The organism is Serratia sp. Res13-Sevr-LER1-36-b (genome assembly GCF_015673035.1).
GTDB classification, from domain to species: domain Bacteria; phylum Pseudomonadota; class Gammaproteobacteria; order Enterobacterales; family Enterobacteriaceae; genus Chania; species Chania fonticola_C.
Genome location: NZ_JADACK010000005.1, coordinates 634,386 through 749,728, shown reverse-complemented (window position 1 = coordinate 749,728; position 115,343 = coordinate 634,386). Strand labels below are relative to the sequence as shown.

The 115,343-nt window shown below is 53.9% G+C and carries 109 protein-coding genes, 2 tRNA genes, 1 pseudogene and 1 other annotated feature (2 of these 113 cut by a window edge); of the genes and pseudogenes, 52 read left to right on the top strand and 60 right to left on the bottom strand.

Translation table 11 applies throughout. The features are described 5' to 3' along the window. Positions 1-249 carry the 3' end of a glutathione transferase GstA gene (gene gstA, locus IMQ33_RS04545; RefSeq protein WP_021178076.1) on the top strand. The gene continues 354 nt to the left of window position 1, outside the view, so only the last 249 of its 603 coding nucleotides appear in the window; its start codon lies beyond the left edge, outside the window; the stop codon is at positions 247-249. Between the two features lie 54 nt (positions 250-303). On the opposite strand, the gene tyrS is transcribed toward gstA, so the two are convergent. From tyrS to anmK, 4 genes are all read right to left on the bottom strand, one after another. Further along, a complete protein-coding gene (gene tyrS, locus IMQ33_RS04540; RefSeq protein WP_024529915.1) occupies positions 304-1,578 on the bottom strand; it encodes a tyrosine--tRNA ligase in 1,275 nt (424 codons plus the stop codon). Positions 1,579-1,719: 141 nt separating this feature from the next. Then, complete coding sequence (gene pdxH, locus IMQ33_RS04535) at positions 1,720-2,373, bottom strand: pyridoxamine 5'-phosphate oxidase (protein ID WP_021804541.1); 654 nt, start codon at positions 2,371-2,373, stop codon at positions 1,720-1,722. A gap of 233 nt (positions 2,374-2,606) precedes the next feature. Further along, a complete protein-coding gene (locus IMQ33_RS04530) occupies positions 2,607-2,924 on the bottom strand; it encodes an MliC family protein (protein ID WP_065686122.1) in 318 nt (105 codons plus the stop codon). Between the two features lie 44 nt (positions 2,925-2,968). Continuing rightward, entirely contained in the window at positions 2,969-4,090 is a 1,122-nt protein-coding gene (gene anmK / locus IMQ33_RS04525) for an anhydro-N-acetylmuramic acid kinase (RefSeq protein ID WP_098931226.1), read from the bottom strand. A gap of 368 nt (positions 4,091-4,458) precedes the next feature. On the opposite strand from anmK, the gene IMQ33_RS04520 reads away from it, so the two are divergent. Next, positions 4,459-4,923 (top strand): glycine zipper 2TM domain-containing protein, encoded by a 465-nt coding sequence (locus IMQ33_RS04520; protein WP_021178081.1) that lies wholly within the window; start codon positions 4,459-4,461, stop codon positions 4,921-4,923. A gap of 89 nt (positions 4,924-5,012) precedes the next feature. Here the strand turns inward: IMQ33_RS04520 and slyA are convergent, their stop codons facing one another. Beyond that, positions 5,013-5,447 (bottom strand): transcriptional regulator SlyA, encoded by a 435-nt coding sequence (slyA, locus tag IMQ33_RS04515; protein WP_021178082.1) that lies wholly within the window; start codon positions 5,445-5,447, stop codon positions 5,013-5,015. Positions 5,448-5,626: 179 nt separating this feature from the next. On the opposite strand from slyA, the gene IMQ33_RS26075 reads away from it, so the two are divergent. From IMQ33_RS26075 to IMQ33_RS04500, 3 genes are read left to right on the top strand one after another with little or no spacing between them, the layout of a single operon-like run. Beyond that, a complete protein-coding gene (locus tag IMQ33_RS26075) occupies positions 5,627-5,863 on the top strand; it encodes a DUF1656 domain-containing protein (protein ID WP_024486868.1) in 237 nt (78 codons plus the stop codon). Positions 5,864-5,866: 3 nt separating this feature from the next. After that, the gene (locus tag IMQ33_RS04505) at positions 5,867-6,730 is read left to right on the top strand and encodes an HlyD family secretion protein (protein ID WP_161739703.1); all 864 of its coding nucleotides are present in this window, start codon (positions 5,867-5,869) and stop codon (positions 6,728-6,730) included. Positions 6,731-6,733: 3 nt separating this feature from the next. Beyond that, a complete protein-coding gene (locus tag IMQ33_RS04500; protein WP_196062529.1) occupies positions 6,734-8,761 on the top strand; it encodes an FUSC family protein in 2,028 nt (675 codons plus the stop codon). A 14-nt stretch (positions 8,762-8,775) separates the two neighbouring features. Here IMQ33_RS04500 and sodC read toward each other — a convergent pair whose 3' ends face one another. The 5 genes from sodC to IMQ33_RS04475 all read right to left on the bottom strand — a co-directional run bounded on the left by sodC (position 8,776) and on the right by IMQ33_RS04475 (position 12,991). Next, complete coding sequence (gene sodC / locus IMQ33_RS04495) at positions 8,776-9,300, bottom strand: superoxide dismutase family protein (RefSeq protein ID WP_196062528.1); 525 nt, start codon at positions 9,298-9,300, stop codon at positions 8,776-8,778. Between the two features lie 299 nt (positions 9,301-9,599). Further along, positions 9,600-10,565 carry a hypothetical protein gene (locus IMQ33_RS04490; RefSeq protein ID WP_230326786.1) on the bottom strand — a complete coding sequence of 322 codons (966 nt, stop codon included), beginning with the start codon at positions 10,563-10,565 and terminating at the stop codon, positions 9,600-9,602. A gap of 230 nt (positions 10,566-10,795) precedes the next feature. Continuing rightward, positions 10,796-11,692, bottom strand: coding sequence for an aldo/keto reductase family oxidoreductase (locus IMQ33_RS04485; protein WP_196062527.1), 897 nt, complete (start codon positions 11,690-11,692; stop codon positions 10,796-10,798). 108 nt (positions 11,693-11,800) lie between these two features. Further along, positions 11,801-12,040, bottom strand: coding sequence for a DUF1289 domain-containing protein (locus IMQ33_RS04480; protein ID WP_021804547.1), 240 nt, complete (start codon positions 12,038-12,040; stop codon positions 11,801-11,803). Between the two features lie 21 nt (positions 12,041-12,061). Beyond that, entirely contained in the window at positions 12,062-12,991 is a 930-nt protein-coding gene (locus tag IMQ33_RS04475; protein WP_196062526.1) for a LysR substrate-binding domain-containing protein, read from the bottom strand. Positions 12,992-13,129: 138 nt separating this feature from the next. Between IMQ33_RS04475 and IMQ33_RS04470 the strand changes: the two genes are divergently transcribed. The 6 genes from IMQ33_RS04470 (at position 13,130) to rnt (ending at position 19,031) form a co-directional block, all read left to right on the top strand. Beyond that, the gene (locus IMQ33_RS04470) at positions 13,130-13,771 is read left to right on the top strand and encodes an NAD(P)-dependent oxidoreductase (protein WP_161712562.1); all 642 of its coding nucleotides are present in this window, start codon (positions 13,130-13,132) and stop codon (positions 13,769-13,771) included. Positions 13,772-13,893: 122 nt separating this feature from the next. Next, positions 13,894-15,528: a phosphoethanolamine transferase EptA gene (gene eptA, locus IMQ33_RS04465; protein ID WP_196062525.1), complete on the top strand. Its 1,635-nt coding sequence runs from the start codon at positions 13,894-13,896 to the stop codon at positions 15,526-15,528. 229 nt (positions 15,529-15,757) lie between these two features. Then, complete coding sequence (locus tag IMQ33_RS04460) at positions 15,758-16,363, top strand: TetR/AcrR family transcriptional regulator (protein ID WP_065686113.1); 606 nt, start codon at positions 15,758-15,760, stop codon at positions 16,361-16,363. An 82-nt stretch (positions 16,364-16,445) separates the two neighbouring features. Then, entirely contained in the window at positions 16,446-17,543 is a 1,098-nt protein-coding gene (locus tag IMQ33_RS04455) for an alkene reductase (RefSeq protein WP_065686112.1), read from the top strand. Between the two features lie 330 nt (positions 17,544-17,873). Next, on the top strand, positions 17,874-18,281 hold the full coding sequence (gene gloA, locus IMQ33_RS04450; RefSeq protein WP_021178093.1) for a lactoylglutathione lyase: 408 nt from the start codon (positions 17,874-17,876) through the stop codon (positions 18,279-18,281). A 69-nt stretch (positions 18,282-18,350) separates the two neighbouring features. Further along, a complete protein-coding gene (gene rnt / locus IMQ33_RS04445) occupies positions 18,351-19,031 on the top strand; it encodes a ribonuclease T (RefSeq protein WP_021178094.1) in 681 nt (226 codons plus the stop codon). Between the two features lie 84 nt (positions 19,032-19,115). Here rnt and IMQ33_RS04440 read toward each other — a convergent pair whose 3' ends face one another. After that, the gene (locus IMQ33_RS04440) at positions 19,116-19,463 is read right to left on the bottom strand and encodes a Grx4 family monothiol glutaredoxin (protein ID WP_172413932.1); all 348 of its coding nucleotides are present in this window, start codon (positions 19,461-19,463) and stop codon (positions 19,116-19,118) included. A 409-nt stretch (positions 19,464-19,872) separates the two neighbouring features. On the opposite strand from IMQ33_RS04440, the gene IMQ33_RS04435 reads away from it, so the two are divergent. Then, positions 19,873-20,688: a C40 family peptidase gene (locus IMQ33_RS04435; RefSeq protein WP_196062524.1), complete on the top strand. Its 816-nt coding sequence runs from the start codon at positions 19,873-19,875 to the stop codon at positions 20,686-20,688. A 226-nt stretch (positions 20,689-20,914) separates the two neighbouring features. Then, the gene (gene sodB / locus IMQ33_RS04430) at positions 20,915-21,493 is read left to right on the top strand and encodes a superoxide dismutase [Fe] (RefSeq protein WP_021178097.1); all 579 of its coding nucleotides are present in this window, start codon (positions 20,915-20,917) and stop codon (positions 21,491-21,493) included. A 64-nt stretch (positions 21,494-21,557) separates the two neighbouring features. Here the strand turns inward: sodB and IMQ33_RS04425 are convergent, their stop codons facing one another. Beyond that, on the bottom strand, positions 21,558-21,647 hold the full coding sequence (locus IMQ33_RS04425; protein WP_158006235.1) for a YnhF family membrane protein: 90 nt from the start codon (positions 21,645-21,647) through the stop codon (positions 21,558-21,560). Between the two features lie 324 nt (positions 21,648-21,971). Here IMQ33_RS04425 and purR point away from each other — a divergent pair, with 324 nt between their 5' ends. Next, positions 21,972-22,997, top strand: coding sequence for an HTH-type transcriptional repressor PurR (gene purR / locus IMQ33_RS04420; protein ID WP_024529899.1), 1,026 nt, complete (start codon positions 21,972-21,974; stop codon positions 22,995-22,997). A 56-nt stretch (positions 22,998-23,053) separates the two neighbouring features. Here purR and punR read toward each other — a convergent pair whose 3' ends face one another. Continuing rightward, on the bottom strand, positions 23,054-23,974 hold the full coding sequence (gene punR / locus IMQ33_RS04415; protein ID WP_065686110.1) for a DNA-binding transcriptional activator PunR: 921 nt from the start codon (positions 23,972-23,974) through the stop codon (positions 23,054-23,056). Between the two features lie 125 nt (positions 23,975-24,099). Between punR and punC the strand changes: the two genes are divergently transcribed. After that, positions 24,100-25,305, top strand: a complete 1,206-nt coding sequence (gene punC / locus IMQ33_RS04410; protein ID WP_065686109.1) for a purine nucleoside transporter PunC — start codon at positions 24,100-24,102, stop codon at positions 25,303-25,305. Positions 25,306-25,645: 340 nt separating this feature from the next. Continuing rightward, positions 25,646-26,797 (top strand): cyclopropane fatty acyl phospholipid synthase, encoded by a 1,152-nt coding sequence (gene cfa, locus IMQ33_RS04405; protein ID WP_196062523.1) that lies wholly within the window; start codon positions 25,646-25,648, stop codon positions 26,795-26,797. Positions 26,798-26,837: 40 nt separating this feature from the next. On the opposite strand, the gene IMQ33_RS04400 is transcribed toward cfa, so the two are convergent. Together IMQ33_RS04400 and IMQ33_RS04395 are read right to left on the bottom strand one after the other, a co-directional pair. After that, positions 26,838-27,131, bottom strand: coding sequence for an I78 family peptidase inhibitor (locus IMQ33_RS04400; protein WP_037374799.1), 294 nt, complete (start codon positions 27,129-27,131; stop codon positions 26,838-26,840). 42 nt (positions 27,132-27,173) lie between these two features. Then, on the bottom strand, positions 27,174-27,818 hold the full coding sequence (locus IMQ33_RS04395; RefSeq protein ID WP_196062522.1) for a riboflavin synthase subunit alpha: 645 nt from the start codon (positions 27,816-27,818) through the stop codon (positions 27,174-27,176). 335 nt (positions 27,819-28,153) lie between these two features. On the opposite strand from IMQ33_RS04395, the gene IMQ33_RS04390 reads away from it, so the two are divergent. From IMQ33_RS04390 to IMQ33_RS04365, 6 genes are all read left to right on the top strand, one after another. After that, entirely contained in the window at positions 28,154-29,530 is a 1,377-nt protein-coding gene (locus tag IMQ33_RS04390) for an MATE family efflux transporter (RefSeq protein ID WP_098931280.1), read from the top strand. 192 nt (positions 29,531-29,722) lie between these two features. After that, positions 29,723-29,799: transfer RNA gene (locus IMQ33_RS04385), tRNA-Val, on the top strand. 21 nt (positions 29,800-29,820) lie between these two features. Continuing rightward, positions 29,821-29,897 (top strand) — tRNA-Val (locus tag IMQ33_RS04380). A gap of 127 nt (positions 29,898-30,024) precedes the next feature. Next, a complete protein-coding gene (locus IMQ33_RS04375) occupies positions 30,025-30,330 on the top strand; it encodes a cupin (protein ID WP_161739709.1) in 306 nt (101 codons plus the stop codon). A 427-nt stretch (positions 30,331-30,757) separates the two neighbouring features. Continuing rightward, positions 30,758-32,170, top strand: a complete 1,413-nt coding sequence (pykF, locus tag IMQ33_RS04370) for a pyruvate kinase PykF (protein ID WP_065686104.1) — start codon at positions 30,758-30,760, stop codon at positions 32,168-32,170. Between the two features lie 307 nt (positions 32,171-32,477). After that, entirely contained in the window at positions 32,478-32,714 is a 237-nt protein-coding gene (locus IMQ33_RS04365) for a major outer membrane lipoprotein (RefSeq protein WP_005165631.1), read from the top strand. A gap of 153 nt (positions 32,715-32,867) precedes the next feature. Here IMQ33_RS04365 and IMQ33_RS04360 read toward each other — a convergent pair whose 3' ends face one another. From IMQ33_RS04360 to sufA, 7 genes are all read right to left on the bottom strand, one after another. After that, the gene (locus IMQ33_RS04360; protein ID WP_196062521.1) at positions 32,868-33,887 is read right to left on the bottom strand and encodes a L,D-transpeptidase family protein; all 1,020 of its coding nucleotides are present in this window, start codon (positions 33,885-33,887) and stop codon (positions 32,868-32,870) included. Positions 33,888-34,167: 280 nt separating this feature from the next. Further along, complete coding sequence (gene sufE / locus IMQ33_RS04355) at positions 34,168-34,584, bottom strand: cysteine desulfuration protein SufE (RefSeq protein ID WP_065686102.1); 417 nt, start codon at positions 34,582-34,584, stop codon at positions 34,168-34,170. Positions 34,585-34,601: 17 nt separating this feature from the next. After that, entirely contained in the window at positions 34,602-35,822 is a 1,221-nt protein-coding gene (gene sufS / locus IMQ33_RS04350) for a cysteine desulfurase SufS (RefSeq protein ID WP_196062520.1), read from the bottom strand. Further along, positions 35,819-37,105: a Fe-S cluster assembly protein SufD gene (gene sufD, locus IMQ33_RS04345; RefSeq protein ID WP_196062519.1), complete on the bottom strand. Its 1,287-nt coding sequence runs from the start codon at positions 37,103-37,105 to the stop codon at positions 35,819-35,821. Before sufD ends, sufS begins: the two co-directional genes overlap by 4 nt. Continuing rightward, positions 37,080-37,826 carry a Fe-S cluster assembly ATPase SufC gene (gene sufC / locus IMQ33_RS04340; protein WP_021804565.1) on the bottom strand — a complete coding sequence of 249 codons (747 nt, stop codon included), beginning with the start codon at positions 37,824-37,826 and terminating at the stop codon, positions 37,080-37,082. Before sufC ends, sufD begins: the two co-directional genes overlap by 26 nt. A gap of 43 nt (positions 37,827-37,869) precedes the next feature. Next, positions 37,870-39,369 carry a Fe-S cluster assembly protein SufB gene (gene sufB / locus IMQ33_RS04335; protein ID WP_196062518.1) on the bottom strand — a complete coding sequence of 500 codons (1,500 nt, stop codon included), beginning with the start codon at positions 39,367-39,369 and terminating at the stop codon, positions 37,870-37,872. A 14-nt stretch (positions 39,370-39,383) separates the two neighbouring features. Continuing rightward, positions 39,384-39,755, bottom strand: coding sequence for a Fe-S cluster assembly scaffold SufA (sufA, locus tag IMQ33_RS04330; protein WP_196062517.1), 372 nt, complete (start codon positions 39,753-39,755; stop codon positions 39,384-39,386). 474 nt (positions 39,756-40,229) lie between these two features. On the opposite strand from sufA, the gene IMQ33_RS04325 reads away from it, so the two are divergent. Continuing rightward, complete coding sequence (locus IMQ33_RS04325) at positions 40,230-40,634, top strand: hypothetical protein (protein ID WP_024486172.1); 405 nt, start codon at positions 40,230-40,232, stop codon at positions 40,632-40,634. A gap of 171 nt (positions 40,635-40,805) precedes the next feature. Here the strand turns inward: IMQ33_RS04325 and menI are convergent, their stop codons facing one another. Continuing rightward, entirely contained in the window at positions 40,806-41,222 is a 417-nt protein-coding gene (gene menI / locus IMQ33_RS04320; RefSeq protein ID WP_021178115.1) for a 1,4-dihydroxy-2-naphthoyl-CoA hydrolase, read from the bottom strand. After that, positions 41,219-44,275 (bottom strand): FAD-binding and (Fe-S)-binding domain-containing protein, encoded by a 3,057-nt coding sequence (locus IMQ33_RS04315; RefSeq protein WP_196062516.1) that lies wholly within the window; start codon positions 44,273-44,275, stop codon positions 41,219-41,221. The genes menI and IMQ33_RS04315 overlap by 4 nt, the downstream gene beginning before the upstream one ends. A gap of 376 nt (positions 44,276-44,651) precedes the next feature. On the opposite strand from IMQ33_RS04315, the gene ydiK reads away from it, so the two are divergent. After that, a complete protein-coding gene (gene ydiK, locus IMQ33_RS04310) occupies positions 44,652-45,752 on the top strand; it encodes an AI-2E family transporter YdiK (protein ID WP_196062515.1) in 1,101 nt (366 codons plus the stop codon). Positions 45,753-46,171: 419 nt separating this feature from the next. Here ydiK and ppsA read toward each other — a convergent pair whose 3' ends face one another. After that, entirely contained in the window at positions 46,172-48,550 is a 2,379-nt protein-coding gene (gene ppsA / locus IMQ33_RS04305; protein WP_065686095.1) for a phosphoenolpyruvate synthase, read from the bottom strand. Between the two features lie 473 nt (positions 48,551-49,023). Between ppsA and IMQ33_RS04300 the strand changes: the two genes are divergently transcribed. The 9 genes from IMQ33_RS04300 to IMQ33_RS04260 all read left to right on the top strand — a co-directional run bounded on the left by IMQ33_RS04300 (position 49,024) and on the right by IMQ33_RS04260 (position 57,877). Further along, on the top strand, positions 49,024-49,845 hold the full coding sequence (locus IMQ33_RS04300) for a pyruvate, water dikinase regulatory protein (RefSeq protein ID WP_021804571.1): 822 nt from the start codon (positions 49,024-49,026) through the stop codon (positions 49,843-49,845). A 169-nt stretch (positions 49,846-50,014) separates the two neighbouring features. After that, positions 50,015-51,061: a 3-deoxy-7-phosphoheptulonate synthase gene (locus IMQ33_RS04295; protein WP_021178121.1), complete on the top strand. Its 1,047-nt coding sequence runs from the start codon at positions 50,015-50,017 to the stop codon at positions 51,059-51,061. A gap of 103 nt (positions 51,062-51,164) precedes the next feature. Further along, complete coding sequence (locus tag IMQ33_RS04290; RefSeq protein ID WP_161740230.1) at positions 51,165-51,650, top strand: glutathione peroxidase; 486 nt, start codon at positions 51,165-51,167, stop codon at positions 51,648-51,650. Between the two features lie 155 nt (positions 51,651-51,805). After that, positions 51,806-52,000 carry a hemin uptake protein HemP gene (gene hemP / locus IMQ33_RS04285; RefSeq protein ID WP_021804574.1) on the top strand — a complete coding sequence of 65 codons (195 nt, stop codon included), beginning with the start codon at positions 51,806-51,808 and terminating at the stop codon, positions 51,998-52,000. Positions 52,001-52,093: 93 nt separating this feature from the next. Continuing rightward, a complete protein-coding gene (locus tag IMQ33_RS04280) occupies positions 52,094-54,166 on the top strand; it encodes a TonB-dependent hemoglobin/transferrin/lactoferrin family receptor (protein WP_161712065.1) in 2,073 nt (690 codons plus the stop codon). 67 nt (positions 54,167-54,233) lie between these two features. Then, entirely contained in the window at positions 54,234-55,268 is a 1,035-nt protein-coding gene (locus tag IMQ33_RS04275; RefSeq protein WP_196062514.1) for a hemin-degrading factor, read from the top strand. Beyond that, positions 55,265-56,095: a hemin ABC transporter substrate-binding protein gene (locus IMQ33_RS04270; protein ID WP_098931292.1), complete on the top strand. Its 831-nt coding sequence runs from the start codon at positions 55,265-55,267 to the stop codon at positions 56,093-56,095. Before IMQ33_RS04275 ends, IMQ33_RS04270 begins: the two co-directional genes overlap by 4 nt. Further along, positions 56,095-57,099 (top strand): iron ABC transporter permease, encoded by a 1,005-nt coding sequence (locus IMQ33_RS04265; protein ID WP_065686090.1) that lies wholly within the window; start codon positions 56,095-56,097, stop codon positions 57,097-57,099. Before IMQ33_RS04270 ends, IMQ33_RS04265 begins: the two co-directional genes overlap by 1 nt. Beyond that, complete coding sequence (locus tag IMQ33_RS04260; RefSeq protein ID WP_098931294.1) at positions 57,092-57,877, top strand: heme ABC transporter ATP-binding protein; 786 nt, start codon at positions 57,092-57,094, stop codon at positions 57,875-57,877. Before IMQ33_RS04265 ends, IMQ33_RS04260 begins: the two co-directional genes overlap by 8 nt. Before the next feature lie 27 nt (positions 57,878-57,904). On the opposite strand, the gene IMQ33_RS04255 is transcribed toward IMQ33_RS04260, so the two are convergent. The 22 genes from IMQ33_RS04255 to thrS all read right to left on the bottom strand — a co-directional run bounded on the left by IMQ33_RS04255 (position 57,905) and on the right by thrS (position 80,052). Beyond that, positions 57,905-59,347: a protein adenylyltransferase SelO gene (locus tag IMQ33_RS04255; protein WP_196062513.1), complete on the bottom strand. Its 1,443-nt coding sequence runs from the start codon at positions 59,345-59,347 to the stop codon at positions 57,905-57,907. A 284-nt stretch (positions 59,348-59,631) separates the two neighbouring features. Then, positions 59,632-60,369 carry an EAL domain-containing protein gene (locus IMQ33_RS04250; RefSeq protein WP_098931296.1) on the bottom strand — a complete coding sequence of 246 codons (738 nt, stop codon included), beginning with the start codon at positions 60,367-60,369 and terminating at the stop codon, positions 59,632-59,634. A gap of 299 nt (positions 60,370-60,668) precedes the next feature. After that, entirely contained in the window at positions 60,669-61,682 is a 1,014-nt protein-coding gene (locus tag IMQ33_RS04245) for a lipoate--protein ligase A (protein ID WP_098931979.1), read from the bottom strand. Positions 61,683-61,739: 57 nt separating this feature from the next. After that, positions 61,740-62,198 carry an NlpC/P60 family protein gene (locus tag IMQ33_RS04240; protein WP_021178133.1) on the bottom strand — a complete coding sequence of 153 codons (459 nt, stop codon included), beginning with the start codon at positions 62,196-62,198 and terminating at the stop codon, positions 61,740-61,742. Positions 62,199-62,365: 167 nt separating this feature from the next. Further along, positions 62,366-62,755, bottom strand: a complete 390-nt coding sequence (arnF, locus tag IMQ33_RS04235; RefSeq protein WP_196062512.1) for a 4-amino-4-deoxy-L-arabinose-phosphoundecaprenol flippase subunit ArnF — start codon at positions 62,753-62,755, stop codon at positions 62,366-62,368. Then, complete coding sequence (arnE, locus tag IMQ33_RS04230) at positions 62,752-63,096, bottom strand: 4-amino-4-deoxy-L-arabinose-phosphoundecaprenol flippase subunit ArnE (RefSeq protein WP_098931298.1); 345 nt, start codon at positions 63,094-63,096, stop codon at positions 62,752-62,754. Before arnE ends, arnF begins: the two co-directional genes overlap by 4 nt. Beyond that, entirely contained in the window at positions 63,093-64,757 is a 1,665-nt protein-coding gene (arnT, locus tag IMQ33_RS04225) for a lipid IV(A) 4-amino-4-deoxy-L-arabinosyltransferase (protein WP_196062511.1), read from the bottom strand. Before arnT ends, arnE begins: the two co-directional genes overlap by 4 nt. Beyond that, positions 64,754-65,665, bottom strand: a complete 912-nt coding sequence (gene arnD, locus IMQ33_RS04220) for a 4-deoxy-4-formamido-L-arabinose-phosphoundecaprenol deformylase (RefSeq protein WP_196062510.1) — start codon at positions 65,663-65,665, stop codon at positions 64,754-64,756. The genes arnT and arnD overlap by 4 nt, the downstream gene beginning before the upstream one ends. After that, on the bottom strand, positions 65,662-67,644 hold the full coding sequence (gene arnA, locus IMQ33_RS04215; RefSeq protein WP_196062570.1) for a bifunctional UDP-4-amino-4-deoxy-L-arabinose formyltransferase/UDP-glucuronic acid oxidase ArnA: 1,983 nt from the start codon (positions 67,642-67,644) through the stop codon (positions 65,662-65,664). The genes arnD and arnA overlap by 4 nt, the downstream gene beginning before the upstream one ends. Next, positions 67,644-68,624, bottom strand: coding sequence for an undecaprenyl-phosphate 4-deoxy-4-formamido-L-arabinose transferase (arnC, locus tag IMQ33_RS04210; protein WP_098931300.1), 981 nt, complete (start codon positions 68,622-68,624; stop codon positions 67,644-67,646). Before arnC ends, arnA begins: the two co-directional genes overlap by 1 nt. Next, positions 68,611-69,765, bottom strand: coding sequence for a UDP-4-amino-4-deoxy-L-arabinose aminotransferase (gene arnB, locus IMQ33_RS04205; protein WP_196062509.1), 1,155 nt, complete (start codon positions 69,763-69,765; stop codon positions 68,611-68,613). Before arnB ends, arnC begins: the two co-directional genes overlap by 14 nt. Positions 69,766-70,160: 395 nt before the next feature. Next, the gene (gene btuD / locus IMQ33_RS04200; RefSeq protein ID WP_098931302.1) at positions 70,161-70,916 is read right to left on the bottom strand and encodes a vitamin B12 ABC transporter ATP-binding protein BtuD; all 756 of its coding nucleotides are present in this window, start codon (positions 70,914-70,916) and stop codon (positions 70,161-70,163) included. 16 nt (positions 70,917-70,932) lie between these two features. Further along, on the bottom strand, positions 70,933-71,484 hold the full coding sequence (locus IMQ33_RS04195) for a glutathione peroxidase (RefSeq protein ID WP_024530015.1): 552 nt from the start codon (positions 71,482-71,484) through the stop codon (positions 70,933-70,935). A 70-nt stretch (positions 71,485-71,554) separates the two neighbouring features. Then, positions 71,555-72,562 carry a vitamin B12 ABC transporter permease BtuC gene (btuC, locus tag IMQ33_RS04190; protein ID WP_024485858.1) on the bottom strand — a complete coding sequence of 336 codons (1,008 nt, stop codon included), beginning with the start codon at positions 72,560-72,562 and terminating at the stop codon, positions 71,555-71,557. A 247-nt stretch (positions 72,563-72,809) separates the two neighbouring features. After that, positions 72,810-73,106: an integration host factor subunit alpha gene (ihfA, locus tag IMQ33_RS04185; protein ID WP_004943604.1), complete on the bottom strand. Its 297-nt coding sequence runs from the start codon at positions 73,104-73,106 to the stop codon at positions 72,810-72,812. A gap of 4 nt (positions 73,107-73,110) precedes the next feature. Next, positions 73,111-75,498, bottom strand: a complete 2,388-nt coding sequence (gene pheT, locus IMQ33_RS04180) for a phenylalanine--tRNA ligase subunit beta (protein ID WP_161712057.1) — start codon at positions 75,496-75,498, stop codon at positions 73,111-73,113. 14 nt (positions 75,499-75,512) lie between these two features. Further along, positions 75,513-76,496 carry a phenylalanine--tRNA ligase subunit alpha gene (pheS, locus tag IMQ33_RS04175; protein ID WP_021804595.1) on the bottom strand — a complete coding sequence of 328 codons (984 nt, stop codon included), beginning with the start codon at positions 76,494-76,496 and terminating at the stop codon, positions 75,513-75,515. Positions 76,497-76,635: 139 nt separating this feature from the next. After that, positions 76,636-76,760, bottom strand: a sequence feature (Phe leader region). Then, a complete protein-coding gene (gene pheM, locus IMQ33_RS04170; protein WP_121608962.1) occupies positions 76,710-76,754 on the bottom strand; it encodes a pheST operon leader peptide PheM in 45 nt (14 codons plus the stop codon). Its footprint overlaps the feature before it by 45 nt. Positions 76,761-76,873: 113 nt before the next feature. Then, positions 76,874-77,230, bottom strand: a complete 357-nt coding sequence (rplT, locus tag IMQ33_RS04165) for a 50S ribosomal protein L20 (protein ID WP_004963673.1) — start codon at positions 77,228-77,230, stop codon at positions 76,874-76,876. 43 nt (positions 77,231-77,273) lie between these two features. Then, entirely contained in the window at positions 77,274-77,471 is a 198-nt protein-coding gene (gene rpmI, locus IMQ33_RS04160; protein ID WP_024485856.1) for a 50S ribosomal protein L35, read from the bottom strand. A 97-nt stretch (positions 77,472-77,568) separates the two neighbouring features. Then, the gene (infC, locus tag IMQ33_RS04155) at positions 77,569-78,120 is read right to left on the bottom strand and encodes a translation initiation factor IF-3 (RefSeq protein ID WP_071683678.1); all 552 of its coding nucleotides are present in this window, start codon (positions 78,118-78,120) and stop codon (positions 77,569-77,571) included. Positions 78,121-78,123: 3 nt separating this feature from the next. Continuing rightward, on the bottom strand, positions 78,124-80,052 hold the full coding sequence (thrS, locus tag IMQ33_RS04150; protein WP_021178149.1) for a threonine--tRNA ligase: 1,929 nt from the start codon (positions 80,050-80,052) through the stop codon (positions 78,124-78,126). 304 nt (positions 80,053-80,356) lie between these two features. Here thrS and IMQ33_RS04145 point away from each other — a divergent pair, with 304 nt between their 5' ends. The 3 genes from IMQ33_RS04145 (at position 80,357) to IMQ33_RS04135 (ending at position 83,136) form a co-directional block, all read left to right on the top strand. After that, on the top strand, positions 80,357-80,935 hold the full coding sequence (locus IMQ33_RS04145) for a DUF2239 family protein (protein WP_196062508.1): 579 nt from the start codon (positions 80,357-80,359) through the stop codon (positions 80,933-80,935). A 77-nt stretch (positions 80,936-81,012) separates the two neighbouring features. Next, entirely contained in the window at positions 81,013-82,377 is a 1,365-nt protein-coding gene (locus tag IMQ33_RS04140) for an MATE family efflux transporter (protein WP_065686077.1), read from the top strand. A 72-nt stretch (positions 82,378-82,449) separates the two neighbouring features. Further along, a complete protein-coding gene (locus IMQ33_RS04135) occupies positions 82,450-83,136 on the top strand; it encodes a MarC family NAAT transporter (protein WP_065686076.1) in 687 nt (228 codons plus the stop codon). Positions 83,137-83,173: 37 nt separating this feature from the next. Here the strand turns inward: IMQ33_RS04135 and IMQ33_RS04130 are convergent, their stop codons facing one another. From IMQ33_RS04130 to IMQ33_RS04105, 6 genes are all read right to left on the bottom strand, one after another. Then, complete coding sequence (locus IMQ33_RS04130) at positions 83,174-84,457, bottom strand: HAAAP family serine/threonine permease (RefSeq protein WP_065686075.1); 1,284 nt, start codon at positions 84,455-84,457, stop codon at positions 83,174-83,176. 230 nt (positions 84,458-84,687) lie between these two features. Further along, positions 84,688-85,572 carry a PHP domain-containing protein gene (locus tag IMQ33_RS04125; RefSeq protein ID WP_196062507.1) on the bottom strand — a complete coding sequence of 295 codons (885 nt, stop codon included), beginning with the start codon at positions 85,570-85,572 and terminating at the stop codon, positions 84,688-84,690. A gap of 754 nt (positions 85,573-86,326) precedes the next feature. After that, a complete protein-coding gene (locus IMQ33_RS04120; RefSeq protein WP_196062506.1) occupies positions 86,327-87,661 on the bottom strand; it encodes a cytochrome c in 1,335 nt (444 codons plus the stop codon). A gap of 11 nt (positions 87,662-87,672) precedes the next feature. Then, positions 87,673-89,457 carry a GMC family oxidoreductase gene (locus IMQ33_RS04115; RefSeq protein WP_098931364.1) on the bottom strand — a complete coding sequence of 595 codons (1,785 nt, stop codon included), beginning with the start codon at positions 89,455-89,457 and terminating at the stop codon, positions 87,673-87,675. Positions 89,458-89,459: 2 nt separating this feature from the next. Beyond that, the gene (locus IMQ33_RS04110) at positions 89,460-90,185 is read right to left on the bottom strand and encodes a gluconate 2-dehydrogenase subunit 3 family protein (RefSeq protein ID WP_098931366.1); all 726 of its coding nucleotides are present in this window, start codon (positions 90,183-90,185) and stop codon (positions 89,460-89,462) included. 307 nt (positions 90,186-90,492) lie between these two features. Next, positions 90,493-91,155 (bottom strand): transglycosylase SLT domain-containing protein, encoded by a 663-nt coding sequence (locus IMQ33_RS04105; protein WP_021178197.1) that lies wholly within the window; start codon positions 91,153-91,155, stop codon positions 90,493-90,495. A 109-nt stretch (positions 91,156-91,264) separates the two neighbouring features. Between IMQ33_RS04105 and ghoS the strand changes: the two genes are divergently transcribed. The 5 genes from ghoS to IMQ33_RS04080 all read left to right on the top strand — a co-directional run bounded on the left by ghoS (position 91,265) and on the right by IMQ33_RS04080 (position 95,242). Further along, the gene (gene ghoS / locus IMQ33_RS04100; RefSeq protein ID WP_098931367.1) at positions 91,265-91,564 is read left to right on the top strand and encodes a type V toxin-antitoxin system endoribonuclease antitoxin GhoS; all 300 of its coding nucleotides are present in this window, start codon (positions 91,265-91,267) and stop codon (positions 91,562-91,564) included. A gap of 129 nt (positions 91,565-91,693) precedes the next feature. After that, positions 91,694-92,632, top strand: coding sequence for a metal ABC transporter substrate-binding protein (locus IMQ33_RS04095; RefSeq protein ID WP_065685993.1), 939 nt, complete (start codon positions 91,694-91,696; stop codon positions 92,630-92,632). Next, a complete protein-coding gene (locus tag IMQ33_RS04090; protein ID WP_196062505.1) occupies positions 92,629-93,519 on the top strand; it encodes a manganese/iron ABC transporter ATP-binding protein in 891 nt (296 codons plus the stop codon). The genes IMQ33_RS04095 and IMQ33_RS04090 overlap by 4 nt, the downstream gene beginning before the upstream one ends. Beyond that, the gene (locus tag IMQ33_RS04085) at positions 93,519-94,382 is read left to right on the top strand and encodes a metal ABC transporter permease (protein ID WP_024486841.1); all 864 of its coding nucleotides are present in this window, start codon (positions 93,519-93,521) and stop codon (positions 94,380-94,382) included. The genes IMQ33_RS04090 and IMQ33_RS04085 overlap by 1 nt, the downstream gene beginning before the upstream one ends. Further along, entirely contained in the window at positions 94,382-95,242 is an 861-nt protein-coding gene (locus IMQ33_RS04080) for a metal ABC transporter permease (protein WP_024530033.1), read from the top strand. The genes IMQ33_RS04085 and IMQ33_RS04080 overlap by 1 nt, the downstream gene beginning before the upstream one ends. A gap of 20 nt (positions 95,243-95,262) precedes the next feature. On the opposite strand, the pseudogene IMQ33_RS26070 reads toward IMQ33_RS04080, so the two are convergent. Next, positions 95,263-95,364 (bottom strand): annotated as a pseudogene (locus tag IMQ33_RS26070) (N-acetyltransferase); the annotation flags it as partial. 247 nt (positions 95,365-95,611) lie between these two features. Here IMQ33_RS26070 and IMQ33_RS04075 point away from each other — a divergent pair. Continuing rightward, a complete protein-coding gene (locus IMQ33_RS04075; RefSeq protein ID WP_065685990.1) occupies positions 95,612-96,481 on the top strand; it encodes a fructosamine kinase family protein in 870 nt (289 codons plus the stop codon). A gap of 88 nt (positions 96,482-96,569) precedes the next feature. Here the strand turns inward: IMQ33_RS04075 and IMQ33_RS04070 are convergent, their stop codons facing one another. Further along, on the bottom strand, positions 96,570-97,130 hold the full coding sequence (locus IMQ33_RS04070) for a YniB family protein (RefSeq protein ID WP_098931369.1): 561 nt from the start codon (positions 97,128-97,130) through the stop codon (positions 96,570-96,572). Positions 97,131-97,344: 214 nt separating this feature from the next. Between IMQ33_RS04070 and hxpB the strand changes: the two genes are divergently transcribed. From hxpB to IMQ33_RS04035, 7 genes are all read left to right on the top strand, one after another. Then, positions 97,345-98,010 (top strand): hexitol phosphatase HxpB, encoded by a 666-nt coding sequence (gene hxpB, locus IMQ33_RS04065; RefSeq protein ID WP_065685988.1) that lies wholly within the window; start codon positions 97,345-97,347, stop codon positions 98,008-98,010. 212 nt (positions 98,011-98,222) lie between these two features. After that, on the top strand, positions 98,223-98,984 hold the full coding sequence (gene kduD / locus IMQ33_RS04060) for a 2-dehydro-3-deoxy-D-gluconate 5-dehydrogenase KduD (protein ID WP_173409404.1): 762 nt from the start codon (positions 98,223-98,225) through the stop codon (positions 98,982-98,984). A 221-nt stretch (positions 98,985-99,205) separates the two neighbouring features. Beyond that, positions 99,206-99,754 carry a metal-dependent hydrolase gene (locus IMQ33_RS04055; RefSeq protein WP_024530036.1) on the top strand — a complete coding sequence of 183 codons (549 nt, stop codon included), beginning with the start codon at positions 99,206-99,208 and terminating at the stop codon, positions 99,752-99,754. 184 nt (positions 99,755-99,938) lie between these two features. Next, complete coding sequence (locus IMQ33_RS04050) at positions 99,939-101,330, top strand: L-cystine transporter (protein ID WP_065685986.1); 1,392 nt, start codon at positions 99,939-99,941, stop codon at positions 101,328-101,330. Positions 101,331-101,446: 116 nt separating this feature from the next. Continuing rightward, positions 101,447-102,367, top strand: coding sequence for a LysR substrate-binding domain-containing protein (locus IMQ33_RS04045; RefSeq protein ID WP_196062504.1), 921 nt, complete (start codon positions 101,447-101,449; stop codon positions 102,365-102,367). Between the two features lie 82 nt (positions 102,368-102,449). Further along, positions 102,450-103,328, top strand: a complete 879-nt coding sequence (locus IMQ33_RS04040; RefSeq protein WP_230326785.1) for an SDR family NAD(P)-dependent oxidoreductase — start codon at positions 102,450-102,452, stop codon at positions 103,326-103,328. Then, positions 103,321-104,214 (top strand): SMP-30/gluconolactonase/LRE family protein, encoded by an 894-nt coding sequence (locus tag IMQ33_RS04035; protein WP_196062503.1) that lies wholly within the window; start codon positions 103,321-103,323, stop codon positions 104,212-104,214. Before IMQ33_RS04040 ends, IMQ33_RS04035 begins: the two co-directional genes overlap by 8 nt. A 99-nt stretch (positions 104,215-104,313) precedes the next feature. Here IMQ33_RS04035 and kdgR read toward each other — a convergent pair whose 3' ends face one another. Continuing rightward, entirely contained in the window at positions 104,314-105,105 is a 792-nt protein-coding gene (kdgR, locus tag IMQ33_RS04030; protein WP_196062502.1) for a DNA-binding transcriptional regulator KdgR, read from the bottom strand. Positions 105,106-105,334: 229 nt separating this feature from the next. Here kdgR and IMQ33_RS04025 point away from each other — a divergent pair, with 229 nt between their 5' ends. After that, positions 105,335-106,726, top strand: a complete 1,392-nt coding sequence (locus IMQ33_RS04025; RefSeq protein WP_196062501.1) for an MFS transporter — start codon at positions 105,335-105,337, stop codon at positions 106,724-106,726. Between the two features lie 87 nt (positions 106,727-106,813). On the opposite strand, the gene htpX is transcribed toward IMQ33_RS04025, so the two are convergent. The 4 genes from htpX to IMQ33_RS04005 form a co-directional block, all read right to left on the bottom strand. Beyond that, on the bottom strand, positions 106,814-107,692 hold the full coding sequence (htpX, locus tag IMQ33_RS04020; protein ID WP_021178212.1) for a protease HtpX: 879 nt from the start codon (positions 107,690-107,692) through the stop codon (positions 106,814-106,816). Between the two features lie 267 nt (positions 107,693-107,959). Beyond that, positions 107,960-110,008, bottom strand: coding sequence for a carboxy terminal-processing peptidase (gene prc / locus IMQ33_RS04015; protein WP_065685981.1), 2,049 nt, complete (start codon positions 110,006-110,008; stop codon positions 107,960-107,962). 19 nt (positions 110,009-110,027) lie between these two features. Continuing rightward, positions 110,028-110,741, bottom strand: a complete 714-nt coding sequence (gene proQ / locus IMQ33_RS04010) for an RNA chaperone ProQ (protein ID WP_161712008.1) — start codon at positions 110,739-110,741, stop codon at positions 110,028-110,030. Positions 110,742-110,836: 95 nt separating this feature from the next. Beyond that, positions 110,837-111,334, bottom strand: a complete 498-nt coding sequence (locus tag IMQ33_RS04005) for a GAF domain-containing protein (protein ID WP_196062500.1) — start codon at positions 111,332-111,334, stop codon at positions 110,837-110,839. Between the two features lie 240 nt (positions 111,335-111,574). Between IMQ33_RS04005 and yebS the strand changes: the two genes are divergently transcribed. Beyond that, entirely contained in the window at positions 111,575-112,822 is a 1,248-nt protein-coding gene (yebS, locus tag IMQ33_RS04000; protein ID WP_065686211.1) for a membrane integrity lipid transport subunit YebS, read from the top strand. Next, positions 112,791-115,343, top strand: the 5' portion of a protein-coding gene (locus IMQ33_RS03995; protein WP_196062499.1) for a PqiB family protein. The gene runs 81 nt beyond the window's last position; the window shows 2,553 of its 2,634 coding nt (coding positions 1-2,553); it begins with the start codon at positions 112,791-112,793; the stop codon falls past the right edge of the window. Before yebS ends, IMQ33_RS03995 begins: the two co-directional genes overlap by 32 nt.

Here is a 115,343-nt window from a genome sequence, read left to right as displayed (position 1 = left end):
GACGAATACAAAGCGATTGCCCGCGATAAGCTGGCTAGCCAGTTCAGCTACCTGGACTCGGTGCTGGAAAAACAGCATTACCTGTTGGGCCAGCGTTTCAGCGTGGCGGATGCGTATCTGTTCACCGTGTTGCGTTGGGCGAAAGCGTTACAGTTTGATCTCACGAAGCACGCGCACCTGACGGCTTATTTCGATCGCGTAGCGGCTCGCCCTGCGGTGGCAGCAACGTTGAGTGCCGAAGGTCTTTAAAGCCTGAATAAAAGAAAGGGGCCACATTGGGCCCCTTGTCAGTATCAAAACAGATTATTTCCAGTCAACCAGGCAGTAATGCTTTTTGCCGCGACGCAGCAGCGTGTAACGGCCAAACAGGCGATCGCTGTCGGTAAACAGATATTCCGGGTTGGACTGCTTCTCACCGTTGATGGTCACCGCGTTGGAACCGATCATGGTGCGAGCCTGCCCACGAGAAGGAACCAGCTCTGCATTCACCAACGCCTGTTGCAGATCTGCATCGTTCTCCAGCTTGATGGTTGGCATGCCATCCTGAGCCAGCTGCGCAAAGTCCGCCTCGGTCATTTCGTGCAGCGCGCCGGAGAACAGGCTCTGGGTGATACGTTTCGCAGCGGCCAAACCCTCAGCGCCATGCACCATACCGGTCACTTCTTCTGCCAGCACATACTGGGCACGCGGCGCTTTGCCGCTGTTCTTGTCTTCTTCTTCCAGCGCATTAATCTCTTCAATGCTCAGGAAGGTGAAGAACTTCAGGAAGCGATAAACGTCCGCATCCGCGGTGTTGATCCAGAACTGGTAGAATTTGTACGGGCTGGTTTTTTCCGGAGCCAGCCATACCGCGCCGCCTTCGGTTTTACCAAACTTGGTACCGTCAGACTTGGTGATCAACGGCACCGTCAGGCCAAACACCTGTTTCTGGTGCATGCGGCGAGTCAGGTCGATACCCGAGGTGATGTTGCCCCACTGGTCAGAGCCGCCGATCTGCAGCTCCACCTGATGGCGGTTATACAGCTCGGAGAAGTCGAACCCTTGCAGCAGGTTGTAGGAAAACTCGGTGAAGGAGATCCCGGAATCATCACGGTTCAGGCGCTGCTTGACCGCTTCCTTGTTGATCATCTGGTTAACCGAAAAGTGTTTACCGATGTCACGCAGGAAGGTCAGCACGTTCATGCCGCCAAACCAATCGTAGTTGTTGGCCGCAATGGCGCTGTTGCTGCCACAGTCGAAATCGAGGAACGGAGAAACCTGCTTGCGGATTTTCTCGACCCATTCGTTGACCGTTTCCGTGGTGTTGAGTTTGCGTTCGGCGGCTTTAAAGCTTGGGTCGCCGATCATACCGGTCGCGCCACCCACCAACGCTACCGGCGTATGGCCGGCCAGTTGGAAACGCTTCAGGCACAGCAGAGGCACCAGATGGCCCAAATGCAAGCTGTCAGCGGTCGGATCGAAGCCGCAATACAGTGCAATTGGCCCTTGCGCCAGTCGCTCTGCTAACGCTTCCTCGTCCGTCACTTGAGCCACCAGGCCCCGCTCTTGCAGTTGTTGAATCAGGTTGATGCTAGCCATCAATTTCTCCATGTATAAACGAATGCACCTTTGCCGGTACACGGCCTTCGCCCATTGGCGAAAATCACAAAATTCGGGGTAGCGCATAGAATAAAGCGCCAGCGGCATCAGTGCCAGCGCTTAAGGGGGATTTTCCGTGTATCAGGGTGCCAGTCGGTCAATTTTCCAGTCATTTCCCTCGCGTTGATACAGGAAACGGTCGTGCAAGCGGTGCGCCCCCCCTTGCCAGAACTCAACGGAGTCGAATCTGACGCGGAAACCGCCCCAGAAACTGGGCAAGGGCACCTCGCCTTGCTGGAATTTTTGCTTCAGTTCGAGGAACTTGCTTTCGAGGATGCCACGGGCAGAAATGCGCGTTGACTGTTGCGACACCCAAGCGCCGATCTGGCTGTCTTTGGGCCGACTGTTGAAATACTTCATCACTTCCAGCGTTGACAACCGCTCGGCCTTGCCGAGGAAGATCACCTGACGATCCAGCATATGCCACGGGAACAGCAGGCTGATATGCGGGTTTTGTGCCAGTTGTTGCGCTTTGCGGCTGCCAAGGTTGGTATAAAACACCAGGCCCTGGTCATCGAAGTGCTTTAGCAACACGATGCGTTGGAAAGGCTGCCCCTGCTCGTCCACGGTAGCGACGCACATGGCGGTAGGATCGGCCAGACGCGCCTCACAAGCCTGTTTGAGCCAGCGTTCGAACAAATCCAGGGGGTTGGCGGTCAGATCGTTACGGCGTAGCCCGCCACGGGTATATTCACGGCGCAGATCCGCCACATCAAACTCATTATTATCAGTCATCTGGATTAGCAACCAAGCGGTAAATTCGTTGTCATATTCTGCGCCTGTAGCAGCAGGATCTCAATCATTCTGCTAGCAAATAGCTGCGCCCCGATAGTGCAACAAGTGAGAGTCATGCAGAACGCCGACACGCCGTAAATCCATCCATGGAGGCTCGTATCGCGCATCTTCTGCGCTCATCGGTTGGTTAACCTGCACAACTCCCACCTGCCTCAGGCTTCAGTGGCGCGGTATTAAGCGTGGTTAGCGTCTTGAGCCAGCACGCAGTCACTCATGATCACTTTATCATTGCGCTCGACAAAGGCGTTTGGCCCTTTCGACCAGAAGGTGTATTTACCGTCGCTGTATTTGGCGCCGGACGCCGCCAGCACCTGTTTCAGCTTCAGTTGTTCGCCGTCCATCAGGAAGCTGACCGTGCTCTCCTCACCATTGAGTTCCACGGTAAGCGGCGTCGTTCCGCATTGATAGTGCAACGTTTCGCTTTTTTGTGGGACCACGTAGCTGCAACCCGCCAACACGAGAACTCCGGCAACCATCACTATTTTTTTCATCAGGTGCTCCTTAAGATATTAACCCTTTCTTTATCCTAACAGAGCTAGCGGTGGCCCAACGGCAAAACCGGATAAATCCCACCTAGCAGCGTTTCACAACTGGCACCGGTAACTGAAGGCAGATTTCCCGGCAGACCGGAAAGGGTCCTGAATGCTAGCCAGGCAAAAGCCAACGCCTCCATGTCATCTCCACTGACGCCAAAGTGATCGGTGGTTGCCACCTCGGTACCTGGCAGTAAAGCGGACATTCTCGCCATCAACAGTGGATTACGGGCACCACCACCGCAGACCAGCAGCCGCTCACAGCCCCCAGCCAGCATCACCTGCTCGCTAATGGTGGTGGCGGTCAGTTCCACCAGCGTGCTCATCACATCCACCGGAGTTAACCCTGGCAACGTCGCCAGCTGTTTTTCCAGCCAGCTGATATTGAAATATTCTCGGCCGGTACTTTTCGGTGCCGGTAAGGCGAAATAAGGGTCGGCCAACATCTGCTGCAATAGCGGTAAGCAAACGCGCCCTTCCATCGCCCAAAGGCCATCTTTATCAAAAGGTTTCGAACGATGGCGCCATATCCACGCGTCCAGCAGCATATTCCCCGGCCCGGTATCAAAACCGCGCACCGGTGCGCCGGGCAAAAGCAGTGACAGGTTAGCGATGCCGCCAATATTCAGCACCATACGGCGCTCGGTCGGGTGAGCCAATAAAGCCTGATGAAACGCGGGAACCAAGGGCGCCCCTTGGCCACCATAGGCCATGTCACGGCGGCGAAAATCCCCCACGGTAGTGATATTGGTCAATGCCGCCACCCGGTTATTGTCCCCAAGCTGCATCGAAAAGCGTGTCTCGCCCTCCGGTTCATGCCACACCGTTTGGCCATGACAGCCAATGGCGGTGATTTCATGGGCCGGAATACCGGTCTGTTTTAACAGCCCCTGCACCGCTTCACCGAACAGCGTGCCCAACTGCGCATCCAACCGTCCTACGGCAGAAAGCGTAGTCTGCTGCCCTTGGCACATCCCCAGAATATCTTTTTTCAGTTGGATCGGCATGGGGTGGCTATAGCTTGCCTGTTGCGCCACCATACGTTCATCGATCGCGGCAAGCACCACGTCGATCCCATCCAGACTGGTGCCAGACATAACACCAATATAGCGGCCTGACTTCATCAGCACTATCCTTTACCTTTTCCAGGTTGCAACCGTTTTCACCCTTTAAATAGACCAGAATTATGCGATTAACGCCATGAATTATGATGTCTTTTTTACAGCATGTGAGCGAAGTTGTTTATTTTATGCCGACAATTGGTTACATAACAAACAATTCAGGGAAGGATAAAGCGCCGGTTATTTGTTTTCAGTTCTGTCACAAAGTTAAACCACCGTTTATTATTGGTTGAACAGAGAAAAGCTAAGCTGTATACAGAAGGCAACACATGGGTGATATCAAACCGATTCAACCATAATTGCTGTAATATTTATAGAACTTGGTTTGGGCCTATCTCCCAGATCTGGATTACCAACTGCAGGAGCTTTATATGATCAAGCGTCTTCTTGTTGTCGCTCTCGCCTCAGTCACACTGGCGGGCTGTGCAAACCAAACCGCGTCCGGTGATGTCTATTCCGCCTCTCAGGCCAAACAGGTACAAACCGTGACCTTTGGGACCTTGGTGTCCGTACGCCCGGTGCAAATTCAGGGCGGTGAAGGCTCAAGCATGCTTGGCACTATCGGCGGCGCAGTCCTGGGTGGATTCCTGGGGAATACCATTGGTGGCGGCACTGGCCGTAGCCTGGCAACCGCAGCAGGCGCCGTAGCCGGTGGTGTGGTAGGTGACAGCGTCGGTAGCGCGGCTAGCCGTAGCAACGCCTGGGAGCTGGAAATCAAAACCGATAATAAAGAAAATATCGTGGTGGTACAGAAAGCCGGGTCGACTAAATTCAGCCCAGGCCAGCGCGTTCGTATGGCGCAAAATGGCAGTACCGTTACCGTTTCTCCACTGTAACGTCCTTGCCTGAATGCAAAACCGGAGGCCCCTGGGCCTCCGGTTTCTGTTTGTTGCTGTGACTAAGCATAATAAAAAAGGCGCTGGATTTATTGTTTTTCTTGCAGTTCGATGATGTTCTGTTCCAGCTTGCTAATCAAACCAACTAAAAGTCTTACTTCTTCTGCCGAGATACCGCTGAGAATTTCGCCTCTGGTCGACGTGATCACACTATCCACTTCACGAATAATCGGCTCTGCCGCCTCGGTCAATTTGATGCGCTTGGCACGTCGATCGTTAGCGCAGGTGTGGCGGGTGATCAACCCTTTTTCTTCCAGCTGATCCAAGGTACGGACCAATGAAGGCTGCTCAATACCGATCGCTTTTGCCAATTGGATTTGCGACTGTTCAGGCGGTAATCGATTGATATTGTGCAATGTCACCCAATGCGTTTGTGTAAGCTCCAACGGCTTTAGCCGATGATCGATCAGCGCACGCCAAACACGAACTAATCGTGCTAAATCTGAACCTAACGTTGATTCCACTTCCCCCTCCTTATAGTTAGCATGCTAACATTACTCCCCAAAGTGTAGCCCATTTTGGTTAATTAACATTAAAAACACAAATGTATATAATCCAAATCGCAAAAATAGACACATTTTTATCGGTAATTGGTTATCCTCTATGCAAACATCCTTCATATTCACTCATCGGGATTGCTAACGTGAATACGACTTGGCTCCATACTGCGTCACCATTGCCCGATCTGGTGCTGGGTGCATCGCTTTATTTCCCCCCTCTATTTAAAGCTTTCTTACTTGGTTTAGTCTTCTGGCTGCTGGTGCATCATTTGCTACGCGACTGGATGTACTCCGGTGATATTTGGCACCCTATGCTGATGGATCTGTCCATCTTCGTCATTACCGTCAGCGGTTCCCTGTGGCTCCTAGCGAGTTGGTAGCTCATGAAGCATAAGACATTAAAGTATTTTTCGACGGTTATAGTTTGCGCCATCGCGCTTTGTGCCGGCTGGTGGTTATGGAATTACTACATGCAATCCCCTTGGACACGTGACGGTAAGGTGCGGGCTGAGCTCGTCAATATTACCCCGGAAGTCTCTGGCAGATTAGAGAAGATACTCGTTCATGATAACCAGTTCGTTACTGCGGGAAGCCTGATTTTCAACATTGATCCCGTGCCTTACCAAATTGCGTTGGACAATGCCGAGGCGGCGCTGGCCAAAGCGCAGGCAGATATGGCCAAGGCCGATCATGAAGCAGCCCGCCGCCGCAGCCTGCCCCGTAACGTCATCTCCTCTGAAGATCTGGATGAGTCCAACCTGGCCGCCGCCTCCATGAAAGCCTCGTATAAGGCGGCGCAGGCCAATCTCGAACAGGCCAAATGGAACCTCAGTAAAACGCGGATCTATGCCCCAACCGACGGTTACATCACCAACTTACAGGCCCGCGTTGGCAACTACGCCACCGCAGGAACGCCGTTGGTGGCGCTGGTAGACACCCATTCGTTCTATGTGCTCGGTTATTTCGAAGAGACCAAGCTTAGGCATATCAGAGAGGGCCGCAAGGCGGATATCGTGTTGTATAACGGTAATATTCGGCTGCATGGGGTGGTCGAAAGCATTGGCCGGGCCATTTACGACCAAAGCGCCGACAGCAGCAGTGATTTGCTGATGGATGTGAAACCCAACGTGCCTTGGGTACGCCTGGCACAACGGGTGCCGGTGCGCATCAAGCTGATCGATATTCCGGCCGACCTGACTCTGGTAGCCGGTACCACCTGCACCATTTCAATTCATCAGCAGGACTAATGTGTGAACCTGCCCTTTCTTGAATGGAAGCGCTCGCCCTGGGGTAAAGCCACCGCAGGGCAGTGGCGCTATGCGTTACGCAACACCCTGGCAATGTGCCTGGCGCTATGGGTCGCCTTCGTTTTACAGTTGGACGAGCCCTATTGGGCACTGACCTCCGCCGCCGTCGTCAGCTTCCCGACGGTTGGCGGCGTGATCAGCAAGAGCATTGGCCGCATTTTTGGCAGCCTGCTTGGCGCCATGGCTTCACTGCTGATTGCCGGTTGCCTGAACGATCCCTGGTTGTTCACCCTGTCGATTGCCAGCTGGTTGGGGCTGTGCACCTACATTTCCAACCACTACCAGAACAATGTCTCCTACGCCTTTGCCCTGGCGGGTTATACCGCCGCGATCATCGTGTTTGGCACGGTGAATATTACCGACACCCAGCAAATTTTTGATATCACCCAGGCACGCGTCTGTGAGGTGATCACCGGTATCCTGTGCGGCGGCTTGATGATGATGATCCTGCCAAGCACCTCGGATGGCGAAACTCTGCTGGTATCGCTACGTCGCATGCACTTACGCCTGCTGGAACACGCCGCCATGTTGTGGCAACCGGAAATCAGCCTGCGGATGCGTACCTCCCACGAGGGCGTTATCGGCCAAATCCTCACCATGAACCTGCTGCGTATTCAGGCCTTCTGGAGCCATTACCGGCTGCGCCGGCAAAACAATATCCTCAACTACATGCTGCACCAGCAATTGCGCATCACCAGCGTCATCTCCAGCCTGCGCCGCATGTTGTTAAACTGGCCTGACCGGCCGGAGAATCTGGCGGCGGTGTTGGAGCAGTTGTTGAATGAATTACGTGACCCCACCACAGATAAATACCGGCTAGCGCATATTCTGGTCGCCATCGCCCCTCAGGAACCGGCCGATTATCGCCATCGGGCCTTCTTCCTGCGCCTGCGCCACTTTTGCTGGATCTATCTACGCTGTACCCGCTGGCTACAACGGCTGGAAAGCGCTACCCAGGTCAGCGATATCGAACCGCCACGCGTTACCTCGCTAGCGCGTCATACCGACAGCGTTGAGGCCGCCTACAACGGGCTTCGCACCTTCTTGTGCATCCTGATTGGTTGCGCTTATTGGATCACTACCCAGTGGGACTCTGGTAGCTCTGCGCTGACGTTGATTGCCATCAGTTGCGTGCTCTATTCCTCTACGCCTTCGCCGATCAAATCCATCACCACCTTACTGAAGGCCGTTTCCCTGCTGTTTGGCTTCTGCTTTGTGATGAAGTTTGGCCTGATGATCCAGATCGACGATTTTTGGGTATTCTGCGCCTTCCTGTTCCCGACCCTGGTCACGATGCAGATGATGAAACTGCAAAATCCCCCCTATGCCCCACTATGGGGTCAGTTGATCGTGTTTATGGGATCGTTTCTCGCCGTGACCAACCCACCGAGCTACGATTATCAGGGCTATATCAATGACAGTCTCGCCAAGATTGCCGGCGTGCTGTTGGCCGGGTTGGCGTTCCAAATCCTGAGGCCGAGTTCGGACAAACGCAAAAGCCGACGGATTATCCGCGCATTACGCCGTGACTTTATCGATCAGTTGAGTAAGAAGCCGCAGCAAAGCGAAAGCCAGTTTGAGTCGCGTATCTATCACCGCATCAGTCAACTGAATCAAAGCCTGGATCAAGAGGCTCGCACCTGGCTATTGCGTTGGGGAGTCGTGCTGCTGAACTGCAGCCACGTGGTCTGGCAACTGCGTGATTGGCAAACCCGTTCAGATCCGCTGGCCGCCGTGCGCGACGTCTGTATTCATTGTTTGAAGGGAGTCATGACTGAGAAAGGGGTGCAACATGCGTCGTTAGACGCCACCTTGCAGGAGTTGCAGCGTATGAGTAACGCGCTTGCCCAGCATCCAGAACAGGCAGCACGTGATTTGGCAGGCTTGATTTGGCGGCTGTACTGCTCACTGCAGCAGTTACAGCAGGCGATCATTCCACCGGAAGCGGTAACAGCGCCCACGCCAGGCTGACGCGGGCGGCTGATTTATTTGATTACGCCACAGGCGAAGCGATCGCCACCACCACCCAGAGGTTTGGGTTGATCGGAGTGGTTATCCCCCCCGGCGTGTACCATCAGCGCCTTGCCTTCGATTTCGCTGATTTTCTTCAAGCGCGGAGCCAGGACCTGGGTGTCAGCCATACCGTCCGCCGTGACATAGATTGCTGGCAAATCGCCTAAATGCCCGTTGGCATCAGAAGGCCCGAGATGCTTGCCGGTTTTCTCAGGATCAAAGTGGCCACCCGCAGCCAGTGCGGCTACCGCCTTGCCTTCTTTCATACCCGGCTCACAGCTGCCTTTCTCATGAACGTGAAAACCGTGCACACCCGCAGGCAAGGCTTTCAGTTGCGGGGTGAACAACAGTCCGTAAGGCGTTTCGCTAATTGTGATTTTACCAATGTCCTGACCAATTCCCTGGCCGGTCACCAGATTCATTTCGACATCAACCGTTGCCGCCTGCGCAACGCCACAGGCCATCAACCCCAATGCCGCACACCAATAACGTTTCATCACTCAATCTCCATGCGATAAGTGTAACTGAGTTCGCAGTATAGAACGTATGTGGAATTAATCAATTCACTTACATTCGAGTTATTATCACGATTTTTTAACTCCTGTTGCGATTATAAAAAATCACATTACACAACCGAGGTAGAAAATTTATCAGAAAGCATACCTTTGCAAATGAAGGCACTCATTAAGGAATGTATAGAGAGTGGCCGAGATCCTTCTCGGTCACTTTAATTCCCCTATTGCACTGAGATATACTTAACATATGGAAACATGGTTCACCAATAGAGATACCACATTCAGTCCAAATCCAGAACCGTAGAGTTAGCCATATAAGACAACAGCGACGTTGATTTCAAATAAACCTTTCTTTTCTCTGTAACATCCCTATCAAATCTCCAATTCATGATGTAAATAATCGGAGCATTAGGATACTGCCTAATAAAATTACGGTATAATTTAATTTGAGCAGAAAGTTTTTCATCATTTAAACCCAGTGATGCGGTTGACGGTGGTACCAATACCCACTTAGGGCTCTCTTTGTTGGCCAATGGTGCAACTCGATTATAAGTCTCCCACATATCAGGTACAGACCAATTGTAATTATCGACACCAATCCAATCAGGCGTACTTTTATCCACTGCTGGACACGCCGTTGTTGGCGCACCATTCTGAATCTCATTTAGGTAGGCTTGAATCTGTGTGTGGCGATAAGAGAGCACAGTATAAATTGGGATGGAAATCCCATGATTTTTCATAGCTTGCCTCAAAGTACAAACATAGCTAGCATATTGATAGGCCTCATAAACCTTGTTAGTCTGCAATGCAGGCACATCAAACGGCTCGTCAATAAAATAAATAGCTGAGGGTCTATTTGATGCATTAGCAATATCCTGGGTTATTTTCCAAATATTCACCCATGAACCAACTGCCTGGCAGGCATTATTACTTGCCGCGCCAGGGCAAATATCTACAAATGGAGAGCCAACCGATGAGCCAGATCCAGCTTGAATATTTAGAGCGCATTTCCCATCATTACAAACTGGCAAACTTAGACTTTTAATTGAGTGGACAACATTAAGATTGGTTTCACTGAACCCGGAGTTGTTAATTGCATTAAGAGCATCTGCAGCATTAAAGGCAGGGTTACTATATTGATAATAGTCCAACCAATCATAACCATAATATTTTATTTTAGCATTCGCTATTGTCGAATGCATGAGGCAACTCATTAATAAAGTTAAAGCAAGAGCTACATTTTTCATATTTCCTCCTAAGGAAAGAATGGGATTTGATCGCATTCTGGACACGACAGGATAATTTTATAATTTTATTAACGGAGGGGCTTGCTGTCCATGTTGTGTCATTGTTGAGTAAACAATTAAGCAATTTTATAACCAGGAGGATATTTTAATTGTATAAAAATATTCGAAAGGTCTTTACCTCGATCAAGATGCCCACCCCATCGATGGGCATCTGTTTGTTCACAAAATCCTTAAGGTACGTCGTAACCCAGTGCTGCTTTACGAATGCGGAACCACTGCTGGCGGCTCAAGGTCAGCTCTTGCGCCTTCAGGGCCGAACGTACGCGCTCGATCTTGCCGGAGCCGATAATTGGCAACGGTGCTGAAGGCAGACGCATCACCCAGGCATACACCACCTGTTCAATGGTTTCGGCACCAATCTCTTGCGCCACCGTTTGCAGTTCATCGCGTAACGGCTGGAACTCAGCATCGCTGAACAACCGCCCGCCGCCCAGACAAGACCAGGCCATCGGTTTGATACGCAGCTGCTGGCATTGATCCAAAGTGCCGTCGAGGATCGCAGGCTGATAGATCGGGGAAATCTCGACCTGGTTGGTCACCAGCGAGAACGGCAGACGCGACTGCAATAAGGAAAACTGTGTTGGCGTAAAGTTCGAAACGCCGAAATGGCGCACCTTGCCGCTTTTATGCAGCGCTACAAAGGCTTCAGCTACCTCATCGGCTTCCATCAACGGATCTGGACGATGGATCAACAATAAATCCAGGTAGTCCGTATGCAGGTACGATAATGACTGCTCTGCGCTATGCACAATGTGCTCGCGATCGGTGATGTAATGCCCGATCGGGTTACCCGGCTTGGCGGTGGTAGCGATGCCGCACTTCGACACCAGTTCCATCCCCTGGCGCACCGAGGGCTGCAACTTGATCGCCTCACCAAAGGCCTGTTCACAGGCATAACCACCATAAATATCCGCATGGTCCGCCGTGGTCACCCCCAGCTCAACGTGTTGCTTGATAAACGTCAGCAACTGCTGCGGTGACATGCCCCACTCCATCAAGCGCCAGTAGCCGCAAATCATGCGTGAGAACTCAGGCCCAAGTGGTGCCAGCTTAATACGATTCAGCATTGTTAAACCTCATGACAATAGTTAACGCCAGCATACACAAGCGCCCAAGCCGTAGGAAACGCAAAAGTGGCCTTAACGTGCGGCGGATCGAAAAAATGAGCAATAAAGTTAAAACAGTGAGGGCTGCTCTGGCGGGATCTCTTCTGGCTGTTTGCCGGTACGCAGTGAGCGCAGGTAACGCTGGCGACACAGGCGCAGAACGTCCTTTTTCTGGACATCGTTCATTTGCATCCAGCCAAAGCGCTCCTCGCGGCTGCGTAGGCAACCACGACAATAGCCGCGCTCATCGGCCTGGCAAATACCACGGCACGGGCTTGGGATGTCAAAGAACTCGAGTTGCTGCGCCACACGTCCTCCTGCGTTGTCATGCTAATTGAAGACGTCATCGGTGCCATTGGCAAGTGGCTTTTCCCCATGACGGCGAAAATATTCTCGCAAATAGTGCAGCGCCTGGCGCGTTTTCTCTGGCAGAACCCGCTCAAGAGTCAACGCATGCAGCCGATATGGCGCTGGCCGCCACTGCGGTAACAGGGCAATTAATTCCCCCCGGCGCAGTTCATCACCAATTTCATACAGCGGTTGGCCGGAAATCCCCAAGCCATTGCGGGTAAAGGCCCGGATCACGTTCATACTACCGCTGACAACCTGCCTCGCCGCCAGGCGTAGTTTGAATGTTTCGCCCGCATGGTGATGCAAATCGAGATGCAGCCCGTGACCACTGCCGGTGATCCAGCGGTGTTGCACCAGCTCCTGGGGCGTTTCTGGTACGCCATGCTGGCTAAGATAGCGCGGCGCGGCGCAGAGCACCATGGGCCAGGCGGTCAGCGGGTGAGCAATCAGGTTGGTATCTGCCAGTTGCAGATTTACGCGCAGCGAGATATCTACCCGCTGCTCGATCATATCCACCACCTGGTCATCTGCCAGAATACGCAGCGTCAGCTTTGGGTGTGCCAGCAGCAAGGGAGCCAAGGCCTCCGCCAAGGGGCCGCTACCGATCCCGACGGTGGTGGCAATGCGTAGTTCGCCCACCAGCGTATCCCGCAGCTCCGCCAGCCGCTGCTCCGCGCGCTGTGCTTCCTGCAACATGGCTTCGCAACCGGGATAAAAGGCTTCCCCCGCATCGGTCAGTGCCAGGCGGCGAGTCGAGCGGTGCAATAACGCCACGCCCAACGACTTTTCTAACGACCTCATATGCTGGCTGACCGCAGAGGGCGTCATCTCTAGTCGACGGGCCGCCGCAACAAAGGAGCCCTCGGCCACCACGGTGGCGAATACCGCCATTCGATTCAGTTTATCCATGATTATGAAGTTTTACTTAATCAAGAAAGCATAAATATGGCACTAATCAGCCGCATTGTTAAGGCTTATAGTATTTCTACTGCGCCGCCACTGAGTGGTACGGCAACCCGCTAAAAAACATTTCACAGGAGAGACCTCATGAAAGTCGCCATTATTGGAGCAACCGGTTTTGTTGGCCGCCGCGTAGTCGATGAGGCTTTGGCCCGCGGCCTGCAAGTGACCGCCATCGCCCGTCAGAAAAAAGATCTGCCGGATAATGCCAATCTCGCTGTCGCCCTGGGTGACGTGGCCGACGGCCCGTGGTTGGCAAAACAGTTAGCTGGCCATGATGTCGTGATCAGCGCCTATAACCCAGGTTGGGCGGAAACGGACCTGTATGAGAAAACCGCTAAAGGTGCCCAACAAATCCTGGCGGCGGTAAAACAATCCGCGGTTAAACGTCTGCTGTACGTTGGCGGTGCCGGTAGCCTGGAAGTGGCTCCAGGAGTTGAGCTGGTTGATACCCCGCAGTTCCCGGAAAATATTCGTCCAGGGGCCCAGGCGGTACGGGATTTACGTAATGCGTTGAAAAAAGAAACCCAGTTGGATTGGACCTACCTTTCTCCTGCCGCGTTGCTGGAACCCGGCAAGCGTACCGGCCAGTTCCGTTTGGGCACGACGCAATTGCTGATGAAGGGTGACGCGCCGGCCAATATTTCGGTAGAAGACCTCGCGGTTGCCATTATCGACGAAGTTGAAAAACCGCAGTTCATCAAGGCACAGTTTACCGCTGCCTATTAATCGTCCGCCAGCGGCTGTAATCGTTGCAGCCGCTGTCCTGCCGCTTGTTACGTCTAAGGTTATCTTAAGTTTCATCTGGTAAATTTCGGCGCATTACACCATGGCAGGATCCAGATTTCGCAATGCGCTTACGTCAATCATTACAATGCAACAGCTTGGGTTTTATCCTGGCTTGCGCCCTATTCTTCACGGTTTTCCAGAACCTGCTATTTATTCACCAGGCCTGGTCATATATCACCTTTGATAGCGTACATAGCATCATTTTTGCGGCGACTATGCCGGTGGTTATTTTCTGTGCCCTGAATATTATCTTCAGCGTATTAACCATTCCGTTCCTGCGTAAACCCCTGGTTATTCTGTTGCTGCTCGGTAGCGCGGCGGCCAACTATTTTATGTTCAGCTACGGCGTGGTGATTGATGGCAATATGATGCAGAACGCCTTCGAGACCAACCCGCAGGAAGCGACGGCGTTGCTCACCCCCCGTATGGGGCTATGGCTGCTATTGCTGGGCATCTTGCCTGCCGTTTTCGTGTGCTTTGTACGCATCAATAAAACCCGCCCTTGGTGGTATATGATTGGCCTGCGCGCGGCCAATGTGATGCTTTCCGTGGTGGTGATCCTGTTGGTTGCGGCGTTATTCTACAAAGATTACGCCTCGCTGATCCGCAACAATAAAAGCGTGGTGAAAATGCTCACCCCAAGCAATTTTGTGGCCGGCACCATCAAGTACGCTCAACACCGCTATTTCCACCAAAATCTGCCGCTGGTCAAGATTGGTGAAGATGCCCATTTAGGCCCGGTGATTAGCAGCCAGGCCAAGAAGACCCTGGTGATACTGGTGGTCGGCGAAACTGCGCGGGCAGAGAATTTTTCGCTAGGTGGTTACTCGCGCGAGACCAATCCCCGCTTAAAGCAGGCCGATGTAGTTTATTTCAAAAATGCCAGTTCCTGCGGTACCGAAACGGCTATCTCCGTGCCCTGCATGTTCTCCAACATGCCACGCGGCGATTACGACGCCACCTTGGCCGCACACCAGGAAGGCATGCTGGACGTGATGGCACATGCCGGAGTCAACCTGCTGTGGCGCGAAAATGACGGCGGTTGTAAGGGGGCCTGCGATCGTATCCCACATATCGACATGACCAAGCTGAAGCTTTCACAGTATTGCGATGGCGATGTCTGCATGGATAACGTGCTGCTGCACAAACTGGACGATTATATCAACGGCCTGCAAGGGGACAGTGTGATCGTACTGCATCAGATGGGGAGCCACGGCCCGGCCTACTATCGCCGCAGTACGTCAGAACTACGTCAGTTCTCACCGACCTGTGACAGCAACCAGATCCAGGACTGTTCCCACGAGCAACTGGTGAATACCTACGACAATTCGCTACTGTACACCGACGCCATGCTGGACAGCACCATCAAGCTGTTGCAGCAATACAGCGGCAAATTCAATACGGCGATGGTCTATCTTTCCGATCACGGTGAATCGCTCGGGGAAAATGGTATGTACCTGCACGGTACGCCTTATATGTTCGCGCCCTCTCAGCAGACCCACGTGCCTTTTCTGATGTGGATGTCGGCCGATTATGAACGCAATTTCGGCATTAACCGCCAATGCCTGCAATCGTTGGCGGAGAACGATAAGGTTTCACAGGATAATCTGTTCCACACTCTGTTGGGCATGTTAAACGTGCAGACACGGCAATATCAGCCCGACCTGGATATTCTGCAGCGCTGTCGCAAGGCTTAACCTTAGCCGCTCCCTCTGGCACAATAGTTCTAAACGAACACCGCATGCGGCTAGACGAGCCGCTTTTCGGGCGCGGCATGCGGCGCCCCTACGGTGTGATGGAGCATGCAGCACCGCTACAGAGTGTAAGTTTGGCTGAAATGTTTACCTTCTGAGCCGGAATTTTTTCCCGGTTTTATTTATCTGCGACTTGACCTAGACCAATCGGTCTATTATTCTCATTTTCATTATGACAAAACAGACGAATTGCAACGGGGATACCCGAGAACATCTGCTCGCAACCGGCGAAACGCTCAGCCTGCGTCTTGGTTTTACCGGCATGGGCCTCAGTGAGTTGCTCGCTACCGCTGGCGTGCCCAAAGGGTCGTTCTATCACTATTTTCGCTCGAAGGAAGCTTTTGGCGAAGCGATGTTGCAACGCTATTTTGCCCATTATGACGCTCAAATGCAGGCGCTGTTTGCCGACTCTCGTAGCGATGCGCGTAATCAGTTATTAAGTTATTACGCCCAGGCCATCAGCTTCCACTGCCGTAGTGAGTGCCATAACGCTTGCCTGGCAGTGAAACTCTCCGCAGAGGTCAGCGATCTTTCTGAACCTATGCGTCATGCGTTGGAAGCGGGCACCAGCCGCGTGATCGGTCACCTGCAAGACGCGATCGAACGCGGCATCCGTGAAGGTTCACTGGCTATCACCATGAGCCCGGCGGCCGCGGCGGAAACGCTGTACTCGTTGTGGTTGGGCGCATCGTTGCGGGCTAAAATCCGCCACTCGGTCGCTCCACTCACCTGTGCGCTGGAAAGTATCGAATTGCTGTTGCGCCCAGCGCAGCCATAAACCCCCTTTTTTTACCCGAAAGACATGTTAGCGATACTGTTTATCATCACTAGTCGACTGGTCTAATACTATAGGATGCACTATGAAGATTGAAAAATTGTTCTCTCCGCTCAAAGTTGGCCACACCACCCTCCCCAACCGTGTGTTCATGGCTCCGCTGACTCGTCTGCGCAGCATCGAGCCAGGTGACATCCCAACGCCGTTGATGGCGGAATACTATGCGCAGCGTGCCAGCGCTGGCCTGCTGATCACCGAAGCCACCCAGATTTCTTTCCAGGCGAAAGGTTATGCCGGAGCTCCCGGTCTGCATACCCCAGAACAAATCGCCGCGTGGAAAAAAATCACCCAGGCGGTACATGACAAACAGGGTCATATCGCTGTGCAGTTGTGGCACGTAGGCCGTATCTCCCACTCCAGCTTGCAGCCGGGCCAGCAGGCTCCCGTCGCGCCTTCAGCGATCAATGCCGAAACCCGCACCACGGTGCGTGATGAAACCGGTGCCTGGGTTCGTGTACCAACCTCTACCCCACGTGCGTTGGAAACCGACGAAATCCCGGGGATCGTCAACGATTTCCGCCAGGCTGCTGCCAACTCGCGTGAAGCCGGTTTTGACTACATTGAATTGCACGCCGCGCACGGTTACCTGCTGCACCAGTTCATGTCTCCGGCATCCAACCAACGTACCGACCAATACGGTGGCAGCATTGAAAACCGTACCCGTCTGACGCTGGAAGTGGTCGATGCCAGCATTGCCGAAATCGGTGCCGATCGCGTTGGTATCCGTATCTCGCCGTTAGGCCCGTTCAATGGCCTGGACAACGGCGAAGATCAGGAAGAAGCGGCGCTGTATTTGATCGAAGAGCTGAACAAGCGCGGTATCGCCTACCTGCATATTTCAGAGCCGGATTGGGCCGGTGGCAAGCCTTACTCAACCGCGTTCCGCGATGCAGTGAGAGCACATTTCCAAGGCGTGATTATTGGCGCGGGTGCCTACACGGCGGAGAAGGCAGAAGAGTTGATCGCCCAAGGCTTTATTGATGCAGTCGCCTTTGGCCGCAGCTATATTGCCAACCCAGATCTAGTGGAGCGCTTTAAACAACAGGCCCCACTCAACGAGCAGCGTGCCGATTTCTTCTACGGCGGCGGTGCCGAGGGGTATACCGATTACCCAACTCTGTAAGTGAATTAAATTGACTTTGCACTCAGTAAATTAGGTGCGCTAAATACCGCGACACCTCAGGCTGAGGTGGGTGGGAGCCATACAGGTTAGCCGACCGTTGAGCGCATGGACGCGCGATACGAGCCTCCATGGATGGGGCCCACGGCGTGTCGGCGTTCTGTCTGGCTCCCGCCTGCCGCACTATTATCCGCCGTCATTTTTATTTGTGACAACGTCACCTATACCATCACCTACCACATGCGTTGAATTGCCTTATGCGACAAGGCTATACTGTCTGACGCTGTTCAAGTCATCTGCCGTCAGCCGCGGCATATCCAATCAGAGGAAATTATGCGCTTACTCCATACCATGCTCCGTGTCGGCGATCTGCAACGCTCCATCGACTTCTATACCAAGGTATTAGGCATGCGCTTACTGCGTACCAGCGAAAACACCGAGTACAAATACTCGCTGGCCTTCGTGGGTTATAGCGATGAAAGCGAAGGCTCGGTCATCGAACTGACCTATAACTGGGGCGTCGACAGCTACGACATGGGCTCCGCCTTTGGTCATCTGGCGCTGGGCGTCGATGATGTAGCCGCTACCTGCGACAACATCCGTCAGGCCGGTGGCAAAGTCACCCGCGAAGCCGGCCCAGTCAAGGGCGGTACCACCGTGATTGCCTTCGTCGAAGATCCGGACGGCTACAAGATCGAACTGATCGAGAACAAGCACGCAGGTCACGGCCTCGGTAACTGAGGTTTCTCCAGGGCGCACCCTGCGCCCTGCTTTCTATCTCCGCTGCACCAAGACAAGAAATTTGTCATAATGCGCGCTGAATTCGCTAAAGATAAGAAACTGATGGCCGAAAAAAGTGATCTTAACGCCCTGAGTGGCCGTTTCCGTGGGTTTTATCCCGTTGTTATTGATGTGGAAACCGCCGGGTTTCATGCTCAGACCGATGCGCTGCTAGAGATTGCCGCCGTCACGCTGAAAATGGATGAAAATGGTTGGTTGCAGCAGGATGAAACGCTGCATTTTCATGTAGAGCCGTTTGAAGGGGCGAACCTGCAACCGGAAGCGCTGGCCTTTAACGGTATCGATCCACATAACCCACTGCGTGGCGCAGTGAGTGAATATGATGCGCTGCATGCGATTTTCAAAGCCGTGCGTAAAGGCATTAAGGATCAGGGCTGTAACCGGGCAATCATCGTGGCGCATAATGCCAACTTTGATCACAGTTTCCTGATGGCCGCCGCCGAGCGCGCCAGCCTGAAGCGCAACCCGTTCCACCCGTTCGCCACCTTTGATACCGCTGCGCTTAGTGGGCTGGTATTGGGGCAGACGGTGCTGGCCAAAGCCTGTATTGCCGCTGGCATGCCGTTTGACAGCAGCCAGGCGCACTCAGCACTTTATGATACCCAGCAAACCGCCCAGCTGTTCTGTGAACTGGTCAACCGCTGGAAACGTCTCGGTGGCTGGCCGATTGCCAACGTTGAATCGCAATAGCTTGCAGGCAAACTGACAGACATAAAAAAATCGGGCGGCACTGTTAAAGGTGCCGCCCGATTTTATTTGGAAAACCCTGTGCCATTAAGGCTGCTGGTCTTCCTGATCTTTATACTTCTCTGCCGTTTCTTTGATCAACGGCTGCAGTTCACCACGCTGGTACATCTCGATGATGATATCGCAGCCGCCAACCAGTTCGCCATCGACCCACAGCTGCGGGAAAGTTGGCCAGTTGGCGTACTTTGGCAGCTCGGCGCGGATGTCCGGGTTTTGCAGAATATCAACATAGGCAAAACGTTCGCCACAGGCTGAAAGCGCCTGCACGGCCTGAGCGGAGAAACCGCAGCTTGGCAATTTCGGTGAGCCTTTCATATACAGCAGGATCGGGTTGGCAGAAATTTGCTGCTGAATTTTTTCAATCGTCGTCATTATTGCTTCCTCAAGCCACATCATGGCTACAACATGCATCACACTGGCTATTGTAGCGGCAGGACCGGTGCCAAAAAACGCCATCTTTTGCAGGGACATTCTCTGATTGCCTCAGCAAAAGCGGCCGTCACAACGAACCGGTTAAAACATGGCCCCAGAATAACATTTTTAATCGGGACGTTTCACTATTATATTTGCGCTGCTCAATCCCGGAGAGCAATAAGCCAACCACATGATCTTTGTCGTTTTTTTAGGCACCAGGCGTTTGATTTTGCAACAATAAAAATGCCATTAACGTTTTCTCACAATATGGATTAGTATTTATGAGATCCACGCTGTTTTATAGGGTGAATTTCGGGAATACTGTGACTCATTCGATTTCTGTTTCGGAGCCAAGGTTGGTAACGTCGATATGCGGTTAATTATTACACTTTTTGTGCTGCTATTTACGCAGCTCTTCTTCAATTTGGCGCACGCTGCGCCACAGGCACGTGTTTCTGCCGAGCAGCGCAAGAGTCACGTTAATGAAGCACGGCCAGACGACCGCAAGAAAAAGAAAGCGGAGAAAGCCAATAAAAAAGTGAAGGCAGCCACCCCTCCGAAAACGCTAAAAACCAAACCAGCAACCTTAAAGACCGCCAAAAAAACCACCAGCGTTAAAACCAAAAGCCAGGTAACCAAAACGGCCAAGCTCAAAGTGACTCCGCCTAAAAAAGGCTATAAAAAAGGCTATGGTCGCCATCGTGAAGAAGGCAAAGCTACGGCAAAACTGGCAGGCCGCGAAAAACCGTTGAAACTTTCCGCCGCCCATAAAAAACGTTATCAGCACGCCAAGCAAACCGCCATGGCCAAGCTGATGGGGCAAATGGGTAAACCCTACCGCTGGGGTGGATCTTCACCTGGTACAGGATTCGACTGCAGTGGGCTGATTTATTACGCGTACAAAGACGTCGTGAAAATCAAAATGCCGCGTACCGCCAACGAAATGTACCACCTGCGTGATGCAGCGCCGATCAAACGTAATGAGCTGGAGAAAGGCGATCTGGTGTTCTTCCGCATCAACAACCGTGGCACCGCCGATCACGTTGGCGTCTATCTTGGTAACGGTAAGTTCATCCAGTCACCGCGCACCGGTGAAGAAATTCGCATCAGTCAGTTGGATAACGACTATTGGCAGAACCATTACATTGGCGCCCGCCGCGTAGTGACCCCGACCACCATTCGTTGACCTAGCACGGCTGAGCCAGCTGCTCAGCCGTGCCTTACTCCCCCAAAAATCAAAAACCGCTGCGACTTTAATCAATCAGCCACTTGGCACACTTTGGATGTTCTTTTCGCTCGGAAAGTTGTTAAGATTAATAACCATAACAAAAGTGGTGCAATTGCGTTTTTTCGCCCTCGGCCCCACGGCCCAAAGCGTCGGAGAGGCGTATTGTCTATAAAAGGAGAAAGCAATGTCGTTTGAATTACCTGCATTACCGTATGAGAAAAACGCTCTCGAACCGCACATTTCCGCAGAAACGCTGGAATACCACTATGGCAAGCACCATAACACCTATGTGGTTAACCTGAACAATCTGGTGAAAGGCAGCGAGTTCGAAGGCAAATCCCTGGTCGAGATCGTCAAGACCTCCACCGGCGGCGTGTTCAACAACGCCGCTCAGGTCTGGAACCACACCTTCTATTGGCACTGCTTATCACCGCAAGGTGGTGGCGAGCCAACGGGCGCAGTGGCAGAGGCCATCAATAAGTCATTCGGCTCCTTCGCCGCCTTTAAAGAGCAGTTCACCGATGCCGCCGTGAAAAACTTCGGCGCGGGCTGGACCTGGCTGGTGAAAAAAGCGGACGGTAGTCTGGCGATCGTCAGCACCTCGAATGCGGCAACCCCGCTGACCGGCGCAGACGTTCCGCTATTGACCGTTGACGTGTGGGAACATGCTTACTATATCGACTACCGCAATGCGCGACCAAAGTACCTGGAAAACTTCTGGGCGTTGGTGAACTGGGCGTTCGTGGCAGAAAACCTGGCTTAACGGCGGGTGGCTAGCTAATAATAAGGCGCAGCATCAAGCTGCGCCTTTGTTTTTCTGCTGCGGATCAGTTCAATGCGGCAATAAAACTGAAAGCAATAATCATTGCCAAAGCACCCACGGTGGTGAGTAATGACATCTTCAAATTGGTATCCATATACAACTCCCTCTCAGATTGGCTTTTCCAGAGCATAAGCCACACAGTTTATACGTCAAATCATTTTCCCACAGTCCGTGATTAAAATCTTGTTTTGATTTCCCCGCTGATAATTACCGATTAGCTCTTCCACTTTTCTTCAATTTGCGACAAAATCCGCAGTTCACTACTGCGTACCGATAAACTGCCCCTCCCTGTTCAAGCGATTTACGACTTCAGCACTAAAAACTCAGTTTTCGCTTATCTGGGGAAGGATCTACGTAGGCAAACGATTAACATCATACTTACATGCTGTAACATGTGGGTTTAGGAGTCATTTTTTACATGGCAACGATTAAAGATGTGGCCAAACGCGCTGGCGTTTCTACCACTACCGTATCGCACGTTATCAATAAAACGCGTTTCGTCGCCGAAGATACCAAAACGGCCGTTTGGGCCGCCATCAAAGAGCTGCACTATTCACCCAGCGCCGTAGCCCGCAGTCTCAAGGTCAATCACACCAAATCGATCGGTTTGCTCGCCACCTCGAGCGAGGCCCCCTATTTTGCCGAAGTGATCGAAGCGGTTGAAAACAGCTGTTACAGCAAAGGCTATACCCTGATCTTGTGTAACTCGCACAATAATCTGGATAAACAGCAAGCCTATCTGGCGATGTTGGCGCAAAAGCGCGTCGATGGCCTGCTGGTGATGTGCTCAGAATATCCAGATCAGCTACTGGGCATGCTGGAAGATTACCGTAATATTCCCATGGTAGTGATGGATTGGGGTACCGCGCGCGGAGACTTCACCGATACCATTATCGACAATGCCTTCGAGGGCGGTTACCTGGCAGGCCGCTACCTGATCGAACGTGGCCACCGGGACATCGGTGCCATTCCTGGTCAACTGGCGCGTAATACCGGTGGAGGTCGCCACCAGGGCTTTCTGAAGGCCATGAAGGAAGCCAACATCGAAGTGCGCGAAGAATGGGTCGTGCAGGGGGATTTCGAGCCTGAATCTGGCTACAAAGCCATGCATCAGATCCTGTCGCAAAAGCATCGCCCAACCGCCGTTTTCTGTGGCGGCGATATTATGGCCATGGGGGCGATTTGCGCCGCCGATGAGCTGGGGTTGCGTGTACCGCAGGATATCTCGGTTATTGGTTACGACAACGTGCGTAATGCCCGCTACTTCACTCCCGCTCTGACCACCATTCACCAGCCTAAAGAGCGCCTGGGCGAGATGGCCTTTACCATGCTGTTAGATCGCATCATCAGCAAGCGTGAAGAGTCGCAGGTGATTGAAGTGCATCCAAAACTTATTGAGCGTCGCTCCGTGGCAGATGGTCCTTTTGTCGATTACCGCCGCTAAGTCCTATTTCTTAACCCATATTTCTCCGTAGGGGCGCCGCAATATGCCGCGCCCGATTAATCACCCGGCCCCTCTTCACTGAGCCATTCCTGATTCAGCGTTTCGCTGTCGCCAAGATAGTCCAACAGCCAGGCCATGGCCGGAGACTGGGCGTTTTGCTGCCAGGTCAGGCAGCAGGCGCTGGGCGGGAAAGGCTCATGCAGTGGTAACACCACCAGTTCGCCACTTTGTACCAACGGCAATACTCGATGCGCGGGCACCATGCCCACACACAGCCCGGCACGCAAACAATCTACCGCCGAAACCCAGTCCGGCACGGTCAGCCGCCGCTGGTTGTCCAGCGACCAGGTCACCCGCTTGGGTAAATTGCGCGAAGTATCCTCCAACAGCAACGAGGGATAAGGCCGTAGTTGATCGTCGCGCAGCTTTCCTTGCAAGGCGGCGAGCGGATGTTTAGCATGTACTACGCAGAGCCAATTCATAAAACCCATATCGCGAAAGGCAAAACCGCCGCCGACCGGCACCGCCCGCGTTGCACCAATGGCCATCTCAGCGCGACCATCGACCAGTGCATCCCACACGCCGTTGAATACTTCAGGCTGCACTATCAGTTCTACGTCGGGGAAATGGCGATAAAAATCCAGCACCAGTTGGCGGCTGCGCTGAGGTTTGACGATCAGATCGACCGCAATCCGCAATTGCCCGCGCCAACCGTTGGCCACCTGCTGACACTGTCGTCGGGTATCGAGCATTTTTTTGATAACAACCCGTGCTTCTTTAACAAACAGCGCCCCCGCTGGCGTGAGTTCCACATCGCGGTGACGGCGTTCAAACAGCGGCACCGCCAGCCATTGCTCCAGTTGGCGCACCGTATAGCTCACCGCCGAGGGAACGCGATGCAATTCCTGCGCCGCTGCGCTGAAACTACCGGTTCGCGCCACCGCATCTACCACATCGAGTGAATATTCAGACCACATAACTTTGCCTTCAAATTTTTTAACAGCACCTTGCAAATATTACCGTTTCACAAGCAGAGATCCAGCCGTATACACTTGCCGGCGCTTCAAAACCTGCGACAACATAATTTTAACGAGAAATAGCAATGCGAAATTTTGGATTTATGTTCTACCTGGCCGGCCTAAGTATGTTGGGCTATCTGGCTACCGATATGTACCTGCCCGCCTTTGGGGCCATGCAGCAGGATCTGCAAATCTCCGCTGGGGCGATCAGCGCCAGCCTGAGTATCTTCCTGGCAGGCTTTGCCTTCGCCCAGTTGCTGTGGGGGCCGCTGTCTGACCGCATTGGCCGTAAGCCCGTGTTATTGATTGGCCTGGCACTGTTCGCCGTCGGCTGTCTAGGTATGCTGTGGGTCGAAAACGTGGCACAACTGTGGTCACTGCGCTTTATCCAAGCCATTGGCGTGTGTTCCGCCGCCGTCACCTGGCAGGCGATCGTGGTTGATCGTTACCGCGATGGCAAAGCCAACCGCGTTTTCGCCTCCATTATGCCGCTGGTCGCACTCTCTCCGGCGCTGGCCCCGCTGCTAGGCGCCTGGTTGCTCAACCATATGGGATGGCGGGCCATCTTCGCCGTGCTGTTGGGGATTACCGCCCTGCTGCTGATCCCCACCTTACTGCTGAAAGACCGTAGCAGACTGGTACCTTCCGCCGATAAAAAGCCCAGCCTTGGCTTTATGCAGATCTTGAAATCCCCGGTCTTCAGCGGCAACGTGATGGTTTTTGCCGCCTGTTCTGCCGGCTTCTTCGCCTGGCTGACGGGCTCACCCTTTATCCTCGGCGATATGGGGTATAGCCCTAACGATATTGGCCTAAGCTATGTGCCACAAACGCTGGCTTTCTTATTGGGGGGTTACAGCTGCCGTAGCGCCTTAAATCGCATTTCTGGCAAAACCTTGTTGCCATGGCTGCTGGTAGCTTATGGCATCAGCATGGTAGCACTGTATCTGATTGCCACCCTGAGCGAACCGACGTTGACCACACTGTTGATCCCGTTCTGCTTTATGGCATTAGTTAACGGTGCCAGCTATCCTATTTTAGTGGCCAATGCGTTGATGCCCTTCCCCAACAACAGCGGCAAAGCCGCTGCGCTGCAAAACACGCTACAGCTGGGATTATGTTTTATCGCCAGCCTGTTGGTTTCGGCATTTATCGCCCAACCGCTGTTAGCCACGGTTACCGTAATGGTTGCTACCGTATTTTTAGCAGCCTTGGGCTATCTGATGCAGCGTGGGAAAGGAACGGATGAAACGCAGGTAACACGGCAGGAGCGTGTCGACTCCGTGTCATAATTATCTCTGTAAATAGTCACTTAATGAAAATTCTTGCCGAGCGCGATTTGCAGTTGAGTCTACGCCTCGGCAAGCCTATACTCAAAAACGACCTTTTAGAATAACAGTTATACTAAGCTCTTATTGCAGCAACTGCTGCGTACGTGGATGGCATCACACTTTATTTAAGGTTGCATTTACCCGCGTCCTTTGACGCAGGGAGTCTCTTAAATTTCCTCTGTTCAAGTCGAATTTCAGACACCACGGTGAATTTTTACCGTAGGTATACGTATGTCCCTGTAGAAATTGGCTACATTAAATTCTGCAGGATCATAAGTCAGAAGAAGGTGATGGAGAAGCTATGAGTTCATCGTGTATAGAAGATCTGAGCATCCAGGATAACCATTGGTATCGTATCGCTCATGAAATGCTTAGCATGGCCGGTATTGAAATCAATGGTTCACGCCCTTTCGATATTCAGATCAATAATCCCAATTTCTTTAAACGCGTACTGCAAGACGGCTCTCTGGGGCTGGGCGAAAGCTATATGGACGGTTGGTGGGAGTGCGAACGGCTGGACATATTTTTTCAGCGGGTTGTCGCAGCTGGCCTGGAAAAGAAACTGCCCCACCACCTGAAGGATATCTTGCGTATTGCCGCCGCCCGCCTGACCAATCTGCAATCCCAAAAACGCGCCTGGATCGTTGGCAAGGAGCATTACGACCTGGGTAACGATTTGTTTACCCAGATGCTGGATCCCTATATGCAATATTCCTGCGGCTATTGGCAACAGGCCACGACGTTGGAAGAAGCGCAAGAGGCCAAGCTACGGCTAATTTGCGAAAAACTGCACCTGCGGCCTGGTATGCGGGTATTGGATATCGGCTGTGGCTGGGGCGGCCTGTCTACGTATGCGGCCAAGCACTACGGCGTTTCCATGGTGGGGGTCACCATCTCCGCAGAACAGCAGAAAATGGCGCAAGAGCGCTGTGCCGGTCTGGACGTGGAAATTCTACTGCAGGACTACCGCGATCTCCACCAGCAGTTTGACCGCATCGTCTCAGTCGGCATGTTCGAACACGTTGGGCCGAAGAACTACCGAACCTATTTCGAGGTAGTGGAACGTAATTTAAAACCCGATGGCATTTTCCTGTTGCATACCATTGGTTCCAACGAGACCGATATGAACGTTGATCCGTGGATCAATAAATATATCTTCCCCAACGGCTGTCTGCCGTCGGTGAAACATATTGCCCAGGCCAGCGAAGGCCGTTTCGTCATGGAAGATTGGCATAATATCGGCGCAGATTACGATCGCACCCTGATGGCCTGGTATGAACGTTTCAAACAGAGCTGGCCACTGCTGGCATCGCGCTATTCCGAACGTTTTGAAAGGATGTTCAGTTATTACCTTAATGCCTGCGCAGGAGCGTTCCGCGCTCGCGATATTCAACTTTGGCAGGTAGTATTCAGCCCTAAAGGTGTCGAAGGCGGTCTGCGAGTTCCCCGCTAAAATCCTTTACCCCAACCCACAGGGTTGGGGTAAAGGGTTATTAACCGCAATAAACGCGAATGATTTTGTCTTCACTGTCACCCAGGAAGTTCAAGCGCTTTAGATTGAAGTCCATGGTTACCATAGAGTTATAAGGAATAGTCCGTACCTGCTGGGGAATATTAACCCCGTCCAACGCAGACAACGGTTTACCCACATAATTCTGATACTGCGATGCACCGCAGGTATCATCTTCAGCCTCGGCAGACTGTGAGTTCGCCTGTTCTGGGGAGCTTGAACAGGCGGTCAGCGCCAACAGCGCCGCTAGCATCATCGTTTTCCCATAAAACTTCACGTTTGGCTCCTATGTAGGGTTATCGGTACAGGATTCTCAGGCTTAGGGTACTGGCGGCTTGGTGACAGCTAACACAGCCTCACGATTGGCTAGCACACGCTCGACGGTATCCACCACCGCTTGAGTTTGCGGATCGATTTCTATATTGACCTTGTCGCCCAGGCGCTTTTTACCCAGCGTGGTGCGCTCAAGGGTTTCCGGGATCAAATGCACACAGAAACGGTTATTGACCACCTCGCCTATGGTCAGGCTAATGCCATCGATGCCGATGAAACCCTTATGCAGCACATATTTCATCAAATCGATATTCGGCATACGCAGCCAGATCTGGCGATTATTTTCCGAGGTATAAATCTTGGTGACTTCCGCGGTACAGATAATATGCCCGGACATCAGGTGCCCGCCGATTTCATCGTTAAACTTGGCGGCTCTTTCCAGATTGACCACATCACCCAGTTTAAGATCGCCAAGATTGGTCAGCCGCAGGGTCTCTTTGATCAGGTCAAAGCTGACGCGATTGCCTGCGATCTCCGTGACGGTCAGACAGCAGCCGTTGTGGGCCACCGAGGCCCCCAACTCCAGCCCTGGTAACAGCTCATCAGGCATTTCAACAACGTGGGTACGGAAGTTGGGTTTTTCATCAATGGCAACCAGCGGGGCGGTGCCTTGTACGATACCGGTAAACATGTTGGCCTCTTCTTTATGACTATGTTCAACGCGCTGTAAGCAGTTTGCCCCAGTTACGGCAGAAAACCAAACGCACAACGGCAAAAAAGCAGTGCTTGCCTAGTTTATATCCTGGGATTAGTGTCCTCAGCTAACAACGCTGTAGTTTCAAGGCGACGGATAGATACTCTATGGATTTCAAGCTACAGCTTGAAAGACGGCCGGTATAACTATTTCGTTACAACCTTTGCTAAAACCCGGCTAGCAGGTACAATCTTTTGGGCATATTCCGCAGTTTTTAGTTGTTGCTGATGCAGCGACACCCCTTCCCCATAAATAATTAGAAAGGTGTATACGTGCAGAAGTACTTTATTGAGGCGCGTAGTTTATTGGCCCTCGCAATTCCGGTCATCATCGCGCAAATATCCCAAACCGCAATGGGCGTGGTCGATACCATCATGGCTGGCTCTTATAGCGCCACGGATATGGCCGCCGTTGCCGTCGGGACCTCTATCTGGCTGCCGACCATTCTGTTCGGCCACGGTTTACTGCTGGCCTTGACCCCAGTAATCGCCCAACTCAACGGCGCGGGTCGCCGCGATCGTATCGCGTATCAGGTGCGCCAGGGCTTTTGGCTGGCATCAGGGGTTTCACTACTGATTATCGCCGTGATTTATAACAGCCAGTTGGTGATCGACATGATGCACAACATCGATCCGCTGCTGGCTGAAAAAGCCGTTGGTTTCCTGCATGCCATTATGTGGGGAGCTCCCGGCTATTTGTTCTTCCAGGTCGTCCGTGGCCAATGTGAAGGCTTATCCAAAACCAAGCCCGGCATGGTAATCGGCTTTTTGGGTCTGTTGATCAACATCCCGATCAACTACATATTGATTTTCGGCAAGTTTGGCATGCCGGAAATGGGCGGCGTCGGTTGTGGTGTCGCCACCGCCAGCGTGTATTGGATGATGTTCCTGATGATGCGCTGGTATGCCAAACGTGCGTCCTCGTTGCGGGATATCAAGCTGGAGCAAGGCGCACATCGTGGTCCGGACTGGCAAGCGTTAAAACGCCTGATCGGCATTGGCCTACCGGTTGCCTTGGCCTTGTTCTTTGAGGTGACGCTGTTTGCCGTGGTGGCATTACTGGTTTCACCGCTGGGTATCGTCGCGGTTGCCGGGCACCAGATTGCCCTGAACTTCAGCTCACTGATGTTTGTACTGCCGCTGTCGCTCGGCGTTGGGGCCACCATCCGCGTTGGGCACCGGCTGGGCGAGGGCTCGGTAGAGGGCGCTCGGATTGCCGCCTATGCGGCGATTGCCGTTGGCATCGCCATGGCCAGTTGCTCGGCGTTGTTCACCGCCGCATTCCGCGAGTCTATCGCCCTGCTGTATAACGATAACCCTGCGGTCGTGACCATGGCCTCCCATCTGATGCTGCTGGCGGCGATTTACCAGATATCCGACTCCATCCAGGTGATCGGTAGCGGTATTCTACGGGGCTACAAAGATACCCGGGCAATCTTCTACATCACCTTTGTGGCCTATTGGGTTCTCGGATTGCCAAGCGGCTATCTGCTGGCGCTGACGGACTACATCGTGCCGGCGATGGGGCCAAGCGGATTCTGGTTCGGCTTTATTATCGGCCTGACCTTCGCCGCTATCATGATGGTATTGAGGATGCGTTGGTTACAGCGCCAACCCCCGGCGTTGATTTTGCAGCGTTCCACCCGTTAATAGCGTTCGCCGGTTTGTCACAGGCAAACCGGCGAGTTCCTCGCCAGCCATTGCAGAAAAAACCGCCTTACTGCACATAAGCTCAGCAATCGCGTGAAATACCAAATAAAATTGCGTTTTTCCCCTTGCCAGCGGCCGGGTTGCTCGTTAATATTCGTCCCCGCTGTCAGCCATGACAGAGAGGAAAAAGATGCGTCTGTAGCTCAGTTGGTTAGAGCACCACCTTGACATGGTGGGGGTCGATGGTTCGAGTCCATTCAGACGCACCAAATTCCTGAAAGTAGCACAGTGCGTCCGTAGCTCAGTTGGTTAGAGCACCACCTTGACATGGTGGGGGTCGATGGTTCGAGTCCATTCGGACGCACCACTTCTTGTTTTGTTTCGCTTCCCAGTATTATCTCTCGCCTAACGGTAACCCAATTTAACAGTAATACCGGACAGAGCGTCAGCCCGTCGCGTATCATCAGCGCAGTATCCTGATGGAGGTAATTTTGATGTCGGTTTTTAAATCACAGCTGCCGTTCGAACAACTCGACAATGGGCTCGCCCGCCGCCAAGGGCTAATGAGCGATGGGAGCACCGCCTGGGAAGTCAAGTTTGCCGCAGGCACCTTTGACCAACTGCAAAAACGCCCCTACCCCCAGCAAATCCGCATCCTTTCTGGGATCTTCGAGTTCACCGTCGGCAGCGACGTGCATACCCTGATGACCCAGGAAACGTTGACGATCCCTGCCGCTACCGTATTTGGCTGTTTCTGTCTGGATGACGGAGTCCTGCTGGAAATCCAGCAAAGCGCTTGAAAGCGTGAAGTCCGTCACGTTATTTTTTCAAAACATAATCCGTTACAGTCATGCTATTTGCGCAACAAACCCGCTGGCAGACGGCATATTTGCGCCACATTTGCTGATTTTATGTACAAACCTGCCAGCGACTGCGGTTTTTTGTTTTGTTTCCAGCCGCATAGCCTTATAATGCGCAACGTCTTTCAGTTGAATGGTTTCAGCCCTTGATCTGCGAAAACGCAATTACAACAAATTCTCATCCTCGCTTTTTGCGCAGCCTACCCGCACCTGGGCATCGGCCGAATTTTTCCACCCCATTTCGACCAAGGTCACCTATCCTTAACTATGTTTTGCATTGCCAGGCACAGCCCAAATCCCTTACCGATGGCCTAGCCGCCGGTACCGTTAGTTTTATTATCCATCACAACTTGCAGAAAAAATCGTCATGAAAAAGACCAAAATTGTTTGTACTATCGGCCCGAAAACCGAGTCGGAAGAAATGCTGACCAGCCTGCTGAACGCGGGCATGAACGTAATGCGCCTTAACTTCTCCCACGGCGATTATGAAGAACACGGTAACCGCATCAAGAACATGCGTGCGGTCATTGCCAAAACCGGTAAAAACGCCGGTATCCTGCTCGATACCAAAGGCCCGGAAATCCGTACCATGAAGCTGGAAGGTGGCGTTGATGCAGCCCTGGTTGCTGGCCAGACCTTCACCTTCACCACCGACCAGAGCGTTATCGGCAACAAAGAGCGCGTTGCGGTGACCTACCCTGGCTTTGCTGCCGACCTGAAAATTGGCAACACCGTACTGGTGGATGATGGCCTGATCGGTATGGAAGTGACTGCGGTTACCGAAAGCGAAGTGGTTTGTAAGGTACTGAACAGCGGCGATCTGGGCGAAAACAAAGGCGTTAACCTGCCAGGCGTTTCCATTCAGCTGCCAGCGCTGGCCGAAAAAGACAAACGTGACCTGATCTTCGGTTGTGAGCAAGGCGTAGACTTCGTTGCGGCTTCCTTTATCCGTAAGCGTTCCGACGTGCTGGAAATCCGTGAGCACCTGAAAGCCCACGGCGGCGAAAACATTCAGATCATCTCCAAGATCGAAAACCAGGAAGGCCTGAACAACTTCGACGAAATCCTTGAAGCGTCTGACGGCATCATGGTAGCTCGTGGCGATCTGGGTGTTGAAATCCCGGTTGAAGAAGTGATCTTCGCGCAGAAGATGATGATCGAGAAGTGTAACCGTGCACGCAAAGTCGTTATCACCGCGACCCAGATGCTGGATTCAATGATCAAGAACCCGCGCCCTACCCGTGCAGAAGCCGGTGACGTTGCCAACGCCATCCTGGACGGTACCGATGCGGTTATGCTGTCTGGTGAAAGCGCCAAGGGTAAATACCCGCTGGAAGCCGTTACCATCATGGCAACCATCTGCGAACGTACCGATCGCGTGATGCCTAGCCGTATCGACACCCTGAACGACAACCGTAAACTGCGTATCACCGAAGCGGTATGCCGCGGTGCGGTAGAAACTGCCGAAAAACTGGACGCGCCACTGATCGTTGTTGCCACCAGCGGCGGCAAGTCGGCCAAATCTGTGCGTAAGTACTTCCCTAACGCCGTAATCCTGGCGCTGACGACCAACGAAGTCACTGCCCGTCAGTTGATCCTGAGCAAAGGTATCACCACTCAGATGGTCAAAGAAATTGCTTCTACCGACGACTTCTACCGCATTGGTAAAGAAGTTGCTTTGGCGAGCGGCCTGGCACAGAAAGGCGACGTCGTAGTGATGGTTTCTGGTGCTCTGGTACCAAGCGGCACCACCAATACTGCCTCGGTTCACGTGCTGTAATAATAAACGTGACAACAAATCTGTGACCCAAACGCCGCTTAGCGGCGTTTTTTTTATCTGCAATACTGTACTTTCAGAAAAACGCAACCATTAAAGCGGTTTATTTCGCCAATTTCATTTGAGAGTTGTCCCATAGAATCAGGCTGTTTTCCTTCGATTTTTTAACTATTTTGCAAAACAAGATGCAAGTTTGAGCGAACGATCAAAATAAAGGGCCCTAATACAAAAAATTTATTCTCTTTCGAAAAAAGTTTGTGTAATACTTGTAACGCTACATGGAGATTAACTCAATCTAGAGGGTGTTATAATGAATCGTACTAAACTGGTACTGGGCGCGGTAATCCTGGCTTCTACTATGCTGGCTGGTTGCTCAAGCAACGCTAAAATCGATCAACTGTCTTCTGACGTTCAGACTCTGAACGCTAAAGTTGATCAGCTGAGCAACGACGTGAACGCAATCCGTTCTGACGTTCAAGCAGCTAAAGACGACGCAGCGCGCGCTAACCAGCGTCTGGACAACCAAGCACACGCTTACAAAAAGTAAGTTTGCTTCGGTTATTGAAAACGGTGCACATTGTGCACCGTTTTTTTTTTGCCTCTCATTTACCCCCTTGCAGGCAAAAAAAAGCCCGGCTCAACGCCAGGCTTCAGATTGGTGACACAAGGGGAATACCACGCCCTTACACAATGCCGTAACTCAGTTCACCGAGCTAATCGGTGCCCCAGACTCGTCAGAGGTGTCAGCTCCCTCACCAGGAAGCGCTGTAGACGGTGTAGCGACCTCAGAAGGCTCTTGCCCTACACTGACCAGCACTGGCATACCAGAACGCCGTACAATGGCGCTGTCGAGCATTGCCTTATCGGTTTGTGGATCGGCAGCAAAGGCTTTCTGATTTTTAGAAAGCGCGATCGGCATGGTCTGCGGATCGTCACTGGCCACTCTGGACAATGGCTGATGCACTTCTACATAGCGTTTGCCGTCTGGCTCAACGGAGACCTTCACCGGTTCATTGACGATTTGCACTCTGGTGCCTTGTGGCACCTGGTTGAACAGCGCTTCGATATCGTCCGGGCGCAGGCGGATACAGCCTGAGCTCACACGCATTCCGATACCAAAGTTGGCATTGGTGCCGTGGATCAGGTATTCACCGTGCCCCATGGCCAGACGCATGGCAAACAGCCCCATTGGATTCTCTGGCCCAGCCGGTATTACCGCTGGCAGGGTAACGCCCTGTGACTGGTAGCGCTTACGAATGTTGGCGGTGGGTGTCCAGGTTGGATTCGGGATCTTCTGGCTGACCGAGGTCACCTTCAGCGGCGTATTCATACCGGTCTGGCCAATACCGATCGGATAGACAATCACCTTATCTTCCCCTTTCGGGTAATAGTACAAGCGCAGTTCTGCCAGATTGACCACAATTCCTTCACGTGGAGTATCCGGCAGTAGCATCTGTGTTGGGATCGTCAGCGCCGACCCCGGTTTAGGCAGATAGGGATCGGTACCCGGGTTGGCCTCCAGCATGCCCAACAGCCCAATCTTGTAGTCTGCCGCAATGGCTTCCAGCGAACGGCCATCGTTTGGCACGTTGTAAATTGTATTCTCACCAATCAGGCGGCTGCCTGGCGGCGGCAATGGGTATTCGTTCGCACTGGCGGCCTGGGTGCCGGTCAGTACGGTGGCGAATAACACGCCCATTAGAGTCAACGCACGTTTCATTCTGATCCCTATTGTTATTACGGTTCATTGCAAGGCTAGCGGTCGCTGGCCAGCAGGTAAATAAGACAAATACTCGTTCGATATTAGCAAGAACCTGTTTAAAGGCAATAAATTGTAAAAAATCAACATGTTATAACGTAATCAAACGCAGGAATTGTCAATGCATCGTCAACGAGTAACTGACTGAAATAACTATGATTTGCGGAAAACCGGCGGAGTTTGGCAGGAATTGTAAAGGCTCATTGACATAACGTGCCGTCAATAAGCCTTGGGTGCCCGGTCAGGCGAGCTGGGCCGCTTTACTGCGAATAGCGCGGATCATCGCTTCCAAACCTTGAGAACGGGAAGGCGTCAGATGTTGGCTCAAGGCCAGTTCGCTGAAGAATGGGCGTACATCCAGATCGAGAATTTGCTGCGGCGTAAGCTGGTGATAAACAATAAACACCACCGCCAGTAGCCCCTTGACGATAGCAGCATCGCTATCACCATGAAACTCAACCTGCCCTTGCGCGTTGTTGCTCATCACGATCCAGACCTGGCTTTGGCAGCCAGAAATCAGGTTAGCCGCCTGCCGCTCGCTTTCATCCAGCGGTGGCAACTGGCTACCCAGTTCGATCACATACAGGTACTTCTCTTCCCAATTCAGGCAGCGAGAAAAATTACGCACCAATTTATCTTTGTCCGGCAAATGCGCCATGGGGCTCCCTTTAATGATTAGCCTAACAAGCTGTGGATGCGCTGCAAACCGGCGACCAGCCGATCCACTTCCTGGCGGGTATTGTACAACGCCAGCGAGGCACGGCACATACTTGGCACCCGGTAGAATTCCATCAGCGGCATGGCGCAGTGGTGTCCGGTGCGGATCGCAATGCCGTATTGATCCAGGAAACTGCCCACATCGTAGGCATGGTGTTCACCCAGGTTAAAGGCAATCACGCCGGCACGCTGTGCTGGGCCATAGATCTTCAGCGTTGGCACCTGCTGCAATCCATCCAATGCGTAGCGCATTAAAGATTGCTCGTACTCGTGGATGTTTTCCAGCCCCAAAGCCTCGACATAGTCGATGGCCGCCCCCAGCCCCATCATACCTGCCGTATTAGGTGAACCGGCCTCAAAACGCCAGGGAGGCGCTGCAAAGGTAGTGCCTTGTGTCAGGCTTACCCGTTGGATCATCGCGCCGCCACCTTCCCACGGTGGCATCTGTTCCAGCAACGCTTGCTTACCATACAGAATACCGATACCGCTAGGCCCATACAGCTTGTGGCCGGAGAACACATAGAAATCACAGTCAAGCGCCTGGACATCGATACGCTGATGCATCACCGCCTGAGCGCCATCCACCAGCACTTTCAGCCCAGCCGCTTTGGCCACGGGAACGATCTTATGCAGTGGGTTGACGGTTCCGAGCACGTTCGATACCTGGGTGATCGCCAACAGCTTGGTGGAGGCATCGATCAGGCCCGGCAGTTGCGCCAGATCCAAGGTGCCGTCTGGCTGCAATGGCCAAACACGCAGCGTGATGCCACGCTCTTGCGCCAACATTTGCCATGGCACAATGTTGGCGTGGTGCTCCATCTCGGTGATGATGATGCTATCGCCCGCCGTCAGCAAATGGCGGCCAAAACTGTTCGCCACCAGATTAATGCCTTCGGTAGTACCTTTGACGAACACGATTTCTTCTGCAGAATCCGCGTTGATAAAGCGCGCCACTTGCTCACGCACGCCCTCCATCTGCTGGGTAGCTTCGGCGCTCAACGTATGAATGCCGCGGTGAACCGCGGCATAACCGTGACGGTAGAAATCCAGTTCGCGGTCAATCACGCTCTGCGGTTTCTGCGCGCTCGCAGCACTGTCCAGATAAGCCAACGGTTGCCCATTGACCTCCCGAGCCAGCAAAGGAAAATCACTACGTACCTGTTCCAGGGGATAACTCATGCCGCCTCCTGGGGTAAACGATCGGCGATACGAGTCAGCACCAACTCCCGTATGACCGGGTCGGCAATGCCCTCCGTCAGTTCAGCGGCAAAGGCAAAGATGATCATCTGCTGCGCCGCGTGCTTATCAATACCACGCGATTGCAGATAGAACAGCTGCTCTTCATCGATCCGGCCCACGGTGGCACCGTGGCTACATTTGACATCATCGGCGTAGATTTCCAACTGCGGTTTGGTATCTACCTCCGCCACCTTGCCCAACAACAGGTTGTGGTTGTTCATTTGCCCGTCGGTTTTGATCGCATGTTGCGCGACCTTGATCATGCCGTTGAACACCGCTTTGGCTCGATCGCTGACCACCGTTTTGTGCAGTTGGCGGCTTTCGCAGTAGCCTTTGTTGTGTTCCAGATAGGTACGGGTATCGCATACCTCTTTACCTACCGGCAGCACCAGGCTATTGATGACCAGATTGCTCCCCTCACCGTTTAACTGCGCACTGGTGTGGTGGCGTGTCAGCCCCGCCCCGAGCAGGAAGCTGTCGCTTTTAACCCGCGCATCGCGGCCAACCAGCAGGTCGTTATGGGCAAAGTGATAACTGGCCTGGCTCTCAAACGCCAGTTTGCAATGATGCAGCTCGGCATTATCACCCACCGTCACGGTCAAGCGCGCACCGGTGAAGTGAGCCGCAGCAGTGACGCTGGTGTAGTGTTCGATGACTGAAGCTCTTGCGCCACTAGCAATCTCCAGATGATGCCGGTGATGCAACGTATTCACTTCTCCGGGCTGCTCGCGACCGGTGCTGATATGCAACAGATAAAGGGGTTTAACCGGATCTTTGCCAGCCGCCAGGCTAATCACGCTGATTTCCTGTGCCAGGCTTTCTGTCAAATGCAGGAAAATTTCAGGCTGGATCGGATCCGGCAGCGTGAGTGGCGCATCATAGGCCACCCTGGTAAACCGGTAGTCGCCAAGATCCTCATCGCTCAGTTGAGGACATAAGCGCCCATCGACAAACACCAGGCGATACGCATCGATTTTCAACGCCAACTTGTCACGCTGCTCCGCACTGAGCTCGTTGTCTACAGGCTCTAGAAACTGCTGCTCCAGCAAGCCTTCCAACGGAGTATATTTCCAGTTTTCCTGCTTGCGAGTCGGCCAGCCTTGGCGCAAAGCCTGCTGCCAATGGGCTAACGCATGCGCAGAACGCTCGCCGCCGCGCGCTTCGAACAGGCTGTACATTTGCTGTAGTGCCCGTGAATTACTGTTGGTCGGAAAGCCAGCCATAACCCTGCTCCTCCAGCTGTTTCACCAACGAGAAATCACCGGACTTCACTATGCGCCCCTGGGAAAGCACGTGAACGTAATCCGGTTTGATGTAATCGAGAATACGCTGATAGTGGGTGACAATAATAAAGGCGCGCTTGCCGTCACGCAGCGAATTGACGCCGTTGGCGACGATCTTCAGGGCATCAATATCCAGCCCGGAGTCCGTTTCATCCAGAATGCACAGCTCCGGCTCCAGCGCGGCCATTTGCAGGATGTCGTTGCGCTTCTTCTCACCGCCGGAAAAACCGACGTTGACCGAACGGGTCAACAGATCCGCTGGCATATTCAGCAACTCGATCTTCTGTTCGATAAAGTCGGCAAAGTCGAAGCGATCCAGCGCCTCTTGGCCACGGTAATTACGTACCGCATTCACCGAGGTCTGCAGGAAGAAATGGTTGCTGACGCCGGGGATCTCTACCGGATACTGGAATGCCAGGAATACGCCCTCACCGGCCCGATCCTCAGGAGCCAGCTCCAGTAGATCTTTACCTTTAAACGTCACTTCCCCAGCGGTGACCTCATACTCTTCCCGGCCAGCCAACGTGGCGGAAAGCGTGCTTTTGCCAGAGCCATTCGGCCCCATAATGGCGTGCACTTCACCCGGTTTGATGTCCAGGCTCAGCCCCTTGAGGATTTCATTACCTTCGGCGCTGACGTGCAAATTCTTGATACTTAACATGCTGTGTCCTCAGATCGCGCTGCTGCGCTATAAATGCGGGTGCTTAACCGACGCTGTGTTCCAGGCTGATAGCCAGTAACTTCTGTGCCTCCACGGCAAACTCCAGCGGCAGCTCGGAGAACACGTCCTTACAGAAACCATTGACGATCATCGAGATAGCGTTATCTTCGCTGATGCCCCGTTGCAGGCAGTAGAACAGTTGATCGTCACCAATCTTCGAGGTGGTAGCCTCATGCTCAAGCTGGGCGCTGTTATTACGCGTTTCCACATAGGGGAAGGTATGCGCCCCGCTGTTGGGCCCGATCAGCATCGAATCGCACTGGGTAAAGTTACGGGCGTTTTCCGCCCCAGGCAGGATTTTCACCAGCCCACGATAAGTATTTTGGCTGTGCCCGGCGGAGATCCCTTTGGCAATAATGGTCGACCTGGTGTTTTTACCAATGTGGATCATCTTGGTGCCAGTATCCGCCTGTTGGTAGCCGCTGGTCAGCGCCACCGAGAAAAACTCACCGATCGAGTTGTCGCCCTGCAAGATCACGCTTGGGTATTTCCAGGTGATGGCCGAGCCGGTTTCCGACTGTGTCCACGACATTTTGGACCCTGAGCCTTCACACAGCGCACGCTTGGTGACGAAGTTAAGAATGCCGCCCTTGCTTTCGCCGCCGCCGGAGAACCAGTTTTGCACCGTGGAATACTTCACTTCGGCGTCTTTATGCAGGATCACTTCTACCACCGCCGCGTGCAGTTGATAGCTGTCACGTACCGGCGCTGAGCAGCCTTCGATATAGCTGACGTAGCTGCCTTCATCGGCAATCAGAATGGTACGTTCAAACTGGCCGGTTTTCGCAGCGTTAATACGGAAATAGGTGGAAAGCTCCATTGGGCAGCGTACGCCCTTCGGCACGTAGACTAAGGTGCCGTCGGAAGCCACCGCAGCGTTTAGTGCGGCAAAGAAGTTGTCGTTATGTGGCACCACTCGGCCCAGATACTTACGTACCAAGTCTGGATGGTCGTGAATGGCCTCACCGAACGAGCAGAAGATCACCCCACTCTCCGCCAGCTTTTCACGGTAGGTGGTCGCGACGGAAACCGAGTCGAAAATGGCGTCTACCGCCACTTCGCTACCTTCACGTACAGGTACACCCAACTGATTAAACGCCAGTTCAACCTCGCTGGTCAGGTAGCCGTTTTCCGTACTGGCACCAGGCTGCTGCTCCGCCCCAGGCTGAGAACCGCAGGCATCATCACAGCTGCCGCAGGACGGCGCTGAATAGTAGCTGTAATCCTGATAGTTAAGCTTGTCATAGTGGGCTTTCAGCCAGTGTGGCTCTTCCATTTGCAGCCAGGCACGGTAAGCCTCCAGGCGGAATTCCAGCATCCACTCGGGTTCGTTACGCTTGGCCGAGATAGCGCGCACCACCTCTTCGTTGATACCTTTGGCCAACTCATCGGTGGCCAGTTGGGTAAAGAATCCTTCCTTGTAGCGACCTTCGCTGACCCAAGCCGGTACATCTTTCGCTGTTTCTACGTTGCTTCGTGTCATGTTGATTGCATCGCTTAAACGCCAAAGCTCTCACCGCACCCGCAGGCGTTCTGAGCTTTAGGGTTATTAAATTTGAACATCTGATTCAGCCCTTCCCGAACAAAATCTACCGTGGTGCCATCGAGAAACGGCATCGCTTTGAGCGGCACGAACAGCTTGGCCCCGTCACGTTCGAACAACAGATCGTCGCTGGCCGGTTCGCGGGTCAAATCCAGTACATAGGCAAAGCCTGCGCAACCGGATTGTTTGACGCCGAGTTGCAGCCCTTTCACCTGAGCATCCTGCTGCATGAGTCTGATTATCTGCTTCACCGCGCTGTCGCTCAGCGAAATGCCTTGCCAGACGTTATCTGCCAAAGAAAAAGTACCAACATCTTCCGTATGCATATGGCCTACCTCACATTCGTGTTTACTACAGCCGATCTGGCTTACCGCCCATGTTAGTGATAATGATTATCACTTCAACCGTTTGTTTTGCGGGGGTATTTGCCAAACGCCCGGATTTACGCTCGGCAACACGATAAATCGATGGCGCATCCAGGCAGAATAGACACGGGGATAATTTTTATCCCTCTGAATTCATAGCAATTCATCATATCTCGTACGGCTTATCCCGCAGCCTCGACAAGGTTATAACACCGGATAAGTCGTCTGTTTTAAACATTCATAGAAAATACCTATTTCTGCATTTTGTCTGTCTGAAAAATGCCTTTCCCTGCTTTAAGTCTAGTCGCTCGCGTATTTTTAGCCCGTGGCGGTCAAAAGACCCACAACAGAAAAAAAACTGCGGGGAGCATTGATCATCGCCACAGCTGCAAATATGATAATGATTATCATTAAGCTTTAATTGGGCGTGGACCTATGGCTATCTCGATGAATGCGTGGCTGCTGAGCAAAATTGATGAATACAAGTTCAACATCCGTGATGCCACAGTGGATTTCTATATGGCGGAAGCGGCGTTACAGCGGCCGGAATGCAACATCAATCATCTGAAGCGTTACAACGGCGTCAGCCTTGGCATGGCGAATTTATGCCTGGAAAATGGCGATGACGAGAGTTACCTGCATGCGCTGAGCAAACTGCATAACCGGCTGATCGTCGAGATCAACAACCCACAGCGTTGTCAGCTGTTCCGCGTACAGTGCTATCATTTTGCCCGGCATACGCTAACGCTGATTTGCCAGAAATATTCGATGGAAGGCGGCTGGGACAAGGCTACCGCTTTTCAGAAGGATTTTGTGAAACGGGTCCCCTTCCAGTTATAAAGCTGGCCCCTCTCGCACAGGGCAAGAGGACCGATCGAGTGCAACTGAAATTCGGTGACGTACTTTGGATGAGGGGCATTCGCGTTTGCAGAGATAACCTCCTTACTTCCAAAAGAGCAGAGGCCAACAGCTCCCTCTCCCTGTGGGAGAGGGTTAGGGTGAGGGGGGCCTCTATTCCAATACCGCCGTGGTCAGCCGTGAGGTACAGCACAGGCGATCGCGATCGTCGAAGATCTCGATCTGCCAGACCTGATTGCGGCGGCCAGCGTGCAACGCACGACACACTCCGCGCACCTGCCCTTTAAATACCGCGCGCAGGTGGTTGGCGTTAATCTCCAACCCCACCACCTTTTGTTCCCCTTCGGTGCACAGATAACCCGCCATTGAGCCCATCGACTCAGCCAGCACCACCGAAGCCCCACCGTGTAACAGGCCAAACGGCTGGGTAGTACGGTGATCGACGGGCATCACCGCCTCTAAATAGTCATCTTCCAAACGGGTGAACTGAATGCCCACATGGGCAACCATGCATCCTTCGCCGCTTTGGTTGAGTTGTTCCAGCGTTGTTTCACGTTTCCACAGCTTCACGCAATCATCTCCAGAAGTGCCTGTAATGGATGCCGCACGCCATTGCCTTCAATGCGTTTTACCTGGCTGCGGCAAGAATAACCGGTCGCCAGACAGCGTTGCCTTGGCAAACGTTGTAGCGCCTGATGCCATGATAGCTCATAAATACCCAAGGAATTTTGCAGATTCTTGGCTTCGTGACCGTAAGTGCCCGCCATGCCACAGCAACCCACGCTGACGTTTTCCAACTTGGCGCCAAAACGGGCAAAGATGGCAGCCCACTGCTGGGTACTCGCCGGTAATGCGGTGGTTTCGGTACAGTGGCCAAACAGATACCAGGCTTCCCCGGTGGCAGGCTGTTCCGCACGTTCTGCCAGCAACTTTTGCAACCATTCATGGACCAGTTGCACCTGGAAACTCCCCCGTTCGGCCCCGAGAATTTCTTGATACTCGTCGCGATAACACAGCACCAGCGCCGGATCGACACCCACCATCGGCATCCCCAGTTTGGCTACCCGGTTAAGGAAGTCCGCGGTCTTGCGCGCCGTTTTGGCAAAGCGCGTCAGGAAGCCTTTGATATGCTGTGCCTTACCGTTCGGTGAGAAAGGCAACAGTACCGGCTTGTAGCCCAGCTTTTCCACCAGCCGTACAAAGTCTGCCACGACCTGGGCATCGTAATAGCTGGTAAACGGATCCTGCACCACCAGCACATGCTGTTCGCGCTGGCTTTCGCTCAATGCTTCCAACTGTTCAAGCGTCATGCTGAACGCGCTATGGCCCGACAGTTGTTGGCGTAACGTTGGGCTGGATAGCAGCGGTAAATCCACCATACCGATGCTGCTGCGGCTCAGTTCGCGCACCCATGGCTGCTTGAAGAAGAAGTTGAACACCTTCGGCGCCTTGGCCATCAACGGGGTATAGCTCTCGACACCAGCGACCACGTAGTCACGCATTGGCCGCAAATAACGGGTGTGATAAAGCTGCAGGAAGCGTGAACGGAAGCCCGGCACGTCGATCTTGATCGGGCACTGGGTCGAGCAGGCTTTACAAGCCAGGCAGCCAGACATCGCTTCTTTGACTTCATGGGAGAAGTCATATTCGCCCTTGCCTGCATGCCAGCTATTACGGGTTTTCTCAACCAGGGTGCGGAAGCTGAGGCGCTGCTGCGGCAACTGTTTTTCCAACGCAACGGGGTCGACGCCCTGCTCTGCCAATAACCGTAACCATTCGCGCACCAGGGCCGCACGGCCTTTCGGCGAGTGGATCCGATTAGCGGTGATCTTCATCGATGGGCACATCGGGCTGTGGACATCAAAGTTGAAACACAGTCCGTTGCCGTTACACTCCATCGCGCCACGGAACGAGGTGCGGACATCGATGGGAATGCGGCGATCGAAAGTACCTCGCTTTACCGCATCAACTTTCATCATCACGGCATCTACGCCCAGCGGCGGGCAGATTTTACCCGGATTGAGGCGATTGAGCGGGTCAAACGCAGCCTTGATGCGGCGCAGTTCTTCATAGAGCTCCTCGCCGAAGAACGCCGGGCTATACTCCGCCCGGAAGCCCTTCCCATGTTCCCCCCATAGCAGGCCGCCATACTTCGCGGTTAACGCCACCACCTGGTCAGATATTTGCTTCATCAGCACTTCTTGCTGGGGATCGCACATATCTAACGCCGGGCGCACGTGCAGCACCCCGGCATCAACGTGGCCGAACATACCGTAACTCAGGTTATGGCTATCCAACAGTTGGCGAAACTCGGTGATGTAGTCGGCCAGGTGCTGCGGCGGCACGCAGGTATCTTCAGCAAACGGGATGGGTTTGGCCTGCCCTTTGGCGTTACCCAACAGCCCAACCGCCTTTTTGCGCATATTGTAGATGCGCTCAATGCCGGTCAAATCGCCGCAAATCTGATAACCGATCACCCCAGCCTGCTGCTCGGAGATCAGGTCATCCAGACGCTCGCACAACGCTTCCATCTGGCCGTCGATCAGTTCCTTATCGTCACCGGCAAACTCAACGATGTTCAACCCGAGCATCTCTTTATCCGGCACGTTGGTGATCAGCTCGCTGACCGAGTGCCAGACGATATCTTCGCGGGCCAGATTCAGCACTTTGGAATCAATGGTTTCCACCGACAACGCCTTGGCTTCCACCATAAAGGGCGCATTGCGCAGGGCCGAATCGAAAGAGTCATATTTGACGTTTACCAGCCGCCGTACCTTCGGCAACGGTGTGATATCCAGCCGCGCTTCGGTGATAAAGGCCAAGGTCCCTTCGGCACCGGTCAGAATGCGGGTCAGATCGAAGGTTTGCAGATCGTCGCTCAGCACGTGGCGCAGATCGTAGCCAGTGAGGAAGCGGTTAAGCTTGGGGAATTTTTCCAGGATCAGCGCCCGTTGCTCGCGGCAACGATTCAGCACGGTTTGGTAGATCCGCCCTTCAGGCGTATCTTCCTGGGCAATCGTTTCCGCCAGCGGCGTCGGCATGACGCGGGTATCGATCATTTCGCCCCCCAGCAACACCGCCCGCAGCCCCAGCACATGGTCTGAGGTTTTGCCGTATACCAGCGAGCCCTGACCAGACGCGTCGGTATTGATCATGCCACCGAGGGTAGCGCGGTTGCTGGTGGAAAGCTCCGGCGCGAAGAAATAGCCGAACGGCCGTAAATACTGGTTGAGCTGGTCTTTAATCACCCCGGCTTCTACCCGCACCCAACCCTGCTCGACGTTGATGTCCAGAATGCGGTTCATGTAACGCGACATATCAACCACAATGCCGGTGTTAAGTGCCTGTCCATTGGTGCCGGTGCCGCCACCGCGCGGGCTGAAGGTGAGCGCCTTGAAGCGGTCTTCGTCGGCCAGACGGGCGATCAGCGCCACATCAGCGGTTGAGCGAGGAAACACCACCGCATCGGGCAACAGTTGGTAAATGCTGTTGTCCGTCGCCATCGTCAGCCGATCGGAATAGCTAGTGGCGGTATCGCCGTTGAATCCGCTCTGTTTTAACGCGGCCAAAAAGTCCAGCACCCGTTGAACGAGGCCGGATGCCTGAGAAATTTGTGGGATCATTCGCTTGTTTGACTCTGTCTGCTCTTAATTGCTTAATCGGGCCCGGAACTGGCCCTCCCCTGTCTTTTATTATCACGATAACCGCAAGGGGCGTAACCCGCTCCTACATCATCGCTATCTACCTCATAATGGCGGGTGTTTTGCCGCTTGTACATCCTGAATTTGGCATTATTTGGCGGGGAAAATGGTAGCGCAGCCGATGGCTGCGCTTTAGGAAGAGGAAAGTCTGGCGGTTATTCCACTGCACTTAATAGTGAAAGGCTGTACCGCAGATGACGTTCCACGGCAAAATGTGCTGCTGACTGTGAAAGTTGCCAAAAATGCTCCATGATAAAAGGGTACCAAGGAATTAACTCACTAGGATGAAAACGCATTCATGACACAACCGCAACGCCGCTACGATTTACCGACGATAATTTTTGGTGTGCTGTTTATCGCCATTATGATCGTCGCCAGTTTTTGGGTCATTCAACCCTTTATTCTGGGATTTGCCTGGGCATCCATGGTGGTGATCGCCACCTGGCCGGTATTGATTAAACTACAGAGCCTACTTTGGGGCCGTCGGTCGTTGGCCGTGCTGGTGATGACCATCCTGCTGCTCTTACTGTTTGTGCTGCCTATTGCCCTATTGATCAGCAGCGTGGTGGATAACAGCGCACCAATCGTAGCCTGGGTGAACTCGCCGGGCCAGCTCCACGTTCCACAGCTTGAGTGGCTGCGCTCCATTCCGGTGATCGGGCACAAAGTCTACAACAGCTATCATCTGTTGGTGAACACCGGTGGTAACGCCCTGGTGGCCAAAATTCAACCTTACTTTGGCCAAACCGCCACCTGGTTTGTCACCCAGGCGGCACATATTGGCCGTTTCCTGATCCACTGTTCGCTAATGTTACTGTTCAGCGCCTTGCTGTACGCCCGCGGTGAGCAGGTTGGCATGGCGATCCGCCATTTTGCCGTGCGCCTTGCTTCCACTCGGGGCGACGCGGCCGTGTTACTGGCCGGGCAAGCGATCCGTGCTGTCGCATTAGGCGTGGTGGTGACGGCATTGGTGCAATCGATCCTGGGCGGTATTGGGCTGGCCGTTTCTGGCATTCCGGCGGCCACCTTGCTGACCGTAGTGATGTTCGTCTTTTGCCTCGCCCAACTGGGGCCATTGCTGATCTTGGTCCCGGCCATTATCTGGCTGTACTGGACCGGTGACACCACCTGGGGCACAGTGCTATTGGTGTGGAGCTGTGTGGTCGGAACTCTGGATAACTTCCTGCGCCCGGCGCTAATCCGCATGGGTGCCGACCTGCCGTTGATTCTGATCTTGTCAGGCGTTATCGGTGGCCTGCTGGCCTTCGGGATGATTGGCCTGTTTATCGGCCCAGTCGTGCTGGCGGTCTCTTATCGGTTGATTAGCGCCTGGGTGAACGAAGCCCCGGAGCCCACCGCCGATCTGGAAGAAGTCGCCAAAGATTTAGAACAGCTGTGATCCCGGCATCGCCTGCTCATCCATTGGGCAGGCGATTAACCTAAATATTCTCTTTTCCCGCCGCATCGTCCCCGATAATTATTCGGCTGACTCACCTCTTGCCATAATAGATGCCATTCAAATACCTGTTCTTGCAATGAACCGGTACATTCCAGGCTGTTTTATTGGGACGATTCTTAATGACGCGCGCCAGATAACTGCCTAGTATAAAACTCTATCTTACTGAAAATCATTGCTTTCCATGCATCGTTTTCCAGCCAAGTCACCTAACAGAGTTACCCCGAATCACTGAATTGCTGTGTGTAGTCTTTGCCCGTCTTTTGATGGGCTTTTTTTTGTGCAAAATAACCCGCCAATATAAAAAAACCGCCAGATTTAACCGGCGGTTTTATGTTTTCAACAGACGTTGTTATTCAGGTTTACTTTCTTTGTGACAAATTAACCCAGGTCTGCACCACGGTATCCGGGTTAAGCGACAGGCTATCAATCCCCTGATCCATCAGCCACTCGGCAAAGTCTGCATGGTCTGACGGACCTTGCCCACAGATGCCGACATATTTGCCGTGACGCTTGGCCGCCTGGATCGCCATGGAAAGCAGCGCCTTGACCGCCTCATTGCGTTCGTCAAACAGTTCTGAAACCACACCGGAATCGCGATCCAGCCCCAGCGTGAGCTGCGTCATATCGTTGGAGCCGATAGAGAAGCCATCAAAGTGCTCAAGGAACTGATCGGCCAGCAAGGCGTTGGACGGGATCTCACACATCATGATCACTTTCAGCCCGTTTTCGCCGCGCTTGAGGCCCTGACGCCCCAACTCTGCCACCACGGCCTCCGCCTGAGCCACGGTACGCACAAACGGCACCATCACCTCAACGTTGGTCAAGCCCATTTCATTACGTACCCGCTTCATCGCGGCACATTCCATGGCGAAGCAGTCGCGGAAGCTGTCCGCCACGTAACGACCTGCGCCACGGAAACCTAGCATCGGGTTTTCTTCGTGCGGCTCATATTTCTCGCCGCCGACCAGGTTAGCGTATTCGTTAGATTTGAAATCGGAAAGGCGCACGATGACGCGCTTCGGCCAGAATGCCGCCCCCAGCGTAGCGATCCCTTCGGTCAAACGACCGACATAGAACTCGACCGGATCGTCATAGCCTAACATCAGCGTCTTGATTTCTGCCTGCAGCTCCGGGGTCTGCTGATCGAACTCCAACAGGGCACGCGGGTGTACGCCGATCATGCGGTTGATAATAAACTCCAACCGGGCCAGCCCCACACCTTCATTTGGCAAGCGAGCGAAGTCGAACGCGCGGTCTGGGTTGCCGACGTTCATCATGATCTTCAACGGGAGCTCTGGCAGTTCAGTGACTTCCGAGCTTTGCACGCTGAATTCCAGCATGTCGCTGTAGACAAAGCCGGTGTCGCCTTCGGCGCAGGACACGGTGACTTTCTGCCCTTCTTTCAGCAGATCCGTTGCGTGGCCACAACCTACAACGGCAGGGATCCCCAGTTCACGGGCAATGATCGCCGCATGGCAGGTACGCCCGCCACGGTTGGTTACGATCGCAGCCGCCTTCTTCATGATCGGTTCCCAATCCGGGTCGGTCATATCGGTGACCAACACGTCACCCGGTTCAATGCGATCCATTTCGCTGATATTGTGGATGACCTTCACCGGGCCAGCCCCAATGCGATGACCGATGGCTCGGCCTTCCACCAGCACGGTGCTGTTACCGTTCAGTTGGTAGCGTTCCATCACCTGCTCATTGGAACGCACGGTTTCTGGCCGCGCCTGGACTATCAGCAGCTTGCCGGTATGGCCGTCTTTGGCCCACTCGATATCCATCGGGCGGCCATAGTGTTTTTCGATCAACAACGCCTGATGCGCCAGTGCCTGGACTTCATCATCGGTCAAAGAGAAACGATTGCGTTGCTCTTCTGGCACATCTTCGATACGTACCTGCTTGCCGTGATCCTGTGAAGGCGCGTACACCATGCGGATTTTTTTCGAGCCAAGGTTGCGGCGCACAATGGCCGGATTGCCCTTTAGCAGCGTCGGTTTATGGACATAAAACTCATCCGGGTTGACCGCCCCTTGCACCACCATTTCCCCCAGGCCGAACGCCGAGGTAATAAACACCACCTGATCAAAGCCGGACTCGGTATCAATGGTAAACATGACCCCAGAGGAAGCCAGGTCGGAGCGCACCATGCGCTGTACACCGGCGGAAAGCGCCACGCCACGGTGATCGTAACCCTGATGCACACGGTAAGAGATGGCACGGTCGTTAAACAGGGAGGCGAAGACGTGTTTGATCGCCACCATCACCGCATCAATGCCCTGTACGTTGAGGAAGGTTTCCTGCTGGCCGGCAAACGAGGCGTCTGGCATATCTTCGGCCGTGGCGGAAGAACGCACGGCAAAGGAGGCTTCGCTTTCGCCCTCGGACAGTTGTTGGTACGCCAGGGTAATTTCACGCTCAAATTCCGCGTGGAAAGGCGTATCGATCACCCATTGGCGAATTTGCGCACCGGCCTTGGACAGCTGAGCAATATCGTCAACGTCAGTCTGATCCAGCAGCTGATAAATGCGCTGGTTAACCCCACTTTGCTCAAGAAAATCGTTAAATGCCTGGGCGGTGGTGGCAAAACCGTTGGGTACGGCCACGCCCAAATCGGAGAGATTGGTGATCATTTCACCGAGGGAGGCATTTTTGCCACCGACACGGTCAACGTCGTGCATGCCAAGCTGGTTGTACCAAAGCACATTACGCAAGTCTGGGCCATTGTTAGACATCGAGACAATCCTTATTGCTATCAGTAGGGTATTGACGGATTTTTGACTCGTACCGCAAAAAACGGCACCCACCCACACTAGCACAATGATCCATAGACAATGGACAGGTGAATCGATCAAGCCAATGAAGAAAATAGCAATTAAGAGAATTCCATCGGGCACAACTTTATTAGGGATCGTTCCCTAACTGGCGAAAAGCTTACAATTCAACAAATTATGTATTATTTAAACTTTCGCTTAAATACCCATGTTTTTAGTAATTGATTTGACGAAAATAGCGCCAACTTGTGTCAGCGCAGCTAGTTAAAATAGCATCTGTCATTTTATTAAAAATGAAAATGGGTTTTATAAAATATATTTAATTGCCGCGAATGATTCCCAGCGTCACAAAATTTCTGTCCCCCTCTTTACCCTATGTGGGTATGCAGACCATGATGTTGCTATCAGTCGTTTCAGGCATTAAGGAGTTATGGGTGGAAAGAAGCGTTTTTTATATCTCGGATGGCACGGCCATTACCGCCGAAGTATTGGGGCATGCGGTGCTGTCACAGTTTCCCGTCAAGGCCACCACTTTCACTCTGCCCTTTGTGGAAACCGAAGCGCGTGCGCGGGGCGTATGCCAGCAGATCAATGATATTTACCAACAGACCGGTGTGCGCCCACTGGTGTTCTATTCGATTATCTCGCCGGAAGTGCGCCAAGTGATCACCCAAAGTGAAGGATTCTGCCAGGATATCGTACAAGCCCTGGTCGGCCCGCTACAGGGGGAATTAGCGGTGGATCCAACGCCAGTACCTAATCGCACCCACGGGCTGACCGAAAACAACCTGGGCAAGTATGACGCCCGGATCGCGGCCATTGAATACACCCTGGCCCATGATGATGGGATATCGCTGCGCAATCTCGATCAGGCGCAAGTGATCCTGCTCGGCGTATCCCGCTGTGGTAAAACCCCCACCAGCCTGTATCTGGCGATGCAATTTGGTATCCGCGCGGCCAACTATCCGTTTACCGCAGATGATATGGATAATTTGCAGCTACCCGCCGCGTTAAAACCGTTTCAACATAAGTTATTTGGGTTGACCATTAACCCTGAGCGGTTAACAGCGATCCGCGAAGAACGCCGCGAAAACAGCCGTTACTCTTCCCCGCGCCAATGCAGGATGGAAGTTGCCGAAGTGGAAGCGCTGTTTCGCAAAAACCAGATCCGCTATCTCAATACCACCAACTATTCGGTGGAGGAGATCTCCACCAAGATCCTCGATATCCTCGGGATGAGCCGGCGGATGTTCTGATAGTAGGGGCTGGCGGAGAGTCCTCTATGCCCCCTTTTTTGTGCTTTTTTATCGGTTTTAATCAGCCGATCACAATCTCTACGGTTGAATTCAGCGGTTTTTGCGTTATTGTGATCGCCATCACTTCCCGGTATTCCTGCCGTCGCGAAGAACAGTTTTAGAGACAATCATGCACAAAACAGATGAACTGCGGACCGCGCGCATCGACAGCTTGGTCACGCCTCAGGCGCTGGCAGAGAAGTTGCCGATCTCAGCATCGGTAGCCGATAACGTGACGGCGTCACGTAAACGTATCGAAAAAATCCTAACCGGCGAAGATAAGCGCCTGTTGGTAGTGATTGGCCCCTGCTCCATTCACGATCTGGATGCGGCGATGGACTATGCCACCCGCCTTAACGTACTGCGCGAGCGCTATCAGGACCGTCTGGAAATCGTGATGCGCACCTATTTTGAAAAACCGCGCACCGTGGTGGGCTGGAAAGGCTTGATTTCCGATCCCGACCTGGACGGCAGCTATCAGGTCAACCGTGGCATTGAGATGGCGCGCAAGCTGCTATTGTCAGTGAACCAGCTTGGCCTGCCAACGGCGACCGAGTTCCTGGATATGGTGATCGGCCAGTATATTGCCGACTTGATCAGCTGGGGCGCGATTGGCGCTCGCACCACCGAAAGCCAGATCCACCGTGAAATGGCCTCGGCGCTCTCTTGCCCGGTTGGTTTCAAAAATGGAACCGACGGCAATACCCGCATCGCCATTGATGCCATCCGTGCTGCACGCGCCGGTCATATGTTCCTGTCGCCAGACAAAACCGGCCAGATGACCATTTACCAGACCAGCGGCAACCCTTATGGCCATATCATCATGCGCGGCGGCAAGACGCCAAACTATCACGCGACCGATGTGGTAGCCGCCTGTGATAGCTTGCGCGAGTTTGATTTACCTGAACAGCTGGTGATCGACTTCAGCCACGGTAATTGTCAGAAATTGCATCGCCGCCAGTTGGAAGTGGCGGAAAACGTCTGCCAACAGATCCGTGCAGGCTCCGTGGCCGTCGCTGGCGTGATGGCCGAAAGCTTCCTGGTGGAAGGCACGCAGAAGATCGTGGCTGGCCAATCACTAACCTACGGCCAATCCATTACCGACCCTTGCCTGAGCTGGTCGGACAGCGAGCAGTTGCTGGCTATGCTGGCCGACGCGGTAGATACCCGTTTCTGATCTTGCTACTTAGCGGGTGCCGCACACTGCGCCCGCTTAACTATACTGCATACAATCACTCCCCATTCAGCGTCATTGCCACAGCGAGCAGGAGCCTTTGCGCATGAACCATTCACTGCTGTCCATTCCCTGTATCACCCTGCAAGGGGAACATAAAACGCTGGCCGACTTTCCGGCGCAGGCCTACCTGGTGGTCAATACCGCCAGCAAGTGTGGCTTTACCCCGCAGTATGCAGGCTTGGAAAAGCTGTGGCAGTATTATCGCTCACGAGGGTTGATGGTGCTGGGCTTTCCCTGCAATCAGTTTGGCGGGCAGGAGCCAGGCAACCCGCTGGAGATTGCCAACTTCTGCACCCTCAACTATGGCGTCAGCTTTCCGCTGTTCAGCAAGATCGACGTCAACGGCGCGCAGGCGCATCCCCTGTTCAGCGAGTTAAAACGCCGTGCTCCCGGTCTGTTAGGCAGCCAACGTATCAAGTGGAACTTCACCAAATTCCTGCTCACCGCCGATGGCGAGCGCATCACACGCTTTGCCCCCATCACCAAACCTGAGCGCCTGTTCGGCCGTATCGAAACCCTGTTGAAATAGCCGTTTTACCAGCAAATTGATCGCAATCAATCTAGCTCCGGTAAGCATGACGACAAAAAGGTTCCATCGGTAAGAAAATTTCCCTTGATGTAACCTTTCGTTCACATGATAATGATTATCAATTTGATATTAATTACCATTTACCGGTTGAATTTATGGACAATCTCAATAATTGCCAACAGTCCAACAACGCTTTGGTTACTCCTGACGGCAGTGCTCCTGCCGCTTTACCGCCCTGCTTCGACAGTGCCGAACTACTGGGCACGGATGGCCTGGCGGTGATCATCCATCAAGGGCAACGCTATCAACTTCGCCAAACCAAAGCGGGAAAATTGATCTTAACCAAATAACGTCTTAGTTCCTTTTAACGCCAGCCACCCCGATCTTGCGATCCAGGCAGCCAGCAAATCTATTGATATGTTGAGTCATACGGAGAGTTGCACATGCCTGCCATTTTTACCTCCCGGCTGCGTTTATCCGCATTAAGCCTGGCCATTGCCTGCGCTTTGCCTACGGTGGTTTTTGCTCAGACCGACACCAGTGTTTCCGCTGCCACCAAGGCACAAGAAAAAAACAGAGATGAGGCCATGACCGTGGTCGCCACCGGTAATCAGCGCAGCAGTTTTGAAGCGCCGATGATGGTGACGGTGATCGACGGCAACAGCCCTCAGAGCCAAACCGCCACCACCGCCGGCGATATGTTGCGTCATGTACCTGGGGTTACCGTAACCGGTACTGGCCGGAGCAATGGGCAAGACATCATGATGCGGGGTTACGATCGCCGTGGCGTGCTGATCCTGGTTGATGGTATTCGTCAGGGAACCGATACCGGCCATATCAATGGCACCTTCCTGGATCCTGGATTGGTAAAACGTATTGAAGTCGTGCGTGGCCCATCGGCACTGTTGTACGGCAGTGGCGCATTAGGTGGGGTTATCTCCTATGAAACGGTGGATGCCGCCGATCTGCTGTTGCCCGGCCATAACTCCGGCTACCGCGTCTTCGGCACTGCTGCTACCGGCGATCATAGCCTTGGCATGGGTGCCAGTGCTTACGGTAAAACTGACGATCTCGATGGTCTGATCTCTTTCGGTACCCGGGATATTGGCAATATTCGCCAGGGCGATGGCTTTAATGCGCCGAATGATGAAACCATCAGCAACATTTTGGCCAAAGGCACCTGGGCCATTGATGACAACCAGTCCCTGAGCGGTAATCTGCGCTATTACAACAACCGGGCACAAGAACCTAAGAACCCGCAAACGCCTGATGTTTCGAGCAGCAATGTGTTAACTGACCGTTCTACGATTCAGCGCGACGCACAACTCGGTTATAAGCTCAAACCTACAGGCCAAGATTGGCTGGATGCCGATGCCAAGATTTATTACTCCGAAGTAGAGATCAATGCGCATACGGACGGCAGCACGGATGAAGCTCGCAAACAAACCACCAAAGGTGGCAAGCTGGAAAACCGTACCCGCCTGTTCGCCGACAGCTTCGCTTCGCACCTGTTTACCTATGGTAGCGAAGCCTATCGGCAGGAACAGACGCCGGGGGGCGCAACAGAGAGCTTCCCGCAGGCCAAGATCAACTTCGCTTCCGGCTGGCTGCAAGATGAGATCACACTACGTGACCTGCCCGTCTCTTTCCTTGCCGGGACGCGTTATGACAATTTCAAAGGCTCTAGCGACGGTTATGACGACGTCAACGCTAACAAGTGGTCATCCCGTGGTGCGATGAGCGTTACCCCTACTGATTGGTTGATGATGTTCGCCTCTTATGCTCAGGCATTCCGCGCACCGACCATGGGTGAGATGTACAACGACTCCAAGCACTTCTCGATCCCGATGGGGCCAACCACGATCACCAACTATTGGGTACCTAACCCGAATCTGAAGCCAGAAACCAACGCCACGCAGGAATACGGCTTCGGCTTACGCTTTGACGATCTGTTAATGGCCGATGACACCCTGCAATTCAAGGCCAGCTACTTCGATACCAAAGCCAGAGATTATATTACTACCGGTGTCACCATGGAGTTAGGCCGTGGCCCACGCGGTATGTACTGCATCAGCTGTACCACCTTCTCAACCAATATCGATCGCGCCAAGATTTGGGGATGGGATACCTCGCTGAACTATAAAACCCGGTGGTTCGGTTTGGATCTGGCCTACAACCGCACACGTGGTAAAGATGAAACTACGGGTGACTGGCTCCCCAGTGTCAACCCGGATACGGTCACCAGCGTGTTGGATATTCCTATTGCCGAGACCGGTTTATCCACCGGCTGGGTCGGAACCTTTGCCCAGAGTGCGCATAACGTGGCTACCGGCTACACCAAACAGGCCGGGTATGGCGTGAACGATTTCTACCTAAGCTATAAAGGCCGCGAAGACCTGCAGGGCGTCACCACTACCGTGGTCCTGGGGAACGCCTTCGATAAAGAATATTACTCACCACAGGGCATTCCGCAGGATGGTCGTAACGCCAAACTGCTGGTCAGCTATCAGTGGTAACCCATTGAACCACAGCGGGCAGGCCGTTTTTGCCCGCTCCTCACCCACAAAAACAGGAAACAAATTAATGAGCGAGACCCTATACCAACGTTATGAGCAGGCGAAAATTGATCACCCAGGTAAATATGCCCGCGATCTGGCCGAGCTGTTGGGTATCAGCGAAGCCGAACTGACCCACGCCCGCGTAGGCCACGATGCTCGTCGCCTGCAGGCCGATGCCCGTACGCTGCTGACCGAACTGGAACAGGTCGGCGTCACCAAGTCCATCACGCGTAACAGCTATGCGGTACACGAACAGGTTGGGCGTTATCAGAATCAGCACCTCAGTGGTCATGCCGGGCTGATCCTCAACCCGCGCGAGCTGGATCTACGCCTGTTCCTCAACCAATGGGCCAGCGTTTTTGCCCTGAGTGAAACCAACAAGCGTGGCGTGCGCCACAGCATCCAGTTCTTTGATCATCAAGGTGACGCGCTGCATAAGGTCTACACCACCGACGAAACCGACCTCACCGCCTGGTTCGCCCTGGTCGAACGCCATCAGATTGCGGAAAACCCGGCACTGGAGCTGCAACCGGCCGAGATTAAAGAGAGTAACAGCGCGCCAGATACCGCCAAAATCGATGCCGACTGGCGGGCTATGACCGACGTCCACCAGTTCTTCCAACTTCTGAGCCGCAATAATCTGACCCGCCAACAGGCCTTCCGTGCCGTGGGAAACGATCTGGCCTATCGCGTGGACAACAGCGCGCTGACGGAGATCCTGGAAGCCGCCAAGTCTGCGCAAAACGAAATCATGATCTTCGTCGGCAACCGGGGCTGCGTACAGATCTTTACCGGCCAGATCGAACGTCTGATGCCGCAGGACGGCTGGGTCAACATCTTCAACCGCCACTTTACCCTGCACCTGATTGAAGGGGCGATCGCCGAAAGCTGGATCACACGCAAACCAACCAAAGATGGCATGGTCACCAGCCTGGAGCTATTTGCCGCCGATGGCACCCAGATCGCCCAACTCTACGGGCAACGTACCGAAGGCCAACCGGAGCAGCTGCAGTGGCGTGAACAGGTTGCTGCACTTGAACCGAAGGAAGTCGCCGCATGATAGCTTCATTGGCCCGTCGCCTGGCGCTGTGTGTTGCGCTGGCGTTTCCATTGGTTGCCGTTGCGGCCGAAAGGATTGTCTCTATAGGCGGTGACGTGACCGAAATTGCCTTCGCACTAGGCGCGGGCGATGAGGTTGTGGCACGAGACAGTACCAGTTTGCACCCTGCTGCGGTGCAGAAATTGCCCGACGTAGGCTATATGCGCCAGCTGAATGCCGAAGGTATTCTGGCGCTGAAACCCACGTTGATCCTGACTACCGAGTTGGCAGAGCCAGCGTTGGTGCTCAAGCAATTGGAGGACAGTGGCGTGAAGGTGGTGCGTATCCCTGGGGATACCACCGTGCAGGCGGTGCCTGAAAAAATCAGCGTGATAGCCGATGCCATCAATCGCAGTAGCCAAGGCAAGCAGTTGGCTGAACGTTATCAGCAACAGTTGGCAGCGGTAGCCAATACGCCGCTGCCGGTGAAAGTACTGTTCGTGATGAGTCACGGGGGTATTACCCCCATGGCCGCGGGCCAGCAAACCGCGGCAGATGCCATTATCAGAGCGGCTGGGTTGAAAAACGCGATGCAAGGTTTCAGCCGTTACCGCCCGCTCTCGCAAGAGGGCGTGATTGCCAGCGCACCAGACTTGCTGTTGGTGACTACCGATGGCGTTCGCTCCATCGGTGGCCAGGAAAACCTTTGGCTGTTGCCCGGCATGGCTCTGACACCGGCGGGGAAAAACCGCCGCGTGCTGATCGTTGATGATATGGCGCTGCTCGGTTTTGGTCTGGAAACGCCGCAGGCGCTGGGCCTGTTGCGTAAAGCGGCGGAGCAAAAGTAATGCGTTGCCGAACCTCACCCCGCCTGGCGATCGGCAGCCTGCTGATCCTGCTGACGATCCTGGTGCTTGGGGCCGCTAACCTGGGGGCGTTGACACTATCATTTCGCACCTTGTGGCAGGCTCCTCTCAGTGATGCCTCCTGGCATATCTGGCTGAATATACGCCTGCCTCGCGTGCTATTGGCCGTAGTGATCGGTTGCGCGTTGGCGGTTTCCGGCGCGGTGATGCAGGGGCTGTTCCGCAACCCCTTGGCCGATCCCAGCCTGTTGGGGATCAGCAGCGGCGGCGCACTGTTCGTCGCCCTGGTGATCGTCATGCCGCTGGCCCTGCCCCCGCTCATCGCGCTATACAGCCATATGCTGGCGGCGTTTCTTGGCAGCCTGCTGGTTTCGATACTGATCTACGGTATCAGCCGCAGCGGGCACGGCAGCCTGTCGCGGCTGTTGTTGGCGGGTATCGCCATCAATGCGCTGTGCATGGCGGCGATTGGTGTGCTGTCGTACCTCAGTAGCGACCAGCAATTACGTCAGTTTTCACTCTGGATGATGGGCAGCCTTAGCCAGTCACAGTGGCCTACCCTGGTGGTGTCCGCTTCGCTGATCCTGCCAGCCGCATTGCTGACGCTGTTACAGGCTCGTCGTTTGAATCTGCTACAGCTAGGTGATGAAGAAGCACATTACCTTGGAGTTAATGTGCAACGCGCCAAGCTGCAGTTGCTACTGTTGAGCGCTCTGCTGATTGGGGCTGCCGTAGCGATGAGTGGCGTGATCGGCTTTATTGGCCTGGTGGTACCCCACCTGGTGCGTATGCGGCTTGGGGGCGATCACCGCTGGTTGTTGCCAGCCTCTGCCCTCGGCGGTGCCTGCCTGCTGTTGGTGAGCGATACGCTGGCACGTACGCTGGTCGCTCCGGCAGAAATGCCGGTAGGCCTGATGACCAGCCTGATCGGTGGTCCCTATTTTCTGTGGCTGGTGATGCGCCAGCGGGAGCGCACCGGTGGATGATTCATCAAAGCTGACAGCACGGCAATTGCGTTACAACCTGGGGGATCGCAGGCTGATCACCGATGTCTCCCTCAGCATTGCCAGCGGTGAAATGGTGGCGATTATCGGCCCCAACGGCGCGGGGAAGTCGACCTTGCTTCGCTTACTTACCGGTTATCTGGCAGCAGACTGTGGCGAGTGCCGCCTGCAAGGTAAACCGCTTGAGCAATGGCAACCGCAGCAGTTGGCCAAGGTCCGGGCGGTAATGCGTCAACACAGCGAGCTGGCCTTTCCGTTTACCGTGGAGGAAGTGATCGCTATGGGGCGTTCTCCGCATAGCGGGCGCGATGCCAAACGGGCGATCCAACAGGTGATGGAGCAGACCGATTGCACCAGCCTGGCCCAACGTGATTACCGCCAGCTTTCCGGCGGGGAACAGCAGCGGGTGCAACTGGCCAGAGTATTGGTGCAGTTGTGGCAGCCGCAACCCGCACCATCCTGGTTATTCCTTGATGAACCCACCTCGGCGCTCGATCTGTATCATCAACAGCATACCTTACGCCTGCTGCGCTCCCTGACGCGTCAGCAGCCGTTGGCGGTCTGTTGCGTATTGCACGATCTTAATCTGGCCGCGCTGTATGCCGATCGTATTCTGTTGTTGCATCAGGGCCGCCTGGTCGCTTCCGGTACCCCGCAGCAGGTATTGCAGACAGATATCCTGACACGTTGGTATCAGGCAGATCTCGGTGTCACCGCCCACCCGGAGACCGCACTGCCGCAGGTATTTTTACGTCAGTAACGGTAAGCCATGGAGGGCTTGCTGCCGTTAGCTTGAACAGGAAATTTCCAGATGCTTGCCCCAATCCGGTGGCAAGGCCGCCAGATCGTCATACTGAGCATCGTCGGCGAAAGGTTGCAGCAACGCCTGGTGCAAACGTGCCAGCTTGCTGACATCGTCCTGCTCTGCCGCTTCGATGGCCTGCTGCGCCAGATAATTACGCAAAATCAGTTTAGGATTTGCCCGCTTCATCGCTTGCTGGCGCTCGGCATCACTCACCTGCTCAAGCTGTAAGCGCTGGCGATATTTTTGATACCAGCCGTCAAACACATCGCGATCGATAAATTCATCACGCAATGGCGTTTGCGACTGCTGCTGCTCAACGTCGCTCAATAAACGGAAGATGCGAGTGTAGTCGCGTCCCTCTTGCGCCATCAGGCTCAATAAGCCGGTCAGCAGATCGTTATCCTGTTTTGACTGGGTAAACAAGCCCAGTTTGGCACGCATTTGCTCGCCATAAGCCTGCATCAGCGCGGGTTTATAGGCGGCCAGTGCCTGCTGTAACTGCTCGGCACTCAGCAAACCGGATAGCGTTTGCGCCAATCGATGCAGGTTCCATAACCCCACGGCAGGCTGGTTATCGAACGCATAACGGCCCTGATGATCGGAATGATTGCAGATATAATCGGGCCGGTAGTCATCAAGGAAGCCATAAGGGCCATAATCCATCGTCAGGCCGAGGATCGACATATTGTCGGTATTCATCACGCCGTGGGCAAACCCCACGCACTGCCAGTGGGCAATCATACGTGCGGTACGTTCCACCACATCGGTAAACCACAGCAGATAGCGATCTTGTTCATCAACCCATTGCGACCAATGGCGCGCAATAACGAAGTCCGCCAGTTGCCTGACCTGCTCCGACTGTTTGCGATAATAGAAATGTTCGAAATGGCCAAAGCGAACATGGCTTTCCGCCACCCGCAGCAGCATTGCCCCGCGCTCCGGTTGTTCACGAAACACCGGATGTTCGCTGGTGACAATTGTCAGGGCCCGCGTCGTCGGGATCCCCAAATGGTATAGCGCCTCGGAGGCCAGGAATTCACGGATCACCGAGCGCAGCACTGCCCGCCCATCGCCCATGCGGGAATACGGCGTTAACCCAGCGCCTTTCAGATGCCAGTCCATACTGCGGCCGTCCGCGAGCCGCTGTTCGCCCAGCAGGATCCCCCGGCCATCTCCCAACTGCCCTGCCCAGGAACCAAACTGATGGCCGCTGTAAACCTGCGCCAAAGGCTGCATACCGGGTAACAGGGTTTCACCTGCCCAGATTGGCGTTTTCTCTGGGGTAAACCAGCTTGCGTCCAACCCCAGTTCCTGAGCCAGCGGCTGGCTGTAATACAGCAAACGGGCCGCTTTAAGCGGCGTCGGCTGCAGTGCGGTATAAAAACCGGGCAGCTGTTGGTAATAAGCGTTTTCAAATTGCGGCATAGGCCCTCCGTAACGCTTAGTGTAGAGCCTGGAGGTGCAGATTAACACGGAGGATTTACAAGGGATTCGCCCCTTGCCGATAACCTGAAGGGGCGTGGTAGACTAAAAAGCGGCGGTGAGCCCTATTAGCTTGGTTATTTAACGCCGACGGCGTGAGTCTTTTAATGACCTACTACGCGCATGGCTAAAATGCTTTATCAATGATAAAGCGACAATAATTATCAGTACTGGGATCACGGTAAAAATCATCCAGTCCACTATTTACCCCGGTGTGTAAGTAAAAATCAGCTATTATTATCGAACTCTTCAGCAATCCTGCGTAGAGACCGCAGATTATCCACACTGATGGCAGGCCATAAAAATCCCTGTAGCCCTAAAACACCGGTGTTGGTCAGTTTATTGAAATACTCATGTTTCTCAATGCCGCAAACAATAACTCCCTTACAAAGTTGATTGATATTCTTAAGCAGTGAATCGATAACCAGGTCATATCCCTGTTGGGTAACCAATTGCCAATAAAAGCGTTTGTCGATCTTCACAAAATCAAATAAACCATCGTACAACGCGGTCAACGTCGCTTTGCCAGAACCGAAACCATCGAGCCACAGCGAAAAGTAGTCACTTAACAAGCGTATTTTCCCATTGTCTTTCCCTGCGGAAAGGTTGGGGAAACTCTCATTGATTTCAAAAGCAATAAACGGCAACTGATGCACTCGTTGACGACGTGTTTCGCTGCCAAGCAGCCAATCGACAACCGTTTCTTCGATATTAATGGTCAATGTCACCCCGTTGGCAACAAACCATGACGCGTGCTTTTCAGCCAGCGTGAGTTGATCGTTGAATAACTCAATCCTTTGTTCTGGGGTTAATAACCGCAGGCCGATCTCCGTAGGCATCGCCAGGTTGTCGCCCGAGCCAGTAAAACGGGTGAGAAGTTCCACCGCCAGCAATCTTCCCGTCATGGCGTAAATCGGCAGGAAGACGTACTGACTAATAAAATCAACGTCAGATTGAATATTCATTTTAAGGCCAGAGGCTTAATGGCGTGCAAAACATCGTATAACAATAAGTTATACCGATCAATCCCTCGGGGATAGTTCATAAATAGTAATGTGATTAGCTAGGCGTTGCCAAGTAATTGATAGCTTTAGCGATGTTTTTTTGTTCAGGCAGTCAGGTGCGATAATTATATTTGCGGCATCTATCGTTACAAATTAAAAGCTTTACGCAATGTGTGAATTATTTTTATGTTCAACGATCAGGTGATGCGGCGACCACCTGATTTCATTAATAAAATTCCCAACTTATTTACCACAAAGCACTACTTAATGGTTTCCAACAACCAACGCTGCAACTCACTTAGCTCGTTCTCCTGCTGTGGATATTGCGCTACCAGCTGTGCACAACAGTCTGCCAACGCCTCGCTGCGATAGGCACATCCCACCAGCTTTTCGGCCAAAGTCTGTAATGGCGAAGGGTTGAGGCTGTCGGTGAATATCTGCGCGCGTACAATCGCGCCCTTCTCGACGTCAAAAAAGATATCTACCCCACCCCAGGTAAATCGTTCATTCAGCAAGTGGCTAAACGCTGGCGCTTTGCCAAAATTCCATTCCCAACTGCTCTGCTTGGCAAATTGCTGGGCAAAATCAGGCAGGTCTGGGAAGACATCCGGGGAGATCACTTCCGGCTGTGCCGTTTCACCATAATGGGCGAAGAAAGCCTGAATAACGGCGTCACAAACCTGCTGATGGTCGATTTCGGGCACAAACTCGGCCAGGTTAGCGACCCTGGAACGTACAGAAGTGATGCCTTTCGCCTGCAGTTTTTTCGGATCGGGATTGAGATAATCCGCCAGGCGATTGAGATCGGCATTCAACAGCAGCGTACCGTGATGAAAGCCACGATCCTGGGTTTCGCGGTAGGCTGAACCGGAGATTTTGCGCACTCCGTTGGCCGTTTCAACCACCAGATCGTTACGCCCGGAAGCCGAAGCATCAACACCTAGCTGTTTTAGCGCCGCCAGAATAATGCCGGTAGAAACGGTTTTATCGTAGCCGGGCTTACCGGCCATAAAGGTAAAGCAGGTATTGCCCAGATCGTGAAACACCGCCCCGCCGCCGCTGCTGCGCCGTGCCAGACGAATGCCATCCTGCTCCATCCGCCGGGTATTGCACTCTTTCCACGGGTTCTGCGACTGGCCAATCACCACGGTTTCGGCATTACGCCACAGGAAGAGGATTTTTTGCGTGGTCATTTCGCGGAAGATGCACTCTTCTACCGCCAGATTAAACCAGGGATCGTAGGAATCGGAAATCAATAAACGTAAGGAATTCATGGCAGTCACCTCATCATGCAGTGCTGCCATAATACACCAGATAGGGGGTTTGGGGCGTTAAATCCGGCGCGCCTGCCAGTACACCTTGCGCCAGTAAACGTTGTTGAGTGAGGAACGCGTCACGCCTTTACTGGTAGAAGCATGAATAAACTCGTCGTTGGTATCGTAGATCCCCACATGCAGGCCATTCTCTCCGCTGCCGGTTTTAAAGAACACCAGATCGCCTGGCATCAGCTCGTCGCGCGAGACTTTGGTCCCCAGCCCGGTTTGCTGCGCCGTGGAGCGCGGTAATTGCATATCAAAACGATCGCTAAAGGTGCGATAGACAAAGCCGGAACAGTCGACACCGCCGCGATCTAGCCCGCCATAGCGATACGGGGTGCCATACCATTGACGCAGTTGCTCGTTCAATTGCGCTACCACCACGATGGAATCGGACAAACGGCCACTCGGCGGCGGCGCATGGCTGCTGCAACCGGCGAGAATTAAACTGGCTAATAGAAACCACACACGCATCGCATTTTACCTTTCACTTGAACACCGAAGCGGATCAACCGCCTGCGATATTTCACCACGCCACCCCAGGTAAGGAGAATGCTGTTTGGCATTAATTTATCGCTCAAGATAATAAAAAGGCAAGTTTTGTCCATGAGATATTCGAATCGACAGCGTTTTTTCCGCCATTAGCGGTTTTTTACCGCCCGATGGCTATTAATCAACCAGACGCCAAGCAGAATAAACAGCGTCCCCAACGTTTTGAGCAAGGTGGCAGATTCATTAAACCAGGGCAGGATCACCGCCGCCAGGTAAACCAGCGCATAACTGACACTCAACAACGGATAAGCCCGGTTCAGTGGCAGATAATTCAGCGCGAAGAACCAGCACAGCATTGATAATGCATAGCCGAAGATGCCAACGACCACCGCTATCAAGGCCATTCCATACTGGTTGAGTAACGGCCAGGTAACATCGGCAAAGGACAACAGCGGGATTTGTCCCATGCCCCATTTCATCAGCAACTGGGCCAACGTCACTAACAGAACGCTACCCGCGCCCCAAAGATAACCTTTCATGATTGCAGACTCATCAGCAGGATCCCCAGCATGATCGACGCCACGCCGCACCAGTGACGCACCGTGGTCGGCTCGTTAAACAACCAGCGCGCCGCCAACGTCACCAGGACAAAATTGAGGCTCAGCATCGGATAGGCCAGGCTGAGCGGCAAGCGCTGCAACACATTTAGCCACACCAGCATGCCCAGCCCCAATAGCAGCACCGCCAGCGCCAACCAGCGCAGCGTTAAAATCCGCCGCCGATCACTAACCTGTTGCCAGGTAAGGGCAGCCTGTTTCTGACACAGCTGCCCCGCACAGGTGAACAGGCTAACCAGGATCACCAATAAATACGCCATCATGGTTGCTGCTTATACCATACCAATGCCATACGATGCATCTCGACCACGCTGTCTGGCGGTGGCAAATCTGTCGGCACGTGCTCACCACGGGAGAGCTGCATTACCAGTGACACATCCCCCTGTTTACGAGCCTGAGCCAACCAACCAGCAAAATCTTCTTCGCCGATATAGTGGCCACGTGCATCGGGATACGCCAAGCCATAAGTGAGCTCGCCTTTTTCACCGTACATCAGCACATCGCTGCGTTTCAGTTCCCAGGCTAGGCCAGCGGCGATACCCACGCGATCGGCCAACACAAACTGGCTCTGGCTGAGCGTGGCGATATTGTCACGAATGAAGTTTTGCGGCTGCTTGGAGTCGATTACCTGCTGTGGAATAGCGTAGCCGATCAACAGACAAAGCAGCAGCGGGCAGGCGGCCGCCCAGGTCCAGCGTTTCGCGTTTTCACGAGCGGAAATCACGGCAAACAGCAGCCAACCACCAAAGGCAATCAGACCGAGCACGATTTTCGGCCACTCATCGGCGGTAAACAAATGCACTTTAGGTAACACACCGGAGCCGATGAGCAACAACGCGATAATGCCAATCAGACCAAACAGGCCATTTAGCACGGCATTCATCTTGAATACCCGAGTACGTAACTGCCCCGCGCAATCCTCGGCGTAAGCCGCCATCAGCAGTGCCAACGGCGCCATGCAAGGCAGAATATAGGTAGGCAGCTTGCCTTTGGCGATGCTGAAGAAGATCAGCGGCATCACCACCCAGCTCAACAGGAAAAACAGCTCCGGGCGCTGCACTCGCTCACGCCATCCCTTGAGCAGGGAACCTGGCAATAGCCCCAACCACGGCAGTACCGCAGCGATCAGGATCGGCAGGTAAAACCAGAAGGGGGCCTTATGCTGGGCATTGTCTTCGGCAAAGCGCTGAATATGCTCCACCCAGAAGAAGTAGTTCCAATAGTCCGGCTCGCGTTGGGCCACCGCCAGAGCCCACGGCAGGCTAAGCAGTACCGCAACCACGATCGCCACTGGCCCATAGCAGAACAGATCTTTGACCTTACGCTGCTGAATAACAATGGGAATAACGGCAATCACCGGCACCGCCAGTGCCAGAAATCCTTTGGTCATAAAGCCCATGCCACAGGCCAGCCCGAGCAACACATAGCCCCCCAGCTTACCTTTGGCGGTGGTGGCTTTCAGCGTCAGGTAATAGCTGACCATGGCTGCCGTCAGCCACAACGAGATCATCGGATCGAGCACGCTGTAAGTGCCAATACTGAATACCAGAACCATCGACAGGAAAATCAGCACTGCCAGGCTGGCACGACGCGCATTTTTCCACATCAGCCAGGCCAGAGCAAAGACCAGCAAGGCGGTCAGGCCAGTGCTGAATATCGAGCCAAAGCGCACGGCAAAGTTGCTATCGCCGAACAACCACTGGCTAATGTTGTTAAACCAGTAACCGGCAACCGGCTTTTCAAAATAGCGCAGGCCGAGCAGGTTAGGCACAACCCAATCTCCGCGCGCCAGCATTTCACGGCTAATTTCGGCGTAGCGGGTTTCATCCGGCTGCCACAGTAACCGCCCATTCACCGGCAACAGATACACCAGGGCAAAAAAAATGGCCAATACGATGGCCCAGGATCCTTTCAACGCTTTCATGAAACCTTTTCTCCCCCAACTTCGGTTTGATAACCCAACCAGCCTTCTCGGCCAGGAAATGGCGCGCGTATAATGCGGCCTAGCGGCAATGATGACACGTCTTGGGGCAGCAATGCGCTCAACGGGCAGAACTCGATGCCTTGCTGTTTTGCACGCAGTAACAACTGTTCGAACATGGCCGACTGCGACATACCTTCCACCTCGGTATGTATGGTGTACACCGGCACCCCACGATCGTTTTCTATCGCTCGCAAAATATAATCATTGAAATCCGCCATACTGGTCTCACGGCCAATCACCTCGTCAAAAGTGGGGAGCGTCACGGGGATTTGCACCGTGCCCGGCTGGCCGTTCTCTAATAGCGGACGGAACGGATGGGTACCCCGGCAATCGCTGTTGTACTCGAAACCAAAACCTTGCTTAACCTCCACGACGCGCTGATCGGCACGCCACCCCGCCACCGCCGAAAATCGGACCGGTTGACCGATCGCGTTTGCCAGCGCATCAACACCCAACTGAACCTGGCGCATCAACTCGGGTTTGGACCACTTCCCCACCTTGGCCTGCCACCCTTGATGATCCCAGGCGTGCAAACCCACTTCGTGGCCCATCTCCAGCGTGCGCTTCATCAACGGCCCCAAAGATCGGGAAATATTCCTCCCAGGCCACGCGGTCCCCGCCAGCAGGATATCCCAGCCATACAGGGAGGCGGCCTTGGAACGCAGCATTTTCAGCAGGAATTGGGGACGAAGCAGGCGCCACAAGTGGCGCCCCATGTTGTCCGGCCCGACGCTGAAGAAGAAGCTGGCCTGAATATCGTACTTGGCAAACAGCTCCAGCAGGCGCGGCACCCCTTCACGGGTACCGCTAAAGGTGTCTACATCAACTCGCAGGCCGACCTTCCTCATGCACCATCACCTTCCTTTACCGTGGTACGCAGGAAGTAGTCCAGCGTCTCGGCAACGGTTTGCTGCATGGCGATCGTCGGCTGCCAGCCCAGCAGGCGGCGCGCGTTCTTGATACTTGGCGTACGGTGCTCAACGTCCTGATACCCTTTACCATAGTAGCTGCTGCTTTCCACGTCCTTGAAACCGGCAAACGGCGGGAAATTGCCGCGCAGCGGATGCTCATTGAAGCTGGCCAGCAACATTTCCGCCAGCTCACGAATACTGGCTTCGTTGGTCGGGTTGCCGATGTTGACGATCTGACCATCGCATTGGCCATCGCGGTTTTCAATAATGCGATACAGCGCTTCAATACCGTCGTTGATATCGGTAAAGCAACGTTTCTGCGCCCCACCGTCCACCAACTTGATCGGTGAGCCTTCAACCAGGTTCAGGATCAACTGGGTGATCGCGCGCGATGAACCGATACGCGCCGCATCCAGGTTGTCCAGGCGTGGCCCCATCCAGTTAAACGGACGGAACAGCGTGAACTTCAGGCCTTCTTTGGCCCCATAAGCCCAGATAACGCGGTCCAACAGCTGTTTGGAAACCGAATAGATCCAGCGCTGTTTATTGATTGGCCCGACGATCAGGCGCGAGGTGTCCTCATCAAACTCTTTATCGTCACACATGCCATAAACTTCTGAAGTGGACGGGAAGATGATGCGTTTGTTGTATTTCACACAGTCGCGAACGATTTTCAGGTTTTCTTCGAAATCCAGCTCGAACACGCGCAGTGGATTACGGGTGTATTCGATCGGTGTGGCGATCGCCACCAGCGGCAATACCACGTCGCACTTCTTGATGTGATATTCGATCCACTCGGAATGAATGCTGATATCCCCTTCCACAAAGTGGAAGCGCGGGTTATCCAGGAAACGGCTGATTGCATCAGAGCCGATATCCAGGCCATAGATATCGTAACGATCTTCGCGCAGCAGGCGTTCGGTGAGATGGTTGCCGATAAAGCCGTTAACTCCCAGGATCAGCACGCGGGTCCGGCGCTTCATCACCGAGCTTGGCTTGGCAGCCAGACGTACGTCGCTCACCATGCCCATTTCCGCTGCCAGGCGGTTGCCTTGCACATACAAACCAGACTCGCTCTGGCCCGCCACGATTTCCAGCGCCCCTTCACCACAGGCAATCACCAGTGGGGTGGTGCTCAGCACCGTACCAGGCTGCTTATCATGCGCGGTATCCAGCACGCGTGCGCGCCAAATGATCACTTTGCGCTGGCCCAGATAGCTGAAGGCGCCCGGATAAGGTTCAGTGACAGCGCGCACCAGGTTGTTGATTTCACGGGCAGATTTGTGCCACTGGATTTCACCGTCGGCAGCGGTACGGCGGCCAAAATAGCTGGCATCCGCTTCGTTTTGTACCGTCAGGCTGGCCGTACCGTTTTTCAGTTTCGGCAGTTGTTCTTTCAAGACGATCTGCGCCGCTTCCAACACTTTTTTGTGCAGCGTCAGCGCGGTGTCCTGCTCGGAAATCGCCACTTTATGCTGACCAACGATATCGCCGGCATCCGGACGTTTGACCATCTTGTGCAACGTGGCACCGGTTTCGGTTTCGCCATTCACCAGCGCCCAGTTGATCGGCGCGCGGCCACGGTAGCGTGGCAACAGTGAACCATGCAGGTTAAAACCACCCTTTGGAGCCAGAGAAAGGATCTCATCGCTCAACATATTGCGGTAGTAGAAAGAGAAAATGATATCCGGCTGCAGCTCACGGATACGCTCCACCCACAGCGGATGATTGACATCTTCCGGTGCATACACCGGCAGCTCCAGTTCGGCACCCTGGCGAGCAACGGAAGAGAAGAAGTTGTTTTCACCTGGATCATCGGTATGGGTAAATACGGCCTGTACGTCATAGCCCGCTTCTGTCAGCGCTTTCAAGCCTGCGCAGCCGATGTCATGGTAAGCAAATACAATAGCTTTCATCATTCTTCTTCCTGATTATTTTGGGTTGGTTTTGCACCGACCACTTTCTGGACAAAATAGCGGGGACGAGCACGGACGTCGTTATAAATCCGGCCGATGTACTCCCCTAACAATCCCATACCGACAAACTGTGCACCGATAAAGGTGAATAACACCGCAAACAGCGTGAACACTCCGCCTGCCGCCCATTCCGGCCCCAGGACCAAGCGCAGCACGATCAACAACACCGCCAGCACGAAGCCTGACAGCGCAATCACGCTGCCTACCACGCTGAGCAGACGCAGCGGCGTAGTGGTCAGGCAGGTGATCAGGTCATACATCAGGTTGATCAGCTTCATCAGGCTATATTTGGAGTCACCGAACTCGCGTTCAGCGTGACGCACCTCGATCTCCGTGGTACGGCGAGCAAAGGTGTTGGCCAGGATCGGAATAAAGGTACTGCGCTCATGGCAGTGCAGCATCGCTTCGATGATATGGCGGCGATAGGCACGCAGCATGCATCCATAGTCGCCCATGGATTTACCGGTCGCGCGCTGGATCATCATATTGATCATGCGGGAGGCCGTCTTGCGGAACCAGGAGTCCTGACGGTTGGCACGCACGGTACCCACCACGTCATAACCCTCTTCCGCGACGCTGACTAGGCGGGGGATTTCCTCCGGTGGGTTTTGCAGATCGGCATCCAGGGTGATCACCAGATCGCCGCTGACCTGATTGAAACCCGCCATGATGGCGGAATGCTGGCCGTAGTTACGGTTCAGCAGCACGGCAATAATGCAACTGCCTGGTTGTTCCGCCGCGGCGGTTAGCATGGCGGCAGAGTTGTCGCTGCTGCCATCGTCAATCAGAATAATTTCATAAGGTTGCAATAGTTGTTTACAGGCGGCGGTGGTGCGCTCCAACAAGGCAGGTAAACTTTCCTGCTCGTTGTACACCGGGATCACCACCGAAACTTTGCTAATAGGTTCAGCGCGAGACACGGGAAGACTCCAATACGGAAGACAAGGCATTGACCACGCGATCGACATCAGCTTCGGTCATATCTGGGAACAGCGGTAAAGTGCACAGGCGTGCCGAGTTCCATTCGGTATTGGGCAATGACAGCTGTGGGTAACGTTCGCGGTAGAATTTTTGCGTATGGGCGGCGCGGAAATGCAGACCGGTACCGACCCCAACTTCTTTCAGCCGTTCCATCAGTTGATCTCGCCAAATGCCGCAACGTTGTTCATCGACGCGCACCATAAACAGGTGCCAGGCGTGATCGTGCGGATAATCTGGTAACCCCAACGGCTGGAAAGGTGAATCTTGCAGCGCGGCCAGGTAACGTTCCGCCAGCACCTTGCGCCGGGCGTTCAGTTCTGGCAAACGCGCCAACTGCACCACAGCGATCGCCGCATGAATATCTGACAGGTTGTATTTGTAGCCAGGTTCAACCACTTCTGCCTGCGGCTTACGCCCCTGGAGTTGGCGGTCAAAAGCGTCGACGCCCAAGCCGTGGAACTTCAGGCAGCGGACGCGATCGGCCAGTTGATCGTCATCGGTCGCGATCAGGCCACCTTCCGCACAGGTCAGGTTTTTGATGGCGTGGAAAGAGAAAATGGCAGTGCCCCGTGCGCCCACCCATTCACCATTGAAACGGGTGCCCACGGCGTGAGCTGCATCTTCAATCAGGGGAAGATTGTGGCGTTGAGCCACTGCACGCAGTTCATCCATCGGTAATGGTGCGCCCGCATAGTGAACGGGAATAATCGCTTTGGTACGTGGGGTGATGGCCGCCTCAACATCGGCTGCGCTGACCATTAGCGTGTCACGGTCAACATCGATCATCACCGGCGTAGCGCCAAGCAATTCGATCATATTAAGGGTGGAAACCCAGGTTTGAGAGGGGGTAATGACTTCATCCCCTGGCCCGATATCCAGAGCCATAAGGGTAATGTGCATCCCCGCCGTTGCAGAGCAGACGGCAACCGCATGCTTGCAGCCGAAGGTTCGGCAAAACTCACTTTCCAACTGCTGATTTTGCGGTCCGGTGGTGATCCAGCCGGAACGCAATACCTTTTCTACCGCCGCAATCTCTTCATCCCCAATTGCCGGGCGTGAAAAAGGCAGGAATTGATCCATAATTAAACCCCAAACGTCTCGATTTTCTTTAAGCCACTGTAAGACTTTTACATTTAACGAATAGTAAACGTCGCAAAGAATGATCACTGGTGGAATAACTGCCAATCTACGTGGGCAAGCTTAACTAAACCTTAAGGAAGAAATTATTATCAGGACACACTCTGTAAAACCTCCTCATCAAGGAAAAAATAATTAGCAGCATAATCATAAAGTTATGCGGTTATAATTTTTTACTTAATTTCTTTCAACCCGATTAGCCTAGCAGGTAATCGGGTGTTTACCATGTTATTTTGTGAGATTAGCCGCAGGATTTGTACCCTTATTGGGTAATTATATTGAGCGCGTTTACTTTCCGTTTAACTACATTTTGCCGGTTAAAAAACGTCGAAACCGCGCTAGGCCGTTTTAGTCATAATCCAGCGCTGTTCTCCCACCGCCTGCAGATGAAAATCCACGTCATAAACCTTGGATAATAACCCTGGCTCCATTACCTCGTGGGTGCCCCCCTCGGCGACCAACCGTCCGGATTGCAGCAACCAGACCCGATCGGCCTGTTGCAAGGTATGATTGAGATCGTGAGCACAGACCAGTGCGCTGCGGCCACTTTGGCAAAATTCACGCAACAGGCGATCCAGCGCCACCTTTTGCGCCACATCCAGGCTGTTGGTCGGTTCATCAAGCAGAAGTAATTGGCTTATTGGGTTAACCGTTGGCCAAACCTGTAACAAGACTGCGGCCAGTCGCACCCGTTGCCATTCGCCCCCGGAGAGTTGAGTCAACATGCGGGATAATTTATCCGCCAGCTTTAGGCTACGTGCCAAATACAGGATGGTTTTTTCCAGCTCGCTTTCGTCCGCCCCGGCGGGCTGATGTAAGGCGAGATATTGAAATACCGGCATCAGCGCAACCGGAGGCTGCTGCTGGCACAGATAAGCCCGATGCCTTGCCAGTTCATTCCCCGTATACGCTTCCAGCAAACGCCCAGACAGCCGAACTTCGCCAAGCCCTGGCAGCATACCCGCCAATCTGGCTAACAGCGTACTCTTACCCGCGCCGTTTGGGCCGATCAGGTGCACCTGCAACCCAGCGGCGATCTGCCCAGAAAACGGCACTAGTCGCCCTTCTACCCCCACCTCACTGAGTTGCAGCATGGTTCTGTTCGCTCCTTTACTTGGCCAAAGCCTGTTTGATGGCCTCGGACACCTGTGGATCTTCTGGCGTCATATCAGGCGAGAAGCGTTGGATCACCGTACCATCACGCCCAATCAAGAATTTCTCAAAGTTCCACAGGATATCGCCGGTGTGCTTCGGCGCACGGCCTTTGCTGCTCATCCGCTCCAGGAAACCACTGCCTTCTGGTGCGACGGCCTGTGGCTGTGCGGCAATCAGTTCCCGATACAGCGGATGACGGCCCTCACCATTGACTTCAATTTTGGCAAACATCGGGAATTGGACGCCAAAGGTGCCACGGCAAAACGCCAGGATCTCTTCATTACTGCCCGGCTCCTGACCAAGAAACTCATTGGAGGGGAAACCCAACACCGCAAAACCCTGCTCACGCCAGGTTTCATAAAGCTTTTCCAGGCCTTCGTATTGCTTGGTCAGGCCGCATTCCGACGCTACGTTGACCACCAGCAGCACCTTGCCGGCATAGGCGTTCAGCGTGGTAGATTGGTTCTCAATGGTTTGCAGCGGAATGGCATAAATGGGGTTGCTCATCAGATGTTTTCCTTTGGTTTTATTTGCAGGTGAGACAGAAGAACGCCGCCGGGCATTACCGGCAGCCGGTTTACCTTACGCTTTTTGTCCGCGCCAGTAACCAGATAAAAAGAGGGGCCCCCAGCGTAGCAGTGACCACGCCGATGGGTAACTCCGCCGAAAACAGCGCAATCCGCGCCACCACGTCCGCCACTAACAATACGCCCGCGCCTGCCAAGGCGCAGCCAGGCAGCAGGTAACGTTGGTTGGTCAAACCGCTGAGGCGCAAAATATGCGGGATCACCAGGCCGATAAAGCCTATCACGCCCGCCAGGGCCACGCTGGTGCCCACCAGCCAGCCGATGGCCAGCACCAGCAGATTACGCCATACGTGCAGGGAAAGACCCAACTGCCGGGCCTGCATTTCGCCAAGGGCCATCAAGTTCAGCACCTTGCCTTGCGCGCATAGCCACAGCAGCGCTGGCAACAGGGCTAACAGCAGCCATTTCTGCCGCCAATCCACCCCGCCGAAACCGCCCATCATCCAGTACATTAGCTGCCGCAGGTCGAGGCTCGAACTGAAATACACGGCCCAAGTCATAATCGCGCTGCACACAATCCCCAGCGCTACCCCCACCAGCAGCAAACGTGCGTTGCTCAACCGGCGACGGCGGGCAAAAATCAGCAACAGGAAGGTCATCACCAAAGCGCCAGCGATGGCGTTCATGCTCATCAGCGCCACTGGCAGCAGGCCGTTGCCGAACAGCACCGTCAGCACCAGCGCCACTCCGGCACCGTTGGATACGCCAAGTAGCCCAGGCTCCGCCAACGGGTTCTCAAACAGAGCCTGCATCGCCGCCCCTGCCACCGCCAGGCTTGCACCCACCAGCATCACCGCCAGCGCTCGTGGCAGGCGCAATTGCCAGACAAACAGCTGTGCAGGCTCACTCAACCACTGCGCAGGCCAGATCCACAGATCCCCGGCGCTTAGGCTGAAGGCAAACGCCAGTACGACGCCCAGCGTCAGCCAGGTCAAATAGCGTTTATCACGGCGGTGTTGATGCTGTTGTAACAAAGTGAAGGTCTGACTGCTCGGCATAACTACACAACTTCCCTACTGGCCAGGATAGCGGCCTGAAAATAACGTCTTGCAGCAAATAGTAGGAGGTTCGGGCGTTTAGGGGAAGGACTGAGTGAACGAATGGTGGTGAAAGCAGCGGCTGGCACCGCCGGTCATCGAGGCGATGATGGTAATAGACGGGAGCAGCATGCAGCGCCGACCCAGTGAGGTGGGTAAACCGCCAAAGAAAAAGGCCGCTTGCGCGGCCTTTTTGGCGTTGTGTAACCTACTCTTTCGGGCTGGCGTTCTCCACCCGGCTTTTCAGTTTCTGTCCCGGACGGAAAGTGACCACGCGGCGCGCCGTAATCGGAATGTCCTCACCGGTTTTCGGGTTGCGTCCCGGACGTTGGTTCTTGTCTCGCAAATCAAAATTGCCAAAACCAGACAGCTTGACCTGTTCTCCGTTCTCCAGAGCTCGACGGACCTCTTCAAAGAACAGTTCTACCAGGTCTTTGGCATCCCGTTTGCTAAGCCCTAGCTTCTCAAACAGGTGTTCTGACATTTCAGCTTTAGTAAGCGCCATAGGTTCAATCCCTCAAGGATGCTTGGAATCGCTGTTTTAGAGCCTCTACACATTTTGCAACGGTAGCGGCAATCTCCTCTTCTTCCAGTGTACGGGCGGTATCCTGCAACACCAGACTGATAGCCAGGCTCTTATAACCCTCAGCTACGCCCTTGCCACGGTACACATCAAACAAGTTTACGCCAACTACCTGATTTGCGCCAACTTTCTTACACTCTGCCAAAATATCTTCTGCGGCGACGTTTTCAGCCACTACAACGGCGATATCGCGGCGGTTTGCAGGGAAGCGAGAAACCTCACGGGCCTGAGGCACGGCGCGGCTTGCGAGCTTGTTCCACTCCAATTCGAATACCACAGTACGGCCGTTAAGATCCAGTTTACGTTCAAGTTCTGGGTGAACCACACCGATGAAACCGACACGTTCGCCGTGTAAATAAATGGCCGCACTTTGCCCAGGATGCAGGGCGGGGTTGGACTCTGCCTTGAACTGAATTTCGGATAATTTACCGGTCAGCTCCAATACCGATTCCAGATCCCCTTTCAAATCATAGAAGTCCACCGGCTTTCTTGCCAGATCCCAATGCTCATCATGGGTATGCCCGGCAATCACACCAGCCAGCATGACATCCTGACGGATACCCAGATTTGCCGCAGTATCAGGGACAAAGCGCAGGCCGCTTTCAAACAGGCGCACCCGAGTTTGCTGGCGATTCTGGTTATAAACCACCGCCGAAAGCAGGCCTGTCCACAGTGACAGACGCATCGCGGACATCTCTACCGAGATAGGGCTTGGCAGGATCAGGGCTTCTTCACCTGGGTGCAGCAACGCCTGCACTTTCGGGTCGACAAAACTGTAAGTAATTGCTTCCTGGTAGCCATGATCGACCAACATGGTCTTCACGCGCTTCAGGGTCAGATCGGATTCACGGTGTTTGGTCATCACCAGATCGGCGCGCACTGGCACGTCCGGGATGTTGTTGTAGCCATAGACACGGGCCACTTCTTCCACCAAATCTTCTTCGATCTCCATATCGAAACGCCAGCTTGGCGCCACCGCCAGCCAGTTGTCGCCCTGCTCGGTAACCTGGCAACCCAGGCGGCGCAGAATATCGCTCACCTGCTCGCTTGGCACCACATGGCCAATCAGACGGTCCAGTTTTTCACGGCGCAGCGCAATGGTGGCTCGCTTCGGTAAGGTGCTCTCATCGCTAACGTCAATGATTGGGCCAGCCTGACCACCGCAGATGTCAATCAGCAGGCGTGTGGCACGCTCCATCGCTTTATGTTGCAGTGCCGGGTCTACGCCACGCTCGTAACGATGTGAAGCATCGGTATGCAGGCCATGACGGCGAGCACGGCCAGTAATCGACAGCGGGCTGAAGAAAGCACACTCCAGCAGCACATCCTGGGTTTCGTCATTCACGCCAGAGTGCTCACCGCCAAAGATGCCACCCATGGCCAGCGCTTTTTGCTGATCGGCAATCACCAAGGTATCTGCCTGCAGTTTGGCTTCGTTGCCATCCAGCAGACGCAGCGTTTCACCTTCGTGAGCCATACGCACCACGATACCGCCCTCAATACGATTGAGGTCAAAAGCGTGCATCGGTTGGCCCAGCTCCATCAGCACGTAGTTGGTCACGTCGACCACGGCATCAATCGAGCGAATACCGGCACGGCGCAGCTTCTCACGCATCCACAGTGGTGAAGGTGCCTTCACGTTAATGCCTTTCACTACGCGGCCAAGGTAACGTGGGCACGCCTGAGGGGCTTCTACACGGATTGGCAGGATGTCGGTGATGGTGGCAGCAACCGGGCTCATATCCGGCTCGGTCAACGACAGTTGGTTCAGCACGGCAACGTCGCGCGCGACGCCAATGATGCCCAGGCAATCGGCACGGTTCGGCGTGACGCTGATTTCAATCGCGCTATCGTTCAGTTGCAGATAGTCACGGATATCGGTGCCGATCGGTGCATCTTGTGGCAGCTCAATGATGCCGTCATGATCGTCTGAAATCGCCAGTTCGGAGAACGAACACAGCATGCCTTCAGAAGGCTCGCCGCGCAGCTTGGCGGCTTTGATTTTAAAGTCGCCTGGCAGTACGGCACCGACGGTAGCAACAGCGACTTTCAGGCCAGCACGGCAATTTGGCGCACCACAAACGATGTCTAACAGACGCTCACCGCCCACATCGACTTTGGTTACGCGCAGTTTGTCGGCGTTCGGGTGTTGACCGCACTCCACCACGTGGCCCACGACCACACCGTTGAATACGCCAGCCACCGGTTCAACACCGTCTACTTCCAGGCCAGCCATGGTGATTTGATCGGATAATGCTTCGCTGCTGATGGCCGGGTTTACCCACTCGCGCAACCAGAGTTCACTGAATTTCATGTGATATTCCCGCCTTACTTAAACTGTTTGAGGAAACGCAGATCGTTTTCGAAGAACGCACGCAGATCGGTGACGCCGTAACGCAGCATCGTCAGGCGCTCCATACCCATACCGAAGGCAAAGCCGGAATAGATTTCCGGATCGATACCCACGTTGCGCAGTACGTTCGGGTGCACCATGCCGCAACCCAACACTTCTAGCCACTTACCGTTTTTGCCCATTACATCCACTTCGGCAGAAGGTTCGGTGAACGGGAAATAGGAAGGACGGAAACGAACCTGCAGGTCTTCTTCAAAGAAGTTGTTCAGGAAATCGTGCAGCGTCCCTTTCAGGTTGGTGAAGCTGATGTCCTTGTCGACGATCAGCCCTTCCATCTGGTGGAACATCGGGGTATGTGTCTGATCGTAGTCGTTACGATACACACGGCCCGGAGCGATAATGCGGATCGGTGGCTGCTGGTTCTTCATGGTGCGGATCTGCACGCCAGAGGTTTGGGTACGCAGCAGGCGCGTCGCGTCAAACCAGAAGGTATCGTGGTCGGCACGGGCCGGGTGATGCCCTGGGATATTCAGCGCGTCGAAGTTGTGGTAATCGTCTTCGATTTCCGGGCCGGTCTCTACCGAGAAGCCCAGTTCGCCAAAGAAGGTTTCGATACGATCGATGGTGCGAGTGACCGGGTGCAGGCCACCGTTCTCCAGGCGACGCCCCGGCAGCGAGACGTCGATGGTCTCCGCCGCCAGGCGGGCGTTCAGCACCGCTGACTCCAACGCGTTCTTACGCGCGTTCAGCGCATCCTGAACTTCCTGTTTTGCCTGGTTGATCACCGCCCCGGCTGCCGGGCGATCTTCCGCTGGCACTTCACGCAGGGACTGCATCTGTAAGGTAAAATGACCTTTCTTGCCAAAATATTCGACGCGTACCAAATCCAACGCGGCAACATCTTGGGCATCTTCTACGGCTGCCTTGGCGTTGGCAACCAGCTCTGCGAGATGTGACATTGCTTTCCTCTTCCTCTGGCCTTGTGGCCCTAAGTAATTGTTATCTATTATTCCAACACGCCTTTGGTTGATCTTCAAAGAATTTCAAGCCGTAGCCAAGCTAGTGCCGCAGGCCTGAAAGGCGCAGAAGGTGGCCAAAAACAAAAAAGCCTCCACTTGGGAGGCTTGGGCGCTACTTTCCGTTTCTTTTCTTACGCGCAAAGCCTCCTGAAGTCAGGCGCTAAAGTAAAAAAAGAAGCGGAAAATAACAGCGTGCATGTTGGTAGTACCTTGTCGATGGATGGGCAACCAGTGTGATAGCGCCAGCCGATAAAAGTCAATATCTGTATTGAGAACAAACAGTAAAAGAGGGAGCAAGCTCCCTCTTTTCAACCAGCTTACGCCAGTGCTGCTTTCGCTTTTTCAACCAGTGCGCCAAAGGCCACTTTGTCGAATACTGCGATGTCAGCCAGGATCTTACGGTCAATTTCAATAGAAGCTTTTTTCAAGCCGTTAATGAATTTGCTGTAAGACAAGCCGTTCTGACGAGCAGCTGCGTTGATACGTGCAATCCACAGCTGACGGAACTGACGCTTACGTTGACGACGGTCACGGTAAGCATACTGACCTGCTTTGATTACTGCCTGGAAGGCAACACGATAAACGCGCGAACGGGCACCGTAGTAACCTTTCGCTTGTTTCAGTATTTTCTTGTGACGTGCGCGTGCAATTACACCACGTTTTACGCGAGCCATATGCTCTCTCCTAAAGTCTTATTCTAGATTCAAAAAATGTGGCTTATGCGTACGGCAGGCACGCGATAACCAGGACCAGATCGTTTTTAGACACCATGCCTTTCGGACGCAGATGACGTTTACGCTTGGTTGCTTTTTTGGTCAGAATATGACGCAGGTTAGCATGTTTGCGCTTAAAACCACCGCTGCCGGTCTTTTTGAAGCGCTTGGCTGCACCACGTACAGTTTTAATCTTTGGCATGTTAATTAAATCCACTTCGCATTGTTAAACAACGAATCAGTGAGGCGAATAAAACCCACGCACGCTTGCACGGCGTGGGTTCGATTACTTGGAAGCCTTACTGTTTCTTCTTGGGTGCGAGCACCATAATCATCTGACGGCCTTCGATCCTTGTTGGGAAGGACTCGACCACTGCCAGATCAATATCTTCACACAGGTCTTTACGGACGCGGTTAAGCACTTCCATACCGATCTGCTGGTGCGCCATTTCACGCCCACGGAAACGCAGGGTGATCTTGGCTTTATCGCCGTCTTCCAGAAAGCGAATCAGGTTGCGTAGTTTGACCTGATAGTCGCCATCATCGGTGCCAGGACGGAATTTGATTTCCTTAACCTGGATAACTTTTTGCTTCTTCTTCTGTTCTTTGGTCGACTTGCTCTTCTCGTAGAGGAATTTGCCGTAATCCATGATCCGGCAAACTGGCGGTTCGGCATTTGGGCTGATCTCTACTAAATCAACACCCGCTTCCTCAGCTTTTTCAAGAGCTTCATTCAGACTGACAATACCAATCTGCTCGCCATCGACGCCGGTTAGGCGAACTTCTTGCGCGCGAATTTCTTTGTTAATGCGATTTGGACGCGCCGGTTGAACTCGTTTTCCGCCTTTAATACTTTATTCCTCCAGTTGATGAAGACTTCGGCTGCGTATCTCATGTAGCAGCTTGTCTACGACTTCTTGTACGTCCAGGCTCCCCAGGTCTTTGCCACGGCGGGTACGAACGGCAACTTTGCCTGATTCGACCTCTTTATCACCGCACACCAACATGTATGGAACCCGTCGTAAAGTATGTTCGCGAATTTTAAAGCCAATCTTCTCGTTTCTCAAGTCCGCTTTTGCCCGAATGCCTGCATCTTGCAGTTTTTTGGTCAATTGCTGGACGTAATCAGACTGGCTGTCGGTGATATTCATCACCACTACCTGCACTGGAGCAATCCAGGTTGGGTAGAAACCGGCATATTCTTCGGTAAGGATACCGATGAAGCGCTCCATGGAGCCAAGAATAGCACGGTGTATCATTACCGGGACCACGCGTTCGTTGTTTTCGCCAACATACGACGCGCCTAAACGGCCCGGTAAGAAGAAATCGAGTTGCACGGTACCACATTGCCATGCGCGATCCAAACAATCATGCAAGGTAAATTCAATTTTTGGTCCGTAGAAAGCGCCCTCACCCGGCTGATATTCAAACGGAATCCCGTTTTCAGTCAGCGCAGCGGCCAGATCGTTTTCGGCTCGAGTCCACATTTCGTCAGTCCCGATGCGCTTTTCTGGACGGGTGGACAGTTTCACCACAATCTTTTCAAAGCCAAAGACACCGTACATATCGTAGACCATTTTGATGCAGTCGTTCACTTCGGAACGCACCTGATCTTCGGTACAGAAGATATGGGCATCGTCCTGGGTGAAACCACGCACACGCATCAGGCCATGTAGCGAACCGGATGGCTCGTTACGGTGGCAGCTACCAAACTCGCCCATACGCAGCGGCAGGTCACGGTAAGACTTCAGGCCCTGGTTGAAGATCTGCACGTGGCCCGGGCAGTTCATCGGCTTGATGCAATATTCACGGTTCTCTGAAGACGTGGTGAACATGGCGTCTTTGTAGTTTTCCCAGTGGCCGGTTTTTTCCCACAGCACACGGTCCATCATGAACGGCCCTTTCACCTCCTGATACTGGTGCTCTTTGAGCTTCATGCGCACAAAAGCTTCCAGTTCGCGGAAGATGGTCCAGCCGTCGTTATGCCAGAACACCATGCCAGGGGCTTCTTCCTGCATATGATACAGGTCGAGCTGCTTGCCGATCTTGCGGTGGTCACGCTTGGCCGCCTCTTCCAGGCGTTGCAGATAGGCGTTCAACTGCTTCTTGTCTGCCCAGGCGGTACCGTAGATACGTTGCAGCATTTTGTTTTTGCTGTCGCCACGCCAGTAGGCACCGGAGGTTTTCTGCAGTTTGAAATGGTGGCAGAAACGCATATTCGGCACGTGCGGGCCACGGCACATATCCACGTATTCTTCGTGATGATACAGGCCAGGGCGATCGTCATGGCTGATATTTTCATCCAGAATCGCCACCTTGTAGCTTTCGCCACGGGCTGCGAAGGTGTCACGGGCTTCCTGCCAGCTCACGGTTTTCTTGATGACGTCATAATCTTTGTCGGCCAATTCATGCATCCGCTTCTCCAGCAGATCCAGATCTTCCTGCGTCAGGGTATGGTCGAGGTCAACATCATAGTAAAAACCGTTGTCGATCACCGGACCAATGGCCATTTTGGTATCTGGCCACAGCTGTTTGATCGCATGACCCAGCAGGTGCGCACAGGAGTGGCGCATGATTTCCAGGCCTTCGGCATCTTTGATGGTAATGATGGCCAATTGCGCATCGGCTTCGATGGCATCGTTGGCATCGACCAGTTCACCGTTAACGCGGCCGGCGATACAGGCTTTGGCAAGACCAGGGCCAATATCACGGGCAACATCCATCGGGGAAACGGCATGGTCGTATTGACGCTGACTTCCGTCAGGAAGAGTAATAACAGGCATTCATAATTCCTTATCTACAGTGGTGACCCACACGACAGATCACATGCAGTACAGATATTTTGGTTAGTGTTGAGTCAGTTATGCTTCATATCTCGCCCACAATTGCCAGATTGACGCACAACTTGGTCCGTTGATAACACGCGAACCTCCAGTGGCTGTTCACAGCCTTGCGAATAGTAACATTAAAACTGTGGAGGATAAATAAAGCGCAGTTTACCCTGCTGCATAATTGATCGCGCTTGACTTACCACGATAACTCAGCCAAATTACCCGGGTAAAACAATTTAACCCGGGTATAAATCATATGAAAACCATCAATACGCCGAGCTGCACCGCCTTCTTGCAGCATCAACGAGTGGCTGCCGGGTCTTATGCCGATGTCGCTCAGGCGCTTGCTGCGATGGATCTTACTGCCGGTGGGCTGTTAGTGTTTGATGATGCCACCGGCTCCCAGGTGGATTACCCTTGGCCAGCAGGCTACGTTTGGCCTCAGCCTGGTGGCGATGCCGCTGAGCTTGACAGCGAACCGGCAGCTCAGCCCTCGGTCGGTCGGCCCAAGCTCGGCGTGGTAGCCCGCGAAGTGACCCTCCTGCCCCGTCATTGGGAATGGCTGGCACAACAACGTGGTGGAGCCTCTGCGGCACTACGTCGCCTGGTTGATGAAGCCCGGCGTACTACGATCGAGCAAGACAATGAGCGCCGCATCAAAGAGAACAGCTACCGCTTTATGAGCGCCATCGCCGGTGCTTTGCCAGGCTATGAAGAGGCCACGCGCGCGCTGTTTGGCCACGATGGTAAACTGTTTGCCGAGCGAATTGCGCACTGGCCTGCCGATATTCAGGTGCATCTGGCCTGGATGACTCGAGATGCCTTCCCCCAGTGATTGCGGCGCCCCTACATATGAGTCTCAGTATCGCTGGAGCTCTTTACACGCCTTTAAAGCGCAGGAAAAACGATTAAATGCAAACTCGTCCGCAGCACAAGCAGCAGCCGCTTTGGCGCATCTATCTGATCTTTTTGGTGCCCATGGTGCTGTCCAACTTCCTGCAAGGATTTTCAGGCACGCTGAACGGTATCTATATCGGCCAGATGCTCGGCACCCATGCGCTGGCCGCCATCTCTGGTATGTTCCCGGTGGTGTTCTTCTTTATCTCACTGGTGATTGGCGTTGGTGCCGGTGCCTCGGTGCTGATTGGGCAGGCATGGGGCGCGAATGAACCAGAAAAAGTCAAAACCATCGCCGGTACAGCCTTGATGTTGGGCGTGACACTTGGCTTATTGGCGGCGGTATTTGGCAGCCTGTTTGCCCGCCAGGCGCTACAAGCGCTAGGCACGCCAGCGGACGTGCTGGAAGAGGCGGTCTCTTACGCCCGCATTATGATGCTGATTATGCCGTTGCTGCTGGTATTCGTGTTGTTCACCCAGTTGCTGCGCGGCGTCAGTGATACGGTCTCACCGCTCTTGGCCCTGCTGCTGTCAACCATCGTCGGCTTACTGCTCACCCCGGCCCTGATCCGTGGCTGGCTGGGCTTTGCCCCCATGGGCATACAGAGCGCAGCTCTGGCGGGTATGGTCGGTAACGCACTGGCGATGATTTATCTGACATTACGCCTGCGCCGCAAAAAGCACGTGCTGGCCCCCGACCGGGCCATGCTGGCCGCGCTCAAGCTGGATACGGTGGTGCTACGCAAAGTTTTGCGTATTGGCCTGCCCACCGGTTTACAAATGGTGGTAATTTCAATCTCTGAATTGATCATCCTGACGCTGGTCAACCGCCACGGTTCGGATGCCACGGCAGCCTACGGCGCAGTGACACAGATCGTTAACTATGTGCAATTCCCTGCCCTGTCGATTGCCATCACTGCCTCTATTTTGGGCGCTCAAGCCATCGGTGCTGGCAAAACCGAACGCATTGCTCCCATCTTGCGTACCGGGTTGTATATCAACCTCTGGCTGACCGGTTCGTTGATTATTCTGGTCTACCTGCTGTCACATTGGCTGCTGGGTTTGTTCCTGACCAGCCCGGTAGTCTTGGCAGAAGCGGAGCATTTATTGCATATCATGCTGTGGAGCATGCTGGTATTTGGTTTCCAGGCGATTGTCGGCGGCATCATGCGCGCCAGCGGCGTGGTGTTGGTACCGGTGACGATCTCCATTCTCTGCATCGTGGCCGTCCAGTTGCCAGCAGCCTATCTGCTCAGCAATCACTTCGGATTAGAGGGGGTATGGATGGCATTCCCTATCGCCTATTTGACAATGCTGGCATTGCAGACAACGTTTTATAGGTTGGTATGGCGACACAGAAAAATTGAGCGTCTGGTCTGACGCTTATAGTCACAATACTTTTTGGGCGTAGTGACTGCGCCCCCATTTCATTCTCTTGCTGGGGTTTGTTGTATGTCGAGTATTCTGCAGTTGTTTCAGGCCATAGGGCTGGGGCTAGCCCTACTGTTGCCACTGGCCAACCCGCTCACTACCGTGGCGTTGCTGCTTGGTCTGTCGGGAAATATGACCAACGAAGAGCGCAACCATCAGTCCCTGATGGCTTCGGTCTACGTGTTCTGCATCATGACGGTGGCGTTCTATGCCGGTCAGCTAGTGATGAGCACCTTTGGGATCTCCATCCCCGGGCTGCGGATAGCCGGGGGTTTGATTGTCGCCTTTATCGGTTTTCGCATGTTGTTCCCACAGCAAAGTGCCGATGAAGCACCAGAGGTAGAATCCAAAAGCAGAGAGCTGCACAAGAAAACCTCTGCCAATATCGCCTTTGTCCCACTGGCCATGCCGAGTACCGCCGGGCCAGGGACTATCGCCATGATCATCAGCACCGCATCCAGCGTCCACGAAAATACGCTGGGCTTTGCCCACTGGGTGCTGCTGGCCGCACCAGTGGCCATTTTCCTGTCGATAGCGATCATTCTGTGGGTCTGTTTACGCAGTTCCACGGCGATCATGAAACTGGTTGGCGAAAGCGGTATCGAGGCCATTTCGCGCCTGATGGGCTTCCTGCTGGTGTGTATGGGCGTACAGTTTATTATCAACGGCGTGTTGGAGCTGGTCTCTACCTACGTACCTGTGACCTGACCCAACCGGCCCCGCAGTCGCGGGGCCAATTTGCTCTCTATGCCAAACCGTATACCAAAGCGGAAAGCGCAATTAGCCCCATCACCAGCACAAAACCATTACTCAAAGCACGATAACGGCGCATAGCCGGAACCGCTCGCACCGCATACATCGGCAGAATAAACAGGATCACCGCAATTAGCGGACCACTGATGGTTTCAATGATATGCAAGGCGCTCGGATTCCAGACGGTGGCCGCCCAGGTGAGCAAGAACAGCACCACGCCAGAGATACGATGGGTCGTGACGGCAGTCAGCGGCTTGCCAACGGCGCGGGTTAGCCCATCGATCAGGCTGGTTGCCCCTTCGGTTACGCCTAATGAAGTGCCAAGATAGGACTTTGCCATCGCCAACATCGCCATCACCGGCCCAAGATAGGCTATCAGCGGATTGGAAAACTTGTTGGCCAGAGTGGTCAACACCGTGATGTTCTGCGCTTTCGCCTGCTCCATCTCCTGGTGCGAAAGGCTCAGCACGCAGCTGAACACGAAGAACAACACGGTGACGCAAATCAGCAGGTAGCTGTAACGCATAATTCGCGCACAACGGCGCTCGGCCTTGTCACCGTATAAGCTTTTCTGGGTGGAAGCGAACGACGAAATGATCGGCGCGTGGCTAAAGGAAAATACCATGACCGGGACCGCCAACCACAGCGAATGCCACAGGTCGGGGCTGTCAAATTGGGTGTTGGCCAAACCACTGACAAAGTTCTCGGTCTGCCAGGTGGGTACCAGATACAGCGAAATCCCCATCAGAAACACCAGCAATGGGAAAACCAGAACACCCATTGCGGCCACGATCGTATCCTTTCCACGCAACAGCACCAGATTGAGCACCACCACCACCGCCAAACTCAACCAGATGCGGGGGACCGGGGCGAAGTGAAATTGGTGCGTCAGGAAGCTGTCCAACGCGTTGGTGATGGAAATACTGTAGACCAGCACGATGGGGAAAAACGCCATCAGGTACAGCACCATAATGATCTTGCCGGCTAACACGCCGAAATGCTCGACCACCACGTCCTGAATGTTGCCATCACGGCTGGAGCCGGAAAGGACAAAGCGGGTTAGCGCCAGATGGGGTAAATAGGTCAGAGGGAAAGCGAACAGTGCCATCAATAGCAGCACCAGCGGGCCATTCAGACCGGCATTGATCGGCAGAAACAGGGTGCCGGCACCCACGGCCGTGGCGTAAAGCCCGAACATCCAGACGGTGTCGGTCTTGTTCCATTTGGCAGCTTGGGCAATGGCCACCCTGCCATGTTCTGGAGAAATCGTACTCATGAGACAGCTTACCTTAATCTACAGCGCCAACGATTGCGCCCGACGGAAACTCCCTTCTCCGTAGAATGTTTATATAAAACAGGATATTAATGGCGAGAGAAATTCACCTACCTGATAAAAGGACGGCAAAGGATAAAGAAAATCTCAGGAATGGTCTATATTTCGGCGGTTAACTGCGCGCTTCGTGAGCAGCCGATGCCGCTCACAAACGCTATGGAATGAAACAATGCCTAGGCGCTGGCGGCGGCGACAAACCGGCGTATTTCGTCAATATGCTGCGGGCCGTAGGCACATTGCCCTACTTCTATTTTTGGCTTGTTACGCCCATGGAAGTCGCTGCCGCAGGTAACAAACGCCGAGCGACCCACGGTAAACTCATACAGTTTGCTGGCCAATTCGGGTGAATGATAGCTTGAGAACACCTCGACCCCCATCACACCAATCTTCAGCATTTCATCGATGACTTGGGTATGGTCCTGTTTAACGTTGGCACCGATATGCGCCAGGATCGGTATTCCCCCATTATGGCGGATCACTTCCACCATGCGGCTCATGGCGGGATAGGTGACCGGCATATAGCACACCTTCCCTGGGCCAAAGAAGTCCCAATAGAAGTTGATTAACGGCATATCGGCCCTTTCCCCTCCTGGGCGATAAGGCATCAGCAACGGATGCCCATCATTACGTGGATCTTCGAGTATCACCTCGCCCATCTGCTCTTCCTGCGGGATAGCGCCACCGCATACCTGCTCCAGGCGTTGCTCATCCAGATGGAATTTCAACCCGCGCAGCTTGGCAAACTTTTGCGGCGTCAGTTCCCGTTGAATGGCACTGAAATTGTTATAGATTTCGACAAAGTCATTGCTGGGGGTAAACCCATAGCCCAACAGGTGGAAGTTGCGCCCAGCGAAGGTGCAGTCGATCTCGATACCGGACAGGACATTGAGGCTGGACGATGCCAGCGCCTTGGCCTCCGGCACCGAACTGGCATTATTATGGTCGGTCACCGCCAACGTACTGATGCCGTTGGCCAGGCAGCGTGCAATCACCGTCTCAACCGGGAAATCTGCATCATCGCTGTAGTTGGAATGCATATGCAGGTCGATTTTTTCCATGGCAATGTCCTTTGGCGAATGCTCAAACCAAAACCATACTAAAGCCGCCCCTGAATGCATACAGCGGATTTGACACTTTTTATCGTTAGGATCACAAAAGCGTGGGTCTGCTCACGGGTTTTAGATCGACATTTTGACGAGATCGATAACAGTGCAGACTGTTAACAGGCATTGACGGTACCAAATAGCTGCGGCTACATGGTCATCCATCTAAAATGCCCCGCTTCTCCGGGGCATTTCACCTCATAAAATCTGCTTTTTTTGCCAAAGATGGCAAACCGCAACGCATCATGTTCGAAAAAGCAGCGTATCGATTAACCTCGCACACTTCTTTTTGAACTTGATGCGCTTTCTGTAGGTATATTTTCGACCAAGACTAATACAGATTCGCTTACGTCTTTCAACCTCAAAAGCGATGGAAACGTACACCACCATCAATAAAACTATTACCATCACGCCCATAGCCTCCCTTTGGTTTCAACGCTCCCTTGCGAGTAACATTAATAACATTAATGAAATTTTTATTCACCAATAAATGAAATCTCAACAATTCAATTAATAACAGTGGCATAGCACAAATATGAAGTGCAATATCTCGCAGAAGGATAACAACCTCAGACCAAATAGTTTAAAACCCCAGGAATATGCCGCTAAAGGTGATTAAAAATCTCACACCGTGAAATGATTAACAACGCTAACTTATTTAAGGATAATTAAGATAATTAAAGGGCCTCGAACGAGGCCCTTGGGAAGATTACTTGGCACCCACCGACTCTGGCACAGCAGAGCTGCCCATCGCCTTCTCATCGCGAATTATTGAGCGATCCTTACGCACGTCAGCCACATCGGAGGCACTGATGGCTTTGGCGTTGTTACCCCAACTGGAACGGATAAAATTCACCACGTCTGCTACCTGCTGGTCGTTCAAGCGCCAGCCAAACGGCGGCATGGTGAGGTTGGAAACCGCCCCTTTCACCGCTGGCGTGGTATTGCCGATCAGCACAATGTGGATCAGCGAGGTCGCGTCTTCGGTCTGCACCACCGGGTTACCCTTCAGCGCCGGGAAGGCACGCTTGTAACCAACACCATCGGTACGGTGGCAAGCCGCACAGTTATCGACGTACAGCGCGGCTCCGGGTTTACTGTCGTTACCACGCCACAAATCTTTGGCGACGCTGTCTTCAACCGGTGCGGCCTGCTGTTTACCGTCTTTCGGCGGTAAGGTTTTCAGATAGCGGGCGATCGCGGTCAAATCCTCATCGCTAAGATATTGCAGGCTATGTTCAACCACGTCGCTCATGCCACCAAATACTACCGACTTATCGTTGCGGCCGGTTTTCAGGAACTCGGTCAGTTCGCTCTCGCTCCAGGTGCCTAAGCCATCTTTATTATCGCCACGCAAGCTGGATGCTACCCAACCGTCGATCGGAGCGTTGCTGCCGGAAAGGTAATCATCCCCTTCCGTATTGCTCAACGCCTTCTCTTGCATAGTCAAGCTACGCGGCGTATGGCATGCACCACAGTGCCCCAGCCCTTCGACCAGATAGCGGCCACGTTCGATAACCGGATCGGCGTTGGCGTTTGCCGCAAAATCGGCCGGTGTTGGTGCAAACATCGAACGCCAGATATGCAGTGGCCAGCGCATGGACAGCGGCCAGGGAATGTCAGAGTCTTGGTTCGCATGTTCTACTGGCTGCACGCCGTGCATAAAATAGGCGTACATGGCACGCATATCCTCCTCTTTCACCAGCGCAAACGAAGGATAAGGCATCGCCGGGTACAGGGTGCTGCCGTTCTTGGCGACGCCTTTGCGTACCGCATTGTCGAAATCTTCAAAACTGTAATCGCCAATGCCGGTGGTTTTGTCCGGGGTGATGTTGGTGGAATAGATAGTGCCAATCGGCGTTTCCATCGCCAAACCACCAGCAAAGGGCACGCCGCTTTTGCCATTGGTGTGGCAGGCCACACAGTCACCGGCACGTGCCAGATATTCACCGCGTTTGAGCAATTCGCTGCTGACCGTCGCGTCTTGCGCCAAAACGGAAAAACTCAGTGCACTGAGAACCAGTGCGGGAACCAAAGCTTTCATCACTCGCATCCTCATGCCTGCACCAATGGGCCTGGGTTTTTCAGATACTGCTCGCGAATGGCGCGGGCAGACCAGTAGGCCAACGCGGCAACGGTGCCGGTCGGGTTGTAGCCCAGCCCCTGCGGGAAGGCCGATGCGCCGATCGAGAACACGTTATGCACGTCCCAACTTTGCAGATAACGGTTTACCGCGCTGGTCTTGGGATCTTCCCCCATCACCGCACCGCCGTTCATGTGCGTAGTTTGGTAGCTGGTGGTATCGAAATGGCTGTTGGCGTTTTTCGGGCTGCCGGAAATCAGTTTCGGGTTCATCGCCTTGGCGATCGGGGCCATCTTGTTAAACATAAACTGCGCCATCTTGATGTCGTTTTCCTGCCAGTCGAAGGTCATGCGTAGCAGCGGTTGACCAAAGACGTTCTTGTAGGTCGGATCGAGATCGAGGTAGTTGCTACGATAGGACTGGTGCGCGCCATGCGCATCCATAGAGACATGGTGCGTATAGGCATCCGCCACCGCGGCTTTCCACTTGCTGCCCCAGGCTGGAGTGCCAGGAGGTGTCGGCAAGCCGGAGATAGGCTTGGTACCCGCCTGGTTAACCCAGAACGGTGAACCACCGACAAAACCCTCTTTGCCGTGGTCAAAGTTATCCGCATTGAAATCGTCTACGCCGACGCCGTTACCACCCGCGCCAATAAACGGGTTGGTATGGACGTCCTTATCGAAGAACGCCTTGATGGTAGTCATGTTCTGGTAGGCAAAATTACGCCCAACCACCCCTTCACCGGTCTGTGGATCGTAAGGTTTGCCAATGCCGGAGAGCAGCATCAGATGCACATTGTGGAACTGGAAGGCCCCGAGGATCACCAGATCGGCAGGTTGTTCAATCTCGCGCCCCTGAGCATCGATATAGTTGACCCCGGTCGCCCGGCTTTTGTCCGCGGTCAGGTTAACCTTCAGCACGTTGGCGTTGGTGCGCAGCTCAAAGCGCTTCTCCATCCGCAGTGCTGGCAGGATATTGACGTTTGGCGAGGCCTTGGAATACATGTAGCAGGCATAACCGCTGCAATAACCGCAAAAGTTGCAAGGCCCCATCTGCGCGCCATAGGGGTTGGTATAGGAGTCTGAGGTATTGGCAGAGGGCAGATTGTAAGGGTGATAACCCACCTCACGCGCCGCCTTTTCAAACAGCTGCGCGGAGAAGGTGTTCTTCTGCGCTGGCAGTGGGAAATGGTCGGAACGGTCTGGTGCAAAAGGGTTTCCGCCTTTGTCTTTACCCACCAACTGTCCCTTCACCGTCCAGGCGGTACCTGAGGTGCCGAATACCTTCTCGGCCTTATCGAAGAACGGCTCAAGCTCGTCGTAGCTCACCCCAAAATCCTGGATCGTCATATCTTTTGGAATAAAGCTTTTGCCGTAGCGCTCTTCATAATGGCTGCGCATACGCAGCTCGATAGGATCGATACGAAAATGCACGCCAGACCAGTGCAGACCCGCTCCACCCACGCCGGTGCCTGGCAGGAAAGCAGCCAACTGGCGATAAGGCACTGCGGTTTGGCTGGTGTTGTGACGGATGGTTACCGTACTTTTGGAAAGGTCCTGGAACAGCTTGCGGCGGATATTATAGGTCAGTTCATCGATCACCTGCGGGTAGGAACCGTCTGGGTAGGTATCGCGCATCGGGCCACGCTCAAGCGCAACCACGTTCAGCCCAGCCTCGGTCAACTCCTTGGCCATAATGGCACCAACCCAACCAAAACCGACGATCACCACATCCTGCTTCTTCATTACCGTTGCCATAATTACCCTCTCTCCCCACGAATCGATACCGGTGGGAAGGGATAACGTTCCCCTCGCTCAACCCAGTCCATAAAGTCGGCGCGCGCACCCGGAAAATTAATCAGCTTCCATCCCACCATCTCTTTGTTACCTCCATGGATCGGATCGCTGAAAAAACCTTCACGGGTGTTTTGCAATAGATAAGAGAAGAATAGCTTGGCAGGCAGTTGCGCAAAATCGGCCTCACCGGATTCGAACTTCTGCAACAGCGCATCCTGTTGTGCGCCATCCAGCTCGGCGAATACTTTACCTGTCGTTTTCTTGCTGTAGGCATCCGCATCGCTGATACCCAGGTTATAAATCTGTTTCGGCACCAACGGCAGTTGATAACCCATTTCCGGTGCAACATCGGGATTGAACGGCCCTTGCATGTACCAGATTGAACCGGTGGCATAAGGCGTATTCATCTGCCGATCGATAAACTCCGGCACGCCTGCTTCCAAAGCGCCCGGGCCGCGCTCGTCCGCAGGGATCAAACGCGCAACCGCCGCCTGAACAAAGGCCCACTCTTCGGGGGTAAAGAAGGTCGGTTGATACTCTGCCTGCTTGGGAGTATCGCTAGCGGCAAGCGCGGGTGTGGGCGCCGTCAGGGCACTCACACCGCTGCCACCGATAACGGCTGCGGGGATCAGCGTCATCGACTTCAGCAAGAAATCACGCCGGGAGTTGTTGGTTTTATCGTTCGACATAGCACATTCCTTCCAAAAAAAATCACAACTATTTAACCTCAACCTCGCGGTCTATACGGAGTTTAAACATATATTGTTACGTAATTGTTTATTTTTTGAAGGTCAAAATATGAGCTTTGGCAGCAATGTTACCGGTAACTATTTGATTGAACGTAAAGTTTTCTTTGTTAATGTAAAATTAACAATTTGTGCGGTTTTTTAGTTCAAAAGGCGGGAGAACAACGGAAATGGGATGCAGAGCACATTTTTACCGGCAAAAAATAGCAAAACCGGCCCTTTCTTGAGGCCGGCTGTAGGCTATATGAGGCTAGTCGGCCATCGCTTGATAAGCAGTGGTAACCTTCCACAAGTAACGCGGCGCTTGCGGTGCCGGGTGTTTCTTCTGGATATGCTGATAAAACTCGTCCGGGCTCATCTGATTGATGCGGTTTACCGCCACACGTTTATCCGATGAGAAGGTCCGTAACATCGCGCCTGCCCCGTTCACATAGGAAACGATGGTGGCATAACGTAACGTTTGTGGATTAGTGATCCCGGCTAGCTGCTGGCTTTGAAGAATATTGATATAGGCTGTTCCCAGATCAATATTGACCGCCGGATCCTTCAACTCACGTGAACTAGGCTGCCCGTTCTTTCCTTTCATACGGTAAGCATCGCGTCCAGCGGTTGAGGCTTTCAGCTGCATGAGCCCCACGGCATTCGAGGTGCTGACCACATTCGGGTTAAACCCGGACTCCACCTGAATGATCGCCTTAATCAGCGTTTCGTCGACGCCATAGTTGCTGGCGGCCTGACGGATATAATCGTTATAAGCGACCGGTGTCCCGGTACGGTTGCTTGGTGTTTGCGGTGGGGTTTTTAGCCAACCGCCCGAAGTGCCACTGCCTGCCTGGTTGCCAGTTGTTTGCGGATCTTTCGCACAACCGGCTAATAGTACGATTGCCATCAGGCAACCTATTTTTGTTTTCACAGAATCCCTCACTCCTTTCAATGAGTTGCGTAGCATATACAACGGGTAAGGATACCTGCATAACTTTTTTGGTCTATTCTCAGGCTATCCATATACCAAGAGGTGATTTATGAGTCAATCTTCGTCCATAGGATTTGTGGTGTCTTTCACCTATCCGGAACAGAGCTTAACCGATTTAGCCAAATTAACCGGACAAATGACGCTGGCCGGTTTTTCCACCATGCTCAGCGACAGCAATGGCGTACCCCATGAGCTGGGGATCAACAGTTTTTCGCTAACAACGCCATTAAATCAAGAAGATGTCAAACAGTTGGCACAAGGGTTGGGCGAGGTGGCATTGGGGGCAAAACCCGAGGTGGAGGTAGTCACAGGCAGTGACTACTTTAAGCGGTTACATCCCGATACATAAAATGTTATAACTCACATGGCGGTACTATTTCATTAACAACAAAATAACCCCTTGGCAAAGCGTGGTGATGCTTGACTTCCGCTCAATTGATATTGATAATCATTTTCATTTGAATCAGGAGACGTCATCATGCCAATGAAAAACAACGTATTTACTCGTCGTCGTTTTAGCTTGTCCCACTTTCGCCCCCTTGCCCTGCTCTGCGTATGCCTCAGCGTTGTTGGTGTGAGCCAACCGGCTTTGGCAAAGGAAAAGCTGCGCGTGGTGACAACCTTCACCATTATCCAGGATATCGCCCAGAACGTGGCAGGCGACGCCGCTGTGGTAGAGTCCATCACCAAGCCTGGGGCGGAAATCCATGACTATCAGCCCACGCCGCGCGATATCGTTAAGGCACAGCACGCCGATCTGATTTTATGGAACGGAATGAACCTGGAGCGCTGGTTCCAACGCTTCTTCGAAAATATCAAACAAGTGCCCGCCGCCGTAGTGACCGAGGGGATCACCCCGCTGCCGATCCACGAAGGCCCGTATAACGGTAATCCAAACCCCCATGCCTGGATGTCGCCAAGCAATGCGCTGATCTACATCGAGAACATCCGCAAAGCGCTGGTACAGCACGATCCTGATAACGCGGAAACCTATAACCGCAATGCCAAAGCCTACGCTGAAAAAATCGCCGCGCTGGATGCCCCGCTACGCGAGCGTTTGTCGCGTATTCCGTCAGCCCAACGCTGGCTGGTGACCAGCGAAGGTGCCTTTAGCTATCTGGCCAAAGACTATCAGCTGCAAGAAGTCTATCTGTGGCCGATCAATGCCGACGAACAGGGCTCGCCGCAGCAGGTACGCCGGGTGATTGATACCGTGCGGGCCAACCACATTCCTGTGGTGTTCAGCGAAAGCACCATTTCGGATAAACCTGCCAAGCAGGTGGCCAAAGAAACCGGCGCACAATACGGCGGCGTGCTGTACGTCGATTCGCTGTCTGCCGCCGACGGGCCGGTGCCCACCTATATCGATCTGCTCAATGCCACCGTGCAGACCATCGCCAAAGGATTCAATCAATGAGTGCAGAGACCTTTATCCGCCCCGAACTTAGCGTGGATGACGTATCGGTCACCTATAACAACGGCCATACGGCGATCCATAACGCCAGTTTTACCCTTAGTGGTGGCTCGATCTGTGCGCTGGTAGGGGTTAACGGCAGCGGAAAATCGACCCTCTTCAAAAGCATCATGGGCCTGGTAAAACCCACCTCTGGCCAGGTGATGCTGAGCGGCCAACCGGTTGTCGCCGCGCTGAAGAAAAATATTATCGCCTACGTGCCGCAGACCGAAGAGGTAGACTGGAACTTCCCGGTTCTGGTGGAAGACGTGGTGATGATGGGCCGCTACGGCAAAATGAACTTCTTGCGCATTCCTACCAAGGAAGACCGACTGCGGGTCGATAAGGCGCTGGAACGCGTTGGCCTGAGTGAATTGCGTAGCCGACAGATCGGCGAGCTTTCCGGCGGGCAGAAAAAACGCGTATTCCTGGCCCGTGCCCTGGCTCAGCAGGGAACGGTGCTGCTGTTTGATGAGCCTTTTACCGGCGTGGATGTCAAAACCGAGAACGCCATTATCGAGCTGTTACGTTCGCTTCGCGATGAGGGGCACCTGATCCTGGTATCGACCCACAACCTCGGCAGCGTACCGGAGTTTTGCGATCGGGTGATCCTGATTAACCGTACCGTGCTTGCCGCCGGCCCGCTCGAGACCACGTTCACGCAAAGCAATCTGGAACTGGCGTTCGGTGGCGTATTGCGCCATATCAACCTCTCCGGGCCCGATCTGCACGATGACAACGATCCCCGCACCGTGACGGTAATTACCGATGACGAACGCCCTGCGGTGTTTTATGGCCATACCAAGAGCGATCCTCCGGCGCAAAGCCAGCAAAAGGAGAATAACCCCTGATGCTCGAGATCCTGCTGCAACCGTTCAACTACAACTACATGGTCAAGGCGATGTGGGTCAGCGCCATTGTCGGTGCGGCCTGCGCTTTTCTGTCGGCGTATCTGATGCTGAAAGGCTGGTCGTTGATGGGGGATGCGCTTTCCCACTCCGTAGTGCCTGGCGTGGCCGGTGCCTATGCCCTCGGCCTGCCCTATGCAGCCGGTGCGTTTTTCACCGGCATGCTGGCCGCGCTGGCGATGACGTTGGTACGCCACGTTACCCGCCTGCGTGAAGATGCCATTATCGGTTTTATTTTCTCCACCTTTTTCGCCGTCGGCCTGTTGATCATTTCGCTCAATCCGACCTCGGTGAACGTGCAGTCGATCATCTTCGGCAACATTCTCGGCATCGCAGACGAAGACGTGTTGCAAGTGGAGATTATTATCGGCGTTTCGTTACTGATCTTATGCCTGGTGTGGAAAGACCTGCTGGCGGTATTTTTCGATGAAAACCACGCGGTATCGATCGGGCTTTCGCCACTAAAGTTGAAGATCCTGTTCTTTACCCTGCTGAGTGCCTGCACCGTGGCTGCGCTACAAACCGTCGGCGCCATTCTGGTGATCGCCATGGTGATCACTCCCGGTGCTACCGCCTATCTGCTGACCGACCGTTTTGGCCGGCTGGTGATTATCGCCATCGCGATCGGTGCCTTGACCAGTGGCCTTGGTGCCTACCTCAGCTTCTTCGTCGACGGGGCAACCGGCGGCGTGATCGTCACGCTGCAAACGTTAGTGTTCCTGGCGGCCTTCCTGTTCGCACCGAAGCACGGGCTGTTAGCCTCAAAACGCCGCGTCACCCGTGGCAACTCTCCGGAGGGCAACTGATGGAACTCCTGTTGCAATGGTTCTCAGAGCCGTTCGCCTATCCCTTTATGCAACGCGCCATCATCGCGGCTATCGTCACCGGTGTCGTCTGCGCCGTGCTGTCTTGCTATCTGGTGTTGAAAGGCTGGTCACTGATGGGGGATGCCATTTCTCACGCCGTGCTTCCCGGCATTGTGTTGGCCTTTGTGTTCAGCATTCCGCTGGCGATTGGCGCATTTCTTTCCGGCATTTTCTGCGCGGTCGCGACGGGCTATCTGAAAGAACACAGCCGGGTGAAGGAAGATACGGTGATGGGGATCGTATTCTCCGGCATGTTTGCCTTTGGATTGGTGCTGTTTGCCCGCATCGATACCGATCAACACCTCAGCCATATCCTGTTCGGCAATATGCTGGGGATCACCGACGGTGAACTGCAGCAAACATTGTGGATCGCCGGGATCACGCTGGCGATCGTACTGCTCAAGCGCCAGGACTTTATGCTCTACTGTTTCGATCCGAACCATGCGCGCGTCATTGGTCTGCCGGTGAAGTTACTGCACTACGGCTTACTGTGCCTACTGGCGTTAACCATTGTGGCCTCGCTACAGGCGGTGGGAGTGATCCTGGTGATTGCGATGCTGATCGCACCGGGGATCATTGCATTCACCCTGTGCCGCAGTTTCAACCGGATGCTGATCGTCGCCACCGTCGCTTCGGTTTTTTCCTGCGTGCTGGGCACTCTGATCAGCTTTCATATCGACGGCGCAACCGGGCCGTGCATCGTGATCGTGCAGGCGCTGCTGTTTGTCATCGCCCTGCTCTATAGCCACTTCAAACCCGTGCAACGTCACGAAATCACCGTAGTTAAAACCAACCCGTAGGCGCCGCATGCGGCGCCCATTTATTGCTGCTGATAAATATCGGGCCGTGCGATCTGCCAGACAAAGTCCTGCTTATTGACCGGCTGATAGCCTACCTGTTGATACAGCCCCGGGGCACTGCTGACTCGGCTCCATTGCCCACTCCCGTGAAAATTGATTGGTTTGAAAGTAACGTCTAAACATCGTCGAGCTTTTGCCAAGTTGCAAGCTGAGACGTACTTAAATTAATCAATAGCGTATATACTTTGACCAGACACGCGGCGATGATATTTTCGTCAATAGATGGCGCAGCTGTGCGCCACATCGTGTTTTCGCCGCAGGAAAGACGCTAACCTAATGAAATCGCAGGCAACACAGAAGGGGATTACTATGTGGCAAGCCGTTAGCCGTCTGTTAAGTGAACATCTTGGCAGCGCAGAAATCCGCGAAAGGACTGAACTGCCCGGGGGAGAAATCCACCCGGCGTGGCGCGTGAGTTACGGTGACAGCGAGGTGTTTGTTAAATGTGATACCCGCGAAATGCTGCCGATATTCACCGCAGAGGCAGACCAACTGGCGCTGTTGGCGCGCAGTAAGACCGTGCGTGTCCCCGAAGTGTATGGGGTTGGCAGCGATCGCGATTACAGTTTCCTGCTGCTGGAGTATCAACCCCTTAAGCCGCTGGATGCGCACGGGGCGCACTGTCTCGGGCAACAACTGGCCCGCCTGCACCAGTGGAGCGAACAACCGCAGTTTGGCCTCGACTTCGATAACGACCTTTCCACCACGCCGCAGCCCAACGCCTGGCAACGCCGCTGGGCAGAATTTTTTGCCGAGCAACGCATCGGCTGGCAGCTACAGCTGGCGGCGGAAAAGGGCATGACCTTCGGTGATATCGACGAAATTATCGACGTGGTATACCTGCGGTTGCAACACCATCAGCCACAGCCTTCCTTGCTGCACGGCGATCTGTGGCCTGCCAACTGTGCTCAGGCCACGGATGGGCCTTTGCTGTTCGATCCAGCCTGTTACTGGGGCGACAGGGAGTGTGATTTAGCGATGCTGCCGCTTTATCCTGAATTGCCCGCCCAGATTTATGACGGCTATCAGAGCGTGTGGCCGCTGGAGGCCGGGTTTATCGAACGTCAGCCGCTGTATCAGCTTTATTACCTGCTCAACCGCAGCAACCTGTTTGGCGGACAACATCTGGTCATGGCACAGCGGGCCATCGACAAGCTGCTGCATCCAGAAACGCTCTAAACGATAAGGTGCCGCATGCGGCACCCCAGATTGATGACAAAGCGGCAATATTACTGACTTATCTTAACGGGCGCAGTATGCAGCGCCCCTACGCCACTCCGGCCATTTGCCCTAGCAACTTGAGCACAAAATAAGCCACCACGGCGATCATCACCGGCAAGATATACAGCGGGAAGTATTGCAGCAAAATGGTGTGGTGCGGCAACGTCACCCGCTCTTCCAATTGTGCACGCGTGTGCCCTTCGCTGCCCTTGGCCTGTTCCAGGATCATCTGATCTTCCAATCCTTCACGGATAAACTTCACCTGACGCGACATGCGCGCACCGGAAGTCTGCAATGCCAGGCCGACAAAAATCAGGAAATAGATAATGATAAACATCAGATTAGCGCCGCTAAACAGGCCCTTATCCACGTCCGGTACCGGTGAGTTGTACCAGAAAATATTCAGGAATGGCGTATTGAAACGCACCATGTCGACCATAACGTGGACAAAATCCAGCATCACGGCGTTGATCCCTCTGGACTTCTCACTGTGTTGATAAACAAAACCCAGCAGTGAAACCAGCGTTGAAAGTAACGCCGGGATGAAAACGACCCATCCGAAAATGCGTTTCAATATGGCAACGCGCCCAGCCTGTTGATACGTCATGTGTTCCCCTTGTAAGCGACGTAACCGTTGTTGCGCTAAGTCTACCTGTAGTTAATGAAACTCGCCCACCGTTTTCTTCGTCTTCCTGTCTGAATCCAGTGAGATCCAGCACTTTGAGAAAACACCCCGGGCCCGAAGGGTGCAGGTGTCTGAACAAAAATGATAGAGTGGCGAAAACATTTTCTTTTACTGGTGCTGCAGGAGTTAATTGTTAATGGCTTATTCGCAACGCATAGCAACCGCAATTTTTGATATGGACGGTCTACTGATCGACTCTGAACCCCTGTGGTTACAGGCGGAAATGGACATCTTCAGCTCATTGGGGCTGGATCTGTCCGATCGTCAGAACCTGCCGGATACGCTGGGTTTACGCATCGATCTGGTAGTACGGATGTGGTTCCAGGCCATGCCTTGGCAAGGGCCTTCCCAGGAGGAAGTGGCTGGCCGCATCATCGAGCGGGCCATCGAGTTGGTACGGGCAAAGCGCCCGTTGCTACCTGGGGTGCAACAAGCTCTGGAACTGTGCCGTAGCCTGGATTTGAATATTGGGCTGGCCTCCGCCTCTCCGCTACATATGCAGCAGCAGGTGCTGAAGATGTTCGATCTGGAGAGCTATTTCGATCAATTGGTTTCGGCCGAATACCTGCCCTACAGCAAACCGCACCCGGAAGTCTATCTGATCGCCGCAGAACGCCTGGGCAGCGATCCACAGCACTGCATTACTCTGGAAGACTCCTTCAACGGTATGATTGCCACCAAAGCGGCGCGTATGAAATCGATCGTGATCCCTGCGCATGAATACAGCCAGGATCCCCGTTGGGCCTTGGCCGACCTTAAGTTGCAAAGCCTCGAGCAGTTGACTGCCGCTCATCTTGCCTGATCTTGACGGCATCGGCCCCGCCGGTGCCCTTTTCCCTTCCCTGCACCCGCAAAATAAATAAAACGCCATTTCATTTTTATTGAATTAAGACACCATTCAAATTATGCTAGTCGCATAAAGAAAACACCGGGCAATTAGGTGACACTGTCACTGCCACGCGGTTGCCATCGAAAGCCCGGTGCTTTCTTCCCTCACGGCAAGAGAGCAAAGCTATGATTCTGAATTCCTTCGACTTAACGGGCAAAGTGGCGCTAATCACTGGTTGCAATACCGGCCTGGGGCAAGGCATTGCGATTGGGTTGGCGCAGGCCGGTTGCGATATTATCGGCGTGAACCGCAGTCAGCCCCTTGAGACCATGAGCAAAGTCACCCAGACCGGGCGTCGGTTCCTGAATCTGAACGCCAATCTCGGCAATATCGACGCCATCCCTTCTCTGCTAGCAGCCGCCGTTGAGGCGTTTGGCAGAATCGATATCCTGGTGAACAACGCAGGGATTATCCGTCGTGAAGACGCCCTGAATTTCAGTGAACAAGACTGGGATGAGGTGATGGACGTCAATATCAAGACCCTGTTCTTTATGGCACAGGCGGTGGCCAAACAGTTCATCAGCCAGGGCTGCGGCGGTAAAATTATCAATATTGCTTCGATGCTTTCTTTCCAGGGCGGCATTCGCGTACCGTCGTACACCGCGTCGAAAAGCGCAGTACTTGGCGTCACCCGGCTATTGGCCAATGAATGGGCACAATACCAGATTAACGTTAACGCCATTGCACCGGGCTATATGGCCACCAACAACACCCAGCAGCTACGTACCGATGAAGACCGCAGCCAGCAGATCCTCGAACGCATACCCGCCGGGCGCTGGGGCACGCCGGACGACTTGATGGGCCCGATAGTCTTCCTTGCCTCGGCAGCGTCCGACTACGTTAATGGCTACACGCTCGCGGTAGACGGTGGCTGGCTCGCTCGCTGATCTCCACAGCAAACATATCCCTCCCCGAATTTGGACGGGCGCAGCATGCAGCGCCCCTACATTACGAGTCTTCCTGTATACCGCGCCCGTCAGAAATACTGTTTCAACCCTTTGTAAAACGGCGTAAAATTAACAACTCGTTACAGGGTAACCGCTTCCGTAACTGTAAAAATTCCCATATACTGGATAAATTAACAGTTTAGTGACCGGAATATAGCAACATGACCGCGGAAGGACATCTCATATTTTCAGTTGCCTGCGCGATCTTTGCCAAGAAAGCGGAGGTGACTCCCGTGCTCGCCGCTGGCGATTGGTGGCACATCATTCCTGCCGCGCTACTGACGTCACTGCTACCCGATATCGATCACCCTAAATCCATCTTGGGCCAGCGCCTGCGTTGGATCGCTATCCCAATCTCACGCGCCTTTGGTCACCGTGGTTTCACCCATAGCCTGCTGGCGATCGTCGGCGGCATGTGGTTATTTCAGCTAGAAGTGCCGCGCGGTTGGCCTATCCCTGCAGACGTGCTACACGCCATGATTATCGGTTATTTCAGCCACCTGCTGGCCGATATGCTCACCCCTGCCGGCGTGCCGTTACTTTGGCCCTGCCGCTGGCGTTTCTGCTTGCCAATATTGAATTCACAAAAAGGCAACCAGCTGGAGCGGGTACTGTGTCTATGCCTGGTAGCTTTCGCCATTTACTGGCAAGGGGATTACACTCTTCCGGTGCAGTCATATTTTGAGCAAATAAAAAATATTAGACTGTGATCACAAAAAAACGCCTATTTTTACGCCTTTCCGCTCATTGCATCGACGATTTTCAGTCAAAAGTTATATTAAATTCTTTTTAGATATAAGTGCGCTTCATCGCAAACTGTTACGATATTTACATCGCATTACATCGGTGCGTGGCACCTTTAATTATATAAAAACAAGATTGGAGACATTGGGGATGAATCTACCGCTCGTATTAAACGTGCTGGTTTTTGCCGCCCTCCTTTTGCTGTTGGCGCAAACCCGCCACAAGCAATGGAGTCTGGCTAAAAAAGTGCTGGTTGGCCTGGCACTGGGTGTGGTGTTCGGTTTGGCACTGCAACTGGTTTACGGCTCGGACAACCCGGTGCTGAAAGAGTCCATCAGCTGGTTTAACATCGTCGGTAACGGCTATGTACAGTTGCTGCAAATGATCGTTATGCCACTGGTTTTCGCCTCTATCCTGAGCGCGGTAGCCAAGTTGCACAACGCTTCTTCGCTGGGCAAAATCAGCTTCCTGACCATTGGTACCCTGCTGTTTACCACGCTGATTGCCGCACTGGTGGGCGTATTGGTCACCAACCTGTTCGGTCTGACCGCAGAGGGTCTGGTCCAGGGCACACAAGAAACTGCTCGTTTGTCGGCGATTGAAACCAACTACGCGGGTAAAGTGGCCGATCTGAGCGTACCGCAACTGATCCTGTCATTCGTACCGAAAAACCCGTTTGCCGATCTGACCGGGGCTAACCCAACGTCAATCATCAGCGTGGTGATTTTCGCTGCCTTCCTGGGTGTAGCTTCTCTGCAACTGCTTAAAGATGACCAACCGAAAGGCCAGCGCGTGCTGGTAGCTATCGATACCCTGCAAGCCTGGGTGATGAAGCTGGTCCGTCTGGTGATGAAGCTGACTCCTTACGGCGTACTGGCGTTGATGACCAAGGTCGTTGCAGGCTCCAATATCCACGACATTATCAAGCTGGGCAGCTTTGTGGTTGCCTCTTACCTTGGTCTGGCGATCATGTTCGTGGTTCACGGCCTGCTGCTGAGCTTCACCGGCGTTAACCCGCTGAAATTCTTCCGCAAGGCGTGGCCGGTGCTGACCTTTGCCTTCACCAGCCGTTCCAGCGCTGCCAGCATCCCGTTGAACGTGGAAGCACAGACTCGCCGTCTGGGCGTGCCGGAATCAATTGCCAGCTTCTCGGCTTCATTTGGTGCCACTATTGGTCAGAACGGTTGTGCGGGTCTCTACCCGGCAATGCTGGCGGTGATGGTTGCGCCAACCGTAGGCATCAACCCTCTGGACCCACTGTGGATCGCAACGCTGGTCGGCATTGTTACCGTCAGTTCAGCCGGTGTTGCCGGTGTGGGCGGCGGCGCGACCTTTGCTGCGCTGATTGTGCTGCCAGCGATGGGCCTGCCGGTGACCCTGGTCGCCCTGCTGATTTCGGTTGAACCGTTGATCGACATGGGCCGTACCGCGCTTAACGTTAGTGGTTCGATGACCGCAGGTACCGTCACCAGCCAACTGATGAAGCAGACCGACAAAGCCATTATGGACAGCGAAGACGAAACGGAACTGGCTCACCGGTAACCCTAGACTGATCTGCAAACTGAACCGGTGCCCAGGCGCCGGTTTTTTTTCGCCAGGACTGCCAATGATATCTCATTAGTATTAGTGTGTAGCAAATAGGATCCGTGGAGCCCATTATGATTGAAACCCGCCTGCTACATCAGTTCATCGCCGTCGCCGAGGAATTGCACTTCAATCGCGCAGCACAACGGCTGCATATGGCACAACCCCCGTTGAGTCAGGCTATTCGTCGGTTGGAGCATGAGATCGGCGCTCCCCTGTTTGAACGCACCAATCGCTGCGTGTCGCTCACGCCTGCTGGAACCGACTTTCTGGCAACGGCAAGAAAGGTGTTGCGCCTGCTTGATGAAGGCGTCGAACAGACCAGGCGAGTAGCGCAAGGCATCGAAGGCCATCTCACGTTAACCTTCATCAATATCGCCCCCTATGACGCATTGCTAGGCGCATTGCAGCGCTTCCGCTCTGCATTCCCCGCCATCTCCTTCACGATGCGTGAGGCCACGACTCAAGAGCAGGTCGAGGCACTGGAACATGGCCGCGCCGAGCTCGGTTTCATGAGACCACCGGGCAGGACGGCTCCGGAGCTGCGCTTCGAGTCCATTCTGCGAGAACCCATCATGATTGGCCTGCCAGCCACACACCCTCTCGCGTGCCATGAGATCATTCCACTGGCCGCACTGCGAGATGACGCCTTCGTATCGTCACCACGGCACCTGGGCCAGGGCTTCCATGACCAGCTGGTTCAGCTTTGCGCAGCGGCAGGGTTCATACCACGCATTGCCCAACAGGCGCGTCAGCTGCAAACTCTGGTTGCTTTGGTGGCCAGCGGCTTCGGCGCTGCACTGTTGCCCACGTCGTTGGCGCAGGAGGGTCGCAAAGACGTGGTATTCCGGCCAATCCAGGTCAATGCACCAGACGCACTGCGGCATGTGGAATTGCTGATGGCTTGGAACCCGCACTCGCCTTGTCCTATTCGAGACAAACTGATCGATGAGGTGCGAGATGCCATGGCATCGGCGCCCTTGATTGAAACCTGATAAGTCTTGTTTCGGTACAAATAAGATATTTTACACTCATGAGCGGTCGCTCCATCATCGTGCTATTGCCAAACGGAGGTACATGATGACAGATCGACGCTTAAACGAGCCGTTCAAAGACAAGGTAGCGATTGTCACTGGCGGTGGCCGGGGACTTGGGAAAGCTTACGCCAAGGCCCTCTTGGAGCGTGGCGCACGGGTAATCGTTAGCGACCTGGGAACCAGCCTTACCGGAGACGGGGCTGACCCAGACGTGATGAGCGAGGCGATGCATGCCTTGCAGGTCGACGGTGGATCGTTCATCACCCACAGCGGGCGCCTGGATAACGAGGATGGCTGCCAACAACTCGTAGCGCTTGCCATCGAGCAATTCGGCGCGCTGGATATCCTGATCCACAACGCTGGTTGGGTCGGCTATCAGCCCATTGAGACACAGGAAGAGGAATTCCTTGATCGCTCCCTTGGCATCAACGTGCGTACGCCGATCTGGTTGAGCAAGCACGCCTGGGCGCATCTCAAGCTTTCCCCATCACCACGGATCGTGCTGACAACCTCTGACCGTGCCATGTATCAACGCTACGCGCAGCCAGGCCTGACGGCCTACGCCGCTGGCAAGATGGCCCAAGTGGGCATCATGAATGCCCTGAGTATGGAAGGAAAACCGGACGGCATTCTGGTCAACGCCATCTCTCCAGTAGCCAAGACCCGCATGTGGGGGATCACACAGCCACCCACAGACCTAAAACCCGAGTGGGTGGTGCCGGGCTTGCTGTATCTGGCCAGCTCGTTATGTCAGGACACAGGCGTTATCCTGCGCGCCAGCAACGGCCAGTTCACTGCAACCCGCTTTTGTGAAAACCCCGGCGTAACCTATCCTACGGATCTGGCGCGAATTGAGTGTGCCAGCGTGGAGGATGTCGCCCACAATTGGCCGCGCATCAAGGAGTTTGGCGATGCGTGACGAGTGTCGTCTACACAAGATCGCCGAAGTCCGTGCCGACCTTGGCGAGAGTCCAGTCTGGGATAAAGACAACCGCCTTTTGTACTTCGTCGATATCTCTGGTGGCAAGATTAACGTCATGACCCCGCAAGCACGGCTGACAACCGTCTATCAATCGACGGCGCGCATCGGTGCCCTGGCCCTTACGGATAGAGGCAATCTGATCTTCACCGAAGATACGCGGGTTGCCATTCTGGATCCCAAGGAAGGCGTGGTCCGCACGCACTCTACCGCTGCCCATAACAAAGGCTGCTATCGGTTCAACGACGGGGCCTGCGATCCGCAAGGACGCTTTATTACCGGCCTGATGCACGAGGGGCCGAACCGTGAGGCCGGAGCGCTGTATCGCTATGACAGTGAACTGAACGCCCAAGCGATCCAGAGGAATATCGCGCTGCCTAATGGCCTGGCCTGGTCGGAAGATGGCCACACGCTGTTCTTTGTCGATTCCATCGCACGTTCAATATTTCGGGCCGCATACACTCCCAACGGGGAACTGGAGGCCGTATTGCGCTTCGCCGAAACCCCGGCAGAACTTGGACGTCCCGATGGTATCGCCCTGGATCGAGCCGGAGAATTGTGGGTCTGTATGTTCAACGGAGGATGTTTGCTGCGCTACGACAGTAACGGCAACCTGAGCGAGTGCGTCACCATGCCCGTGCCGCGCCCCACCAGTTGCTGCTTTGGCGGGGAAGGTTTGGAAACCTTATTCATCACTACGGCGCGGTTTGCCATGACGCCCTCTGAACTGGCTGAATACCCTGACTCTGGCGACCTCTTTGCTATTCGCCCAGCCATTGCCGGTGTTCCACGTCACTTGTTCAAAGAGTGCAAGATGGGCCGATAGCAGAACAGTGGGATTTTATAAACCGCGGGAGATAACAAAGGCTGGGAGGGGAAAGCGTAGGGGCGACGCTATGTTCGGCCCCCTACAACTACGGCAAGCTTAAAACGGATAGTCGTGATAACCCATTTGCGCTGAAATCTGACGAGCGGCGGTGTGCAACTGCGCCACGTAGCCCTCTTTGCCTTCTTCGGAGAAGCGGATGGTCGGGAAGGAGATGCTCAAGCCCGCGATCACCACGCCAAAACGGTCAAACACTGGCACCGCGATGCAGCGCAAGCCTTCTTCCTGTTCTTCGATATCTTCGCCAAACCCCTGCTCGCGGACCTTATCCAACAGCGGCAGTAATTCAGCGGCGCTGGCGATGGTGTGCGGAGTGCTGCGGGTAAACTCGACGTGGGACAGGATTTCTTCCACTTCGCCGCGATCGCGCCAGGCTAGCAGAACTTTACCAATCGCGGTGCTGTGCAGCGGGTTGCGGCGACCGATGCGTGAATACATACGCAGGTTATACATGGAGTCGATTTTGTGGATATAGACGATGCTGTCTTCATCCAGCGCCCCCAGGTGGATGGTCTCACGCGTCTGGTTAGACAGTTCACGCATCTGGATGTCCGCGCTGCGGATCAAATCGACGTTTTGCAGCGATTTTGCACCCAGTTCAAACAGCTTGAGGGTCAGCGAATATTTCTCTGACTCCCCTTCCTGTGAGACATAACCCAGCGACTTCATGGTTTGCAGGAAACGGTAAACGGTACTTTTGGACATCATTACCCGCTGTGAAAGCTCGGTAATGCCGATCTCGCGCTCATCACCCAGTGCCTGCAGGATGCCAAACACTTTCAGCACTGATGAAACGGAATCCGGTTGTTTGTCTAGATCTGCGTTAGCCATGGTTAATACCTTAACTTAACTATTTTTGTTTTAGGAAATTTGAACAAGAGTTTCAGTATAATCGGAACATTTCACCCCATGCAATGGAAGTTGCGCAATATTCGCCATTATTGGTGGGATTAGCGGCAGACATCGCACTACTTTTTACATTTAGCACAGAAACGGCAGGTGCATTCGGCGAGAAATATGATTAGCATTGTAATATTCCCCCTGTTTAATAACTACCTCCATGACAACGCTTGCTCATTCCGACGGCTTACCCGTCCCGCAACGCTACGGAGCGATCCTGGCCATTGCGCTAGGTATTACCGTTTCAGTGCTTGACGGGGCGATCGCCAACGTGGCCTTGCCGACCATCGCCCGCGATCTTAACGCCAGCCCGGCCAGCTCGATCTGGGTAGTCAATGCCTATCAGTTGGCGATCACCATCTCGTTGCTATCGCTTGCGTCCTTGGGCGATCTGATTGGCTATCGTCGTATCTATCAGGCTGGTCTGCTGGTATTCAGCATTACCTCGTTATTCTGCGCCCTGTCCGATTCGCTATTAACACTGACGATTGCCCGCGTGCTGCAAGGGTTTGGTGCCGCGGCGATTATGAGCGTCAATACCGCCCTGATCCGCATTATCTATCCGCAACGCTTTCTTGGCCGTGGCATCGGAATCAACTCGCTGATCGTAGCTTTCTCTTCCGCCGCCGGGCCTACGGTCGCCGCCGCCATTTTATCCGTAGCCTCTTGGCAGTGGCTCTTTGCCATCAACCTGCCGATTGGCATCGTCGCACTGATGCTGGGAATGAAATACCTGCCGGCTAACAGCCAGAAAAGCAGCAATCAGCGCTTTGACCCTACCAGTGCGGTGATGAATGCCCTGACGTTTGGCCTGCTGATCACCGCCATCAGCGGTTTTGCCCAGGGGCAAAGCCTGCTGCTGATTGCCGCTGAAATCGCGGCGTTGCTGGTGATTGGTTACTTCTTTGTGCGCCGTCAGTTGCGGCAGACATCCCCTTTACTGCCGGTGGATCTGCTGCGCATCCCTATTTTTGCGCTGTCGATGGGCACCTCGATCTGCTCTTTTGCCGCCCAGATGCTGGCTATGGTGTCGTTACCCTTCTTCCTGCAGGCCTCTCTGGGCCGTGACGAGGTGGCGACGGGTTTGCTGTTAACGCCCTGGCCGTTGGCCATTATCGTGATGGCGCCGATTGCAGGCCGCCTGGTGGAGCGTGTTCATGCGGGGTTACTGGGAGGGATTGGTTTGGCGACCTTCGCGCTCGGTTTGTTCCTGCTGGCGCTGTTGCCACATAACCCGACGGATCTGGATATCATCTGGAGCATGGTGCTGTGCGGTGCGGGCTTTGGGTTATTCCAGTCGCCTAACAACCACACCATTATTTCTGCCGCCCCTCGCCACCGCAGCGGCGGAGCCAGTGGCATGTTGGGCACAGCACGATTATTGGGGCAAACCTCTGGCGCGGCGCTGGTGGCCTTGATGTTCAACCTGTTTCCCACCAGCGGCACACACGCTTCGTTGGTGTTGGCGGGGATCTTCGCCAGCATCGCTGCCGTAGTGAGTTGCCTGCGTATCACTCAACCCCGTGCGAATCTCGCTGAACCTGGCAAATAGCTTATCGGACGCAGCATGCATACTATCTGTGGCGCCCATTCGAATAGCAAAAACCCCGGCAAGCCGGGGTTTTTGTTTGATACCGGGTTATTTCAGATACTGGCCGGAACGCAGCGCTTCGATACGCTTGTCCAACGGCGGGTGCGACATAAACAGCTCGCTGAACGACTTGGATTTGCCGTTGATGCAGAAAGCCATCAGGGTACCCGCCTCCTGCGGTTCATAACTGGTTTTCAAGCGTTGCAGCGCAGCGATCATCTTCTCGCGGCCGACCAGTTTGGCTGAACCCGCATCGGCGTGAAATTCACGATGACGTGAGAACCACATGGTGATAATGCTGGCCAGAATACCAAATACCAGCTCCAACACCATCGAAACGCCGAAGTAAATCATCGGGTTGCCGTTACCTTCACCTTCCCCATCACGGTTGCCGAGGAAACCGGCGGCCACCTGGGCAATCAGGCGCGACACGAAGATCACGAAGGTGTTCACCACCCCTTGGATCAGCGTCATGGTGACCATGTCGCCATTGGCAACGTGGCTGATTTCGTGGGCGATCACCGCTTCCGCTTCATCACGGCTCATGCTTTGCAGCAGGCCGGTACTGACCGCCACCAACGATGCATCACGGCGTGCGCCGGTCGCAAAGGCGTTGATGTCCGGCGCCTGGTAGATGGCCACCTGCGGCATGGCGATACCCGCCTGCTGCGATTGGCGACGCACCGTGTCCAACAACCAGCGTTCGGTTTCGTTACGCGGCTGTTCAATCACTTCCCCACCGACGGAGCGCAGCGCCATCCATTTGGACATCAGCAGTGAAACAAACGCACCGCCAAAACCGAACAGACCGGCCATGATCATCAGGCCCTGGACGCTGCTGGATTGGATCCCTGTCAGGCTAAGCACCAGCCCGAAAACCAACATCACCGCCAGGTTGGTGAGCAGGAACAAAGCTATACGCATCATAGAATGTTTACTTCCTCGTTATTTGTTAACAAAAGGCAACCTCAGATATCCAGATCTTATGGGCATTGGTCACAATTTCAAGATTGGCGGGCCATTAAGGCACTAAAAATACGTAACTTTACAAAGTCACGAAGAAACAAGGGTTTTACAAAGTGTAAACGATCTCGGAGCCCTGGGTGGAGACCTCAACAGAAATTTTAGTGCGGATATAGCGAAAAAAAAAGCGCACCCGAAGGTGCGCTCGATAACGTTTAATCCGCAAATAACTTACTTGGCGGCGGCCGTCTGTTGCGATGGCTGCTGCTTTTCGTTATTGGCCAGATCCAGCGCGATCTTGACCGTTTCATCCAGATACGGATCCGGCTCCTTGTAGTCCTTTGGCAGGTCGTCCAGGGACTTCAGCGGTTTCTTACCCTCACGCTCCAGGCGCTCATTAATACGGTTCAGGCGCGTAGCATCATCGTCATGGTTCTCTTTCTCACGGGTAGCCAGATTAAGAGAAACGATGTTGCGCTTGTCTTTCAACGCCTTGTAATGGGCAATATCCTGCGCGATGTATTGGAACTCTGGATCCTTGGCGATACGCTGCGCATGGTCTTTCAGCAGTTGCGGTTCAAACGGCTTCAAATCACCGGTTTTGGTGTAGGCAGCTGCATTGACGCTATCCCACGGCATGGCGTTATCTTCGAAGCTCTCGCCGGTTTCTGCCGGATCGATCCCGGTTGGCATCAGAATATCTGGCGTGACGCCTTTACGCTGGGTGCTGCCACCGTCAACGCGGTAGAACTTCTGGATGGTGTACTGGACAGAACCCAGTGCAGGCCATTCAGGGCGCAGCATCTGATCGTAAATCCGGTTCAGTGAACGGTACTGCTGCACCGTACCTTTACCGAAGGTAGGCTCGCCCACGATCAGCGCACGGCCATAGTCTTGCATTGCCGCAGCAAATATCTCGGAGGCGGAGGCGCTGAAGCGGTCAACCAGCACCACCAGCGGGCCTTTGTAGTAAACAACGCCGTCGTTATCCGCATCTTCGCGGATCTTGCCGTTGTTATCACGCACCTGAACAACCGGGCCACTTGGGATAAACAGACCAGAAAGCGATACCGCCTCGGTCAATGCCCCGCCGCCGTTGCCACGCAGATCGATAATCAGACTGTCGACGTTCTGCTTGGCCATTTTTTGCAGCTGGACTTTTACGTCATCGGTCAGACCGACATAGAAGCCAGGAATGTCCATCACCGCGACCTTCTGCTTGCCGACGGTCTTGATAGTCATTTTAACTGCGCGATCTTCCAGGCGGATGCGTTCACGAGTCAGCGTAACTGTACGTGTTTTGGTGCCTTTACCTGCCGGCAGGATCTCCAGGCGAACCTTGCTGCCCTTCGGCCCTTTGATCTGCGAGACGACGTCGTCAAGACGCCAGCCGATCACATCCACCATCGGTTTGCCTGCCTGGCCAACGCCGACAATACGGTCGCCGACAGCGATCGCCTTGCTCTTGGCTGCCGGGCCGCCTGCCACCATGGAGTTGATCACGGTGTAATCATCATCCATCTGCAACACGGCACCAATCCCTTCCAATGAGAGACTCATCTCGGTATTGAACTGTTCGGTATTGCGTGGCGACAGGTAGTTGGTATGCGGATCGATTTCGTGGGCAAACGCAGTCATGATCAGCGAGAACACGTCTTCGCTGTTGCTTTGCGTCAGGCGTTTGATCGCAAACTGATAACGCTTGGTCAATGTGTCACGGATCTCTTTATCCGTTTTGCCGGTCAGCTTCAGGTTCAACTGATCGTATTTGACCTTGGCATCCCACAGGCGGTCCAATTCAGCCTTGTCTTTCGGCCACGGCGCTTTGCTGCGGTCTACGTCAATGGTGTCGTTGCCGGTGAAGTTCATCGGCTTGTCGAGCAACGATAACGCATACTGATAGCGCTCAAAGCGGCGTTTTTGCGCCAGATTGAACAGCGCATAAGGCGTAACCAGTTTGCCGGATTTCAGCTCTTCACCCAGCGTGCTGCGTTTGTCGGCAAATTGCGCGACGTCGGAGGCCAGCAGCACATTGTGGCTGTAGTCCAGCATATTCAGGTAGCGATCGAAGATCTTGCCTGAAAAATCCGCATCCAGAGCAAACTGGCGATAATGAGAGCGAGTAAAGCGCGAGGTTACGCGCTCACTCACGGTTGCATGTTCAGCTTCCTGCTCAAGCTTGGGCAGTTGATCGATGCGGATGTTGGCTGTATCCGCTCCGTAACTGACACCCGCCCACAGCAAAGCCGCAACTGCGGTTAATCTGACAAATTTGTTCATGCCTTGGTTGGCCTCCGTATCAGAACTGCAAGTGTTCTGCGCGCACAATCATCGCCAGACCGGAGGAGAGCTGTACACGAACGCCATCTTTAGCGATTTCGAGTACGGTTGCGTCCATCGCGCTCTGACCTGCTCTGACTTTGATTTCCTGGCCAATTTGCAGTTTTGAGATGTCTGTGACTGGCACATGACGCGGCTGGCTGACCTCTTTGGCTACACGAGGTTCACGAGCTTGCTGTGGGCGTGCTTGTTGTGGGCGCGGCTTGCGGTTCTCTGCTGCGGCTCCGCCTTCACGACGTACGGCTGGCTTTTTGCCGGCAGGACGCGGACGACGAGGCTCGGCAGTGGCAGACTCACCAGCAGCTTCACGTTTTTTGGCATTCTGTTCGGCACGCTGTGCCTGAACGCGCGCTTTGGCTTCTTCAAGCTGCTGGCGAGCATGATCGACATGCTGCTGTTCCAGCTCACCGCACGGGTTACCGTCCAGGTCTACACGCTGGGCGCCAACTTTGACACCGTACAGGTAACGCCAGCTTGAGGTATACAGGCGCAGAGCTGAACGCAGCTGCGTTTTGCTGAGGTTCTCTTCCCCTTGTACACGTTCTACCAGATCCTGAAAAATACCGATTTTCAGCGGGCGTGCTTCGCCTTCGGCGCTAAAGCAGAGCGGGAAACGCTCGGCAAGAAAAGCAATGACTTCTTTAACTGTGTTCAACTTGTGTTGATTTTCCATGAAATTTCCTGATTACAACGGGTTGCCAACAAGCCGCAGGCATGAACAGGCGTCATTATAATGACGCCATCGCTAAATGCCACGTTAACCGTAGATCAACTTGCCGCTACAGTGACATATTTCGCAAAATTGCTCTGTGCCAGCCGTGCGCAAAGCCCCGCCACCACTGCTTTCAGGCCGATTTCGTCCTGTTCATCGAAGCGTTGATAAACTGTGCTGTCGATATCCAGAACACCGATGACCTGACCACTGACGTCTAACGGCAACACAATTTCTGCGTTGCTGGCGGCATCGCAGGCGATATGTCCAGGAAATGCATGAACATCGCCAACGCGCTGCACCTGGTTCTGCGCCGCTGCCGTACCGCACACGCCCTTACCCAACGGGATCCGCACGCAGGCAATCTTGCCTTGGAACGGACCTAGCATCAGTTGATGGCCTTCCATCAGGTAAAAACCGACCCAGTTTACGTCATCAAGACGCTCATTGAGTAGCGCACTGGCGTTAGACAATGCGGCGATAAAATTATCTTCCCCATCCAGCAATGCGCTCAAATCGCGTTTTAATTCCGCGTAGAATGATTCTTTAGTCATGATTAACCGTTCAAATACTCAAATAGCCCAGACTTAACCCGTATAAAATAAGCATTAAATGCGTATAGCCACAAGGTTAATCATCTGTTGCTTCACAAAACACGGTACAACAGGGTATGTTTGCCGTCTAAAAATCATTTGTAACCTGCGATGCCAATCCCTTTTTACCGGTTGATAGCATTGACGGGTTGGTTTTCCAGCTACGCTAAGTAGACCTCAGGTCGCCAAACAGCACTCATGATGAAGATACTCGCCATTACCGGCCCGCTCACCAAGGCTCGCCACCAACGCTGTTGTGAATGCGATTTGCTGTTCACGTTGCCGTCGTTAACCCGCAATCAGGCCGCCTACTGCCCACGCTGCAACGCCAAGGTGGTGAATGGCCGCGATTGGTCAATGACTCGCCTGACCGCCGTAGCCGTCACCATGCTGTTGCTGATGCCCTTTGCCTTTAGCGAGCCGTTGATCAGCATTCGCCTGCTCGGCACGAAGATTAACGCTAGCCTGTTGGAAGGCATCTGGCAAATGAGCAGCCAGGGGGATCCGTTTACTGCCAGTATGGTCGCCTTCTGCACCATCGGCGCGCCGCTGACGCTATCACTGTCATTGCTGTACCTGTGGTTTGGCCATGCGCTCGGCATGAACCTGCGGCCAGTGCTGCTGATGCTGGAGCGTCTGAAAGAGTGGATCATGCTCGATATTTACCTGATCGGCATGGTGGTCGCGGCGATCAAGGTCAAGGAATATGCAGATATTGAACCCGGCAGCGCCCTGATTGCCTATCTGGCACTGACCCTGCTCAGCCTGCTGACGCTGATCCACATGAACCTGGAGCAGATGTGGGAACGCTACTATCCGCAGGAACAGCCAGAGGGCAAACCAGAGGCGTTACACGTCTGCCTAGCCTGTCATTTTACCGGTTTTCAGGATGAGCGTGGCCGCTGCCCCCGCTGTCATGTGCCGATGTGCCATCGCCAGCCTTACAGCCTGCAAAAAACCTGGGCCGCGCTGATTGCCGCCATGGTGCTGCTGATCCCCGCCAACCTGCTGCCAATTTCGGTGGTTTACGCCAACGGCGCGCGTATGGAAGATACCATTTTCAGCGGCGTCGTTTCGCTGGCCAACTCGGGTAATATGCCGATCGCCGCCATCGTATTTATCGCCAGCGTCCTGGTCCCCTTTACCAAGGTGATCGTGCTGCTGGTGCTGCTGTTCAGCATTCATTTCAAAACGTCACACAGCCTCAAAACCCGCATCCGGCTGCTCCGGCTGGTCACCTGGGTTGGCCGCTGGTCGATGCTCGATCTGTTCGTGATCTCGTTGATGATGTCGCTGATCAATCGCGACCAACTGTTATCTTTTACTATGGGGCCAGCAGCTTTTTACTTTGGGTCTGCGGTTATTTTAACTATCCTTGCCGTACAGTGGCTGGACAGCCGATTGATTTGGGATGCACATGCAACAGGAAACGCCGAATACGCCGACTGAGGCGCGGGTCAAAAACAAGCGCCGTATCTCGCCATTCTGGTTACTGCCGTTTATCGCCCTGCTGATTGCCGGGTGGCTGGTCTATACCAATTACCAAGAGAGCGGCAATAGCGTCACCATAGACTTCCAGTCTGCGGCAGGTATTGTCGCTGGCCGTACGCCGGTACGTTACCAGGGTGTGGAAGTGGGGACCGTGCAAAGCATTTCGCTGAGCAAGGATCTGCGTAGTATCGTGGTTGAAGCCAGTATCAAGAGCGATCTGGAAGACTCACTGCGGGAAGGCACTCAATTCTGGCTGGTCACGCCTAAAGCCTCATTGGCTGGGGTTTCCGGCCTGGATGCGCTGGTCGGTGGTAACTACATCGGCATGATGCCGGGCCGTGGCAAACCGCAAACCCACTTCACCGCGCTGGATACGCAGCCGAAATACCGCCTGAATACCGGCGAGCTGATGATCCACCTGCAAGCAGACGACCTCGGTTCCCTGAACACCGGGTCGCTGGTCTATTATCGCAAGATCCCGGTCGGTAAAGTGTATGACTACACTATTTCGCCGGGTAACAAGGGCGTGATCATCGACGTGCTGATCGACCGCCGCTTTGCCAATCTGGTAAAGGATAACACCCGCTTCTGGAACGTTTCCGGTTTTAAAGGCGATTTCAGCCTGTCCGGGGCCAGCGTGCAGATGGAGAGCCTGGCAGCGTTGGTCAATGGTGCGATAGCCTTTGACTCCCCGCTCGACGGCAAGCAGGCCAAGGCCGATCAAAACTATGCGCTGTATCCGGATCTGGCCCGTAGCCAGCGTGGGGTTAACATCTCGCTAGACCTGCCCGACGGCAACAGCCTGAGCGAGGGACACACACCGCTGATGTATCAAGGATTGCAGGTCGGCACCTTGACTCGTCTGGCTCTGCAACAGGATAGCAAGGTCACCGGCGAACTCACTATCGATCCTTCGGTGGTCGATCTGATGCGTAGCGGCACGCGTATCGAGATGCGCAGCCCAAAAATCAGCCTTAACGACGCCAAGCTGAGCCAGCTGTTAACCGGCAACACCCTGGAATTGGTGCCGGGTGAAGGTGAACCTCAGCAGCACTTTACCGTGTTGGACAGCAGTAAAACGCTGCTGCAACAGCCTGGCGTGGTGACGGTCACCCTGAATGCCCCGCAAAGCTACGGCATCGACGTTGGGCAGCCATTAATCGTGCATGGTATCAAGGTCGGCCAGATCCTGACCCGTACCCTGACCGACGGCGGTGTGACCTTTACGGCAGCGATCGAAGCACAGCACCGCAGTTTGCTGCACAAAGACAGTAAATTCGTGGTCAACAGCCGTGTGGACGTCAAATTCGGGCTGGACGGCGTGCAGGTGTTGGGGGCCAGCGCCCAGGAGTGGCTGGACGGCGGCGTACGCCTGATCCCTGGTGGTAAAGGCGAACCGGACGCGAAGTATCCGCTGTACAGCAACGCGGAAAAAGCCGCCGAGGGCATCGTCGGCAACAACCCACTCCCCACCTTGACGCTTACCGCCACCAGCCTGCCAGATGTGCAAGCCGGCTCGGTGGTGTTATACCGCAAGTTCCAGGTGGGTGAGATTGTCAACGTACGGCCCAAGGCCAACGAGTTTGACGTTGAGGTTTATATCAGCCCTGAATACCGCAAGCTGTTAACCAGCGAAAGCATTTTTTGGGCGGAAGGTGGTGCCAAGGTGCAATTGAACGGCAGCGGCCTGACGGTGCAGGCTTCCCCGCTCAACCGCGCGCTGAAAGGCGCCATCAGCTTTGATAACCTGCAGGGCGTTACGCTGGATAAAGGGGCCAAACGTGTGCTGTACGCCTCAGAAACCGCCGCTCGCGCCGTGGGTAGCCAGATCACGCTACGTACCTATGATGCCAGCAAACTGTCCCCTGGCATGCCAATACGCTATCTGGGCATTGATATCGGCCAGCTTGAATCACTGAAACTGGCACCGGAGCGTAACGAGGTGCTGGCGAAAGCGGTATTGTACCCAGAGTATGTGAAAACCTTTGCTCGCCTCGGCAGCCGTTTCGCCATCGTTTCACCAGAGATTTCCGCCGCTGGGGTCAATAATCTGGACTCCTTGTTGCAGCCCTATATCAACGTGGAACCCGGCCACGGCGGAGCAATGCGCACTTTTGAACTGCAGGAAGCCAGCATTACCGACTCCCGCTACCTGGATGGCCTGAGCGTGATCCTGGACGCCGCTGAGACTGGTTCTCTGCAAATCGGCACGCCGATCCTGTTCCGTGGCATTGAAGTGGGCACCGTGACCGGTTTCTATCTGGGGGCGATGTCAGATCGCGTACATGTCTCACTGCGTGTCAGCAAGAAATACCAGCATCTGGTGCGTAACAACACCGTCTTCTGGTTGGCCTCTGGCTATAACCTGCAGTTTGGCCTGACGGGCGGCGTGATCAAGAGCGGTACCTTCCAGCAGTTTATTCGCGGCGGTATTGCCTTTGCCACCCCACCTAGCATTCCGCTGGCCCCTAAAGCCACG

Coding starts and splice junctions, on each gene's coding strand:
- IMQ33_RS04315 (WP_196062516.1), bottom strand. CDS start 44,275: ATGATCCCACAAATTTCTCAGGCATCCGGCCTCGTTCAACGGGTGCTG.
- IMQ33_RS04275 (WP_196062514.1), top strand. CDS start 54,234: ATGAGCGAGACCCTATACCAACGTTATGAGCAGGCGAAAATTGATCAC.
- IMQ33_RS04395 (WP_196062522.1), bottom strand. CDS start 27,818: ATGTTTACCGGTATCGTACAAGGCACCGCCCCGCTGGTTGCCATTGAT.
- IMQ33_RS04360 (WP_196062521.1), bottom strand. CDS start 33,887: ATGAAACGTGCGTTGACTCTAATGGGCGTGTTATTCGCCACCGTACTG.
- ydiK (WP_196062515.1), top strand. CDS start 44,652: ATGACACAACCGCAACGCCGCTACGATTTACCGACGATAATTTTTGGT.
- IMQ33_RS04195 (WP_024530015.1), bottom strand. CDS start 71,484: ATGAGCAACCCCATTTATGCCATTCCGCTGCAAACCATTGAGAACCAA.
- rplT (WP_004963673.1), bottom strand. CDS start 77,230: ATGGCTCGCGTAAAACGTGGTGTAATTGCACGCGCACGTCACAAGAAA.
- IMQ33_RS04470 (WP_161712562.1), top strand. CDS start 13,130: ATGAAAGTCGCCATTATTGGAGCAACCGGTTTTGTTGGCCGCCGCGTA.
- pheS (WP_021804595.1), bottom strand. CDS start 76,496: ATGTCACATCTCGCAGAGCTGGTTGCCAACGCCAAGGCAGCCGTAGAA.
- IMQ33_RS04375 (WP_161739709.1), top strand. CDS start 30,025: ATGTCGGTTTTTAAATCACAGCTGCCGTTCGAACAACTCGACAATGGG.
- IMQ33_RS04295 (WP_021178121.1), top strand. CDS start 50,015: ATGCACAAAACAGATGAACTGCGGACCGCGCGCATCGACAGCTTGGTC.
- arnB (WP_196062509.1), bottom strand. CDS start 69,765: ATGGATCAATTCCTGCCTTTTTCACGCCCGGCAATTGGGGATGAAGAG.
- rnt (WP_021178094.1), top strand. CDS start 18,351: ATGCGCGCTGAATTCGCTAAAGATAAGAAACTGATGGCCGAAAAAAGT.
- IMQ33_RS04070 (WP_098931369.1), bottom strand. CDS start 97,130: ATGACGTATCAACAGGCTGGGCGCGTTGCCATATTGAAACGCATTTTC.
- IMQ33_RS04265 (WP_065686090.1), top strand. CDS start 56,095: ATGCGTTGCCGAACCTCACCCCGCCTGGCGATCGGCAGCCTGCTGATC.
- IMQ33_RS04095 (WP_065685993.1), top strand. CDS start 91,694: ATGCCAATGAAAAACAACGTATTTACTCGTCGTCGTTTTAGCTTGTCC.
- IMQ33_RS04120 (WP_196062506.1), bottom strand. CDS start 87,661: ATGAAAGCTTTGGTTCCCGCACTGGTTCTCAGTGCACTGAGTTTTTCC.
- sodC (WP_196062528.1), bottom strand. CDS start 9,300: ATGAAACGTTATTGGTGTGCGGCATTGGGGTTGATGGCCTGTGGCGTT.
- IMQ33_RS04325 (WP_024486172.1), top strand. CDS start 40,230: ATGGCTATCTCGATGAATGCGTGGCTGCTGAGCAAAATTGATGAATAC.
- IMQ33_RS04240 (WP_021178133.1), bottom strand. CDS start 62,198: ATGCGTGTGTGGTTTCTATTAGCCAGTTTAATTCTCGCCGGTTGCAGC.
- gloA (WP_021178093.1), top strand. CDS start 17,874: ATGCGCTTACTCCATACCATGCTCCGTGTCGGCGATCTGCAACGCTCC.
- IMQ33_RS04435 (WP_196062524.1), top strand. CDS start 19,873: ATGCGGTTAATTATTACACTTTTTGTGCTGCTATTTACGCAGCTCTTC.
- IMQ33_RS04455 (WP_065686112.1), top strand. CDS start 16,446: ATGAAGATTGAAAAATTGTTCTCTCCGCTCAAAGTTGGCCACACCACC.
- IMQ33_RS04270 (WP_098931292.1), top strand. CDS start 55,265: ATGATAGCTTCATTGGCCCGTCGCCTGGCGCTGTGTGTTGCGCTGGCG.
- ppsA (WP_065686095.1), bottom strand. CDS start 48,550: ATGTCTAACAATGGCCCAGACTTGCGTAATGTGCTTTGGTACAACCAG.
- hxpB (WP_065685988.1), top strand. CDS start 97,345: ATGGCTTATTCGCAACGCATAGCAACCGCAATTTTTGATATGGACGGT.
- ghoS (WP_098931367.1), top strand. CDS start 91,265: ATGAGTCAATCTTCGTCCATAGGATTTGTGGTGTCTTTCACCTATCCG.
- IMQ33_RS04145 (WP_196062508.1), top strand. CDS start 80,357: ATGAAAACCATCAATACGCCGAGCTGCACCGCCTTCTTGCAGCATCAA.
- IMQ33_RS04130 (WP_065686075.1), bottom strand. CDS start 84,457: ATGAGTACGATTTCTCCAGAACATGGCAGGGTGGCCATTGCCCAAGCT.
- IMQ33_RS04490 (WP_230326786.1), bottom strand. CDS start 10,565: ATGAAAAATGTAGCTCTTGCTTTAACTTTATTAATGAGTTGCCTCATG.
- IMQ33_RS04045 (WP_196062504.1), top strand. CDS start 101,447: ATGATTGAAACCCGCCTGCTACATCAGTTCATCGCCGTCGCCGAGGAA.
- kduD (WP_173409404.1), top strand. CDS start 98,223: ATGATTCTGAATTCCTTCGACTTAACGGGCAAAGTGGCGCTAATCACT.
- btuD (WP_098931302.1), bottom strand. CDS start 70,916: ATGCTGCAACTCAGTGAGGTGGGGGTAGAAGGGCGACTAGTGCCGTTT.
- punR (WP_065686110.1), bottom strand. CDS start 23,974: ATGTGGTCTGAATATTCACTCGATGTGGTAGATGCGGTGGCGCGAACC.
- arnE (WP_098931298.1), bottom strand. CDS start 63,096: ATGATGGCGTATTTATTGGTGATCCTGGTTAGCCTGTTCACCTGTGCG.
- thrS (WP_021178149.1), bottom strand. CDS start 80,052: ATGCCTGTTATTACTCTTCCTGACGGAAGTCAGCGTCAATACGACCAT.
- arnT (WP_196062511.1), bottom strand. CDS start 64,757: ATGAAAGCGTTGAAAGGATCCTGGGCCATCGTATTGGCCATTTTTTTT.
- IMQ33_RS04140 (WP_065686077.1), top strand. CDS start 81,013: ATGCAAACTCGTCCGCAGCACAAGCAGCAGCCGCTTTGGCGCATCTAT.
- IMQ33_RS04040 (WP_230326785.1), top strand. CDS start 102,450: ATGATGACAGATCGACGCTTAAACGAGCCGTTCAAAGACAAGGTAGCG.
- sufE (WP_065686102.1), bottom strand. CDS start 34,584: ATGGCGCATTTGCCGGACAAAGATAAATTGGTGCGTAATTTTTCTCGC.
- IMQ33_RS04085 (WP_024486841.1), top strand. CDS start 93,519: ATGCTCGAGATCCTGCTGCAACCGTTCAACTACAACTACATGGTCAAG.
- sodB (WP_021178097.1), top strand. CDS start 20,915: ATGTCGTTTGAATTACCTGCATTACCGTATGAGAAAAACGCTCTCGAA.
- eptA (WP_196062525.1), top strand. CDS start 13,894: ATGCGCTTACGTCAATCATTACAATGCAACAGCTTGGGTTTTATCCTG.
- IMQ33_RS04090 (WP_196062505.1), top strand. CDS start 92,629: ATGAGTGCAGAGACCTTTATCCGCCCCGAACTTAGCGTGGATGACGTA.
- IMQ33_RS04075 (WP_065685990.1), top strand. CDS start 95,612: ATGTGGCAAGCCGTTAGCCGTCTGTTAAGTGAACATCTTGGCAGCGCA.
- IMQ33_RS04115 (WP_098931364.1), bottom strand. CDS start 89,457: ATGGCAACGGTAATGAAGAAGCAGGATGTGGTGATCGTCGGTTTTGGT.
- IMQ33_RS04530 (WP_065686122.1), bottom strand. CDS start 2,924: ATGAAAAAAATAGTGATGGTTGCCGGAGTTCTCGTGTTGGCGGGTTGC.
- pdxH (WP_021804541.1), bottom strand. CDS start 2,373: ATGACTGATAATAATGAGTTTGATGTGGCGGATCTGCGCCGTGAATAT.
- IMQ33_RS04135 (WP_065686076.1), top strand. CDS start 82,450: ATGTCGAGTATTCTGCAGTTGTTTCAGGCCATAGGGCTGGGGCTAGCC.
- anmK (WP_098931226.1), bottom strand. CDS start 4,090: ATGAAGTCAGGCCGCTATATTGGTGTTATGTCTGGCACCAGTCTGGAT.
- tyrS (WP_024529915.1), bottom strand. CDS start 1,578: ATGGCTAGCATCAACCTGATTCAACAACTGCAAGAGCGGGGCCTGGTG.
- IMQ33_RS04280 (WP_161712065.1), top strand. CDS start 52,094: ATGCCTGCCATTTTTACCTCCCGGCTGCGTTTATCCGCATTAAGCCTG.
- IMQ33_RS04485 (WP_196062527.1), bottom strand. CDS start 11,692: ATGCTGAATCGTATTAAGCTGGCACCACTTGGGCCTGAGTTCTCACGC.
- IMQ33_RS04505 (WP_161739703.1), top strand. CDS start 5,867: ATGAAGCATAAGACATTAAAGTATTTTTCGACGGTTATAGTTTGCGCC.
- hemP (WP_021804574.1), top strand. CDS start 51,806: ATGGACAATCTCAATAATTGCCAACAGTCCAACAACGCTTTGGTTACT.
- arnA (WP_196062570.1), bottom strand. CDS start 67,644: ATGAAAGCTATTGTATTTGCTTACCATGACATCGGCTGCGCAGGCTTG.
- kdgR (WP_196062502.1), bottom strand. CDS start 105,105: ATGGCTAACGCAGATCTAGACAAACAACCGGATTCCGTTTCATCAGTG.
- prc (WP_065685981.1), bottom strand. CDS start 110,008: ATGAACAAATTTGTCAGATTAACCGCAGTTGCGGCTTTGCTGTGGGCG.
- IMQ33_RS04290 (WP_161740230.1), top strand. CDS start 51,165: ATGAACCATTCACTGCTGTCCATTCCCTGTATCACCCTGCAAGGGGAA.
- pheT (WP_161712057.1), bottom strand. CDS start 75,498: ATGAAATTCAGTGAACTCTGGTTGCGCGAGTGGGTAAACCCGGCCATC.
- IMQ33_RS04255 (WP_196062513.1), bottom strand. CDS start 59,347: ATGCCGCAATTTGAAAACGCTTATTACCAACAGCTGCCCGGTTTTTAT.
- yebS (WP_065686211.1), top strand. CDS start 111,575: ATGAAGATACTCGCCATTACCGGCCCGCTCACCAAGGCTCGCCACCAA.
- IMQ33_RS04425 (WP_158006235.1), bottom strand. CDS start 21,647: ATGGATACCAATTTGAAGATGTCATTACTCACCACCGTGGGTGCTTTG.
- htpX (WP_021178212.1), bottom strand. CDS start 107,692: ATGATGCGTATAGCTTTGTTCCTGCTCACCAACCTGGCGGTGATGTTG.
- sufB (WP_196062518.1), bottom strand. CDS start 39,369: ATGACACGAAGCAACGTAGAAACAGCGAAAGATGTACCGGCTTGGGTC.
- ihfA (WP_004943604.1), bottom strand. CDS start 73,106: ATGGCGCTTACTAAAGCTGAAATGTCAGAACACCTGTTTGAGAAGCTA.
- IMQ33_RS04475 (WP_196062526.1), bottom strand. CDS start 12,991: ATGGATAAACTGAATCGAATGGCGGTATTCGCCACCGTGGTGGCCGAG.
- IMQ33_RS04050 (WP_065685986.1), top strand. CDS start 99,939: ATGAATCTACCGCTCGTATTAAACGTGCTGGTTTTTGCCGCCCTCCTT.
- IMQ33_RS04025 (WP_196062501.1), top strand. CDS start 105,335: ATGACAACGCTTGCTCATTCCGACGGCTTACCCGTCCCGCAACGCTAC.
- sufD (WP_196062519.1), bottom strand. CDS start 37,105: ATGGCTGGCTTTCCGACCAACAGTAATTCACGGGCACTACAGCAAATG.
- IMQ33_RS04460 (WP_065686113.1), top strand. CDS start 15,758: ATGACAAAACAGACGAATTGCAACGGGGATACCCGAGAACATCTGCTC.
- purR (WP_024529899.1), top strand. CDS start 21,972: ATGGCAACGATTAAAGATGTGGCCAAACGCGCTGGCGTTTCTACCACT.
- IMQ33_RS04055 (WP_024530036.1), top strand. CDS start 99,206: ATGACCGCGGAAGGACATCTCATATTTTCAGTTGCCTGCGCGATCTTT.
- rpmI (WP_024485856.1), bottom strand. CDS start 77,471: ATGCCAAAGATTAAAACTGTACGTGGTGCAGCCAAGCGCTTCAAAAAG.
- IMQ33_RS04250 (WP_098931296.1), bottom strand. CDS start 60,369: ATGAATATTCAATCTGACGTTGATTTTATTAGTCAGTACGTCTTCCTG.
- IMQ33_RS04005 (WP_196062500.1), bottom strand. CDS start 111,334: ATGACTAAAGAATCATTCTACGCGGAATTAAAACGCGATTTGAGCGCA.
- IMQ33_RS04365 (WP_005165631.1), top strand. CDS start 32,478: ATGAATCGTACTAAACTGGTACTGGGCGCGGTAATCCTGGCTTCTACT.
- proQ (WP_161712008.1), bottom strand. CDS start 110,741: ATGGAAAATCAACACAAGTTGAACACAGTTAAAGAAGTCATTGCTTTT.
- btuC (WP_024485858.1), bottom strand. CDS start 72,562: ATGCCGAGCAGTCAGACCTTCACTTTGTTACAACAGCATCAACACCGC.
- sufA (WP_196062517.1), bottom strand. CDS start 39,755: ATGCATACGGAAGATGTTGGTACTTTTTCTTTGGCAGATAACGTCTGG.
- arnF (WP_196062512.1), bottom strand. CDS start 62,755: ATGAAAGGTTATCTTTGGGGCGCGGGTAGCGTTCTGTTAGTGACGTTG.
- punC (WP_065686109.1), top strand. CDS start 24,100: ATGCGAAATTTTGGATTTATGTTCTACCTGGCCGGCCTAAGTATGTTG.
- IMQ33_RS04080 (WP_024530033.1), top strand. CDS start 94,382: ATGGAACTCCTGTTGCAATGGTTCTCAGAGCCGTTCGCCTATCCCTTT.
- sufS (WP_196062520.1), bottom strand. CDS start 35,822: ATGAGTTATCCCCTGGAACAGGTACGTAGTGATTTTCCTTTGCTGGCT.
- IMQ33_RS04035 (WP_196062503.1), top strand. CDS start 103,321: ATGCGTGACGAGTGTCGTCTACACAAGATCGCCGAAGTCCGTGCCGAC.
- IMQ33_RS04245 (WP_098931979.1), bottom strand. CDS start 61,682: ATGAATTCCTTACGTTTATTGATTTCCGATTCCTACGATCCCTGGTTT.
- IMQ33_RS04110 (WP_098931366.1), bottom strand. CDS start 90,185: ATGTCGAACGATAAAACCAACAACTCCCGGCGTGATTTCTTGCTGAAG.
- pykF (WP_065686104.1), top strand. CDS start 30,758: ATGAAAAAGACCAAAATTGTTTGTACTATCGGCCCGAAAACCGAGTCG.
- cfa (WP_196062523.1), top strand. CDS start 25,646: ATGAGTTCATCGTGTATAGAAGATCTGAGCATCCAGGATAACCATTGG.
- sufC (WP_021804565.1), bottom strand. CDS start 37,826: ATGTTAAGTATCAAGAATTTGCACGTCAGCGCCGAAGGTAATGAAATC.
- arnD (WP_196062510.1), bottom strand. CDS start 65,665: ATGAGGAAGGTCGGCCTGCGAGTTGATGTAGACACCTTTAGCGGTACC.
- IMQ33_RS04520 (WP_021178081.1), top strand. CDS start 4,459: ATGATCAAGCGTCTTCTTGTTGTCGCTCTCGCCTCAGTCACACTGGCG.
- IMQ33_RS04125 (WP_196062507.1), bottom strand. CDS start 85,572: ATGGAAAAAATCGACCTGCATATGCATTCCAACTACAGCGATGATGCA.